The sequence below is a fragment of the Arenibacter algicola genome, from assembly GCF_018860365.1.
Classification (GTDB): domain Bacteria; phylum Bacteroidota; class Bacteroidia; order Flavobacteriales; family Flavobacteriaceae; genus Arenibacter; species Arenibacter algicola_B.
Genome location: NZ_JAHKPO010000003.1, coordinates 864,586 through 979,928 on the forward strand (window position 1 = coordinate 864,586; position 115,343 = coordinate 979,928).

Annotated in this window: 83 protein-coding genes (2 of these 83 only partly in view); 52 read left to right on the forward strand and 31 right to left on the reverse strand. The window is 39.8% G+C overall.

Annotated elements, in window-relative coordinates; translation table 11 throughout:
- The 8 genes from KO529_RS05290 to KO529_RS05325 form a co-directional block, all read right to left on the reverse strand.
- On the reverse strand, positions 1-2,608 hold the 5' portion of the coding sequence (locus KO529_RS05290) for a M60 family peptidase N-terminal accessory domain-containing protein (RefSeq protein ID WP_215946853.1). 35 nt of this gene lie to the left of the window's left edge; 2,608 of the gene's 2,643 nt are visible here — the first part of the coding sequence; its start codon is at positions 2,606-2,608; its stop codon lies beyond the left edge, outside the window.
- Between the two features lie 298 nt (positions 2,609-2,906).
- Positions 2,907-4,562: a M1 family metallopeptidase gene (locus KO529_RS05295; RefSeq protein WP_215946854.1), complete on the reverse strand. Its 1,656-nt coding sequence runs from the start codon at positions 4,560-4,562 to the stop codon at positions 2,907-2,909.
- Positions 4,563-4,642: 80 nt separating this feature from the next.
- Entirely contained in the window at positions 4,643-6,193 is a 1,551-nt protein-coding gene (locus KO529_RS05300; protein ID WP_215946855.1) for a sulfatase family protein, read from the reverse strand.
- Positions 6,194-6,201: 8 nt separating this feature from the next.
- Positions 6,202-7,674, reverse strand: a complete 1,473-nt coding sequence (locus tag KO529_RS05305) for an aminopeptidase P N-terminal domain-containing protein (protein WP_215946856.1) — start codon at positions 7,672-7,674, stop codon at positions 6,202-6,204.
- A 241-nt stretch (positions 7,675-7,915) separates the two neighbouring features.
- Complete coding sequence (locus KO529_RS05310; protein ID WP_215946857.1) at positions 7,916-9,508, reverse strand: sulfatase-like hydrolase/transferase; 1,593 nt, start codon at positions 9,506-9,508, stop codon at positions 7,916-7,918.
- 198 nt (positions 9,509-9,706) lie between these two features.
- Positions 9,707-11,158, reverse strand: a complete 1,452-nt coding sequence (locus KO529_RS05315) for a SusD/RagB family nutrient-binding outer membrane lipoprotein (protein ID WP_215946858.1) — start codon at positions 11,156-11,158, stop codon at positions 9,707-9,709.
- Between the two features lie 40 nt (positions 11,159-11,198).
- Positions 11,199-14,549, reverse strand: coding sequence for a SusC/RagA family TonB-linked outer membrane protein (locus KO529_RS05320; protein WP_215946859.1), 3,351 nt, complete (start codon positions 14,547-14,549; stop codon positions 11,199-11,201).
- A 529-nt stretch (positions 14,550-15,078) separates the two neighbouring features.
- Positions 15,079-16,665: an L-serine ammonia-lyase, iron-sulfur-dependent, subunit alpha gene (locus KO529_RS05325; protein WP_215946860.1), complete on the reverse strand. Its 1,587-nt coding sequence runs from the start codon at positions 16,663-16,665 to the stop codon at positions 15,079-15,081.
- 220 nt (positions 16,666-16,885) lie between these two features.
- Between KO529_RS05325 and KO529_RS05330 the strand changes: the two genes are divergently transcribed.
- The 6 genes from KO529_RS05330 (at position 16,886) to KO529_RS05355 (ending at position 26,202) form a co-directional block, all read left to right on the forward strand.
- Positions 16,886-17,767, forward strand: coding sequence for an AraC family transcriptional regulator (locus KO529_RS05330; protein ID WP_215946861.1), 882 nt, complete (start codon positions 16,886-16,888; stop codon positions 17,765-17,767).
- A gap of 40 nt (positions 17,768-17,807) precedes the next feature.
- A complete protein-coding gene (locus KO529_RS05335) occupies positions 17,808-18,674 on the forward strand; it encodes an AraC family transcriptional regulator (RefSeq protein WP_215946862.1) in 867 nt (288 codons plus the stop codon).
- 233 nt (positions 18,675-18,907) lie between these two features.
- On the forward strand, positions 18,908-21,145 hold the full coding sequence (locus KO529_RS05340; RefSeq protein ID WP_252734306.1) for a S9 family peptidase: 2,238 nt from the start codon (positions 18,908-18,910) through the stop codon (positions 21,143-21,145).
- An 84-nt stretch (positions 21,146-21,229) separates the two neighbouring features.
- Positions 21,230-22,630 carry an aminopeptidase P family protein gene (locus KO529_RS05345; protein ID WP_215946863.1) on the forward strand — a complete coding sequence of 467 codons (1,401 nt, stop codon included), beginning with the start codon at positions 21,230-21,232 and terminating at the stop codon, positions 22,628-22,630.
- Positions 22,631-23,088: 458 nt separating this feature from the next.
- On the forward strand, positions 23,089-25,080 hold the full coding sequence (locus KO529_RS05350) for a beta-galactosidase (RefSeq protein ID WP_215946864.1): 1,992 nt from the start codon (positions 23,089-23,091) through the stop codon (positions 25,078-25,080).
- A 222-nt stretch (positions 25,081-25,302) separates the two neighbouring features.
- Entirely contained in the window at positions 25,303-26,202 is a 900-nt protein-coding gene (locus tag KO529_RS05355) for a dihydrodipicolinate synthase family protein (protein ID WP_215946865.1), read from the forward strand.
- Positions 26,203-26,328: 126 nt separating this feature from the next.
- On the opposite strand, the gene KO529_RS05360 is transcribed toward KO529_RS05355, so the two are convergent.
- Positions 26,329-27,780 (reverse strand): sulfatase, encoded by a 1,452-nt coding sequence (locus KO529_RS05360; protein ID WP_215946866.1) that lies wholly within the window; start codon positions 27,778-27,780, stop codon positions 26,329-26,331.
- Between the two features lie 385 nt (positions 27,781-28,165).
- Here KO529_RS05360 and rhaM point away from each other — a divergent pair, with 385 nt between their 5' ends.
- The 7 genes from rhaM to KO529_RS05395 all read left to right on the forward strand — a co-directional run bounded on the left by rhaM (position 28,166) and on the right by KO529_RS05395 (position 38,033).
- The gene (gene rhaM / locus KO529_RS05365) at positions 28,166-28,480 is read left to right on the forward strand and encodes an L-rhamnose mutarotase (RefSeq protein ID WP_215946867.1); all 315 of its coding nucleotides are present in this window, start codon (positions 28,166-28,168) and stop codon (positions 28,478-28,480) included.
- Between the two features lie 221 nt (positions 28,481-28,701).
- Entirely contained in the window at positions 28,702-29,715 is a 1,014-nt protein-coding gene (fbp, locus tag KO529_RS05370) for a class 1 fructose-bisphosphatase (protein ID WP_215946868.1), read from the forward strand.
- Between the two features lie 268 nt (positions 29,716-29,983).
- Entirely contained in the window at positions 29,984-31,000 is a 1,017-nt protein-coding gene (gene mgrA / locus KO529_RS05375) for an L-glyceraldehyde 3-phosphate reductase (protein ID WP_215946869.1), read from the forward strand.
- A gap of 213 nt (positions 31,001-31,213) precedes the next feature.
- On the forward strand, positions 31,214-31,930 hold the full coding sequence (locus KO529_RS05380; RefSeq protein WP_215946870.1) for a VIT1/CCC1 transporter family protein: 717 nt from the start codon (positions 31,214-31,216) through the stop codon (positions 31,928-31,930).
- A 195-nt stretch (positions 31,931-32,125) separates the two neighbouring features.
- A complete protein-coding gene (locus KO529_RS05385) occupies positions 32,126-32,806 on the forward strand; it encodes an FAD-binding oxidoreductase (RefSeq protein ID WP_215946871.1) in 681 nt (226 codons plus the stop codon).
- A 207-nt stretch (positions 32,807-33,013) separates the two neighbouring features.
- Entirely contained in the window at positions 33,014-35,299 is a 2,286-nt protein-coding gene (locus KO529_RS05390; RefSeq protein ID WP_215946872.1) for a glycoside hydrolase family 20 protein, read from the forward strand.
- Positions 35,300-35,486: 187 nt separating this feature from the next.
- Positions 35,487-38,033, forward strand: coding sequence for a phosphocholine-specific phospholipase C (locus KO529_RS05395; protein ID WP_215946873.1), 2,547 nt, complete (start codon positions 35,487-35,489; stop codon positions 38,031-38,033).
- 139 nt (positions 38,034-38,172) lie between these two features.
- On the opposite strand, the gene katG is transcribed toward KO529_RS05395, so the two are convergent.
- The gene (katG, locus tag KO529_RS05400) at positions 38,173-40,431 is read right to left on the reverse strand and encodes a catalase/peroxidase HPI (RefSeq protein ID WP_215946874.1); all 2,259 of its coding nucleotides are present in this window, start codon (positions 40,429-40,431) and stop codon (positions 38,173-38,175) included.
- Positions 40,432-40,868: 437 nt separating this feature from the next.
- Here katG and KO529_RS05405 point away from each other — a divergent pair, with 437 nt between their 5' ends.
- The 9 genes from KO529_RS05405 (at position 40,869) to KO529_RS05445 (ending at position 50,290) form a co-directional block, all read left to right on the forward strand.
- Positions 40,869-41,711 carry a class I SAM-dependent methyltransferase gene (locus KO529_RS05405; protein WP_215946875.1) on the forward strand — a complete coding sequence of 281 codons (843 nt, stop codon included), beginning with the start codon at positions 40,869-40,871 and terminating at the stop codon, positions 41,709-41,711.
- A 75-nt stretch (positions 41,712-41,786) separates the two neighbouring features.
- Entirely contained in the window at positions 41,787-43,286 is a 1,500-nt protein-coding gene (locus KO529_RS05410) for a YfcC family protein (RefSeq protein WP_215946876.1), read from the forward strand.
- A gap of 221 nt (positions 43,287-43,507) precedes the next feature.
- Positions 43,508-43,924, forward strand: coding sequence for an SRPBCC family protein (locus KO529_RS05415; protein ID WP_215946877.1), 417 nt, complete (start codon positions 43,508-43,510; stop codon positions 43,922-43,924).
- A 137-nt stretch (positions 43,925-44,061) separates the two neighbouring features.
- Positions 44,062-44,433 (forward strand): hypothetical protein, encoded by a 372-nt coding sequence (locus tag KO529_RS05420; RefSeq protein ID WP_215946878.1) that lies wholly within the window; start codon positions 44,062-44,064, stop codon positions 44,431-44,433.
- Between the two features lie 126 nt (positions 44,434-44,559).
- The gene (locus KO529_RS05425) at positions 44,560-45,411 is read left to right on the forward strand and encodes a DUF3347 domain-containing protein (protein ID WP_252734307.1); all 852 of its coding nucleotides are present in this window, start codon (positions 44,560-44,562) and stop codon (positions 45,409-45,411) included.
- A 7-nt stretch (positions 45,412-45,418) separates the two neighbouring features.
- Positions 45,419-47,641 (forward strand): multicopper oxidase family protein, encoded by a 2,223-nt coding sequence (locus tag KO529_RS05430; RefSeq protein ID WP_215946879.1) that lies wholly within the window; start codon positions 45,419-45,421, stop codon positions 47,639-47,641.
- Between the two features lie 151 nt (positions 47,642-47,792).
- The gene (locus tag KO529_RS05435; protein WP_215946880.1) at positions 47,793-48,326 is read left to right on the forward strand and encodes a GNAT family N-acetyltransferase; all 534 of its coding nucleotides are present in this window, start codon (positions 47,793-47,795) and stop codon (positions 48,324-48,326) included.
- A 63-nt stretch (positions 48,327-48,389) separates the two neighbouring features.
- On the forward strand, positions 48,390-49,247 hold the full coding sequence (locus KO529_RS05440) for a sugar phosphate isomerase/epimerase family protein (protein WP_215946881.1): 858 nt from the start codon (positions 48,390-48,392) through the stop codon (positions 49,245-49,247).
- Positions 49,248-49,282: 35 nt separating this feature from the next.
- Positions 49,283-50,290, forward strand: coding sequence for a phosphotriesterase family protein (locus KO529_RS05445; protein ID WP_215946882.1), 1,008 nt, complete (start codon positions 49,283-49,285; stop codon positions 50,288-50,290).
- Between the two features lie 3 nt (positions 50,291-50,293).
- Here the strand turns inward: KO529_RS05445 and KO529_RS05450 are convergent, their stop codons facing one another.
- Positions 50,294-51,037 carry an SOS response-associated peptidase gene (locus tag KO529_RS05450; protein WP_215946883.1) on the reverse strand — a complete coding sequence of 248 codons (744 nt, stop codon included), beginning with the start codon at positions 51,035-51,037 and terminating at the stop codon, positions 50,294-50,296.
- Positions 51,038-51,144: 107 nt separating this feature from the next.
- Here KO529_RS05450 and KO529_RS05455 point away from each other — a divergent pair, with 107 nt between their 5' ends.
- Positions 51,145-51,402, forward strand: a complete 258-nt coding sequence (locus KO529_RS05455; protein ID WP_215946884.1) for a hypothetical protein — start codon at positions 51,145-51,147, stop codon at positions 51,400-51,402.
- Positions 51,403-52,056: 654 nt separating this feature from the next.
- Positions 52,057-53,295, forward strand: a complete 1,239-nt coding sequence (locus tag KO529_RS05460) for a PAS domain-containing sensor histidine kinase (protein WP_215946885.1) — start codon at positions 52,057-52,059, stop codon at positions 53,293-53,295.
- A 167-nt stretch (positions 53,296-53,462) separates the two neighbouring features.
- Here the strand turns inward: KO529_RS05460 and KO529_RS05465 are convergent, their stop codons facing one another.
- The 5 genes from KO529_RS05465 to KO529_RS05480 form a co-directional block, all read right to left on the reverse strand.
- The gene (locus KO529_RS05465) at positions 53,463-54,185 is read right to left on the reverse strand and encodes a head GIN domain-containing protein (protein ID WP_215946886.1); all 723 of its coding nucleotides are present in this window, start codon (positions 54,183-54,185) and stop codon (positions 53,463-53,465) included.
- A 156-nt stretch (positions 54,186-54,341) separates the two neighbouring features.
- Positions 54,342-54,467 carry a hypothetical protein gene (locus tag KO529_RS23580; RefSeq protein WP_281502424.1) on the reverse strand — a complete coding sequence of 42 codons (126 nt, stop codon included), beginning with the start codon at positions 54,465-54,467 and terminating at the stop codon, positions 54,342-54,344.
- A gap of 191 nt (positions 54,468-54,658) precedes the next feature.
- On the reverse strand, positions 54,659-56,740 hold the full coding sequence (locus KO529_RS05470; RefSeq protein WP_215946887.1) for a PKD domain-containing protein: 2,082 nt from the start codon (positions 56,738-56,740) through the stop codon (positions 54,659-54,661).
- Between the two features lie 124 nt (positions 56,741-56,864).
- Positions 56,865-57,497, reverse strand: coding sequence for a response regulator (locus KO529_RS05475; protein ID WP_215946888.1), 633 nt, complete (start codon positions 57,495-57,497; stop codon positions 56,865-56,867).
- Between the two features lie 71 nt (positions 57,498-57,568).
- Positions 57,569-60,625, reverse strand: coding sequence for a ligand-binding sensor domain-containing protein (locus KO529_RS05480; RefSeq protein WP_215946889.1), 3,057 nt, complete (start codon positions 60,623-60,625; stop codon positions 57,569-57,571).
- Positions 60,626-61,220: 595 nt separating this feature from the next.
- Between KO529_RS05480 and KO529_RS05485 the strand changes: the two genes are divergently transcribed.
- From KO529_RS05485 to KO529_RS05525, 9 genes are all read left to right on the forward strand, one after another.
- On the forward strand, positions 61,221-62,660 hold the full coding sequence (locus KO529_RS05485) for a S41 family peptidase (RefSeq protein ID WP_215946890.1): 1,440 nt from the start codon (positions 61,221-61,223) through the stop codon (positions 62,658-62,660).
- Positions 62,661-62,703: 43 nt separating this feature from the next.
- Positions 62,704-63,231: a GNAT family N-acetyltransferase gene (locus tag KO529_RS05490; protein ID WP_215946891.1), complete on the forward strand. Its 528-nt coding sequence runs from the start codon at positions 62,704-62,706 to the stop codon at positions 63,229-63,231.
- Between the two features lie 79 nt (positions 63,232-63,310).
- On the forward strand, positions 63,311-63,850 hold the full coding sequence (locus tag KO529_RS05495; RefSeq protein WP_215946892.1) for a dihydrofolate reductase family protein: 540 nt from the start codon (positions 63,311-63,313) through the stop codon (positions 63,848-63,850).
- A gap of 216 nt (positions 63,851-64,066) precedes the next feature.
- The gene (locus KO529_RS05500) at positions 64,067-64,912 is read left to right on the forward strand and encodes an alpha/beta hydrolase (protein ID WP_252734308.1); all 846 of its coding nucleotides are present in this window, start codon (positions 64,067-64,069) and stop codon (positions 64,910-64,912) included.
- 67 nt (positions 64,913-64,979) lie between these two features.
- Positions 64,980-65,306, forward strand: a complete 327-nt coding sequence (locus KO529_RS05505; RefSeq protein ID WP_215946893.1) for a DMT family transporter — start codon at positions 64,980-64,982, stop codon at positions 65,304-65,306.
- Between the two features lie 552 nt (positions 65,307-65,858).
- Positions 65,859-66,797 carry an SGNH/GDSL hydrolase family protein gene (locus KO529_RS05510; RefSeq protein ID WP_215946894.1) on the forward strand — a complete coding sequence of 313 codons (939 nt, stop codon included), beginning with the start codon at positions 65,859-65,861 and terminating at the stop codon, positions 66,795-66,797.
- Between the two features lie 21 nt (positions 66,798-66,818).
- Complete coding sequence (locus tag KO529_RS05515; RefSeq protein ID WP_215946895.1) at positions 66,819-67,313, forward strand: YqiA/YcfP family alpha/beta fold hydrolase; 495 nt, start codon at positions 66,819-66,821, stop codon at positions 67,311-67,313.
- A gap of 111 nt (positions 67,314-67,424) precedes the next feature.
- Positions 67,425-68,852, forward strand: coding sequence for an exonuclease domain-containing protein (locus KO529_RS23645; RefSeq protein WP_215946896.1), 1,428 nt, complete (start codon positions 67,425-67,427; stop codon positions 68,850-68,852).
- Between the two features lie 74 nt (positions 68,853-68,926).
- Positions 68,927-69,592 carry a hypothetical protein gene (locus tag KO529_RS05525; protein ID WP_215946897.1) on the forward strand — a complete coding sequence of 222 codons (666 nt, stop codon included), beginning with the start codon at positions 68,927-68,929 and terminating at the stop codon, positions 69,590-69,592.
- Between the two features lie 355 nt (positions 69,593-69,947).
- Here KO529_RS05525 and KO529_RS05530 read toward each other — a convergent pair whose 3' ends face one another.
- The 3 genes from KO529_RS05530 to KO529_RS05540 form a co-directional block, all read right to left on the reverse strand.
- Positions 69,948-71,306 (reverse strand): hypothetical protein, encoded by a 1,359-nt coding sequence (locus KO529_RS05530; protein WP_215946898.1) that lies wholly within the window; start codon positions 71,304-71,306, stop codon positions 69,948-69,950.
- 68 nt (positions 71,307-71,374) lie between these two features.
- The gene (gene folE / locus KO529_RS05535) at positions 71,375-72,010 is read right to left on the reverse strand and encodes a GTP cyclohydrolase I FolE (RefSeq protein ID WP_215946899.1); all 636 of its coding nucleotides are present in this window, start codon (positions 72,008-72,010) and stop codon (positions 71,375-71,377) included.
- A 2-nt stretch (positions 72,011-72,012) separates the two neighbouring features.
- A complete protein-coding gene (locus tag KO529_RS05540; RefSeq protein WP_215946900.1) occupies positions 72,013-72,678 on the reverse strand; it encodes a flavodoxin reductase in 666 nt (221 codons plus the stop codon).
- A 201-nt stretch (positions 72,679-72,879) separates the two neighbouring features.
- Between KO529_RS05540 and KO529_RS05545 the strand changes: the two genes are divergently transcribed.
- Positions 72,880-73,569 (forward strand): RNA polymerase sigma factor, encoded by a 690-nt coding sequence (locus KO529_RS05545; protein ID WP_252734310.1) that lies wholly within the window; start codon positions 72,880-72,882, stop codon positions 73,567-73,569.
- A 274-nt stretch (positions 73,570-73,843) separates the two neighbouring features.
- The gene (locus KO529_RS05550) at positions 73,844-74,215 is read left to right on the forward strand and encodes a hypothetical protein (protein WP_215946901.1); all 372 of its coding nucleotides are present in this window, start codon (positions 73,844-73,846) and stop codon (positions 74,213-74,215) included.
- A 282-nt stretch (positions 74,216-74,497) separates the two neighbouring features.
- Here KO529_RS05550 and KO529_RS05555 read toward each other — a convergent pair whose 3' ends face one another.
- From KO529_RS05555 to KO529_RS05575, 5 genes are all read right to left on the reverse strand, one after another.
- Positions 74,498-75,100, reverse strand: a complete 603-nt coding sequence (locus KO529_RS05555) for a c-type cytochrome (RefSeq protein WP_215946902.1) — start codon at positions 75,098-75,100, stop codon at positions 74,498-74,500.
- A 424-nt stretch (positions 75,101-75,524) separates the two neighbouring features.
- Complete coding sequence (locus KO529_RS05560) at positions 75,525-76,646, reverse strand: ThuA domain-containing protein (RefSeq protein WP_215946903.1); 1,122 nt, start codon at positions 76,644-76,646, stop codon at positions 75,525-75,527.
- 47 nt (positions 76,647-76,693) lie between these two features.
- A complete protein-coding gene (locus KO529_RS05565) occupies positions 76,694-77,536 on the reverse strand; it encodes a sugar phosphate isomerase/epimerase family protein (protein WP_215946904.1) in 843 nt (280 codons plus the stop codon).
- A 20-nt stretch (positions 77,537-77,556) separates the two neighbouring features.
- A complete protein-coding gene (locus KO529_RS05570; RefSeq protein WP_215946905.1) occupies positions 77,557-78,825 on the reverse strand; it encodes an MFS transporter in 1,269 nt (422 codons plus the stop codon).
- 631 nt (positions 78,826-79,456) lie between these two features.
- Positions 79,457-80,341, reverse strand: coding sequence for an AraC family transcriptional regulator (locus tag KO529_RS05575; protein WP_215946906.1), 885 nt, complete (start codon positions 80,339-80,341; stop codon positions 79,457-79,459).
- A gap of 309 nt (positions 80,342-80,650) precedes the next feature.
- Here KO529_RS05575 and KO529_RS05580 point away from each other — a divergent pair, with 309 nt between their 5' ends.
- The 8 genes from KO529_RS05580 (at position 80,651) to KO529_RS05615 (ending at position 91,224) form a co-directional block, all read left to right on the forward strand.
- Positions 80,651-81,844 carry a ThuA domain-containing protein gene (locus KO529_RS05580; protein WP_215946907.1) on the forward strand — a complete coding sequence of 398 codons (1,194 nt, stop codon included), beginning with the start codon at positions 80,651-80,653 and terminating at the stop codon, positions 81,842-81,844.
- A 23-nt stretch (positions 81,845-81,867) separates the two neighbouring features.
- Positions 81,868-82,917, forward strand: a complete 1,050-nt coding sequence (locus KO529_RS05585; protein ID WP_215946908.1) for a sugar phosphate isomerase/epimerase family protein — start codon at positions 81,868-81,870, stop codon at positions 82,915-82,917.
- A gap of 66 nt (positions 82,918-82,983) precedes the next feature.
- Positions 82,984-84,138: a Gfo/Idh/MocA family protein gene (locus KO529_RS05590; RefSeq protein ID WP_215946909.1), complete on the forward strand. Its 1,155-nt coding sequence runs from the start codon at positions 82,984-82,986 to the stop codon at positions 84,136-84,138.
- A gap of 100 nt (positions 84,139-84,238) precedes the next feature.
- Positions 84,239-85,351, forward strand: a complete 1,113-nt coding sequence (locus KO529_RS05595) for a zinc-dependent alcohol dehydrogenase (RefSeq protein WP_215946910.1) — start codon at positions 84,239-84,241, stop codon at positions 85,349-85,351.
- A 61-nt stretch (positions 85,352-85,412) separates the two neighbouring features.
- Positions 85,413-86,432, forward strand: coding sequence for an NAD-dependent epimerase/dehydratase family protein (locus KO529_RS05600; protein WP_215946911.1), 1,020 nt, complete (start codon positions 85,413-85,415; stop codon positions 86,430-86,432).
- The gene (locus KO529_RS05605) at positions 86,429-87,400 is read left to right on the forward strand and encodes a Gfo/Idh/MocA family protein (RefSeq protein WP_215946912.1); all 972 of its coding nucleotides are present in this window, start codon (positions 86,429-86,431) and stop codon (positions 87,398-87,400) included. The genes KO529_RS05600 and KO529_RS05605 overlap by 4 nt, the downstream gene beginning before the upstream one ends.
- A gap of 16 nt (positions 87,401-87,416) precedes the next feature.
- Positions 87,417-90,623, forward strand: a complete 3,207-nt coding sequence (locus KO529_RS05610) for a PVC-type heme-binding CxxCH protein (protein WP_215946913.1) — start codon at positions 87,417-87,419, stop codon at positions 90,621-90,623.
- Between the two features lie 394 nt (positions 90,624-91,017).
- On the forward strand, positions 91,018-91,224 hold the full coding sequence (locus KO529_RS05615) for a hypothetical protein (protein WP_031443295.1): 207 nt from the start codon (positions 91,018-91,020) through the stop codon (positions 91,222-91,224).
- A 240-nt stretch (positions 91,225-91,464) separates the two neighbouring features.
- Here KO529_RS05615 and nhaD read toward each other — a convergent pair whose 3' ends face one another.
- From nhaD to KO529_RS05650, 7 genes are all read right to left on the reverse strand, one after another.
- Positions 91,465-92,730 carry a sodium:proton antiporter NhaD gene (gene nhaD, locus KO529_RS05620; RefSeq protein ID WP_215946914.1) on the reverse strand — a complete coding sequence of 422 codons (1,266 nt, stop codon included), beginning with the start codon at positions 92,728-92,730 and terminating at the stop codon, positions 91,465-91,467.
- Positions 92,731-93,268: 538 nt separating this feature from the next.
- Complete coding sequence (locus tag KO529_RS05625) at positions 93,269-94,633, reverse strand: aldehyde dehydrogenase (protein ID WP_215946915.1); 1,365 nt, start codon at positions 94,631-94,633, stop codon at positions 93,269-93,271.
- Between the two features lie 201 nt (positions 94,634-94,834).
- Positions 94,835-96,343: a parallel beta-helix domain-containing protein gene (locus KO529_RS05630; protein ID WP_215946916.1), complete on the reverse strand. Its 1,509-nt coding sequence runs from the start codon at positions 96,341-96,343 to the stop codon at positions 94,835-94,837.
- 18 nt (positions 96,344-96,361) lie between these two features.
- Entirely contained in the window at positions 96,362-97,552 is a 1,191-nt protein-coding gene (locus tag KO529_RS05635) for a cytochrome-c peroxidase (RefSeq protein WP_252734311.1), read from the reverse strand.
- 235 nt (positions 97,553-97,787) lie between these two features.
- The gene (locus KO529_RS05640) at positions 97,788-98,645 is read right to left on the reverse strand and encodes a LytR/AlgR family response regulator transcription factor (RefSeq protein WP_215946917.1); all 858 of its coding nucleotides are present in this window, start codon (positions 98,643-98,645) and stop codon (positions 97,788-97,790) included.
- Between the two features lie 284 nt (positions 98,646-98,929).
- Positions 98,930-101,938, reverse strand: a complete 3,009-nt coding sequence (locus KO529_RS05645) for a DNA polymerase III subunit alpha (protein WP_215946918.1) — start codon at positions 101,936-101,938, stop codon at positions 98,930-98,932.
- Positions 101,939-102,281: 343 nt separating this feature from the next.
- Positions 102,282-104,987, reverse strand: a complete 2,706-nt coding sequence (locus KO529_RS05650; RefSeq protein ID WP_215946919.1) for a putative LPS assembly protein LptD — start codon at positions 104,985-104,987, stop codon at positions 102,282-102,284.
- A gap of 129 nt (positions 104,988-105,116) precedes the next feature.
- On the opposite strand from KO529_RS05650, the gene KO529_RS05655 reads away from it, so the two are divergent.
- The 9 genes from KO529_RS05655 to KO529_RS05695 all read left to right on the forward strand — a co-directional run.
- On the forward strand, positions 105,117-106,427 hold the full coding sequence (locus KO529_RS05655) for an N-acetylmuramoyl-L-alanine amidase family protein (protein WP_215946920.1): 1,311 nt from the start codon (positions 105,117-105,119) through the stop codon (positions 106,425-106,427).
- Positions 106,428-106,483: 56 nt separating this feature from the next.
- Positions 106,484-107,440, forward strand: coding sequence for an MlaD family protein (locus KO529_RS05660; RefSeq protein ID WP_215946921.1), 957 nt, complete (start codon positions 106,484-106,486; stop codon positions 107,438-107,440).
- An 11-nt stretch (positions 107,441-107,451) separates the two neighbouring features.
- Positions 107,452-108,777 (forward strand): (Fe-S)-binding protein, encoded by a 1,326-nt coding sequence (locus KO529_RS05665; protein WP_215946922.1) that lies wholly within the window; start codon positions 107,452-107,454, stop codon positions 108,775-108,777.
- Positions 108,778-108,793: 16 nt separating this feature from the next.
- The gene (locus KO529_RS05670) at positions 108,794-109,585 is read left to right on the forward strand and encodes a (Fe-S)-binding protein (protein ID WP_215946923.1); all 792 of its coding nucleotides are present in this window, start codon (positions 108,794-108,796) and stop codon (positions 109,583-109,585) included.
- 178 nt (positions 109,586-109,763) lie between these two features.
- On the forward strand, positions 109,764-110,246 hold the full coding sequence (locus tag KO529_RS05675; protein WP_215946924.1) for an ABC transporter ATPase: 483 nt from the start codon (positions 109,764-109,766) through the stop codon (positions 110,244-110,246).
- A gap of 104 nt (positions 110,247-110,350) precedes the next feature.
- Positions 110,351-113,263: a glycoside hydrolase family 3 N-terminal domain-containing protein gene (locus KO529_RS05680; RefSeq protein WP_215946925.1), complete on the forward strand. Its 2,913-nt coding sequence runs from the start codon at positions 110,351-110,353 to the stop codon at positions 113,261-113,263.
- 176 nt (positions 113,264-113,439) lie between these two features.
- Entirely contained in the window at positions 113,440-114,588 is a 1,149-nt protein-coding gene (gene bshA / locus KO529_RS05685; protein ID WP_215946926.1) for an N-acetyl-alpha-D-glucosaminyl L-malate synthase BshA, read from the forward strand.
- Positions 114,588-115,049 carry a hypothetical protein gene (locus KO529_RS05690; protein ID WP_215946927.1) on the forward strand — a complete coding sequence of 154 codons (462 nt, stop codon included), beginning with the start codon at positions 114,588-114,590 and terminating at the stop codon, positions 115,047-115,049. Before bshA ends, KO529_RS05690 begins: the two co-directional genes overlap by 1 nt.
- Before the next feature lie 290 nt (positions 115,050-115,339).
- Positions 115,340-115,343, forward strand: partial view of an OmpA family protein gene (locus KO529_RS05695; RefSeq protein WP_215946928.1) — the 5' portion only. 1,166 nt of this gene lie beyond the right edge of the window; the window shows 4 of its 1,170 coding nt (coding positions 1-4); the start codon lies at positions 115,340-115,342; its stop codon lies off the right edge, out of view.

Here is a 115,343-nt window from a genome sequence, read left to right on the forward strand (position 1 = left end):
CATCACTTATACTGTTCAAGTCATCGGTTTCATTTCCACGGCCAATTATCTTCACATAACGTGCTTTTCTAGAAATGGAAAACGTGTCAAAAGTGGCTGTAGTTTTGGTATTGGATAAATCTTGTTTTACAGTGAGATAGGTTTGATTGTCCCTAGAAACTTCTATGTCAAAATAATTAAACTTTGTTTGCCCATTTTTAAAGTTGATCTCTAAATCACAAAGCTCATATACATCTCCTAAATCGTAAAGCAGGTATTGGCCATCCCCTTTGGCAGTCCATGCCGTAGCAGGATTATCATCCAAAGTGTTTTCTGGGCCGGTTGTGGAACTGGATTCCACTGAATGTGGGGTAATTTCGGAACAGGAGGTGTTGGCTACTTCCGGTCTACCGTCAGGGAAATATAAATCCAAAATACTTTGTATTTGTTTTACAGCAGCCAACCCTTCGGCTGCATCGTAATCATTCCACCATTTCTTAAGGAAGCCCGGGTAATAACTTTGTGAGACATTATCATAAAAGGAACTATTTTGGATTTTAGTTTCCGAAAAATCTTCCAATCCAAAATTCCTAAAGGCGGTATTGTCCATGGGAACTATGGTTTTATAATATGATAATTGATCGTAAATAGCAGTAGATTTTTTTAAATTATTGTTTTGTATTTCTGCTTCCAAGTTTTTAAAATCGATTGGATGAATACCCCAAAAATGTATGAGTGGTCGCAAATCGTGACCGGCTGCTTGAGACATTCTTAAGATTCTGTCATCTGTAGGAATCTCGTTAACGCGGTTGGGGAATGAATAATTTATCTCTCCTCTGTCATACATTTTACTCGTATTTGCATAGAATCGTTCAATGGCTTCCCAATTAAAAAGTCGCACTAAATCGGCATATTTTGCATGGCCTCTTGGTTGATAAGAGAACTCTTGACGGTATTGACCGGTTTGGGAACTCATAGGGTTCCCTGCTCTGAAATTTTCTGTTATCATCCAACTAATGGCTGCTTCTTCAATAGAATGAGATATTCCGTAGCCGTTAAATGATTCTTCAAAAGCCTTGTTCAATTCTACTCCAAATTTTTTGTTATGAACAGCTACCCAAAGGAAATTGATCATAGATTCAATTTCACCCTTAAATTTATAGATTTTTTCTGCGTGACCCTGTTCGTGGAACAATACATTGGTCAAATACCCTCTTTCATTTCTGGGGCCATCTGTTAAATAGCTGCTGTGATATCCTTTGTAATCCGTGTAAGGATCGTAGTCTACATTTGATTGTGGATATCCGGGGAAGTTTGCTTTTCCTCTTTTTATGACGTCTACTTGCATGTAGATTACCGTCTTGGATCTTAGAAGTGGCCGTCCTAGCAGTGTTGAAATAGCATCCATAGCCATATCCCAATCATCCATGGTTGTTTCAATGCCGTCAAAAGCATAAATCCATGATGTTGGTACCTGCATCATCACTTTATCAGTTTCAATATCTGTCCAAGGAGCAGCACGTAATCTTTCTACATTGAGCCAGTCGCTCAAGCTGGTCTTATTGGCTGCGGTTCTAGCATAATATGGTGAACGAACCACATTTTCTAGGGTAATATCAAGAACGCCTAAATCGTTTTGATACGGTACATTTATATATACACCTCCTCCCAACGGATTGGCAATGGTAGTTGTAGTGCTATTTATTTCGTATTTTGTTGTTACACGATCCATTCTTTTAACGGTCGTTTTTTTTATTAAATCCCAAGTATGGGCACCTACTAATATTGTGGCCCCAATACCAACCAATGACGATGGAACGGTTACTTTTGCAATACTTCCGGGAGCCAAATAACAACCTGTGGGTCTCCTTGCATCTTCCGTTTCATAGTTGGCTGGTGTACCAGGTTTACGTACGTGGGTTCCATTAATTTTAATGGTGAAACTTTGAGAGTCATCAGCTGGTTGTGCAACCGACCCTGGGAAATAAGAGGAGGTTTTAAATAGCCTATTGTTGAATAATTTTGGATATGCGGCAAGGTTAGCTTTGGTGTACGAGTAATCAATGACAGATTGCATAATTACCAGCATTAAATTCTCAAGTTCGTAACCTGGTGCTGTTCTAATAAACCCTCCTTTAGTTCTATTATCGGTAGTAAACAAACCTCCAAATCTGGATTCATACAACTCAATTGCTTCCAACCCCAATTTGATAACCTTAAAATTATCTGCAAATAGTTTATTGTCCTTGGCAATAGCGCTGCTTACCAACTCCAAATCTGCTGCTGATAATGTAGTTTTACCTAAGAGATGTCTTTTAACTTTTTTCAGTTCAACCAATAAATGAACACCTTCAAAGGTGTCATAATTAGCTTTGTTATCGTAATTCCTTGAAAGTTCGGGACTATTCCATGTTATAATGGGTTGATTGGTGATGCTTGTATTGGTCGTTTTCCCGTCATTAAATCCCGCTAATTTCCAATTTTCAGGATAATCCACTTCGTGCATTGGTCCGAATGTGCTTAAAGAACCATTTGACTCTTCGGAAAACAAGTCGTGAGCAAAAATTGTGGTTGTTAGTGCAAACAAGTGCAATGTTAACAACTGTTTGAGCCGTAGACTGTTTTGCATAATTAAGATCAATTTAAATTGTGATTTAAGAAGTTAACAATTGTATTTTTAAAAAACCTTCCCTTTAGAAAATTCTTGATTTTTTTTAAACACAATATTATAATTATAAGACAAAAAACAAGCATAGCTTATTGGCACAACACTATACTATTTCAATAAAATAGCATTTAGGGAGGTTGCCATATTCATTTAATTAATACATCTTTAACAATTTCAGTGAAATTCCAAATTATCGTTTTGATTTTTATGTTTAAACTTAGTTGGAAATGTACCCTTAACTATTTGGCCTTATACTTTATCAATTCTTGCGTGTAAAATCCCACTGGGCCAATAGTTTTGTTTCTGGATCCAAAAGAATATTACTAGGTTCCGATTTGCAGGGAATGGATACTTTTATCTTTCGCTTGTTGAGTTGTATGGTTTCCCTTAGTTCGGGAATGTCCTGATTGGTTAGGATATCCAATTCCAATGGCATATTAAAGGTGTATTTTTCCGGCTGCATTTGGGTCAATTCAATTTCGATGAGCTTATTTTTTGAATTATAACTCCATGTGCCTTTAAGTTTAATGTTGCCTCCTTGAAAAAGCCATTGGTTAAAAAATTGGGTAAGATCCTTGCCCGATGCCCTTTCCAATGCCATTCTAAGGTCCAATGTTGTTGCATTCCCATTATAATATCTTTGATAGTAGTCCCTTATTCCTTTTTGAAAGGCTTCTTCGCCAATATAGTTGGATATCATATGTGTAATCCATGCCCCCTTTTGATAGGTAAGACCAGAAGAGACTTTTGTCATATCCGATAAGTTATCATGTACTATGCGGTAATCTTCATCGTCTTGGGATAATTTAAATACAGTAGCTTTTGCTTTTTTTAGCTCTTCTACAAAGGCATCTTCCCCATAGGCATGTTTTATGAACCTCATGGTGAAGTAGGTGGTAAGCCCTTCGCTCAACCATACATCATCCCAATCGTATTCCGTAACCGCATTACCGAACCATTGATGGGCTATTTCATGGATTACAACATTTCTCCATCGAACACTTCTATTCCCATCAACCGATTTATCCCCATATAATATTGCCGATGCGGCTTCCATTCCCCCGCCAACACTATTGGATTGTATGTTGGCCAGCTTCTCATAGGCAAACGGTCCAACGTAATTGCTAAAAAATTCGAGGGCTTGTTTTGTAGGGGTTGCAAAATCATAAAAACCGTTTACTCTATCTTGTTTGTAGACCCAGGTTTGAATGGATTTTCCGTTAAAGGTGTCAACGTATTGCACGGCAAATTCGGCAACACCCAGCACATATAGCCAACAGGCAATGGGAACCGATTGTTTCCAATGGGTCAACCGTTTTCCATTGCTTAAGATACTTTCCTCCACTTTTAAGCCGTTGGAAACCACTTGATATTTAATGGGTGCGGTAACGATAAATTCGCAGGTAGCCTTATCGTAAGGATGGTCTACAGTTGGCAGCCAGTTTCTTGCCTTGTTGGGCCAGTTATCGCTAAAAAATGTTCGGTCTCCATACTTGTTCGGTGCAATCTTTAAACCCTCATTTGGGATGCCCTCATATTCTATGATGATACTTCGCTCTTCGTTTTCGAGGATGGTTGGCAGGTTTATTAGGAGTACGTCTAAATTATGGCTGTATTCCAAGATTTTGCCCTGTGAGAGAATCCGCTTAACCTTCATACCCTTGTTGGCCAATTTTTCGCTTTTATTGGTCAGGTCGAGGCGCAATGTTTTGATGCCGTTGGTTTTAAATTTAACCAGAAGGGCAGCAGTTGCCTTAATTACATCGGTCTCATCGGATAAGGTGATGTCAAAGGTGTAGTGAACCACATCTATATTCGGGTTTTTGGGATAATTATCAGCAAAGGAAGTATTCGGGGCGACCAAACAGCTGATCAGCACAAGTGTCCTAATGATATTTTTTTTCCAATTTTTCATTTTTTATCCTTTTTAAATTCCAAAATCAATAATATGATCTACACTTATTTTTTTAATACTGGAATAATTTAGACCATAAGTTAAAGATTTACCACAGACTCTGTTTCCTTGCATTCCAATAAAAGTTTGCTCAATTCCAGTACTGTTTGGGGATTGCTCTCCCATAAATTGGTGGTTTCATATGGGTCGGTGGACAAATCATACAGCTCACCTTTGGTTTTCTCGGCGCTTTTGCCAACCTTAGGGCCATCTCCTTCCGTTTCCCCTTCTATAAATTTCCATTTGCCCTTCCTAATGGCAAATTTACCTGCATAGGAATGAAAAATTCTTATTTGTTTGTCCTTGTCATGAATCTTTTCACCAAAGAAGGCGGGTAGTATGTTGTAGCTGTCTTCCCCTCCTGTAGATGTTGCTCCGGTAAGTTTGGAAAAGGTTGCGAACATATCCGTTAAGCTAATTACTTGCCCACTTGTAGTTCCCTTTTTTATACGGTCTGGCCAACGGGCTATAAAGGGAACACGGTGGCCTCCTTCCCATATGCTTCCTTTGTATCCTTTAAAATTACCGGCAGAAAGATGGCCATTGGCTCCCTTTCTAGGGCCGTTGTCACTGGTAACTATAACTAGGGTGTTTTTTGAGAGATTGTATTGGTCCAAGGTCTCCATTATTTTCCCAACACTCCAATCAACTACGGTTACCAAATCGCCTCGTGGACCTTCTTCGCTCTTTCCTTTTGCAAATTCGGGGGGTAAAAAAGGGATATGGGGAGACGACAGGGCGAGATAAAGAAAAAATGGTTTTTTGTTATTGGCCTTTTGGGTTTTATCAATAAATTCAGTGGCCTTTTGGGTAAATTCCAAGTCTACGTTTTCTTCGGACCAATTAGGGGCCATCAGTCCTTTTACCACCCCTGGAAGCTGGTCCAATGAGTCCGGAATTAATACGGATGGAATACCTACGGTGTGTTTGTTTTCGATAAAAGTATAAGGGGGGTCGCTAGTGGAACATCCGAAGGTGCCAAAGAAGTAATCAAAACCCAAATCGAGTGGTCCCCCGGAAACCGGTTTGGTGAAATCTATATTCTCTTCGTTCTCCCGGACAACACCCGAATATTCTTCCGACTCGTTTAAGTCGTCCTGCAGGCTGTACCCATTTTTTGTTTGCCAATTCAATCCTACATGCCATTTTCCTATTCCGGCGGAAGTATATCCCTTTTCTTTAAGTAAGGAAGCAAGGGTCATTCTGTCTTCTTCTATCAAGGGAGACTCATCATATCCAAGTAAAACAGCTTTTTTTAATCTGGTTCTCCAGGAATAACGCCCTGTCAAAAGGCCATATCGGGAAGGGGAACAAACAGCTGACGGACTGTGGGCATCAGTGAACATAATACCTTCAGAGGCAAGTTTGTCCATATTTGGGGTTGGTATGGCAGTTTGGGGGTTGTAACTACCAACGTCTCCATATCCCATATCATCGGCCATGATAAATACTATATTTGGTAATTCCTCGGTTGGCTCCTTTGACTGATTGGAATTATTGCAGGCAAATATCATTGCTGAAATCAGGAATAGGGCAAATATTTTAAAGGGAAAACGTGCTCCTATTTTTTCTGTGTATTCTTCAATGTTCATAATAGGGGTTATTTTTTTGTTGGAGATATGGTGGCCGGACGAAATTCGGTTAATCCCTCTTCTTTTATAGTCCTTTCAACATCTTCAATTTTGGATGGAACAAAGGCGCTTAAATTTTCAACCCCGTTCTTGGTTACAACTACAACATCTTCTATGCGAATATAGAGTTGTTCCTCTGGGATGGGAAACATGGGGTCTATGGTGAAAACCATCCCGGGTTGAAGCGGTATATTATGGACATTCCCAACATCGTGTACGGCCATTCCAACGGGATGTTGAAAATGGGCAGTGGATAATATAGCCTTTTCAACGGCTTTCAAATGCGAAGGTTTTGCAAATGTTTTGCCGATGAGGTATTGTTTCATATCGGCAGAGGCAAGCTCCAGTACTTCCTTCGAGGTAACTCCTGGTTTAATATATTTTAATAAGGCATCCCTGTAGGCGACGACAAAATTATATAGTGCGCTCTGTGCCTTGTCGAATTTTCCATTTACCGGCCATATGCGTGTAACATCGCTGGTGTAATAATGGTAATCCGGAGCATAATCCATAAGGACAAGATCCCCATTGTTCAGTATATCGGTTTTGCGGTAGTAATGTCCCATACTGGCATTGGTGCCACCACCAATAATGGAAGCGTACCCATCACCTCTTGCACCATTTAAGTGAAAAATATATTTTGCTGCGGCATCCAATTGATATTCGTAAATACCGGGATTTGTAGATCTCATGGCTTCCATTATACCTAGACCTGCTATCTGTGTGGATCTCCGAATTACCTCTATTTCCTTTTGGCTTTTGATGATCCTCATGGAATCCAAAATGGGGGAGAGGTCGCTAATGATAAATTGAGGGAAACGTTCATTTAACAGTCCTTTTAATCTAGCCTCACGTGAGGGGCGGCCATCCCAGGGGTCTGATGAGATCCGGGCTTGGCTAGCCAGTAGTTGGTCTCGACTGTCAGTACCTGTTTCGGCAGGGCTTAAGGGGATAAAGAGTTTGGGTGCTGGTGGTCTAATTAAGCCGCTGCGCAACAGATCTGCGGATAAAAATTCTATTCCTTTTACGAAATTGACCCCAGTAAGTTGTTTAACCAAATCGGCATCTTCAGCAGATAGGGTTTTGCCTTCGTTGTTGTCCTTGCCCTTATCTTGATGGGGCAGGTAAAGTGTGGAGGTTCTGTTAGCCCCATTAAGCAGTAAATAGGAATGAGCGGTCTCAATACCACATAAGTAGTAAAAATTATTGGATTGTCTAAAGACACCAAAGGTAGCGGAACCAGCGGAGCCCTGAACAAGTGCTATGGCGTTGTCGCCTATCTTATCAAAAATGATTTCTCTGCGTTGGGTAAAATCTTCGGCAGAGAAATCAGTTCGAAAAGTGGGTTTGTTTTGGGCAAAACCAAGATGGGTATAAATGACTATTAAAAGAAGCGATAAAAGAATCGCTATTTTATTATTTTTTTTAAATCTGACGTTCATAATTTATCCCTTTTTATCAATGGTCGTTTGTTCGACCTAATCCATTTTGATTGCGTTTCTTAAGACGGTATTTAGGGTCGATTAGAAAATTCCTTATATCTGACCGTAGCGGTGGCAAGACCATCGCGGCTTACTGAAATACAATTATTTCGTCTTTTTTAATTTCTTTTTAGGCCCAAAAAACAACTAGAATTATAGGGGTCTTATTCTGCCTATCATGAAAGTTCATTTAAAGGAACTCCTATCTTGCCTTTATGGCTGACGGGTTGGATTGGACGTATCTCTTCCTTTCCAGATTCTTTTCTTCCGAATATTTTGCTGTCTTATTTCTTAATTCACTTAGAATTTTGGAGCCCTCGTATTCACTTATTAGATTGTGCATTTCCTGTGGGTCGTTCTTTAAATTGAACAGTTGTTCAAATTCTGGTTTTTTGCCTTTAAAATCTACATCTTTCTCTTCCCAACTCCATTGATGGTGTCCATACATTCTTATGTATTTCCAATCGCCCATTCTTATGCCTTCGCTAAAAGGGGTGTCCCTACCAGTAAACAGGCTTTCAAGAAAAAGTTCTTTTCTCCATTCCTTTTCAGTGCCATTTATTAATGGTATAAGACTTCTGCCCTGCATGTTGGCAGGAGGTTCTATTCCGGCATAGTCTAGAATTGTAGTGGTAATATCAAGACTGGAAACTAAATTGTCAACTGTAATTCCTTTTTTATTTTTGGGTAGTCTAGGGTCATAAATAAAACATGGTATCTTCTCTACCATATCGTACAGAAGTGCTTTTCCTGACATTCCATATTCTCCCATTAAAAGTCCATGGTCGCTGGCAAAAATAATAATGGTGTTATCGCTCAACCCCTTTTTTTTCAGGGATTTCATCAAATCTCCGATTACCTTGTCCATCCCCGATATTTGCTGATAATATCGTATATAATGTTCCTTACAGGATTCTCTGCTATAATCGTAAATATAGGTGCCCGTGGCCCTTCCTTTACTTTGGTCCAACATTCTTTTGGGAATGTTTACATAGGGATCTGTACCTGTTTCAGCGGGAATAGTTATATTCTTATCCCTATACATGGTGTCATAAAAAGGTCTGCCTTTCAATTTTGGATACTCATTTGCAGGAATCCTGCCTTTTGCGGCCAATTCGTTATCCGGGTACATGGAAACTATTTGGCTACCATGTGGAACCGAAAAACTGACCGATAGGCTGAAGGGTTTGTCCCCGGGAATTGAATCAAGGAATTCCTCAATTTTTTCACCCATAATAGGAGTGATAATATCTTCTTTGGAATCGGCATATTCTTTACAGTTCTCGAGTTCTTTTGGCCAAAATTCCGACCATCCGTCATGAGCGCTCCAAAAGTCAAATTTTTCGGAAGCCTTACCTTTAAAGGTGTAATATTCAACCCCAAACTTGCCAACAAACCCAGAATAGTATCCATTGGACCTAAGGAGTTGTGGGTATGTTTGCATCCATTGGTCCTCCGTTAATTGGAACTTAGTGGAAAAGCCAACACCGTGGATCCGTTCATACATTCCGGTAAAGAAAGATACTCTACTGGGACTGCAAACTGGAGCGGCAATATAGGTGTTTTTAAATCTGACTCCCTTTTTTATTAATTTATCCGCATTAGGCGTTTTTAATACAGGATGCCCCATGGCGCCAAAAGTATTATCCCGTTGATCATCACTTAAGAGAAAGATAATGTTGGGCTTCTTCTTTATTTGATCTTCTAGTTCGTTCTTTTTAAAAGAAACGCTATTGATCCATAATATAACCAGTCCAATAGATAATATTAAGGGTATAATTTTATTAAACTTCATTATTAAGGATTTTGTAATCTGATAATTTTAAGCACTGTAAGACGATTATCCACTAATTTAAAAAGAGTAGCAGAGATAAAAATCTGCTGCTACTCTTTACTAACTCAATTCTTTGAAAAACTCAAATCAATTCAACTTGTATAATTCATTTTTATATGGTTGCAATGTCATCAAAACATTGCCTCTAGGGATTTATGATTAATCAACATCCCACCAAACTCCGGCGCCAAATTTTTCCTCTATGATTCCCGGTTGCGCACTTATAGCTCCATTATATCCGTCTGGATTGGATATGGCTTCACTATGTGGGTAAGGCTTTCTAACTATAGTGCCTTTTCCTGGATACAAGGTTTCTACGGGTTCTGTTGTAGCTACATAAACCGGGAAGCCTGTGCGGCGTACTTCTGCCCAACCTTGGTTGCCGTCAGGATACAAAGCGCACCATTTCTGTTCACCGATCAATTCACGTTGGTCTGTTCCGCCATTGAAATCTACAAGTGGTTCGGAAAGATAGGTCCCAACTTCCAATCCATACTCTTCAAAACTGGCAGTAATAGCGGCTTCATAGGCCTCTTGTGCCGTCATTCCTACATTCCAGCCATTTAGAGCGGCTTCCGCAAGAATAAAAAGTACTTCTGAATATCTCATAATTCTAGTTGGTGAATCGGCTGAGCGAAATTCGGCCACTCCCATTATGGATAGATCCGGGGTGTTCTGCCCTAGGGTTCCAAGGGGAAGTCCTACATATTCACCGCTAGTGGCAGCTGGATCGGCATATACAGCAAGCCTGCCTAAATCGTTTCTTGTTTTAAGGAAATCTACCATATAGGCCGAAGTAACATTCTCTTGTTTGGCAGCTTGGGTAGGATCCATATAGTACGGGCTACGATAGGTGGCATCCTCTGGAAGCCAATACTTAAAGGCGGCACTTTCGTTGGAGTCTATGATAGGATAGGTGCTAGGGTCTGCCATAATCTCCTCTATACCGCTTTTGGCCGTAGTTGGGTCTATCAGGGACATACGCATATAAACACGTAATAATAAGGAGTTGGTGAATTTTTTCCACATGGTCATATCACCATCAAATATAACATCTGCGGAGCCCATACTTTCAGAGGTGTCTATCATTGCGTTGGCAGCCTTCAATTGTGCAATAATATCCGTGTATATGCTCTGCTGCGAATCATATTTAGGGTATATGTTAGGGTTTTCGCTATCATCTGCCATAAGGGCTTCGGAATAGGGAATATCTCCATACCAATCCGTCATGTTTTGAAAGGCATAGGCTTTCATTACTTGAGCTACGGCAATTGCATTGTTATCCCCGGCCTCTTCAGCTAGTTTAATGGCTACCTGTAAATTCTTTAGGTGTCCACTATAAACATTGAAATTTGTTCCAGCACCAGTCTGCTCATAACGGTCGTTTTGAACATATACATCCCGCACATTGTATCTAGCCCAACTTACCTCAAAATTTAGTATTGGATTGTAAGTTTTGACAATACTGATTTCCGCATCGGTAATCATTGTTTTATAAGGTACAGATGTCAGGTCATTTGGGCTGGTGTTCATTTCTTCAAAATCCTCGGTACAGCCATAGGTCAAGGAACTTAGAATAATTGCTGATAATAATTTTATATTTATGTTCATCTCATCTTTAGTTTAAGATTACAATTAATTAATTTAGTTTTTAGAATGTAATTTTTGCCCTGAATCCGATATTTCTAGCCGATGGATTGGATGCGAATTCCGATCCCTGAGAGGATAAACTGGCATCCTTATTGGATACCTCTGGGTCAAAATTTTCATTTTTCTTGTAAAGTAAAGCAAGGTTTCTTCCGAAAATAGAAAGATCCATACCCTTAAGGCCAATTTTACTGACCAATGTTTTGGGTAGTGAATAGGATAAGGTAATCTGTCTTAATTTCACATAAGAAGCATCATATAGCCATCTTTCTGCCCTAGCAAAGGAATTCCATCTAAAACCGTCCAAATCTTTGTATACGTTATTTGGAGTTCCGTCTTCGAATACCCCATCAAAAAGGTATCCGCCTCCGTCTGCTAGTGGATCCCTGACATCTACGCCGTTAGGGTTTAGACCTACTGTACTGGTCAAGGCACCTGTGGCCCAGCCATCTTGATTGGTTCTTGAATATACATCACCGCCCATTTTGGCATCTATAAGTACGCTTAAATTGATATTCTTATAAGTAAAGGAATTGTTAAGTCCACCTATCCAGTCCGGCATAAGGTTCCCTAATTTCTTTATCTCACTTGTAAGTGGCACGCCATTGGCATCTACAATGGGTTTTCCGTTTTCATGATATACGAAACCTTTTCCCCACATATCACCATAAGAACCTCCAACATCTGCTACTACATTAATTTGATTACCTTCCGTTTTGAACAGTTCCAAGCGTTCGATGTCGCCATTTAAAGCAATAATTTCACTTGTGTTTGTGCCGTAATTAGCAGTTAAGTCCCATGAGAAATTGTTTGTTTGGATAGGGGTTGCGTTCAAAACTATTTCAACACCCTTGTTGTCTACCTGACCGGCATTAATAACTTGTGTGTTATATCCGGAAGTAGGGGATACAGGAGCGCTCAAAATTTGATTTTTTGCAACCGAGTTATAAAGGGTTACATCAATTCCCAATCTATTGTTGAAGAATTTTAGATCCAATCCAAGTTCCTTGGAAGTAATAAGCTCATTTACCAGATCGGCAGGCGGCATGGCGCTGCTTAGGCTAAAGGCTGGGTTTTCTCCATAAGGTGTAGCGGCACTATAGGTGGCGTTTAATCTATATGGATCCGTATCGTTTCCAACTTGCGCTACACTTAATCTAACCTTACCAAAACTAAGTATGTTTCTATTTGTTTTAAAGGTTTCAGAGAATATCCAACTTGTAGTAGCAGAGGGATAGAAGTAGGAGTTGTTACTACTAGGCAAAGTAGACGACCAATCATTTCTACCGGTCAAATCTAAATATACCTGGCTCTTATAACCAAGAGAAAGGGAGGCGAAGGCACTTTGAATTTCCTTTTCCCTTTGGTAGAAAGTGGTAGTCGGTGTTTCCTTGGCATTGGACAACGAATATATATTGGGTACCACCAATCTATCTACGGATGAAGTTTGTAGTCTATATTGGTTGTTCATGATATTGGCACCCAAGTTGGCGTTCAATGATATGTCATCTGTGATGTTCTTAACGGCAGAAAGCAATACATCTGCATTTATTTCCTGTCTAAAGTAATTGCTTACACCGTATCTTCCTTCTGGGTCATTGTTACCGTAATATGCTCTTATAAGTTCCACTTGTTCATTGGAATAATCAATACCCGCCCTAGTAGATAGGCTTAACCAGTCGTTAAATTGATATTTAAGGGAGCTGGAACCAATAAGTCTGTTTTTGGTCTGTGGGTTTAAGTTTTTATACTGTATCCAATAAGGGTTATTATGCCATCTGTTGATCCAGCTAATTTGGGTTCCATCGGGATTTTCTATGTTATTTTTCATATAGTCCCAATCCACTTGCCTTGCTGTCCATATGGTCTGCATACCAATGTTGTTAAAAGTATAACCTGCTCCGTTCAAGTTGCCATTGGAATTGATATAGGAACCTTTGGCTTCAAATGAAAGCTTATCCGTTAAATTGGTATTACCGGAAAAATTAATGGTATTCTTAACTTGGTTGGTGTTTGGTACCATACCGGTTTGATCCGAGTTGGTTATGGAAAGTCGCATATTCCCCCAATCACCGCCATTGGTCAAGGCAACATTGGTAATTCTTGTAATTCCGGTTTCATAAAAGTTCTTTATGTTGTTGGGGTGTGAAATCCAAGGAGTTGGTGTACGTTCTCCGGTTACCGGGTCAACGGGCGAGTCAAATTGAGGTAGTGAAAGGATTTCCCCAGGGGTTTGTGGAAAACCGGCCTCTACTGCCCAGTATAATTTTCCACCAGGAGCAATATCTTCGGCTTGGACCGTATAATCCAAACGGGGACCAAAACTTTCATCTACACCGTCATTTTTTCCTCCGTTCAATCCGTCTTCATACCAAAATTGTTGTCCACCACCCTGGCCGTATTCATTTTGGTAATCAGGAAGTAAAAATGGGCTGCTAAGGGTAACGGTATTCTCTACTGCTACAGAGAATCCTTTTCCTTTTCCAGTTTTAGTGGTGATCAATACAACTCCATTGGCTCCTCTGGAACCGTAAAGTGCAGCAGCGTTTCCACCTTTTAGAATGGTCATTTCGGCAATATCTGAGGGGTTGATGTCCGCCGCACCGTTACCCATATCCGTAAAGTCGTAACCTCCACGTGTACTGGATACAATGGTATTGTCTATTGGTATTCCATCTACAACGAACAGGGGTTGGTTATTACCTGTAAGGGATTGGTTTCCTCGAATCGTTATTCTCGAAGAAGCTCCTACGTTACCATTTGAATTGTTAATTAAAACCCCGGCCGACTTTCCGGCCAAAGCGTTAATGACATTGGTTTCAGAGGTGTTTTTAATGTCGTCACCGGAAAGTTCCTGAACCGCATATCCAAGAGCCTTTTTCTCCCTTGTAATACCTAGCGCCGTTACTACTACTTCTTCCAATTGGGAAGCATCCTCTTCTAGGGTCACGGAAATGCTGGATTGTCCGGATACACTTATTTCCTTGTTGACGAATCCTAAATATGAAACTACCAATACTGCGTTTGGATTGGATACAGAAATTGAGAACTCCCCATCAAAATCCGTTTGGGTACCGTTGGTGGTTCCTTTTTCCAATATGTTGGCTCCAGGTAAAGGAAGGCCATTATTATCTAAAACTACCCCTGTAATTTGTTGTTGGGGGTTGCTCTGTTCACTGGAATAGGTTGAGGTCTTGAGGCTTGTTGCCGCGTTGAGAACGTTTGTTTCCGAAGCGTAATTGCTACTGGGAAAAGCCACCATTGCACCTAGCAAAAGAGTTAAGGACGGCTTTATGACCATGTCAAATTTAAACTTCCGGGGTAATTCTTGCCTAAGCTTGGTTTTTTTTGTCATACCATAAAATGTTTAATGTTAGATAATGTTCTGTTGTTGTCAGTTAGATTCGCTGCATTACAGCATTGTTTGGGTTTAATGGGGTTTTAGTTAAATACTTAGGCCAATGTTTAAGAGTTATGGCTTAATACGTCCTTTAAGGTGGAAGGTCATATTACCTTCATAAGAGGGAACAAATTAAACCGTTATTGCTCCTTATTGCAGTTTGGTGTCAATAAAAATTAAAACCTTATTAAACCTGTGTTAATAATAGTGTAAATTTAAATTATATATGCAAACAAAATAGGCGGTATCTTAGCGTATTGGTGTACTATATTAACAAAAGGTTAAGAAGGTGCTGTGTGGTGTGAAGTACCTGGAAATAGCGTATATTTTGGAATATCGAAACTTGACTTTCAATATTTGCTTTATGTAAAATTTATTGGGGCAAAACTTTGAATAATGTAAAAAGTTTTGCCCCTTGCAAATTTATGAGAGTAAATGGTTGTTGGTCTGTGCCGAGAATTCTGACAGCAGTGTGAATGCTATATCAGCAGGATTTATAGGATACTTTTCCGGGAACCGATTTGTTGTGCTGAAGGGCAGCTTCAATTTTTTTGGCTGTCTTTGTTATGGCCAAACCTCCTAGTCCGGTGCATCTCAAGGTGTGTGGAATGGCATCTCCAACTCTTTTCATGGTTTCTATTACTTCATCAAGCGGAATAACCTGGTCGTAATCGGATAGTGCCATGTTGGCGCAAGAGATTGCTGTTGAGGAGGCCATCACGTTTCTGTTCAGGCATGGAGCTTCAACCCTGTCGGCTACGGTGTCGCAAATTAAACCTAAGGAACTTTGTAGAGCCATGGAGGCGGCTGCAAGGGACTGGGATAGGGTTCCGTCCTTTAAAACTACTACTCCAGCGGCCGCCATTCCTGAGGCAGATCCGCATTCCCCCATACAACCCCCAACTTCGGCCGAAAATGTGGCGTGGGCCGTTATGAATACTCCAATTAATCCTGCGGCCAGCATGGCTTGTATCATTTGGTCCCTGGAAAATCCTAAAGTAGTAGCGGTGCCTATAATAGTTCCGGGCAAGGCACCGCAGGAGCCTGCGGTAGGGGCTGCCACTATAACGCCCATGGAGCTTTTTATTTCCATCATGGATGAGGTGAACATAATAGAGTTGTTCAAAACATCACCTGGAATAAGTTTCTTTTCTTCCTTATTTTTTTTGAAGATGAGGGATTGACTTCCTAATATACGGTCTTTGTAATGGGTTCCTTTAAGGCCAAGTTTAATGGAATTTTCCATGATGTCCACTATGCGTCCCATTTTGTCCATAACCTCCTCCTTGGTGATGTTCCCCCTTTGGCTTTCATAGTCGGCAGCCAACTCCCAAAGATTAAGGTTTTTGTCCTTGTTGTATTCCAGTAGCTCTTCCACTGTAATAAATGGTACAGAAAGGTTTTTTCTTGATTTTATTGGGAGTACGGGGTCAAGGGTCCGTATTTTTAAAGGTACTTCCAACTTGGAGACTTCTTGTAGAAGTTTTTGTTGATCCACTTCGTTGGATTGGACCAAGATGAATTTAGCGGAACCGGAATGTAGCGATGCTTCTCCTAGATTCATTTTTGAAATGGACTCCAAAAGGTCTGGAGCGGAATCACTATAAATCAAGGTCAGGTTAAAATCGCCCATCAGGGATACCGGACTTTGGTCTATTTCAATAATTTCGATCATACCGCCACCGGTAGAGAGGCCAATAACTTGGTGTGTCTCGGTCTTGTTTTTTAAAGTGATTTTATAGGTGTTGGGATGGTCGGCACCTATGGGGTGAATGTCTATATCTATTTTGATTCCGGCATTCTTAATGTGCATTTCATAATCCTTAAGCCGCTCATCGTCGGCATCCCAGCCCAATAGTCCGCCAAAAAGCCCCATATCAGAGCCTTGTCCGGAGTGGGTCGTGGCCAAAGATCCATTGGGGTCAAATTCTATATATACCTCCTCAATGATATTGTTCATTAAATCCCGGCAAATTCGTCCTATCCTTAGTGCTGCTGCACAATGCGAACTGGATGGCCCCCTCATTACCGGGCCTATTACGTCATTAAAAATACTGGGATATGTTTTCATAGATATAATTATATAAGATCTTAATGTGAATGGTAATTTTATGCTTTTTTATATTCTTAGTTTATAAATCCGAAATTTATAATTTGCTAAACGCGGTCATAGTTATTTATCTATTGTTCAAATCTATGCATTCACCGTCATATTTTTATATAATATTATAGCTGAAGTTAAGACTTTTTTTGTAAATTAACTTTTTAATTTAATATTAGAAAGTGATTTTATGTCAAATGTAATTGCTTTTAAGGTGCCAATGCAGAAAAATATGTCGATTCGCGTAGAAGAATGCGATGACGATCATGTTTACGATCTGGTCCATTTTCACGAGGAATGTCAACTCACCTGTATAGTGGAGGGCAGTGGTTATCTCTTGGCCGGTTCAGAAACCTATAGTTTTGAGCCCGGCGAGGTGTATCTGTTTGGCAGTAATTTGCCTCATGGATTTAAAACCGAGGATAAAATTGAAGCAGACGACATGGGATCCGGTGCTAGAAGGATCAGTATTTTTTTTAATAGGAATGTTTTTGAATCTCTATTCGAGCAAAACCCTGAAACAAGCACTATTAAGAATTTATTGGATAATGCCTCCTTGGGTTATAAGTTGGGTGCTGGCAATTCTCCGGAAATTCTTTCCAAAATCCGACGGTTGCGGAATATGGACGATTTTGATAAGGTTCTTGAACTATTGGATATATTGGATTTTATTTCCAATGGCAATCAAGGTGATTATCTTTCGGCTCGTGAGGAAATAGAGGCCGATTTGGTCGATGAGGACATTCATATGATCAATGAGGTATTTGCTTATACCGAATCCAATTTTAAAGAAAGAATTTCGTTGGCCGATGTAGCTGGTCATTTTAAAATGACTCCGCCTACATTTAGTAGATTTTTTAAGTCCAGAACACAAAAAACCTACATACAATTTCTTATTGAATTGCGGATCACCAAGGCTTGTGAGTTTATTAGGGCCGGAACCCATAATACAACTGAAAGTTGTTTTAATTCCGGATTTACCAATATCTCAAGTTTTCACCGGCATTTTAAAACTATTAAGGGTATGACGCCTACGGAATATAAATTGCGTGTTTCATCCAATTTCAATTAGATAAATATTTTTTACAGATAATTTTTATAATCCATAGAATATGATCGCACAGCCTTATAATGTTTTGTTACCGGAAAGCGGTACGCCAGTCGTGGAAAAGTGGAATGTAAATAAATTTTATCAGCAGATTCATTATCACAAGGAATTTCAAATTACCATGATTCAAGAGGGAAGTGGATTTCTTTTTGTCTCGGACAAGGTAGTTCCTTATGAAAAGGGTGATGTGTATTTCTTTGGTAGGAATTTGCCTCATGCCTTAAAGACCACTAATGATTCCATAGAGAATTCTGATAATGGTTCCAAGGCCATTTCACTGTTTTTTGATCAAGATAAAATCAAGGAATCCTTGAGAAATGTGCCCGAGGCCTACAGAATTAATAAATTGATAGAATCTTCACACTATGGGATAAAGGTGAACAGGGATAGTGCAACATATTTAACAGATTATATTGAGGAGCTTACCACGAGTACGGGTCTAAATAAATTTTTATTGTTTTTGAAGTTGCTCAATGTGGCCTCTAGGGATAATAACGTAATGATATTATCACCTAAGGCGGCACCCAGTAAAATTGGTGTTGAAGATGACCCGAAAATCGCAAAGATCTGTGCTTTCGTAAAAGAAAACTATAGGGATTTAATTACGCTTTCTGAAATTGCCGATTTGGCCCATATGTCCCCAACGGGTTTTTGTAGGTTTTTCAAAACCAAGACGAAGAAAACATTTTCCCAATATTTGGCGGAGGTTAGAATTGGTAGTGCCTGTGAACTACTGCATAATGACAATTATAGTATTTCGGATTGTGGGTATGGAAGTGGATTCAACAATTTATCCAATTTTCATAAGCATTTTAAAAAATACACAGGGATGTCCCCTATGGAATATCGGTCAAATCTAAATAATGACTAGAAGGTATTGGTATAACTGGCGACCAAGCGGTTTATTTCTTCCTAAACTATAGGGCTGTTCAATAATTTCTTAAAATCGACTTCTAAAATAGTATCACTATTTGCTAATTTGGGCAATATGCCCTGCCGATGGACTTTGTAATATTGTTGTTCCGATACATGTAAGATTTTTTTGGGAAGTGTTACTTTTGGTTCGGGTTACTGAATAATGGTATTTAGAATATAATAATAGTTATGAAAAAAGGGATTTTAGGAAGCATACTGTGCTTTTTGTTTTTTATTGGTAACGGTCTGGCACAAGATGGATCGACCTTACAATTAAATGATATTTATAAGAATGGTATATACGGTCAAAAGGGTTTTGGTCCGGTGCGCTGGATGAAGGACAATAAAGGATATTCTACTCTAGAGGCCAATAAAGAAATCGGGGGTAGGGATATTGTTAAGTATGATGCAAAAAGTGGTGCAAGATCGGTTTTGGTCTCTGCTACCCAATTAATTCCTAAGGGAGAAAGTAAACCTATTACCATTTCGGATTACCAATGGTCCCTGGATAACAACAAACTTCTTCTATTTACCAATACACGTAAAGTTTGGAGGTATCACACACGTGGCGATTATTGGGTGTTGGATCTGAAGACCAATAAATTGGCAAGGCTGGGACAATCTTTGCCTTCGGCGACCTTGATGTTTGCTAAATTTTCACCAGACGCTTCCAAAGTGGCTTATGTGAGTGAATTGAATATATATTCGGAAAATCTGGAAAATCATAAGATAGATCAGCTCACTAAGGATGGAGGTGATAATATTGTAAATGGTACTTTCGATTGGGTCTATGAAGAGGAATTAAATTGTAGGGATGGCTTCAGGTGGAGCCCTGACGGTAAAAATATTGCCTATTGGCAATCGGATACCAAGGATGTAGGGACCTTTTACATGATCAACAATGTAGATTCCATATACTCCAAACCTATTCCAATGCCTTATCCAAAGGTAGGCACGGAACTTTCAACTGTAAAAGTTGGGGTGGTATCTGTGGAAAATGGTATTTCAAAATGGTTCAAGGTTCCAGGTGATCCAAAGAACAATTATTTGGCACGTATGGATTTTATTCCCAATTCAAATGAGGTAATGATCCAACAATTAAATCGTAGACAAAACACCAATAAAGTCTTTATTGGGGATATCCAGACTATGGAACTCACTAATATATTGACAGAAAAGGATGATGCTTTTTTGGATATTCATGATGATGTACGGTGGTTGGACAATGAAAAGTACTTTACTTGGTCCAGTGAGAGGGATGGATGGTTGCACCTTTATAAGGTATCAAGGGATGGAAGTGTGGTACAGCCTATCACTAAAGGCGATTTTGACGTGGTGGAGATTAACTGTATAGATCCAAAGGGAGGGTATGTGTATTATATTGCTTCCCCGGATAATTTCACCCAAAGATATTTGTACAGGAGCCGTATAGATGGAAAAGGCGAAGCCGAAAGGATAACTCCGAGCTCAAATGCAGGGCAGAGCTCTTATCAAATATCCAATGACGCCAAATGGGGAATCCAGGTATTTCAGAATGCGGTTACCCCTCCCGTATATTCCTTGATAAGTCTTCCCAACCACAGGGTAAAAAGAGTTTTGGAGGATAACAAGGAACTAAAGGGCAAATTTGATGCCTTGAAATTGAATCCTAAAGAGTTTGTAAAGGTAGATATTGGAGATGAGGTTTTGGATGCTTGGATGATTAAGCCAAAGGATTTTGATGCTACAAAAAAATATCCTTTGTTGTTTTATGTCTATGGAGAGCCTGCAGGTGCTACCGTTCAGGACAATTGGGGTGGCGGCAGTCTTTGGGACCAGTATATGGCCCAACAGGGGTACATTGTAATGAGTGTGGACAATCGCGGAACTAAAACCCCTAGAGGTAATAAATGGCGTAAATCCATTTATGGGCAAATAGGGATTCTTGCATCGGAAGACCAGAGCAAGGCTGCTAAGGAAATTTTAAATACCTATGATTTCTTGGACCCGTCCAGAGTTGGAATTTGGGGCTGGAGTGGTGGAGGCCAAATGACACTGAACTGTATGTTTAGGTATCCCGAAATCTATTCCTCAGGATTGGCCGTTTCCTTTGTGTCAGACCAAAGACTTTATGATGCTACCTACCAGGAGAGATATATGGGGCTGTTGGAAGATAATGCCAAGGGATATCACGATGGATCTCCAATTAATTTCGCACAGCACTTAGAGGGAAATTTAATGATCATACACGGTACTGCGGACGATAACGTACATTATCAGAGTTTTGAGATGTTGGTCAACAAATTGATAGAGCACAATAAGATCTTTAATATGATGTCTTATCCAATGAGGGCACATTCAATTTATGAACGGGAAAATACCTCATATCACCTAAGGGAAACAATGGAAGTTTTTTGGAAAAAGAACTTACCTGCCGGAGGTAAATAATCACAAGAGTTTATTACAAATTATAAGGGGATATCATTGGTATTCTATAGGGAATTATCTGTTTCGATATAAATCATCAAATCTATGTTTGCAAAGGAGGAATATATAAAACGAAGGAAAAAGTTAAGGGAATTGCTGGGCGATGGATTGATTCTTTTCCTTGGAAATGACGAAAGTGGAATAAATTTTGAACATAACACCTATCCCTATAGGCAGGATAGTTCCTTTATTTATTTCTTTGGACTTCAAATACCTGGATTGAATGCTATAATGGATTTGGATGAAGACAGTGAGATTGTTTTTGGAGATAATTTATCCATTGATGATATTGTCTTTACGGGGCCCATCGATTCTTTGGAAGAGCAGGCCCATAAAGTAGGGGTAGCCAATGTAAGCCCCTCTAAAAGTCTTGAAGGTTATATAAAAAGTGCAATGGCCAAAGGGAGACAGATTCATTATCTACCGCCCTATCGCCCTGAACATAATTTAAAATTATCGGAACTGTTTAATTTACCAGCTACTGAGGTTTCAAAAAAGGTTTCTACCAATTTAATAAAGGCCGTAGTAAAACTGAGGTCTATAAAGTCCAGTGCCGAGATCGAAGAAATTGAAAAAGCGGTAAATACAACCGTGGAAATGCAATATAAGGCTATGGAGATCGCAGAAGCGGGAATGACCGAGGCAGATTTGTTCGGAGCGGTTCAAAATATTGCAATGGCCAACGGGAATAATACCTCTTTTCCTTCCATAGTAACTATAGACGGACAAATACTTCATAATCATTTTAGGGGAAACCTTTTAAAAGAGGGTGATATGGTGCTGTGCGATTGTGGAGCGGAGAATTTTTCAGGATATGCAGGCGACCTTACACGGACTTTTCCCGTGAACAACACCTTCAGTCCTAAACAGAAAGAAATTTATGATATAGTCTATAGCTCTTATAAAACCGCTGTTAGGATGCTAAAACCCAAACAGCTATTTAGAGATGTGCATCTTGCTGCTAGTAAAGAAATAGTGCTAGGTCTAATTGATGTAGGGTTAATGAAAGGGGATGCGGATAAGGCCGTGGAGGCAGGCGCCCATACCTTGTTCTTTCAATGTGGATTGGGGCATATGATGGGACTGGATGTCCATGATATGGAAAATTTGGGAGAGCAATATGTTGGATATACCGATGACATACATCAAAGCAAAGAGTTTGGGTTTAAATCCCTTCGCTTGGGAAGGGCCTTGGAAGAGGGAATGGTCTTAACCATAGAACCAGGAATTTACTTCATCCCAGAACTTATAGAACTGAGAAAGAGTGAAAATAAATACTTTGAATTCGTCAACTACGATAAATTGGAAGAATACAAAAGCTTTGGAGGAATACGTGTAGAGGACGATTTCCTAATAACCCAAAATGGTAGCCGTTTGTTAGGGGCCAAACTCCCTACTACCTCTATGGAAATAGAAGATTTTAGAATTTCCAAAACCCGTCTTTAGGGCTATTTGAACAATGGACTATAATCAATGGATTGCGGGTGATTTGTATTGGTCCTGAACTTAAATCATATATGGGAAAGTACCATCACTGCTAATCTGCTTACGATTACAACAACAAATACAAGGCTTCCAAGATATTGGAAGCCTTTTTAGTTTTATTAAAATTGCGAAAAGGTCCGAGTTCTGCAATTGGGCAAAGCTTTAATTCGTTTTTACTAAAATACCGTTTGGGTTTGTTTTCTACACATTCAATTTGTGTTCAAGAATCCAGGAGATTTAAAGGGAATAGTTGATGGTCCTATTATTTGTTGGAATCTCTGAACCTGGTCTTATATTGGTGTAAACTGTAACTGGGGCAGCTACTTGTTTTTTTTGATTTTTGAAAGTACGGCTTGGAGAGTTAGGTTAGATTATTATTTTTACCTAATCCTATCCACTTAAGGATTATATAAGTTTAAATGAAAAGAGATTTTACCTGGTGCTTATTTAATAAACCCTATCATTTTTTTCTCCTAATGGCACTGTTTTTCATTGGGAATATGAAGGTCAAAGCACAATCCAAGGCAGCAATAAAATGGACAGAAGGTAATCCCTCCCTGGTAATTGACGGAGAAACCTATCCGCCATATGCCTACATGTCCTATTTAGGAGAGGAACAATATTACAAGGAAATAGCGGCAACGGGTATCCATATTTATAACATTCCGGCCTATCTGGGAGAAGGAGGAATAAATACCATTTCTGGTATAGGTGCTTTTAGATCACCCATTTGGTTAGGGGAAGGTGAATATGATTTTACCAGCTTGGTAAAGGATTTTGAAAAGATTATAGAAGCGGATCCCAAGGCAAAGGTTATTATCCGTTTTTATCTGGATCCCCCGGAATGGTGGACGCAATTATACCCGGAAGCCTCAGCACATGTCCCGGATGGCACTACTTTTCGTCAGTGTTTTGCCTCGAAAGTATGGAGGGAAAAAACGGCGGAGGTATTCCGTGACTGTTTGGATTGGCTTTTAGCTTCCAAATACTCCCAATATTTGGTGGGAATACATGTTGCAAGTGGCCTAACAGAGGAATGGTTTTATCATCCCAAACAATATCAGGATCAAAACCCTGCCCGTTTACTGGCTTTTAGGCAATGGTTAAAGGAAAGTTACAAGAACAATGATGCCTTGAGAAAGGCATGGAACAACCCTTCACTTACTTTTGACAATGCCCATTTGGCCAATATAGATGAACCTGTAAAACGCAGGGAATGGAGGAATCCCGATAAGGATCAAAACTATATTGATACCTATCGCTTCCAGGCAGAGGTCTTAGTAGATAACATTGCCTATTTCTGCAAAATTGTCAAAGAAAAGAGCCACGGCAAGCTTTTGACGGGAGCCTTTTCCGGATACCACTATTTTGTGGGGGACGCCAGGCGCGGACACGGTGCCCTGGCAAAGTTGTTGGATTGTCCGGATCTGGATTATCTGTCGAGCCCAAATGTGTACAATCGAGTGATAGGGGAGGACTGGCCGGCAATGGCAGCGGTAAATTCGGTTCACCTCCATGGCAAATTATGGCTTACGGAAAACGATACCCGAACGTCCATAACCACCTTGTTGAAAGACCGTTCAAAAGGCATAGCACCTCCTGGACAGTATGAGAGCGGGGTATGGCTAGGCCCCGAAGATATGGACACCTCGGTAGCATTTTTATGGAAAAACACGGCAAGAATGCTGGCCTATGGGTATGGAGGCTGGTGGTTCGATATGTGGGGCGGGTGGTTTAGTGATCCTGAACTATTGAATGTATTAAAGAAGACACAGCAATTTCACAGCACCTTTCCCCCTTCACAGGGAGAAAAGATGAAACCACAGGTAGGGGTAGTGGTAGATGAAGAAATCTCTTTTTGGGACCCAACCTATGGCCATCTTACAGAGAATATTTTATCTAACCGTTATCCACTGGCAAAAACAGGGACTTCATACGACCTATTTCTTCGAACGGATTTAAAAAGTATGCCAACATCGCAATACAAGGTTGTTTGGCTTATGGGGTTTCTTGAACTAAGTTCAAAGGAGGAGTCTAGAATTAAAAAATGGAACAAACAGGGAATAACCGTTCTATGGACCAGTGGTAAAGGAACCAAAATCTTCGATCCCAATGGAGGGGAATTGTTTAGGGACGGAAAACTTAAATGGTCGGCCTCGGAATTGGGGGAGACATGGGAACAGGCTGGTGTACATAGGTATATTGAGACAGAGGATGTATTCTATATAGGCCGAAACTGGATGGGTATACATACCATAGAAGGCGGGGAACGGACCATCAATTTTCCATTTAACGCCCAGGTGATAGATCCATTGGAAAATACAATCTTGTACGATTCCACCAGACAGTTAAAATTGACATTGAAACCAAAATCAACGGTACTATTAAGGGTTAACCCTTTAGAGAATTAAAATATAAGGATGAAAATATCTTTGGGTTTAGGTCTATTTATAGGAACCCTGCAACTTGCTCTTCTAGATTCTTGGTTTAATCTAATTTGAATTTCTAGTTCCAAAAATTTAATGGGAAAAACTTCTGAATATTTTTAAGATAATATAGTATGATGACCTGCTAATTTTTGAAATACTTTTTCTAATGATATCATCTATTTTTGTTTTAAAATAATGAATAACATGATAAAATGGGAAGGCGTAATGCCAGCAGTAACAACCAAGTTCACTGAGGATGATCAGCTAGATCTTGTGATGTTTGAAAAAAATATAAAAGCTCAAATGGAAGCTGGTGTTAACGGGATTATCCTAGGTGGAACCCTAGGAGAGGCCAGCACTCTAAAACCCGAGGAAAAGGAAATTCTTATCAAGACTACCTTGTCTATTACGGATAATAAAATTCCGGTAATTATCAATATCGCTGAGCAAACAACCGAAGGTGCTATTGCCGTGGCCCAACATGCAGAATCTATTGGGGCCAATGGATTAATGCTTTTGCCTCCCATGAGATATAAGGCCACGGATTTTGAGACCGTAACTTATTTTACGGCGATAGCCAAAAGTACTTCCTTGCCGATAATGATCTACAACAACCCTGTGGATTATAAAATAGAGGTAACTCTGGATATGTTCGAGGAGTTGATTAAGTGTGATAATATTCAGGCAGTTAAGGAATCTACAAGGGATATTACCAATGTAATACGACTTAAGAACCGTTTTGGCGATCGCTTAAAAGTTTTGACCGGTGTGGATACACTTGCCTTGGAAAGTTTGGTAACAGGTGCAGACGGATGGGTAGCCGGATTGGTTTGTGCCTATCCCGCAGAAACAGTTGCTATTTATAATTTGGTAAAAGCCGCTAAGGTTGATGAAGCTATGGAAATCTATCGCTGGTTTATGCCTCTATTGGAGTTGGATATTAGCCCGCAATTGGTACAAAACATTAAATTGGCGGAAGTAGCGACCGGTATTGGAACCGAAAACGTCAGAGCTCCAAGATTGCCTTTACAAGGAGCTGAAAGAGAACGTGTTTTAAAAATAATAGATACCGCCATGAAAAATAGGCCAATCTTGCCAGCTTAAAAAGCTTGATAAGCAAGGTCTATGGCAGGTAATCCTAATAAGATCAATAGTAAATAAAAGGCTTCCAATCTCTTGGAAGCCTTTTATGTTTGTAGAAAACTCGGTAAATGTAGAACAACATCAAGTCTAATGGTTCTCTATTTCGGTTGCCTCATAGGACTCGTGACCTGTGGAACCATTGCCGAGGATATGATGCCTGTTCGTGGGCACTTGATTTCTGTGCTTCCCAATAACTTCGGCATATTCCGGGCTGGATATCACGTTATTCCACTCTTGCGGGTCATTTTTATGATCATAAAACTCCTCGGACCCATCGTTGTACTGTATAAAACGATACTGTTCCGATATGATGGCATAGTTACCAGGCCCAAAACAGGTTCTGGCATAATGCGGCCATTCGGCGTCCATATTTTTTAATAGGGGTACTAAGGAATTGCCTTCGTGCTTTGGATCGGTTTTTAGATGGCATAATTCCAGCAAGGTAGGGTAGATGTCAAGTAATTGTACTGGCTTATTAATAACTTTCCCTTTAGGAATATCGGGCCCTACAATGATCATTGGCACTCGTGCCCCGTCTTCCCATAGGCTACGTTTGGCAAAGCGTTCTTTTTCACCCAAATGAAATCCGTGATCGCTGAACAATACAACATAAGTATTGTCTCCATAATCGCCATTATCCAATGCGTCGAGCACCCGGCCTACCTGATCATCCACAAAACTTACACAGGCCAAATAAGACTGTACAAGTGGTTTCCACTCCTCATTTTCAGTGACCCATTCAAAAGTTGGGGACACATGTTTCAAGCGTGTGATATCGATGCCGTACGGGGGAATATCATCTAGGTCATCAGAAATTGTTTTTGGCAGTTGCAAAGATTCCAAGGGATACATATCGAACCACTTTTGGGGAGCAAACTGCGGCACATGTGGCCGGTAGAATCCAACGCCCATCCAGAAGGGCTGGTCCTGCTTTTTTGTCAATTTTTTCTCCGCCCAGCTTGCAATTTTATAATCGGGCATCTGATCATCACTTTCCGGGTAAACGCCCCAATCCCATAAAGGATGTCCGGGATATGTGCTTATCTTTTGTTCGGGCATAGGGCCAAACCCTCCAAATTGCCCTGCATAATTTGGAATATGGGTTTCGTTGATTCCTTTCCCATTATGAAAGATCTTTCCTGCAGCAAAGACATTATAACCTTCTTGCTGAAACCGCTTGGGCATTACTATGTTTTTGCTTGCCACAGGAGATTCTATTATATCTGGATTTAAAAAGTAAATACCGGAGGTACTTGGGTACAGGGAGGTCATAACGCTTGCCCTACTGGGATTGCATACCGGTGCCTGACAGTGCGCATTGCTAAAAAGTACGCCACGTTGGGCCAGCCGGTCCATATGGGGTGTTTTGGCCTGGGGATGTCCCCCTAAAACTCCGATCCAATCGTTGAGGTCGTCTATGGCGATAAACAAAACGTTGGGTTTATCCTTTTCTTTAGGTTCAATTTTTGTCTTTTTATATCCACAAGAAGTTATTAGGATAATACCAAGTAGGACAATGATATGGTTATTTTTTTTCATGCGTATGATTCTTGATTAGAGGATACTCAAGTTATTAAGAGTGAAATCTGAGACAATTTACGATGCTATTCTTCCAATTCCATTTTTCTAGAGCGCTTTCTGTGCCAAAGTTATTTTTATAATTAATTCTGCCTGGTTTTTCCGGACACTACATTCATTGGTATAGTAGGATTGTTATAATATTGAAAAACAAGTTTAAAAAATATTGTTTTCTATTGCATCCTGTACTATACTGTTTCAGCTTGGGTTTAGAGTTTTGGGAGGCATAACGAACGCCAATAGCAGCATTGTGCAGGATACATGAATTTACCCCATGGCTTAAATTTGTGAAGAATGGTTCATGCCTGGTTTAATTTTATTTCACTAACCCATATAAAAAATAGATATGATAAGAAAAGCATTTAAAATGAAGGTCTATCCTAACAGTATAGAAGTATATACGCAAAGACATAATCCAATATGGAAGGAGTTAGAAGAGGTGCTGAAAATGCATGGGGTTCACAATTATAGCATATTTTTCGATCCTGAAACCCATATATTGTTTGGTTACGCGGAATTGGAATCGGAAGAAAAATGGAACGCCATTGCCGATACCCAAATTTGTAGGGATTGGTGGGCACATATGGCAGACCTAATGGAGACCAATGCGGATAACAGTCCGGTTTCGTTAGAATTAAAGGAGGTCTTTTATTTGAAATAAAGTTTAAAAGACTTCAATCAAGCAAGGAATACTTTGATGGCGTTAAAAAAGTCACTACCTTATTACTGAACAAGCATCAACTCAAAATGTTGTAGAAGCAATTATGGGGATTTTAGCGGTCATAGCCTATTTTTAAGATTAGGACCACTTGGTCAATGAAAAAGAAATATGACCTTCTGCCCCATTAAAAACACTAATTCTAGAACGATTAATTCTATCCTATGACCAACACAAATCAAAAAAGAACACTTGGAGAGTTTATTTTTGACAATCAATCCTCCTTTCCATATTCCACTGGAGAATTGTCAAAACTGATAAATGCCATAAGGCTCGCTGCCAAAATTACCAACCATGAAGTAAACAAAGCCGGTCTAGTGGATATTTTGGGTGACGCCGGTAATACCAATGTTCAAGGGGAAGACCAACAAAAGCTGGATGTCTATGCCAATGAAAAGTTTATTCAGACCCTTATACAGCGAGGTATAGTATGTGGTATTGCCTCGGAAGAGGAGGAAGATTTTATTGCCGTGAATAGTATTGACGGTAATAATAATAATAAATACGTTGTACTCATCGACCCCTTGGACGGCTCTTCCAATATTGATGTAAACGCCTCTGTAGGTACCATATTTTCAATTTATAGGAGGATATCCCCATTGGGCAGTCCAGTAGAGTTGAGGGACTTTTTGCAACCTGGAAAAGACCAGGTAGCTGCGGGGTATGTTATGTACGGTACTTCAACCATGTTGGTGTTTACGACGGGTAACGGGGTAAACGGGTTTACCTTAAACCCCGCTCTGGGCACCTTTTATCATTCCCATCCCAATATGCAATTCCCGGAAACCGGAAAGATCTATTCCGTAAACGAGGGAAACTACGTTCATTTTTCCAAGGGGGTAAAAGCTTACATAAAATATTGCCAAAAGGAGGAAGGGGATAGGCCCTACACGTCAAGGTACATAGGGGCAATGGTGGCAGATTTCCATAGAAATTTAATAAAGGGCGGTATCTATATGTATCCAAGGATCGGACCTAAGCAAAATGGTAAATTACGTCTGACATATGAATGTAACCCTATAGCTTTTCTTACAGAACAAGCCAAGGGTAAAGCTACCACAGGGACTAAAAGAATTCTGGATATAGAACCTACCGAATTACACCAACGGGAAGCAATTTTTTGCGGAAGCATGAAAATGGTCGAGAAATTGGAGGAGTTTATTTTGAAGGAAGACTAAGAATTGAACCAAAAGTTTTTATAAAATTATTTTGGTTGCATATAGGCAGGGCCAATGTACCCAAACCAAGAATAAAATTTAATGACGCTGTTTACATAAAGCTATAGTGGGCATACCATATCTTGCCTGGTTTTAGCTTGAGTTTTTTCCTGCCAAAAAGTATGCCTAAGCTTGGTATAATGCGCATATGCTCTTCAAGGCCTTCCTAAACTTAAAAGATTTGCTAACTTAGGGGTTTGTTCAAATTAATTAGATAATAATAGTAAAAATGAAAATAAACGACTCTTTCGATCCTGGCCATTATCAAGCCAATGATAAACGTTATGATACCATGCAATACCGTCGCTGTGGAAATAGTGGTATTCTTTTGCCATTAATTTCATTGGGGCTTTGGCACAATTTTGGTCATACCGATAATCTGGAGATGGGCCGAAATCTGTTGCGCTGTGCCTTCGATAACGGGATTACCCATTTTGATCTGGCCAATAATTATGGTCCGCCTTACGGTGCTGCCGAAGAAAATTTTGGACGTATTTTTAAAAAGGATTTTAAGGCTTATCGTGACGAACTTATTATTTCCAGTAAAGCAGGGTGGGATATGTGGCCCGGGCCTTATGGTAATTTTGGGTCACGCAAATATTTGATTGCCTCAGCTGATCAAAGCCTAAAAAGAATGGGGCTGGATTATGTTGATATTTTTTACCATCATAGACCCGATCCGGACACGCCCTTGGAAGAAACCATGGGAGCATTGCATCATCTGGTACAAAGAGGTAAGGCACTATATGCAGGTATTTCCCAGTATCCGGCAGAGCTTACTGCCAAGGCTTCAAAAATCATGAAGGATTTGGGTACGCCCCTATTGATCCATCAACCTAGATATAATATGTTCGATCGTTGGGTGGAAGATGGATTGCTGGATGTGTTGAAAGAAGAGGGGATAGGCTCCATTGCTTTCTCCCCATTGGCACAAGGCGTATTGACCAAAAAATATTTAAAAGGTATTCCTGATGATAGTAGGGCAAGCAAGGATGGCCGTTACTTGAAGGAAGACCAAATTACACCAGAGGTTTTGGACAAGGTGGGTCGACTAAATAAGCTGGCTGAAAATCGTGGTCAAAGTCTGGCCCAAATGGCCATTGCATGGTTACTGAAAGACCAACGCATTTCTACAGTACTTGTTGGTGTTAGTCGAACAGAGCAACTACTGGACAATTTGGAGGCTCTCAAGAACCTTAGTTTTAGTGGAGCGGAACTAAAGGAGATAGAAAGTATTTTAAAATAGTGGGTCATTTACAACCCTATCAAACACTCCAGAAAATTATTAAATATGATTGTAACATGCACCGCGAAGGGTATAAATAAACCATAGCGGTGCATGTTATATTGTTTAAGCGGAATACTGAAAATTATATATATTAAAAATAATACCCTAAAAGGCTATTTGTTGCCATGGTTATTGATCAATTGTTGAGTGTAATTGCGTTAAACCACCAAGATGAGTGAAACTATAAAGAATATTGATAATTATTTGGACAATCATTACATCCACCGAAGTAATTGGTTAAGAGCGGCAGTTCTCGGTGCCAATGATGGAATTCTTTCAACAGCGAGTCTTGCAATAGGAGTTGCAGCTGCAAGTGATATCAGGGAACCAATTGTGTTGGCAACTTTAGCGGGATTAGTAGCTGGTGCCTTGTCAATGGCAGCTGGTGAATACGTTTCCGTAAGTTCTCAGACGGATGTGGAAAAGGCCGATATTGACCGGGAGATTATAGAATTAAAAGAAACGCCCGAAATTGAATTGCAATTATTGGCTGCTATTTATGAAAAAAGAGGACTTAAAAAGGAAACGGCCTTAACAGTTGCAAAAGAATTAACAGCTAAAGATGCATTAGCCGCACACGTTAGGGATGAGCTGGGACTAAATGAAATAAGTAAGGCCAAACCAATGCAAGCTGCTTTTGCTTCTGGGGCCGCTTTTACTATCGGAGGCATTTTGCCACTTATTGTAACCCTCTTTTTACCATTGGAAAATATGGAATATTCTCTATATGGTTTTGCGCTTTTCTTCCTGATTTTCTTAGGTGCATTGGCCGCGAAAACCGGAGGCTCTAGTATAAAAAAAGCAATTATCCGAATTACATTCTGGGGAACTGTGGCAATGGGATTGACCGCTATGGTGGGATATTTGTTCAACGTGAATATTGGATAAAGAAAAACATCACACCTTATAAGCTCCATTAAAACGAGCACTTGTAACCACCTTCAACCTTATATCATGAATGTTGGTGTAATGTTAAGCGCTGATCTGCCAAATATTACAGAGACTTGGGCTTTGTCCTTAAGTTAGCGGAATAGGAATTAACAGATAATTTATTATCTTGATATATTCAAATTAAGTACCATTATGCCAAAAGCTAATAAGCAACATATTGTTAAGATATTGGAGACACATTATATTACCCATGATGTGAAACGTTTTGTAGTGGAAAGACCTGCGGGTTATGATTTTATTCCTGGGCAGGCAACTGAGGTTGCCATTAATTTGCCCGAGTGGAAGGACCAATTAAGGCCTTTTACCTTCACCTCCATAATGGAACATGGCTTCCTGGAATTTATGATCAAGATTTATAATGATCATGAAGGGGTGACCAATATGTTGGGACGGACCCACGCCGGGGCGGAACTTATTCTTCACGAAGTTTTTGGGGCCATACAATACAAGGGGCCAGGTGTTTTTATTGCCGGGGGAGCGGGTATTACACCCTTTATCTCTATTTTTAGGCATCTCTATACCCATAAGAACTTACACGGCAATAAATTGATTTATTCCAATAAAACGTCGGAAGACGTTATTATGGAAGAAGAATTGCAAAAGATGCTGGACGGTAATTTTATAAAAATATTTACCCGCGAGAATGTGGTGGGATTTAGGGGAAATAGAATAGATCGAAAATTCCTTATCGAAAATATAGCCGACTTTGGCCAGAACTTCTATTTATGCGGGCCAAAAAAGTTTGTAACTAATATAACAGATCTCTTATTAAGTCTAGGTGCCTCGGCCGAAACGGTCATCATTGAAAGTTAGATAATGGATAGCCGTTGAAAATGGTTCTGAACAGGCCACAATTGGTCGGATTAACGGACCATTTCCTTCCCAATTGTAAAGCGATGCTTGTGCTATTGGCCAATGTCATCCAAAGAGAAGATGTAAATGTATTTCAGCTAAAATATGCTAAATGTAATTTACATTTATATTTGATGATTTTATGGACAAAAGTTGAAGCAAAAAAATATGGACTTTAGTAGATTGACCCAAATAATTCTTTTATTGGTAGTAACCGCATGTAGCAATACAGAGCCGACAAAAATGGGAGTCATTCCCCAACCCAATGAAATAAATTATCAGCCAGGTACTTTTAAAATTAATGATAAAACCGTAATTGTTGTAGATAGTAGCTTTGGGGAAAAACAGCTAACGGAGGAAATAAATTCATTTTTAAGGGATAATTTCAATACTCAATTAGAAATTTCAAGGTCGACACAGGATAATGCCATTCACTTGGTAAAATCAATGGAAGTCGCTCGGAATGGCGCATATAGCTTAACAGTAGGGGGTGAAGGTGTTGTGATTAAAGCAAGTACAAATCAGGGGATTTTTTATGGTATCCAAACGCTGGTACAAATGTTATCTCCTAAAACGGAGGTTAAAGAACCAGTACTGAACTACGTGCAAATAAATGATGCACCGGCACATGAATGGAGAGGTATGATGTTGGATGTATCACGGCATTTTGTTCCTAAAGATTCTGTAAAAAAAGTCATCGATATCCTTGCAATGCACAAGATGAATAAATTCCATTGGCATCTAGTGGATGGTATTGGATGGAGAATTCAAATTGATGCATATCCCGAACTTACCAATAAAGGTGCCTGGAGGAAGGTTAAGGGGGATAAGAAACCTTGGGAGGATTTTGAGATTACCTCCAAGGATGCCGAGGGTGAAGTTTATGGAGGTTTTTACACCAAGGAAGACATTAGGGAGATTGTTGCCTATGCCAAAGAACGATACATAGATGTAATTCCCGAAATAGAAATGCCAGGCCATTCCGAGGCTGCATTACAATGTTATCCTGAATTTTCATGCGATACGGAAGTCATTACCGGAGTTTATTGCGCCGGGAACGATGGTACCTTTCAATTTTTACAAAATATAATAAGTGAGGTAGTAGAATTATTTCCCAATGAATATGTGCATATCGGCGGAGATGAAGTAGGGAAGGGGTCTTGGTTGAAATGTGATAAATGTAAAAAAAGGATGCAGCAGGAAAACCTGCAAACTGCCGAGGAGTTGCAAAGTTACTTTGTTAAAAGAATGGAGAAATTTATTCATTCCAAAAACAAAAAACTTATAGGTTGGGATGAGATATTGGAAGGAGGTTTGCCAGAAAGGGCAACGGTTATGTCATGGCGAGGTGTTGAGGGGGGTATTGAAGCTGCAAATGCCGGGCATGATGTGGTAATGTCTCCGGGCGATCCCCTGTATTTGGATCACAGTCAGGGCAAAAGTGAATATGAACCCCCTTCATGGGGCGGATACAATAATGTATTGAAGATATATGATTTTAACCCCGTTCCAAAAGACATTGCTCCAAACAAAAAACGTCATATTCTGGGTGCGCAAGCTAATCTTTGGACGGAACAAGTGAAAAGCTTAAGCCATATCCAATATATGATGCTTCCCAGAATTAGTGCACTTTCGGAAGCTATTTGGACCAAGGTGGAGAAAAAGAACAGTGAACATTTTATAAATAAATTGGATGTCCATTTTGATAGATTGGACGAAATGGGATATAATTATTCAGGAAGTTCCTTAACCCCTGATTATGACGTAAGCTATAATAAGGTTAATAAAGTATTCAATTTAAGGTTACATAATGAATTGGACCTGTATGAAATTAGATATACGTTGGACGGTTCAAATCCTACAATGCAGTCAGAATTATATTCAGGCCCCATTGAATATACCACAGCCATAGAACTTAATGCGATGTGTTTTAGAAATGGGGAACCTATTGGCTTTCCATTGAAAAAAATGTTTTCCACTGGTTTTGGAGATCAATGTAAGGTTACCTATAGCAATGCCTATAATGAAACCTATAGCGGTGGGGGTGATAAGGCATTGTTTGATAATAAATTTGCCATTGCCCGCGGCGATGACCCTAGTTGGCAAGGAATAAAAGAAAAGGATTTTGAGGTGCTTATTGATTTGGGGAGTGTTAATGAACTCTCTTATGTTGGCTTAAACTTTTTTCAGGATATAGGTGCTACCTCGGTGATGTTGCCTACCAAGGTGATTATTTCCATCTCAAAGGACGGTGAAAACTTTAAAACGGTATTGGATGAAGCTATAGCTACCCAAGAAAAAAGAGAACCCATTATTAAGCATATTGGATCTAATTTTGAAAAGCAGGATGTTTCGTTTATAAAAATAACTGCAAAAAATAGATCAGAACTTCCTGAATGGCATTTGCGAAAAGGCTCTGCTTGGCTATTTGTAGATGAGGTCTCCGTTAAATAATCAAACAAAGAAAAGACAAGGTGTTCATGGTATTTTAAAGGTATATCCATGAAATATTCGACATATAAACAATGTCTTTATTTAATTTTATTAGGGTAGGTTGGACATTATTTGGGGCATTTAAAAGTTAAAAAAACTATATTTAAATCCTCTTTTTAAATACAAAAACTTAAACCAAGATTAAATTATGGATACCAGAAGGGATTTTTTAAAGAAGGCAAGTATGTTGGCAGGAGGAATGGGGTTAACAGCAAGTCTGCCTCCATCCATTCAACGCGCCTTGGAAATTGACCCTGAAACTGGAACTACTTTTTATGATGCCGAACATGTAGTATTTCTTATGCAGGAAAACCGATCCTTTGATCACTGTTTTGGGACTTTACAAGGAGTTAGGGGTTATAATGACCCTAGGGCCATTTCATTGCCGAACAAAATACCTGTATGGCTTCAAAGTAATAAGGATGGGGAAACCTATGTGCCTTTCCGATTGAACCTAAAGGAGACCCAAGCTACTTGGATGGGAGATTTGCCACATCACTGGGAAAGTCAGGTAGATGCCCGCAATAACGGAAAATACGACCAATGGCTCGAGGCAAAGAAGGCCGATGAGGAATATGGCAATATGCCACTTACCTTAGGTCATTATACCCGGGAAGACCTGCCGTACTATTATGCCCTGGCCGATGCCTTTACCGTATTTGATCAGCATTTTTGCTCGGCTCTGACAGGAACAACTACCAACAGAAATTATTTTTGGACAGGAAAATCTTTCGATACCCAAGGCAATAGACCTTGTGTAAGAAATTCTGAGGTAAGCTATAATAGCGAGGCCAGTTGGAAAACCTTTCCGGAAAGACTGGAAGAAAATGGCATTTCTTGGCGGGTTTATCAGAACGAGATCAGTTTGCCGACAGATGTTGAAGATTCTTCCTTGTTGGCTAATTTTACCGATAATAACCTAGAGTGGTTTACCCAATACAATGTTCGCTATAGCGCCGGTTTTCAAAAATATATAAAAGGAAGACTCAAGGTATTGCCTTCAGAAATAGAGGACTTGGAAAAGGGGTTGGACAAACAGCCCGAGGAAAAGAAAGCGGAACATTTAAAAGTACTTCAAAAGAAAAAGCAACAGCTGGAACAGATTAAGGAGGTTCTTCAGACTTGGAATTCCGAGAATTTTGAAAAACTTTCGGAGTTTCAAAAAAACCTACATGAAAAGGCCTTTGCTACCAATGTCGGAGATCCGGATTACCATAGCGTTGAGGAGTTTAGCTACAATGACAACGGTGTTCAGCGTTCCTTAAAAGTGCCCAAAGGCGATATACTGCATCAATTTAGGCAAGACGTGGACCAGGGGAAATTACCTGCCGTTTCCTGGTTGGCAGCCCCCCAGAAATTTTCGGATCACCCGAGCGCTCCCTGGTACGGGGCATGGTATGTCTCTGAGGTTCTGGATATCCTTACCAAAAACCCTGAGGTATGGAAGAAAACTATTTTTGTGCTTACCTATGACGAGAACGACGGGTATTTTGATCATATTCCTCCTTTTGTCGCTCCCAATCCTAAGGATACCAAGAATTTCACCAAAGGATTGGATACCTCAGAGGAATATGCCAGCTTGGAACAGGAGATGGCAAAAAAAGGTATGGATCCGGAGGACCCTAGGGAAAGCCCAATGGGACTAGGATATAGGGTTCCAATGGTCGTAGCCTCCCCTTGGAGCAAAGGCGGATGGGTCAATTCCGAGGTGTGCGACATTACGTCCACCTTAATGTTCTTGGAAGAATTGATAATGAAAAGAACGGGCAAAGTAGTTAAGGAAACCAATATAAGTAGTTGGCGCAGGGCCATTAGTGGCAATCTAACCTCTGCCTTTAGGCCATATAACGGGGAGCCCTATACTATTCCCAAAGCCATAGAGCGCAACCATTTTATGCAAGAGGTCTACAATGCCAGCTTTAAGGAATTGCCCAAGGATTTTAAACCACTAAGCAGTGAAGATATAGCCAATGCGAAAAAAGACCTCTATAAGACATCGTTTATGCCACATCAAGAACCTGGAATTAGGGATTCTTGTGCTTTGCCGTACGAGTTATATGTAGATGGACAAATAAATGCTGAGAAGAACTCATTTCGAATTCAGTTTAAAGCTGCCGACGCTTTTTTTGGAGAATCGGCCAAAGGAGCACCATTTAATGTTTATGCCCCTGGAAACTATAGGCAGGAAACGCAGGGTGGAGATGTAGATTTTTTACCTGTTCAAGCATGGCCCTTTGCCGTAGAGAAGGGCAATAGTCTGGATTATGAATGGCCTTTAGATCATTTTGAGGATGAAGGATACCATTTACGGGTATATGGACCTAACGGTTTTTATAGGGAATTTATGGGTGCTGAGTCCGATCCCGAATTACAAATAAGTTGTGGTTATCAAAAAAAGAGGGGATTTATAAAAAAATTATCGGGCAACATAGAGATCCAAATTTCCAATACCTCCAAGAAAAAGGATATTAATATTACAGTTGTAGACCATGCCTATGGTAATCCTGAACAAAAAATTCGGATCAAAAAAGGTACGGTAGAGAACATTATTGTCAATTGTGCCAAAAGTTATGGTTGGTATGATTTTTCATTGCAAATCCCAAAAAATTCGAGTTTTGCAAGGCGATATGCAGGAAGGGTAGAAACCGGGAAAGCGTCCAAGAGTGATCCTTTTATGGGAAGGGTAGTTTCTTAGGTTATCAATGATTTATACTTAAAGTTTTAAAAGAAAAATCCCATCCTAAAATTCAGGATGGGATTTTTTAATTAATAACACTGTTTGTATCTATCTCCTCACTGTTTCGATTTGGAAATAATTGGTTTAATATATTGACTTAGTTTGCAAGGTCAAATCTATCAAGATTCATCACCTTGGTCCATGCGGCAACAAAATCTTTTATAAACTTGTCCTCTGAATCTTCGCAGGCATAAACTTCTGCAATGGCCCGTAGCTCGGAATTGGATCCAAAAATAAGATCGGCACGGGTACCGGTCCATTTAAATTCTCCAGTCTTGCGGCTACGTCCTTCAAAGACGTCTTGGGAATCGGAAATACCTTTCCAAGTAGTTCCCATATCAAGCAAATTTAAAAAGAAGTCGTTCGTCAAGGCTCCAGGGCGTTTAGTGAAAACACCGTGCTGGGAACCGTCAAAGTTGGTGTTAAGTACACGCATACCACCAAGAAGTACTGTCATTTCGGGAGCGGTCAAGGTCAATAATTGAGCCTTGTCAACAAGCATTTCCTCAGCGGTTACGCCGTAAGTTTCCTTGACGTAATTTCTGAAACCATCAGCCCGTGGTTCAAGGACCTCAAAAGATTCCACATCGGTTTGCTCTTGACTTGCATCGGTGCGTCCAGGAGAAAAAGGAACCGTTACTTTCTTCCCAGCATTTTTTGCCGAACTCTCAATAGCGGCGTTTCCTGCCAAAACAATAAGGTCTGCCAAGGAAACTTTTTTATTTCCGGATTGTGCGGCATTAAATTCCTTTTGGATGGCTTCCAATTTATCCAAAACTTGGGCCAATTGCTTGGGGTTGTTTACCTTCCAATTTTTTTGTGGTGCCAGGCGAATCCGTGCTCCATTGGCACCACCTCGCTTGTCGGAACCCCTAAAAGTGGAGGCGGAAGCCCAGGCGGTAGAAACCAATTGGGATATGGAGAGGCCCGTTGCCAAAATTTTGGCCTTCAGATCTGCAATATCCTTATCATTGATCAACTCATGATCCACGGCAGGTACTGGATCTTGCCATATTAATTCTTCCTTAGGTACTTCCGGCCCCAGATAACGTGATACCGGTCCCATATCACGGTGTACCAATTTAAACCAGGCACGTGAATATGCATCTGCAAATTCTTCCGGATTTTCCAAAAAGTGCCTTGATATTTTCTCATAAGCTGGATCCATACGCAGTGAAAGGTCCGTGGTCAACATAAAAGGTGCATGCTTCACGTCAGGATTATGTGCATCAGGTACCGTTCCTGCACCAGCATTGTTTTTGGGCTTCCATTGGTGCGCTCCGGCCGGACTTTTGGTCAATTCCCACTCGTAACCAAATAGATTTTCAAAAAAGGTATGACTCCATTTGGTAGGGGTATTGGTCCATGCACCTTCTATACCACTTGTAATGGTGTCCGCACCTACTCCAGTTCCATAGTTGTTCTTCCAACCAAGACCTTGGGCTTCAATGCCTGCCGCTGCAGGCTCCGCTTCCACATATTTAGTGGGGTCTGCAGCACCATGGGTTTTGCCAAAGGTATGTCCCCCAGCAATAAGTGCAACCGTTTCATAATCGTTCATTGCCATACGGCCAAAAGTATCGCGTATATAATGTGCGGACTCTACAGGATCTGGATTGGCATTATGGCCTTCAGGGTTTACATAGATCAATCCCATGTGGGCGGCACCTAGAGGGGTTTCCAATTCCCCGTTTTCGGAATAGCGTTCCTTGTTGCCCATCCATTCTTTTTCCGAACCCCAATATACATCTTGTTCGGATTCCCATATATCCTCACGGCCTCCGGCGAAACCGAACATTTTTAATCCCATTGATTCATGTGCACAGTTCCCGGCCAATATCAATAGATCCGCCCAAGATAACTTCTTGCCGTATTTCTTTTTTATTGGCCATAACAATAAACGAGCCTTATCCAGGTTGGCATTGTCCGGCCAACTATTTAATGGTGCAAAGCGTTGTGATCCGGAACCGGCACCTCCACGGCCGTCCTGTATACGATAGGTTCCGGCACTATGCCAGGCCATACGAATAAAGAAAGGGCCATAATGACCATAATCTGCCGGCCACCAATCTTGACTTGTAGTCATTAATTTGTACAGGTCTTTTTTTACTGCTGCCAGATCCAGTTTTTTAAATTCTTCTGCATAATTAAAATCAGGATCCATAGGATCCACCAAGGACGAATTTTGACGCAGTATATTTAATTTCAATTGATTTGGCCACCATTCACGGTTGCTAGTACCTCCGCCAGCAACTTGATGCAATTCCCCATTTAAAAATGGGCACTGTGCCGTTGATCCGTTTACATCCCATACTTTACCATTAGATGATTGGCTTGAATGTGTTTTATCTTCCATTTTATATAGTTTAAATAAGTTTTAGATTAGTTCATCCTTAAATTTACAATAATTTTTTCTGATGGATTTGAAATGTTCATCAATAAAACTTATGGATGTTAGGGAAAACTTATGGCCCCGATACATTGGCTCTAATTCCTGGCTTTAAATAATTTAACTTGTCCTATTTGCAATTATGTTCCCCTACAAAAACATTTAATCCAACCTGGGGAATAGTCATTTCAAGTGCTTAAAGTAAAATATTTTATTAGCAATTATTTTGGTTGATTAAATGAAAGATTGAGGATTTCTAGGATATAGTGGAATCAATGGTCCTTCATTTTGTTACTGCCATAAACAATTCCCCCGACGAAATAAAAGATTTTCTACCTTGGGGTTTAAATAGTTGTATGTTTCACAACACATTCTTAACTACAATCTTAATTTGAAAGATTAATATGCTAAGTAGCGATCATATAGAATTACATGAGACGGCATTTGTAACCTCCGCCTTTCGTGCTACTGATGTTAGCTTAAGTAGGGATCATTTTGCCTATTTATGGAATAATCCGAAAACAGAAAAATGGGTCGAAGAATATCTGACAAAAGTGTCCTCTGAGGAAACATTTACGCACTGTTTAAGAAATAGATATTTTTTAGATAAAATAAAGGAAAATGTCATTAAAAATGGAATCGAAGTTTTGATCAATTTTGGGGCTGGTTTTAGTATGTATCCGTTTTTGTTGGACCCAAAAATAATCCATATTGAAATAGATAAACCAGAGATAGTGGGGTACAAAAAAAATAAAATAGAACAATGGCAAAAAGAGGATATACTTCCCAAGCGAAATTTACATTTTGTAGGAGTTGATTTTAGTACAGCTTACAAGGAGGGGTTATTGGCAGCCATTAACTCCATCAAGAACAAAAAAAAGAGCTTTATACTTATTGAAGGGGTTTTGTTCTTTTTGGATAGGGAGGAAACGGATAGCCTATTTCAGTTGTTCAACCTCCTTCAGGATACTGGGGATATTATTGGAAGTGCATCGTTTCGGGATAATTTGAAACAAACATTGGCCTTTGAAAGGTTACTTGATTTTTTTGGGGAAAAGGTTTCCAAAACCAAGGCGAGCGATTATCAAACCATTCAAGATTCGTACTATCGGGAAATATCTGGGTACAGCTTAGTAGACCATCAAGATTATTTTAGTCTCGCCAAAACCTATGATCATAAAATTAGTCTACAAAAGGAACTTATTTTAAATGAAAACTTCTATCTCTTGCAGAAAATGAAACCCTAAACAGTATCCACTGTTAATAGGGTACATGAAAATTATGTACCTTAACCTGTTGCCAAACTTAGACCATGGCCAAACATGAAAAAACTAAAATTTCCAACAGCCCAAACTATTCTTATACTTATCGCTGTATTGGTGACCATATTAACTTGGCTTGTTCCGGCCGGCGAATATGATAGTCTGGCTTACAATGCCCAAAGCAATAGTTTTACCAAGATAAGTATTGGGGAAAGTGTAGAATTACCGGCGACCCAGGCAACCCTGCAAAAACTAGATATAAAAATACCAATTGAAAAATTCACCAATGGCGATATTTATAAACCCATAGGTATTCCCAATACCTATAGGGAAATGGAGGCACAACCCCAAGGTTTGGCTGCCTTGGCGCAATCGCCAATAAAAGGTATAATTGCAGCCGCCGATATTATTTTTTTGATTCTAATTATTGGAGGCCTAATTGGTATTATGAACCTTACGGGGGCCTTTGATGCCGGAATTGCCTGGATGGCTAAAACACTTAAAGGTAGGGAGTATATTCTCATAATTGTAGTTACAACATTAATTGCCCTTGGGGGAACCACCTTTGGATTAGCAGAGGAAACCATGGCATTCTATCCCATTTTAATCCCCGTATTCCTAGCGGCCAAATATGACGCTATGGTGGGCCTAAGTTGTGTTTTTCTGGGGTCCGGTATTGGCAGTATGTGTTCTACGATTAATCCGTTTGCTACCATTATAGCCTCTGATGCAGCAGGAATAAATTGGACCACTGGACTCAATAATCGTATCATTATGCTGTTGTTATGTACCACCATCACCATTGTTTATATTCTTAGGTATGCCAAACGGGTAAAAGCCGACCCTTCAAAGTCGATTATTTATGACCAAAAAGAAGCTATTGAACAGCTTTTTGGATTAAATACGGTGGATGCCACAATTAAATTTACCAATAGACTAAGACTTATTACCCTTGTATTTTCATTGTGTTTCATTGTTATGATCATTGGAGTTTCCTTTTTGGATTGGTGGTTTGTGGAAATGACCGCCACATTTTTGGTAGGGGCCATTATCATTGGTTTTATTGCCGGAATTAAGGAAAGCGATTTTGTGGATGCGTTTGCCAAGGGAGCTGCCGATTTGCTCAGCGTGGCCTTTATTGTGGGTATTGCACGGGGGGTAACCATACTAATGGAGGATGGACTTATTAGTGATACCGTTTTGTATTATGCCAGTATTCTTACAGAAGATATGCACAAAGGAGTATTCGCCAACGTTATGCTCTTTATTTATGGGGGACTATCCTTTTTTATGCCATCTTCTTCAGGCATGGCAGTATTGACCATGCCAATTTTTTCTCCTTTGGCGGATACGGTAAATATAGGTAGGGAAATTATTGTTGACACCTATTTGTATGGTATGGGCCTGTTTTACTTGATTAATCCCACAGGTTTAATCTTGGCCGCTTTGGCCATAGTGAAAATAGGATTCAATAAGTGGTTGAGGTTTGTTATTCCCCTTATGTTGGTATTGGTCATCACTACGATGATTTTTTTGACTATTTCAGTGTATACGAATTGAATGCATAACCGATGGCTTTTTACGAATAACCTTCAATTTTTTATAAGAATTAAGGGCAAATAACTAACTTTAGTAAATGGTAATGCTTAGGCTTTGCCTGCTGTTGTCAATGACCCTTTATGACGTGTAATATTATTATATACACACACGATTGCACCAAATAGAAGTATTGCAAAAGCCTTCTTTTGGGTAATAATTACATCAATCAAAATAAAACGGAAATGGAAAAGACAAAAATAATGGTTCAAGCGACCATTTCTGAAGGAATGGATAAGGTTTGGGATTATTATACCAACCCAGAACACATAATAAAATGGAATTTTGCTTCGGACGATTGGCACTGCCCACATGCATCCAATGATATGCGCGTCGGCGGAAAATACTTGGCGCGAATGGAAGCTAAGGACGGTAGTTTTGGGTTCGATTTTGAGGCTGTTTATGATGAAGTGGAGCCTAACAAACAGTTTACCTATACTATGCCAGATGGGAGGCAGGTAAAGGTCACCTTCTTCGAGCTAAATTATAAGACAACTGTGAAGGTAAACTTTGATGCTGAATCCGAGAATTCCATTGAAATGCAAAGAGGAGGATGGCAGGCCATCCTCAATAACTTTAAGAAATATACTGAGTCCAATTAGTTATATGCAAATTACGGCTAGCGTAGACTTCGTTTAAAAGTTAAATACCATTAAAATTGGGCCGTATTATATTATTGGATGTCAAGCCAAATTGGAGCTGATAAAAAGATAATTGTGTAACTTTGCTATTGGAAAACATGAAAAAAAGAACTCACATATTATCAATCCTTGTTTTATTGCTGTTTCTTTCGACCACTAATGTATGGGCTTGTGGGACTTCTAAGGAGAAATCAAAATCTGAAAATATAGATTCTTGCAGCATGGACGGTCATTCTGAAGACAAGTCTTGTTGCGATTCCGAATCGGACAGGGAAGATGAGGGCTGTAGTGGATCTTGTAGTCATATTTTGTGCCACTGTCCAGTTGTAGTAAATACACCCGTTTATTTAAACGGATTTGAAGTGAAATTCTCAAATATCAATACTGAATTGGAAAATGATTGGGCTTATATCCAACAAATTCCAAAATTGGTTTATCTCCCCATTTGGCAACGCCCCAAAATAGGTTAACTTTTTAGTAATAGCCATAGGTCTGTCGTATTATTTCCGGTCAGTATCTATGTAATAACCTAGAATAATTAATTTTTATAATTCGAAAAGGGATTCCAGAATCCCTTGTAATAAAATATGTATACGATGAAAAAATCAATAAATATATTGATGGCAATTTCCGTATTGCTATCCTTTGCAGAGGGCAATGCCCAGACAAAAAACTTTAGGTCAGAATCTGTAAAAATTTATGGAAACTGTGCCATGTGTGAGAAAACCATTGAAAAGGCGGGTAATTTAAACAAGAAAGCCACCGTAGATTGGGACAAGAACACGAAAATGGCAATCATTTCCTATGATAGTTTGGCCACATCAAAAGGAGAAATTCTTAAGAGAATTGCATTGGCAGGTTATGATAGTGATCTCTTTTTTGCTCCGGACGATACCTATGCCAATTTGCCAGAATGTTGCCAATATGAACGAGCTAAAAAAAAGGCCCATAATATGGAGTCGCACGACATGCAAATGGCCAAAGACCATTCACATCATATTGCAATGACTCAGGATAAAAATGCGCTTTCAAGTGTTTTTGAAGACTATTTTTCCGTTAAGGATGCCCTGGTAGGCACAGATGGTTCCTTGGCTTCCAATAAGGCTGAAAAACTTTTGAAATCGGTTTCAGAAGTGGAAATGGATAAACTTCCAATGGACGTCCATATGGTTTGGATGAAGGTATTAAAAGATCTCAAGGTAGATATAGGAAATATTGTGGCAACCAAGGAGGTAGGTGACCAACGGGTATATTTTAAGTCCTTATCGAAAAATATGTTTGAGCTAATAAAGGTTTCAAAATTAGAAACACCGGTTTATTATCAATTTTGCCCTATGGCAGATGGTGGAAATGGTGCCAATTGGCTTAGTTTGGAGGAAGGCATCAAAAACCCATATTATGGCTCCCAAATGCTAAGTTGTGGGAAAACAGTGGAAACCATAAAATAACTTGGACATGACCAATTACAAGTATTGTTTGGCAGTATTTATACTAATACTGTCCAACTTTTTTGGCCATGGCCAAAATGTAGTTAGATACGATTTAACGGTGACGGACACCATTGTTAATTTTTCGGGCAAGGAAAAAAGAGCAATAGCCGTTAACGGCCAGATCCCTATGCCAACGCTAACGTTTACTGAGGGAGACATTGCCGAAATTGTGGTACACAACAGGCTTAAGGAAGGGACTTCTTTACATTGGCACGGGGTATATTTGCCCAATAAGGAAGATGGAGTACCTTTTTTGACCCAAATGCCGATTGCACCGAACACCACCCATACCTATCGTTTTCCTATTATTCAAAATGGAACACATTGGTACCACAGTCATAGTGGTTTACAGGAACAAATAGGAATGTACGGATCCTTGATCCTAAAGAAAAAGGAAACGGATCCAACCTTTAGAGAGGGAATTGATGATTTACCAACTGTGCCTGTAATTTTGAGCGAATGGACCGATATTAAACCTGAAAATGTGCATAGAATGTTGCACAATGCCAATGATTGGGGTGGAATTAAAAAAGGTACCGTTCAGAGTTATTCGGAGGCCATTAAAGCGGGGCATTTCAAAACTAAACTGGAAAATGAATGGAAGCGCATGCTGGCCATGGACGTTAGTGATGTGTATTACGATAAATTTCTTATCAATGGTAAGAATGAAAGCCAACTTTCCCAGTTTAAGGCTGGGGACAAGGTACGACTTCGTATAGCGAATGGTGGGGCGTCGTCCTATTTTTGGCTCTCTTATGCGGGAGGCAAAATAACTGTTGTAGCAAATGATGGAAATGATGTGGAACCTGTAGAGGTTGACCGCTTAATTATTGGCGTTTCGGAAACTTATGATGTGGTAGTTAATATTCCTCAGGAGGATACTGCCTATGAATTCTTGGCGACCCCTGAGGACCGTACCAAGTCGGCCTCAATTTACTTGGGCAATGGCACCATACAATTAAAAAGTAGAATGCCAAAACTGAAGTATTTTGAGGGAATGAAAATGATGAATGGGATGATGAATATGGACGGTTCCATGGATGACATGGGTATGGATATGTCCCTTCAGAAAATGGATATGAACACGGTGATGTATCCGGAGGTTACCGGTAGTGGCGATAAGAAAATGGACCATAAAATGGACCATGAAAATCATACCATGGAAGCCAATGCAGAACTGGTTACCCTAAATTATGGCATGCTGAAAGCTCCACATCCTACCACCCTGCCTAAAGATGCCCCTGTAAAGGAATTGCGCTTTGAGCTTACGGGCAATATGAACCGTTATGTTTGGAGTATGGATAATAAAGTGCTGTCGGAAACAGATAAGATCTTGATCAAAAAGGGGGAGAATGTAAGGATTACACTTTACAACGGATCCATGATGAGGCACCCCATGCACCTGCACGGGCATGATTTTAGAGTGCTGAACGGACAGGAGGAATATGCACCCTTAAAGAACGTCTTGGATATAATGCCCATGGAGACCGATACCATAGAGTTTCAGGCAAATGCTGAAGGCGATTGGTTTTTTCACTGCCATATTCTTTACCATATGATGGCAGGAATGAATCGCGTTTTTTCCTATGAAGAGCAAGCCCCCAATCCGTATCTGCCCAATAAGGAATGGGCCTACAAAAAGTTGCAAAAGGAAAGTAACAAATTCCATTTTATGGCGGAAAACGATTTTGCATCCAATGGTAATGACGGGAGGGCCATGTTGCAAAATACCCGTTGGAGTATTGGAACGGAATGGCGTTTAGGATATCACGATGACCATGGCTATGAAAGTGAAACCCATATTGGCAGATATATTGGAAAGAACCAGTGGTTTATGCCTTTTGTCGGGTTCGATTGGCGCTATCGAAAATCAGAGGGAAGCGTGGAAAAAAACATTTTTGGGCAAGGAAATACAAAGGATACCAGGGCTGTAGCAAGTCTTGGAGCTGAATATACCTTACCTCTGTTGGTAACCTTACAAGGAGAAGTATTTACGGACGGGAATATACGTTTTCAACTGATGCGGGAGGATATTCCGGTTAGCCCTAGGTTACGATGGGCCTTTATGGTCAATACGGATAAGGAATACATGACAGGTTTCAAGTATATCGTAACACGCAATCTTGGAATTTCCACCCATTATGATAGTGATATGGGACTTGGATTTGGCGCTACCTTGAATTATTGATTCCTTAAATTGAATTTCTAACGCTGGCCTTGGATTATAACGTAAGTCAGTGGTTTAAATAAAGAATACCAATGCCCTATTTTAAAATCATATTGCGAAATAGGGCTTTTGCTATTAGTTATACATAAACAGAAGATTGTATCTTTATGAGATGGTCACAGTAGATAAATTTCAGGAATTGGAAACCAACCGACTTCTCTTACGTAGGTTGGAGGAGACGGACTGGGAAATGATCCGTTATCTGCGTTCGGATAAGGAGGTAAACAAGTTTGTTAAAAGACAGTCTGCGGAAACTAAGGAAAAGGCACTCGCTTTTATTGCCAAGACCAACAATGATATAAAGAATGGGCAACTATTCCAATGGTGTATTTCCTTTAAAAATAGTCCTGCTATGATAGGAAATATTGTTCTCTGGAATTTTTCCAAGGATCGTAAAACAGCAGAAGTGGGGTACGATCTAAGTCCCGAATTTCAAGGTATGGGCATCATGGACGAAGCTATGAAAGCAGTGCTGCACTTTGGGTTCAACAAATTGAAGTTGGAAATGGTGGAAGCGTTCACCAGTAAACAAAATGAAAGCTCCAAAAAATTGCTGCTTAGAAATCATTTTAGGTGGAATGAAAGCAGAAAAGACTCCGATGATGAAGACAATATTATTTTTGAGCTGGATAACTCCAATCGTTAATGGAACAGAAAAGATTTTATATCTTACGTTAATAATATGGGAAAGTTCTAAAAACCACATCCAATGCAATACTCAAGAAATTCATTTTTAAAAACCCTTGGTCTAGGTGGCTTATTGGCTACCAGTTCAGTTTTAACTGCTAGTCCGTTCAAGGATATGTTAGGGGCAAATAATACAGGCACGGAAGCACGAAGTCTTGCGCTGGGATTGGCATCCTATTCCACGAGAAAATTTAGTTTGGATGAAACACTGGCAATGGCCAACCGATTAAATCTTAAGCAGATTGCGCTCAAGAGCATGCATATGCCTTTGGAGAGTAGTGAAGAAGAGATTAAAAATATAACTACAAAATTCGAGAAGGCAGGAATAGGCCTTTATGGCGGAGGCGTCATATACATGAAAACGGCCCAAGAAGTAGAAAATGCCTTTAGGTATGCCAAAGCTGCCAACATGAAGGTGATCATAGGAGTGCCCAATCACGACTTATTGCATTTGGTGGAAATGAAGGTAAAAGAGACCAATATAAAGTTGGCCATACATAATCATGGACCAGGAGATGAGGTATACCCAACACCTGAAGTGGTCTACGATAAAATTAAAATGCTCGACTCCCGCATTGGACTTTGTATAGATGTGGGTCACGTACAAAGATTGGGGTTAGACCCAGTAAAGAACATTAAAAAATATGCAGACCGCTTATATGATATCCATCTCAAAGATGTGGACAAGTCGGAGGCCGATGGTAAGTCGGTTGAGTTTGGAAGAGGGGTTCTGGATATCCCGGCGGTTCTCAAAGCCTTGAAAGGTATTAACTATACCGGTGTAATGGCCATGGAATTTGAAAAGGATACCGATGATGTTTTTGCTGGCCTTGCGGAATGCGTGGGTTATGTAAACGGGGCATTGGACGCCATGAAATAAGTGGACTGATATGTAAAAAAAATATCGTTTAAAAGATGGGCGCACCTCCAAAAAGCTTTATTCTATTTTTAATTGCTGTGATAGCTATTGGAGGTTCAATTTGCGCGCAACAACCATACATACAGGATGTACAAGGAAGTCGCCCAGTAGACTCCTCCCAAATCTGGTTGTCCCATGAGCATATTTTGGTCGATTTTATTGGGGCCGATAGTATTCAACCCCGTTCCTGGAACCATGATGCCATAATTGCGGAAGTATCTCCTTATCTGGATGAACTGGCAGCCTTTAAAGTGAATTATTTTGTGGATGCCACTCCTTTCTACTTAGGTAGGGATGTTCTCCTCTTAGAAAAACTAGCTATTAAAACAGGACTGAAGATAATCACCAATACCGGACTGTATGGTGCGCGAAATAATAAATTCCTTCCCCAATATGTACAAGAAATAAGCGCGGAAGATTTAGCGATAAAGTGGATTCATGAGTTTAAGAACGGTATAGAAGGTACTTCTATAAAACCAGGTTTTATCAAGATTGGGGTAGATACTACCGACCCCTTGGATACCCTGCATCAAAAATTAGTCAAGGCCGCTGCCCTTACCAGTTTGGAAACGGGATTAACCATTGCCTCCCATACCGGAAGAGCAGTGGGCTTATGGCCGCAATTGAAGATTCTTAAAGAAATAGGGGTTTCCCCAAATTCATTTATATGGATACATGCCCAAGCAGAAGATGATAACGATACATATCTCAAGGCGGCAGCTCTGGGTTGCTGGATTAGTCTGGACGGATTGGGCTGGGATGTGGACAGGCACCTTAAGAAACTCTTATTTGCCAAAGAACACGGCGTTTTAGATCGGATCCTCATATCCCATGATGCGGGTTGGTACGATCCCCAAAAACAACAACAGACCATTACCCCTTATACAAATATTTTTACCAAACTCCTTCCGCAACTCAGAACGCAAGGCTTCACGGAAGAGGAAATTAAATTATTGCTGTCTGTAAATCCGGCTAAGGCTTTTGCTATTGAAAATGTTGATTAAACTTCAATACTTTATCTCCAATTCCTCGTATTGTACTTCCTCAATAATATCTTCCCTGTTGGAATCTACTTTTGGATTGTAAAGATCCTTGCTTATGGGATGGGCCTTTATGGCCGCATCTTCCATATCATCTTCCATGACATTACGGATTTCTTCTTCGTTGAGGTCGTTGTTCAACCATACGTCCACATCCTCGTCCCTTAAAATTATGGGTCTCCTATTTTTGGTGTTGTGAATTTTCTTGAAGAGGGGAGTGGCTGCCTTGGTCAAGATGGTAAAGGTGTTGTAACCGTCCTTGGTAGTCGTGTAGAGTCCGGCCAGGCTCATAAGGGCCTCATTTTTTCGTTCAAAATAAAATGGAACCTTAAACTTCTTGGGAGCCGTGTGCGGCTCGTAAAATCCGTTTACGGGAATTACACAACGCTTGGTCATTGCACTGAACCTATAGATAAAATGATCAAAGAGCTTTTCTGACTGGGCGTTGAGTCCGGCCCCAAACTTGGCCGCGTCCTTGTAGTAGTTTTTAAAATCGGCCCCAATGGAGTTCTGTGGCATTATGCCCCACATAGAAGGGGTAATGTGGTTGCTCCTTTCTTGTGGTATAATCCATAATAACGGGTGCGCCCATCCGTTGGCGTGGTGATAGGTAAGCTCGCCATTAATGGGGATTTTGCCCATTAATTTGGAAACATTGTAAAATTTTTCCACATCCTTGGCAGAGGTGGTTACCCTGGTACCGAAACACATAATAATAGTTTTACCCTAAATTAAGAATTTAACTTTTCTGGACCGACTTCAAAATCTAAAATTTGTAAATTTGGAAAATATCCATAAAATAGGATTATTTCCATATAATGAAAAATATTGTGTACAGAAATCATGATCGATATGCCATTAAACGCCTTTTAATGGAGATCGGTGCACACCAATTGAATAAGGAATGTGAGTTGATGAAGCTTCCCTTTCCCAAACGCCTAGGCCTGTTCTATATAGAAAGTTCCGATGACTGTGTGTACCTAGTCTACAAATATTACGATGGAACTAGAAAGGTAATGAAATTGGACCGATATGAACTCCCAGAAGCCGGATGGGAACGGGTTTCCTTGGAGTAATGCTCCTTTGGTGTTGGATGGTATTGAAAAGTGAGATAAGAAAGAACCTAGAGCCTAGATTAAAGACTTATGTTGAAAGTTTAAAAGTTGAAAGTCGTCACTTCGAGTTTACCTGCCGTCAGGCAGGCGCAGCGAAGCAATCGTCTTGTTTTATTATGAGATTGCTTCGTCGCTATCACTTCTCGCAATGACGATTACATCTTAAGATCCTCTCCTCGGGGGAACAAATCCTGCTTTAAAAATCATCACTCGCCACCAACCAAATTCCCATTTTTAAATTAGCCTTTTAACTATAGACTTTTTGCTATTCTGTCATTGCGAGCCTGCCTGGCCGTCAGGTAGGCGCAGCGAAGCAATCTGTTTATTCTTGTTTTGAGAATACTTCATTGCTATTTCCCCTCACCTTCTCGAATCCCTTTTACAGTCTATCCTTAGGTCAAAGGAACTTTTACGAAGAGATTACCGTGTCCCTGTTATTTGCCTGGCCATAGTAGAACCTTATATTGAATTTAAGAATGCCATCTGGATATAACCCCATCCAAAACTTTGAGTTGAACTTATTTTTACAGTTAAAGTAGAAATCTATGATAATTTGGTATCATTATAATTTATGAAAATCGTAGATTTACAGCCTTAGCCTAAAATTGTAATAATTTGATTTGGTATAATTTATATAACCGGTTTAAGCGAATTAAAAAAGTTAAGGATAAGACACGTCGCGAACTTGAAAATCAAATTGCCGAACTTCAAAAACAAAATGATATCCTTAAATCGCTTTTGGCCTTTCAAAGTGAAGAGGAAAAGGATGAAAGTGAGAAATATGCCAATACCATTCTCAATAATATGGGCGATGCCGTATTTGTAAAGGACAATGGGAGCAGGTTACTCTTGGTCAACGATGCTTTTTGCAATTTGTTCAACCTTCCAAGAACCAAAATAATAGGCAAAACCCTTGCTGAAAATGTTCCCCCCGAAGAGCGGGAAAATTTCTTGCGGATAGATAAGCAGGTACTATCGGATGGTATAGAAAATATTAATGAGGAGCCCCTAACCGTAAGTGACGATCATAAGAAAATTATTTCAACAAGGAAGTCGAGGTTTGTAGATGCTGACGGAAAGAAGTTTTTGGTTGGGGTAATACGGGATATTACCGAACGTATAAAGGCAGAGGAAGATTTAAGGGAAAGCGAAATTCAATTAAGGGAACTTAATGCTACAAAAGACAAATTATTTTCGATTATTGCCCATGATTTAAGAAGTCCATTTAATAATATTTTGGTATTGTGCGATATCTTAAAGACACAAATTACAAAATTAGAGGATACAGATGCTCCAGTGTATTTGGGCCTAATACAGTCTACTGCCAAAAACACTTTGGTGCTACTTGAGAATTTATTGGATTGGGCAAAATCGCAATCCGGTCAAATAAGTTTTAAAACCGAAAAAACCGGAATATCCTCAGTTATCCATGAAATATTGGAACTTTCAATGTCCATTGCCCAGACAAAAGGCATTTCAATAAAGGTAAGTGTTGAAGATGAAATTGAAGTGAATTCTGATAAGAAGATATTAAAGACGGTCTTTAGAAATCTTATTTCCAATGCTATTAAATATAGCAAACCGGGCGGTAATATTACTATCTCCGCAATTGATGAAGAAAATCAAATTAAGATAATAATTTCTGATTCAGGTGTGGGAATGGATGCCAAAACACTTGAGAATTTGTTTGGGATAACTACCAACACTCCATTGCCAGGTACTCTAAACGAAAAAGGCTCCGGTTTTGGATTGGTGCTATGTAAGGAATTTGTGGAAAAACTTGGCGGGAAAATATGGGTGGAAAGTGAGGAAGGCAAGGGAAGCAATTTCATGTTTACAATACCGCGCAATTGATTATTAAGTAAATGTTCTTGGTGGAATTGGAGTAATGTGTTGGGTAGGTACTCTTTCTTTTAAAGGAAATACCACATAGAAAAAGCCTATACACTAAGCTGAAATCAGCAAAATGCATAGGCTTCCTTTTGTAGATTGCTCTATGGGTGTTCTATTGCAACCACCAATTACCCTTTTTTCACAATTTTGGAGCCCGATGAAAGTTTTTGATGTGCAATGGTGGCATTGCCCTTATAGGACAACACACTATTTCCACTGGCATCGATGGATATGGAATTGTTTACCGTAAGATAGGCATTACTATTACCGGAAAGGTCAATATTTAGCGTGTCAACGCTTAGGTCATGATCCGATAGTTCACAGTTGCCGTCAAGTTCCACGTCCATGTTTTTTACACTGCCCGAGAAATCTATCATACAGTTTCCGCTAGAAACCAGATCGAGCTTCTCTACAGCCAATTCACCGGAAAAGAAACTATTTCCTCTTAGATAGATTTTTAGGTTATCTGTTTCCAAGGGGTCTTCCAGTTCCAATTTGGCATTTCCCTTAATAGTAAAATTGTCTATACTTTTGGTAGTAATAAACACATTTAAGGTTTCCTGTCCTTTGATCCTCCGAACGTTGTCCAGTTTCACGGTTAACTTATTGCTTTCCTTGTTTACCAGAATATACTCATGAAGGTTATCGTTGGCCTGAACCCTCAATTTCTCTTCTGTCTCCGAGAAGTTTATATAGACCTTAAAATTATCGTTTACCTCTAGGGAAGAGTAGCCAGAGATTTCGTGGTCCTTGGTAGTTATATCCTCGGAAGCGGTTATAGTGTCCTTTTCGCAGGACATTAATAATATGGCAAAGGCAATTGGAAAAATTATTTTTGATGTTGTACCCATTGTTTTTTTGTTTAATTATTTGTTTGCTGTTAATAGTAAATAGATGAGAAAAATTGTGTAGATGACATATATACATCTTCTGTAAAATTCAATACCTAGATTTTTCATTTTTCATTTGTTTTAGAGATTTTTTAAGATGCCGTGGCATATTCTTTTTTATTGGCTTGCCGTAAAGCGTCTAAAGGCCAGCCATTGACTTCTTTTTCCATATTTCATTTGTGAAAAGAAGACATGTTTATTGGATTCTGAAGGTATTCTTCGGTAATTATCAAATGCTTTCATGACTATATTTTTTTGATTAATAATGGTAACAAAGATCGTTTGAAGATCAACTGGCCACAATCGCATAATTATGTGGAAGTTGATTGGTTCCCTTGTTCCGATTAGACCTTTAATCACATCTTTGATCAGTATTCTTTTTTAATAAACTATGGCCAAAAATTATAATGATATGTTATGCCCAATTTAATCTTCTAGGGCAGGGAAATGTCTCCAAGGCTTAGGTCTTCAAAAAGGTTTACCATGTTAAAATCCGAGTTGATGGAGGTGTTACGGTTTTCAAACGCAATTCCGTAGCCATGACCATGCGCAATTTTCGAATTTTTAATGGTTAAATTTGCCATGTAATCCCCATCCAGGCCAATACTCGCTATTTTGGAAACCCCTGGAATTTCAGTTTTTCCGGCATAAAGTACTTCTGTATGGTCCATTAGGTTTTTAGCGCTATCCGATTGAATTCGGATCCCGTTCCAAAATCCTTTGGTAGTTGTGGCTCCGGTAAAGACGATCTTATTATTTGCGGTACCCTGGGCAATTAAATATCCATAGGGAAAGACTCCAAACATCTTGTCCTCGGCAAATTTGAAAACCGCTCCAGGAAGTATCTTTAATCCCGATTGGATTGCTAAATTACCGCTCACCAAATAGCTGGCATTAAAGTGTAGGGCCGGCCAAGTGGTCTCAACATTAGGGTCGAACAAAGCAGATCCAAAAATTTCAACCCCATTATGGCCATTGCCTATAAACTCCATCCCTGTGGCATTGGTTAGTTTTTTTACTTGGTTGGCAGCCATAGTAATGGCCGGACCTAGGTTTTCGCGAAACTTAATTTGGTCTATATGAACAATTTCGGCTCCATTTTCAACGTAAATCCCATTGCCACCACTGCCCACAATTTTGGAGCTGAACAACTTTAATTTAGCCTCATTGGCCCCTCCCAATCCAATGGCAGTCTTGTGCTGCAATCCGTCCATGATTTCGCTTCCGGCATTGTGTATTTCAACATTGTCCAATTCGTTTTTCATGTCGTTGGACATTATGGATATACCTTTCCAATACCCTCCGTCCAAGGATTCCTTTCCGCGGAATTTAATAGGATATTGATTGCTGCCAAGAGCTACCAAATAACCCCTGCTGGTGATATTTATCTCCGAATCCCTATCCATGTACAATTCCAGACCTTCCAAGATCCTAAGGCCGGAAACAACCTCTATTTTTCCTTCTACAATATATTTTAGATCGCCCGTACTATTGTACAAATTGCTCCAAATGGTTTCTTCGGTATCATAAATTCGGTCACCAATGACCTCGATTACGTTTACTTCATTATTGTGGAATTCGGACAAGCTGGATACCACTCCAAGTTGTGAAGCTGGTACTCTAATTATCTTTTTGTTGTTCCTGTATACATTAAAGGATTCTGTATTCCACTTAGCTCCAACTTCAACGGCCATGGCATAGGCAGCACTATGTTGGATAATGGAGGAAACCAAGTTAAGGTGGCCGGGCCCCTCATTGGCGATACCCAAACTGGTAGCAACTTCCATTCCTTGGGCAATGGCTCCGCCCGCGTATTCAATGGTTACCCGGTCCAATTTATTCAAAGGATTATTGGAATTTATAATTAATCCCTTCCAATATCCCGGAACCTTGTTCTTACCCGTAAAGGTGGTAAATGAACTGGCGGCTGCAGTTGTCATAATGGCCCCGGGATTGTCAATGTACATTGCCGTATTTTCATCAAAGGCAATGACCACGTTTGGATCTATGGTAAGTAATGCAGTTATATGAATATCGCCTGTTACCAAATAATCAAATTTATTAGGGTCGTCAAAGACATTGGCCAAGTGGCGACGTTCCGTGATATTTTCAGAAATGAGTATAGTTTCTTGTACAGGTGGGTTTTCATCCTCCTTTACCACAATTGTCAATTCGTCCGTATCATAGAATTCGGTATTGAAAACCTTTAGTTCCACGGAATAGTTTCCCGCCTTATCCGGAGTAAATTTTGGCTTGGCCGTGGTTTCTTCTGTCAATTCAGTTAAACTACCACTTGGTTTGGCCTTAAATCTCCATAAGTATTGAAATGACTTTCCTGCCTTGTCCATGGACTTGGAGCCGTTGAGGACAACAGCTTGACCGGTATAAATATCTCCTTGATTCTCACTAAAAGCGTCTGCCTCCAAAGTGTTGGAAGGAATTTCAGTGTAGTCGTCATCGGAGCATCCAATGAACATTAAGAAGAAGATTGAAAGTAAAATTAGTTTTGTTTTCATTATCCTGATATTGAGTTATAGTTTCAAATTTTTTCAGGACAAAGGAAGTGTGCTACCGTAGTTCCTACAATCGCATATGTATGTGAAATTCGAAGATTTTTTTATGGGGTTTGAAGGAAATATGTTATAGCAACTTATCCTTAAAGGCCTTGGCAACGGCTTCGCTCTTGCTGTTTACATGCAGTTTTTCGTATATTTTTTTGATATGCGATCGAACGGTATCAATAGCTATAAAAAGTTCCGATGCAATCATTTTGTAGCTATAGCCATCTACAAGTAGTTGCAATACCTCTGTTTCCCTTTCACTTAAACAATAGTCCTGGTTCTTGGTCTGGGGTATAACCTGGAACATTTTAAGCACTTGTGTAGCTATGGAGGAGGTCATGGGAGCTCCGCCCAAAGTGGCATCTTGTATGTATTCCAATAATTTTGCGGGTGGGGTCTTCTTGAGTAAATATCCATTGGCCCCGTTCCTAAGTGCCTCAAAAACATTTTTATTGTCGTCAAACACGGTAAGCATCAGTACCTTGACTTCGGCGTTTACTTCCCTTATTTTCTTTAATCCTTCCAGGCCATCGGTTCCTGGCATATTGATATCCATCAAAATGACATCTGGCGACCATTTTTCCACTTCCTCGGAAACATTGTTGCAATTTTTGTACGATGCCAAAACGGAAAACCCATCACTACCATTGACCAACATGGTGAGCCCTTCTCGAAATTGGGGATTATCCTCATATATTAATACCCTAATCATAATTGTCTCTTTTTGTAAAGTTAGACAGGAAATCTATAGGACAAAATCACATAAATATGTTAAAATGCCCTCTAACGCACAGGAACGGTCAAACAAATTTCGGTGCCAAGATCTGGATTACTGTCAATTTTTAGTTTTCCTTTCATTTTGGATGCCCTTTTAACCATATTGTCCAGACCATTGCCGTTGTCGACCTTTTCCATCTCAAACCCAATCCCGTTATCCATGATCTGCATTTGGAGCCACTTATCCTTAAGGGTTAGTTGCACTTCTGCGCGCTTTGCACGGGAGTACTTGGCGACGTTATTGATAGCTTCCTTGAAAATAAGAAAGAGGTCTCTCCGAGCTTCCATGTCCAGTTTTAAATCGTTTATTTTATCCTCTACCTGAAAATCGAATTCTATGTCCTTGGCTTCCAAGATGCCGGTAGCGTATTCCCTCATTCTAGCAATAACCCTGTGCATGTTATCGTTGTCCGGTTTAATGCTCCAGACAATATCATCCATAGCTTCCATCATTCTTTGACTGTTGTCGGTAATCTTGGAGAGGTAGTTACTACTGGTTACGGTATCACTATTCATTTTGCTCTTGGCCATGGAACTAAGAATGTTTATAGTGCTCAGGGTAGAGCCCATATCATCATGCAGGTCCCTGGCCACTTTGTTCCTCAAATTTTCAACCGCCAATATGCGATTAACCTTAAGTCTGTAGATAAAATACGCCATGCCTATCCCGGTACATAAGGCCAATGCAATAAACCACCAGGTACGATAGAAGGGGGGGCGTATCCTAAAGTCGATACTAGTAATTTCGTCCGGCTCCAGTCCTTGGAGGTTCATACATTTTACTTGAAAAGTATATTTTCCGGAGGGCATTGTGGTATAGGTGGCAGCCATATCCCTTTCGGCTTTTACCCAGTCTTTGTTCACACCGGGAATGCGATAGTAGTATTGTAACTTTCTTTGTTGGGAAAAGCTCAGGGCGGAAAAATAGAAAGTAAACGAATTTTGATAATGATTGAATACAATTTCCTTTTGAGCCATAATGGAATCCAGAGGCATATAGGTGTTGAAGAGCTTAAAATCTGTAATATTTACCTTGGGAGGCTTTTGTTTATAATTTAGTTTTTCGGGCGAAAAGCCAAAAACCACATCCTCACCGCCAAACCATATCTCTCCGTTTTGCATCATCCATTTGGCACTATAGGTCTTTTCTGCATAGATAACGCCATGAAGGTTGCTATAGGAACTTATTATGTTCTTATCATAATTATAACTGCTAAGGCCATTGCTGGTTATCATCCATGCTATTCCTTCCCTATCCATCATTAACTGCAAAACCCTTGACCCATAGAGTCCTTCGTATGAAGTTATCTTTTTTACCTCAGCGGTATTGATGTTGAGAATGTTCAAAGCCTCGGTACCTACCATAAAAATACTGTCGTTATATTGCTGGATATCAGAAATGGTATTGTCCATTATCCCATAACTGTCGCTGAACTCTGTGTTGAAATGAAAAAGGATTTCGTTGGTGTCCACATCAAGGACATATACGCCTTGCTTATGGGTTCCTACCCATAAGCGTCCCTGCCGATCTACGTAGAGTCTGTAAATGATGGTGTTGAAATTGTGGAGTTCTTCAAAATGGTTGTCTGCTATGGGATCGTTCTTTTTCCATTTAACCAACCGCCCACCCTGGGTACCAAACCATAGATTTCCGTTATGATCCTCCTTGATCTGCCGCACCGTGGATTCTTTAAATATTGGAGGGTGTAGCCAATGGATTGCCTTTTTGGTATTGGCGTCAAAAACAGCCAATCTACCCCCCTGGCAAGCAGACCAAACATGTCCCGATTCACTGTGCTGTTGAAGATCCCATATGGAAGAATATAATTTGTAGGATTCGGTTCCCAAACCGGTATAGGGGTTTCCTTCCAATTTGTTGAATTTTTGGTCATAATATAGGATACCCTTGCCCCAGGTACCAATCCAATTCTCCTTGGTCTTGGTTTCCAATATAGCATTTACAGGAGAGTCCAATCCAAGACCATCTATTACCACAAGGCTATACACGTCTTTTTGATTGGGGTTCATCACAAAAAGCCCATTTTCCGTACTCAACCAAATATTGCCCTCCCTGTCTTCAAAGAGATGCCTGGCCTGGTTACATTTTATATCGAACTCTAAAGGGTTGGCTTTGAAATGTTGATAAAAACCTTGAAGGTCATTGTCATAGCTCAACAAAGAATTTTCCCCGCCGATCCAGATCTGTCCATTACTGGTTTCCAAAATTTGCCTTAGAACGGTATATTTTTTTGTTGCCCTATGGCTTCTTAAGGTATCCGTCAGAAATTGATTTGTTTTAGGGTCGAAATGCAGGAGAACTGGGTGTTCCCGATGTGGATTATAATCCCAATAGGTTAGCCACCAGGTGCCATTTTTATCCTTGATGAAATCTCCGGAATTGGTAATGGCTTTGTTGTTCAGTAAAGGTATATTCTCAGGATTGTTGAGCCGATGAAAGACCTCGCCACTAGAACTTCGGTATACTGCTAGGCCCTGTTCACTGCAGATCCAATATTCTCCAGTCTGCTTGTCTTCATAGAGGGAACCAACGCCCCAACCTCTGGGGATTTTTATAGGTAAATTGGATTCTACAAAAGCATTGGATTTGGCATCGTACCATAAAAGACCATATTTGGAAGCACAGAGAAATACCTGCTTTTTGCTATCTATGTACAATTTGAATTCCGACCTTGGCGGAATGCTGCCATAACTCCTTATAGATACAGAGGTATAATGAAAATCTACTGTGTTGAATTTCCCCACCTGGCCTCCTTGCAATAACCAAAGATTGCCATTGCCGGCATCCAAAATTTGGTCTACACCTATGCTGGGTGGCAGCTGGTAATTTTCTGGACCAACAAAGGAAATGAATTTTCTCCCATCAAAACGCTGTATGCCCACCTCGGTTCCAATCCATAGAAATCCAGTGGCGTCTTGCCAAACACATTTTACCTTATTGGTATTCAGACCATCCGCAGTAGAAAATCTATTGAAGACGTAGGAATTCTGTCCAAATAGATAGGCTTGGAAACATAGCAAACAACAAAGAATCCTTATGCTCATGCAGCCAGGTGGTTTATAATAAAATTACATAAAGATTGGACATCCAAAGTATAAATAATTGAAATTTTATGTTGTTGTGCAAGCCATTTTCCAGAGGCATGGAATCCACATACCTTTTACAGTAGAAAGTTGATCCCAAGCTCTATTAATAGGTTGATCAGAATTTGAAATAATGTAAGCATGATTGTTCTTTTTTAATTGATTTGTATTGATTGATGAATAAACTCCATTTGTTTTTGATTCGGTGACCATTTGATTCACTGGTATCATTTTAGTTCCCTATATCTAAAATTTTAATGGTAAATAACAGGACAAATTTAGTAACGGTAGGTCATCCCCGAAATAGCATAAACATGTGAAAAAATGTGTTTTTATAACGGTTAGGAACAATTTGCGATAAGTGGGCTAGTGAGTTTAGAGGATGTAACTCGGGCCTTATAAAAAAATATCACATTCTTGTGTGATTGTTAGGTTCTATAGATCGTTAGATCTTTGTATTTAGATAATATCCTTATAAAATAGCAAAGGTAAACTTGGGAAAAAGAATCCCACAAGCCGGTTGTTTAAGAAAGGATCCATTAAATATTCGTAAACTATGAAATCAAAAGCGATATTACAGTTGGCGTTCTTTGTGACCCAATTTTTATGTGTCCCTGTTGTAAGTGGCCAAAATGCCTTTAACCCTTCGGAATTAAAGGAAGATTTTCAACTCTTCAGGACAGCTTTGGAGGAGGCACATCCGGGAATCTACCGGTATGAAACCAAAGCTGCAATGGATGAAAGTTTTGAGTCAATTGTAAAGGAACTCGATAAGCCACTTAGTCAACAGGAGTTTTATAAAATATTGAACCCGGTATTGGCTAAAATTGGATGTGGACATACCAAATTAATGCCTTCGGAGGATAAGGGATTTATGTATTATTACAATATGGAAACTCTATTTCCATTAAAACTTTTTCTGGACAAGAACAAGGCTTACGTGCGCTATAGCTATGATACCAAGGTTAAATTGGAACCTGGAACCGAAATTACCGCTATCAATGGTATAGCTATGGGGGAGATTATTGAAGGGTTATTGAACAATCTGTTTTCTGACGGACACAACCAAACTTTCAAGTACTACGAACTTAATAGGTATTTTAACGCTTTATTCTCCAATTTTTATTTGGAGGAGGGTAAGGCCCATAACCAATTTAACATCACCTATAAGTACCGTGGGAAAAAGGGCAGTATGTCTCTACCTTCGGTTTCCTACCAAATAGTAATGGAACATGATACTGCAAAACAAAACAGTATACCCTATCAACTGGAATTTAAGAATGGAAAGACAGCCCTGTTGACCATACGTACCTTCTGGCCAGACGAGGAAAAATATAATTTTGAGGCCTTTTTAAAGGAAACGTTTACGGACATCAACGCCAAAAGTATTCAAAATTTGATTTTGGATTTGAGAGGAAACGAAGGAGGAAAAGATGCCTTTGGAGCACTACTGTTGTCCTATTTGGTAAATGCCGAATTTAGGTATTATGACAAACTGGTATTGGCGACCAATGAAAGATTTACATTTGTGGAGCATGCCCAATTACCTGAGGGTTATGAGCAGTTAAGGGCTTTGATAACCCAAACCGAAGATGGGGAATTTCGTTGGGAGCATAACGGTAACCTGGCTGTACAAACACCACAAGAAAATCCTTTTAAGGGGCGGGTTTACGTATTGATAGACGGAGCCTGTTTCTCTGTCACTTCCGAGTTTTGTGCCGTGGCAAACCATCTGGATAGGGTTAGCTTTATAGGCGAGGAAACAGGAGGTGGATATTATGGAAATAATAGCGGTGCCTTTGCTATAGTTACCCTTCCCAACTCCAAGATGAAACTGGGGATTCCTTTGATGGCCTACTATACTGCGGTTAAAGATTATGAATTTACAGATAGAGGTATTGTGCCCCATTACCAGGTGCAACCAACGATAATGGGTATTTTGTCCGGTAAGGACGAAATTATGGAACGGACCATGAAAATCATGAATAAAGGATAAATATGGTTGCTGTACAAGAAATAAGGTAGAAACTTAATGAAGTATGGTAGCTAAAATGGTCATAGAAACAGAGAATTTAAGGTTGGTCCCTTGTGATGCCCAATTGCTTAAAATGGCAATTAAGGGAAATAAACAACTTTCCAAATTTCTTGGAGTGTCTCTAGCGGACCAGTGGACTACATTTGGGGTTGATGCTTTACAATATGCTCTGGACCAAATATTGGCCAGGCCGGGGGAATTGGGGTGGTGGACCTATTTTCCAATTCATAAACTAGATAATACGCTGATTGGAAGTGGAGGATACAAGGGAAGTCCAACTGAAGATGGTACTGTTGAATTGGGTTATGAAATTGCTTCAGGATACTGTAACAGGGGGCTTGCTACTGAAATGGCAAGAGGATTAATTATGAAGGCGTTTATGGATAATCGGGTTAAATCCATTTTGGCGCATACCTTGGCACAATCAAATGCATCCACAACAGTTTTAGCAAAATGTGGATTCACTAAAATAGAAGAAGTGGAAAGCACTGAAGATGGCTTCATTTGGAAATGGGAATTAATCAGGGCTTAATTAGTAGGAGGGGCCATTACTTTTTGCTAAGAGCCAATTTCTAAATGAAGAATATCTCCTTTAGTTTTAAATTTACCTTATGGAAAAAAGAAATTTGGTCTTTATAGCCACTAGCTTGGATGGCTATATCGCCGATAGGAAAGGTAGATTGGATTGGCTTACCACCATTCCCAATCCCGAGCAATCGGATATGGGTTATAATGAATTTATGGCCCAGGTGGATGCCCTGGTGATGGGCCGTAAAACTTTTGAAACAGTCTGTGGTTTTGAAGGGGATTGGCCATATGCCAAACCAGTTTTTATAGTAAGCAGAACCTTGGATACACTGGCAGAGGATTATAGGGATAAGGCCGAATTGGTTATAGGAAGCTTAACGGAAATCTTGGAGCAAATACATAACAAGGGATACCATAAGCTTTATATAGATGGAGGGGTAACCATCCAGAACTTTTTAAAGGAAGATCTCATTGATGAAATTACAATTACGACCATCCCCATAGTCTTGGGAGGAGGAACTGCGTTGTTTTCAAAACTTCCCACAGAATTGGAATTTACTTTGGTATCTTCAAAAGTCTTTTTGAATCAGTTAGTTCAAAATCATTATCAGCGGAAGGGATAAATTATAGCGCTTAATTTTATCAAAATAGCTGAAAATATTAAATGCATTTTTCAAGATATTTTTATCTGTGCTTCGGGAGTTGTTAGAAACTCTTTTCAGGAGACCAATCTGTGGTAGAATATATCGTGCAGAAGTTTTAAGGTTTTCCTATCTTAGGACCATAATTTCAATTATTGAATGTAGCTGTTGCAATATAGCTTCTCTAAAAAACTGTAAATGCGTTTAAAATTATTTATTGCCCTAATAATTGGTACTTTATTCAGTACCCAAATTTGTAATTCCCAAGAGGAGATTCTTTATAAAAAAGTGGATACAACCCAGTTGTTTTTGGAAGTGCATTACCCTCCCAATATGGGATCATCCAAAAATTATCCGGCCATGGTTTTCTTTTTTGGCGGCGGTTGGGTAGGGGGCAAAAGGTCCCAATTCCTGCATCAGGCACAATATTTTGCCAAAAGAGGGATAGTTTGTTTTTTGGCGGATTACCGAACTTCAAAAATAAATGGAACAACTCCTTTCGAGTCTCTAAAAGATGCTAAGTCGGCCATCAGGTTTATAAGAAAAAATGCGGCCAAGTTTAACATAGACGGTAACAAGCTTATAGCTTCCGGAGGCTCTGCCGGCGGGCATTTAGCGGCTGCAACGGCTTTAATTGAAGGGTATAATGACCCGGTCGACGATTCAACCATTGATTGTATCCCCAATGCCCTGGTTCTCTTTAATCCAGTGGTGGATAATGGTCCTGGAGGTTATGGTTATGAAAGGATAGGGGACGCTTACAAGGACTTTTCCCCACTTCACAATATTAAAAAAGCGGCTCCCCCAACCATCGTCTTCCAGGGAACCAAGGACCACTTGATTCCAGTGGTGACTGCCGAGTATTTTAAAATGGTAATGGAAAAAGTGGAAAGTAGGTGCGACCTTAAATTGTATGAAGGGGAGGGGCATGGATTTTTTAACTATGCCAATCTTAAAGCCTATAAAAGTACAGTTGCTGAGGCGGATCAATTTTTGTTGTCCCTGGGATATTTAAAGAAGGAACCAATAATAAACATTGATTAATAAAATTATCAGGACAGGGAGGCTGTTGGAAAACATTATTATAAACCACACGGACTAAAGGATTTTTATGAATTGGATTTTTCTAATCATTGCAGGCCTCTTTGAAGTGGCTTTTGCGGCCTGTCTTGGGAAAGCAAAGGAGTCTACCGGTGCAGAGGCGACCTATTGGTACATTGGTTTTTTGCTGTGTTTGGCTATTAGTATGATGCTGTTGGTTAGGGCAACACGGGAATTGCCCATAGGTACAGCTTATGCCGTTTGGACAGGAATAGGAGCGGTTGGTACTGTATTGGTAGGTATCCTGGTGTTTAAAGAGCCTGCCACCTTTTGGAGGATGTTCTTTATTACCACCTTAATATGTTCCATTATTGGACTGAAGTTTGTGTCCAATTAATTTAAGGCGTATTCCCTAACAAGAACTAGGTTGTTGTATGGGTCAATTGTTTTATTTGCTTATAAAATGAATGCAGCGAATCGGCTTCTTTTAATTAAATGGGTACACACCCTGATCTGGCTATTTTTTGTGGTCGTTATTTTCTATATTTTGTATTCAGGAATTTTTAATGATGTCAATATTTATACCTGGGTCGGCATAGGCTTAATTGTAGGGGAGGGTATTGTTCTTTTGGTTTTCAAAATGTTTTGTCCCTTAACCGTTATGGCAAGGAAATATTCGGATTCGGAAAAGGATAATTTTGATATTTTTCTTCCCAATTGGTTGGCTAAATATAATAAACTGATTTTTACTACCCTCTATGTCATTGGGTTGATAATAGTATTGATACGGACTATATTTTGAGACCATTTTATTTTTTGCGCTAAAAGTTACCTTTATTACTTAGGATTAAGACTGTAAATGAAAAAAGGAACTTTCATAATAATACATTGCAAAGTTAGGATTGATAAAAACAGATAACCAATACCTAAACATACAAATCGATCACAAATGATGAATACCAAATTTTTAGGAATACTTCTCTTCTTCTTGATCGGGTCGCAATTTCATGTTAAGGCCCAAAATTCTTATGAAATACCTCAGGGTGTTAAGCGAATACTTTTTATTGGCAACAGTATTACCTATTCCGGACAGTATGTGTCTTATATAGATGCCTATTTTACCTTACGATACCCGGATCGGGATTTTGAAATTATTAATGTGGGTTTACCCAGTGAAACGGTATCCGGTCTTTCGGAACAAGGTCATGCCGATGGTAAATTTCCACGTCCCGATCTTCATGAGCGTTTGGAACGCATTATTTCTCAGGTAAAGCCTGATTTGGTATTGGCCTGCTATGGTATGAACGATGGCATTTATCTGCCCTTTGATGAAGGGCGTTTTCAAAAATACAAGGAGGGAATCCTTTGGTTAAATAACCAAGTTGTGGAATCCGGGGCTTCCATTGTACATATGACCCCACCCATTTACGATGAGCGTATGGGGGAAGCCTATGCCAATGTATTGGACATATATGCGGATTGGCTTATCAGTAAACGATATACTGATCAATGGGAGGTAATAGATCTCCACTGGCCCATGAAAAAATACTTGGAAGATAAGCGTCTTACCGATAATAATTATTTTTTAGCCAAGGACGGTGTTCACCCAAATGATACAGGTCATTGGATTATGGCCCAACAGCTGCTTTTATATCTTGGGGAAGGGGAAGTATCCAAAGCCAATGGTATTGAGGAAGTGGTTTCCCAATTTCACCATGGGGAAGAAATATGGAAGCTGGTAGAGGAAAGGCAAAAAATGATGAAAGATGCATGGCTCACGTCCATAGGTCACCAAAGGCCTGGAATGAATGTGGGGCTTACCCTTGGGGAAGCTTTGGACAAAAAGGAAATACTGCGGAAGGAGATACGTAATTTACAGAGGAAATAAGTAAGCTAATTTGCTATTTTAATGAACATACTATACATACATGGACTTAACGGTAGTCTAAGCGAAGAAAAAAGAACAATTCTAGAGAATTACGGTACCGTGTATTCCCCTTCTATCGACTATGAATCGGACAATAATAGTATCGAAAATATAAGAAGGCAATTTGTAGATGGAAAAATAGATGTCGTAATGGGCAGCAGTATGGGTGGTTTTGTAGGTTATTATCTGTCCATTGCATTAAAAAAACCGGCCTTATTGTTCAATCCGGCCTTGGTTTCCCGTTCGGTATTTCAAAATGTACCGGATTATTTCAATCCCAATCGATCCTTTAAACGATTGGTCCTAGGGGCAAAGGATGAGGTGGTTGATCCAAAGGACACCTTGAAATTTATAGGGGAAAGAATTGCCGAAAATATGGATTACCATATCTCCCTACGACAGGACTTGGCACATAGGATTCCACAGGACATATTCGAATATGAGGTTCGCTCCTTTTTTAATCATCTATCCACGTAACGACCTACCTTCCGTGAAGATCCAATTTATATATTCAAAACGTTAAATACATGAAAAGCCATTCTGTTGGCTTATTCTTTTTTAATTTTATACTCCAAATTCATATAGTTAGTGTACGCCATAGTTGAAACAGAAACCACAGGATTACGGGGAGAGGATAATAAGATTACCGAGATCTGTATCTTGATTCACGATGGCCAAAAGGTGGTAAGGGAATTTTCTTCCTTGGTAAATCCCGAAGTATCTATAAAATATAGGGTTTCGCGTCGCAATGGTATCAAAGATGATATGTTGCTTAGGGCACCTAAGTTCTATGAGATTGCCAAGGAGGTGGTAGCGCTCACCGAGGATTGTATTTTTATTTCACACCATGTCAATTTTAACTTCAACGGTATTAAAAATGAACTGGTATCGCTAGGTGGTGTTTTTAAGCGCAAGAAGTTATCTACCCTAAGACTGTCTCGCAAACTAATACCCGGCCAACAAAGTTATAGTCTGGGAACCGTGTGCAACCAGTTGGGCATTAATGTTGGTCATGTTCAAAGCGCCAAGGACAAAGCGGAAGCCACAGTTACCTTGCTAGAAAGACTCTGGGCAATGGATACGGATGGGGTTTTTAATTTCATGTTGGGGCCAAAATCCGGTCAGGCAGGTGTACCTCCCCAATGGCCTAAAACTGTAGTGGCCCTACTGCCCAATGTTACTGGAGTGTATTATTTTAAAAATGCACAGGGGAAAATCATTTATGTGGGCAAGGCCAAGGATATTAAACAAAGGGTGTTGAGCCATGTCTATAGCAAGGTTCACAAGGAAATGAGGTTGTGTTTTGAAACGGTACATATCGATTATACCCATACGGGAAGCGAATTGGTAGCCCTGCTATTGGAATCGGATGAAATAAAAAAGCACCTCCCTAAATTCAATCGGGCGCAAAAACGAATCGGATATAGATATGGGGTAGGTGCAAAAATGGATAAAAACGGAATCACAAATCTGTTTTATGATCGATTGGGCAAACTGAAATCGCCATTGGCCTGTTTTTACAACCAAGGGGAATGTAGGGCCTTTTTGGAGGAATTGTGCGATACCTATAGTCTTTGTCCGCGGTTTTGCAGTTTACAGCATATTTCAGGGGCCTGTTTTCATTTTCACATTAAAAAATGTCATGGTATTTGTCGCGATATAGAAACTGTGGAAGCCTATAATAAACGCGTGGAAAATGCTTTGATGCCGATAGCTGATGATAAAAATACTTACATTATAAAGACAGCTGGAAGAAACACAAATGAAAAATCGGTAATAGTTGTAGAAAATGGGGTTTATAAGGGTTTTGGGTATATGTCCAAAAGAAAAAGAATAAAGGCCCTTATGGATTATGATAAATTTATTACTCCCATGGCCGATAACAATGATGTGCAAAAAATACTTAGACGATATTTAAGGAGAGGGGATGGGGAGAGTGTACTTATTGACTATCATAATGACGTAACTTCCCTTAATGAAATTCCTACATCTAGGGGCCGACAAGCTGAAATGTAACCCAATGGGACCGTTTACATCAAATTAAGGTAACTATTTATTTTAAGAAGATGGGCTTTACATTTCCTTACAGGGTGAAAATTTTAGAAAAAAAATATCTCAACTACAATGTAATCCGATTTTGGATTCAAAAACCCTACGGATATACCCATAAACCTGGACAGGCCATAGAATTAAGTATCGATAAACCAGGGTATGAACTAGCAATTGCCCCTTTTACAATTACCAACTTAAATAGTGATCCTTATTTGGAATTGATTGTAAAGATCAACCCAGAGGTGAACAGTCTTACTTATGGATTGTCCGTTTTGGCAATAGGGGAGACCCTGCAAATCACAGAGCCCTGGGATTCCTACAACTATAAGGGTCCTGGAGTATTCATTGTTGCAGGTACGGGGATAACCCCTTTTTTGCCTATTTTAAAAGAACTTGAAGCCAAAGACGATGATATGCTAAAAGAACATGTTTTACTATATGGTAATAGGACCAGGGAAGATATTTTGTTTTATAGGAAATTAAAGAAGGTTTTAGGAGAGAACTGTATACACATACTTAGTAGGTCAAAATCCCGGAATTCTATTTTTGGTAGAATAAATATTGATATTTTGCAACAGTATGTCCATGATCTTCACCAGTTTTTCTATATCTGTGGACCTAGGCACTTCGAAACAGATATAACCAAGCAGTTGGTAAGCATGGGGGTTAAGAGGGCTCGGATTCAAACTGGATATAAATTTTAAATTCCCTTGTGTTTTAGGACCCGCTGTTTATTAAATGGACCAATCCAAAGCAGTATTCAAAATGTAACAATGAGGCACGTATATAGGAACTAGTTCGCAATTCTAGGATGACGAAAGCCTTTAAGCCTAAACCTTAAGCACTTCTGGACATCCTCGTCCAAGACAATTCCCATCAAACCCTTAGTCCATACAAATGCCATAAGTACTTCTCCTAGCACTTTTATTGGGATGAGGAATCTTTGCAAGTCAATATGAGTATGTTAAAACAAAAAAAATACCCAACAACATATAGGTTTTAGCCTAACGCCATGGGTATTTTCAACATGAACCAATAAGTAAAAAAGAACACCTGAAATTATATTGATTTTAAATATTCCTCAATATCTGTTTTGTCCTGAGCGGATAATTCCAACTTAAAATGGGTGTCATAATGGTTAATGACATCGGTGAGGGTGGCAAATCTTCCGTCGTGATAGAATCCCCCTTTCATTCTGGCAAATAAGCCTCTTAAAGGAGTTGTTCTATACATGCCGGTAGGAGATCTTTTTGCCTCAAAGTCGTCTATGCCAATTTCCTCGGCACTGTGAAGGTTGTATCCTGCATCAGTAAATATAGGTGCAATATGGCAGCTGGCACATTGTGCCTTTCCATTGAACAACACCTTGCCCCGTGCAGCTGCTGTGGCATCGTAGCTTCCTTCTGGAGGAGTTGGAGCTGTTAAGGAGAGCTGATAGGCTTGCAAGCCTGGAAGCTTGGAAGTAATCAAATCCGGATCATTCACAATATTGCCAAAATTGTTTTCCGCAGCTATAGGGAATTGGCTTGCATTATCAAGTCTAGCATCGGTAAAACTGCCTTGACCGTGCATTTCCAAATTGGCTACAAAGGCATTCCAATAGACCATGTCTCCCCAGCCTGTATAGGTCGCTAGATTTACACCTTGTAGTCCGTAGGCGGCAGGTAGTAGATTGGCGGCAATACTCCCGTCCGGACGTAGTGCCTTGCCGTCCACAAAGAGGCCGGCATTAAATTTTCCAGGTCCCCACCCCGTAAGTACTGCTTCCACCGTAGGTTCGTCTACATGAAGTAGATCCGCCAAAAATTTCTTGTTGTTGGTCAAATTAACAATTGCTCCCACGTTGAGGTCCCTATTGGGATATCCGTCCAGCCGTCTACCTATTCCATCGGCAAAAGAATTGTCTACCGTAGAGTGACAAAGTGCACAATTTATCCCCACAGCGGTCATGGCACCATCTTCATCGAAGGTTCCTTTAACTCCCACAACAGCGTTCAATTGTAATAGTGCAATGGTGGTTGCCGGATCATTTAAGTCCACTTGGCCTGCCTGAATCGCGGCGACCACCTCTGCAGGCAAGGCCTCTGAATCTACCTTTAATCCTACACCCAATGCGGTAGCCGGACTAACCCCAACCCCGTAACCGCCATTGGCTTCTCCCAATATGGCCTTGTCTATATGCAAAATATCGCTCCAAAAGGCTTCGTCGCCGAAGGTGTCATACCTAAATATCTGTTTTCCCTCCGCAACCAGGGCAGGGTCTAGATGCAGGGTCAATGTGTCCGTCCTGGTTTCAATAATGGTGTCGTTCACTATTTCCGTAATTGTTTCGGTAATGGTTTCTGTCTTGGTACAGCTGATAGTCATGTTTAAAATCAGTAGTAGGCTAAGTAATTTGAATAAATTAGGTGCTTTCATTTGTCGTTATTTAATTGTTTTAAACTTTTGATGTAGAAAGCCCAATGGGGTTACAAAAAAAATAAACTTTAGGAGGTGATGGAATTAAGAAATTGACGTTGGACCTTGCTTTTACGGAATTTTCCTGAAAAATAGCTGGTCTCGGTAACACTATTGGTGTCGCCAACGCCCCTAGATGCAACACATAAATGATGAGCTTCTACGGCTATTGCAATGTCATCTATATCTAATAGATTTTTTAAAACCGTGCCCAGTTCCACTGTTAGTTTTTCCTGTACTTGTGGTTTACTGGCAATGAAGTGCACGATCCTATTAATTTTGGAAAGACCAATTACACGATTCTGTGGAAAATAGGCAATGCTAACTTTGCCAAAGAATGGCACAAAATGATGCTCGCAATAAGAGAAAAGGGTAATGTCCCTTATTAAGATCATTTCATCATATTTGTAATGGTTTCCAAAATAGGATATTTTAGGGAAATTGGATTTATCCAGTCCCATAAAGGCTTCATTAACATACATTTTGGCAACTCGTTCCGGGGTATCCCGCAAACTGGGGTCTTCTAGATTGAGTTCCAATGTTTCCATTATTTTTTTGAAATGAAAGGCTATGGCCTGTATTTTTTTCAATTTACCGTCCCCTGTAGTTATAGGCTCCTGATCTTTGATTTTTTCGGTCTTAATTAGTGTTCCGTTCGCTTTCATAGTTAGTAGCCAGTTTGAATGTTATCTTCCTTTGCCCCACCTCTAATCAGATCTTTTTTTACGCTTTCCATAAACGCATCCGGGCCACAGACATAGAAATATTGATCGAATACTCTAATTTTTGATACTAGATAGGCATAATCAATTCTGCCGTAATCGTAAATAGCAGATTGTTCCTCACTTAAGATATTGTAATAATGTTCCTTGAATAGGAGGCTGAGTTCGTCTTTTAAAATGATATCCTTGGTCATTCTGTTGGCGTAAATCAACTGATGATTTTCTATAACATTCTTATTCTTTAAATCCCAAAACATGGGTAGAAAGGGTGTTATGCCCGAACCGGCAGCAATAAAAGTACCCTTCCCTTTATATACATATGAATCCCAGGCATCTGTGATGAGCAGGGAATCGCTAATCTTTGCTTTGGACAATGCTTCAGTTAGACCTTTATGCTTGGGATAGACTTTTATGATAAGCCGTAAGTGTTTTTCTTCCGGCGAACCAACCAGGGTGAAAGGTGCAAACTGGTTCCTGAATTGACGGCTATTGAGAGTAAGTTCTATAGCTTGTCCAATGTTGTGGGTAAATCCCTGGGGTTTTTCAAAAACCAATAGCATGACATTATGGGTTAGCCAGGATTTGTCGATAATATTTACGGTGTAGTTCAAAATTGAAATGATTTAAAGGATTTGTATATTTTATAATAGCACTATTTTGTATCTTGTAATAGTTTGATAATGTGTTCTTTATGATGTATAATTTTTATTTTTCAAAACAATTGCTATTAGTTTTGATGAAAATAATGCATTCGGGTTACAAGATTTTGTAACCTTTTTTATCACTTGGCATCCAATATTAAAACAAGAACAATGAATAACTGTAAACCCATAAGTAAAATAGACATGTCTGCTCTAGGAACCATACCGGATTGTATTGTGGTTAAGAAGGTGCTGGAGGGAGACACGGAATTATTTGAAATTCTATTAAGACGCTATAATGAGCTGTTATTCAGAACTATAAGGAGCTATATGGACAGGCCATCGGATATTGATGATGTAATGCAGGATACTTACATTAAGGCATTCCAAAAATTATATCAATTTAAAAATGAATCCTTATTTTCCACATGGCTGATACGGATAGGAATAAATGAGGCCTTACAGCGGAAAAGAAAGTCCAAGAGGTATCAAACGGTGGATATAAGTAACGAAAAAGAAATCATTCAAATAGCGGATATGTCCATTATGAACCCAGAAAGAAAAACAATGCATGCGGAATCGGTTCAAATGGTGGAAAAAGCAATAGACCTTTTGCCGGAGAAATATAAGATTGTATACATGCTGAAGGAGGTCCAGGATTTGGAAATTTCTGAAATTTCGAATAGTCTGGGTTTGAGCAACAGTAATGTGAAAGTGAGGCTTCATAGGGCAAGGAACATGATGAAGGATGCTATTATGAAGTTTTCCGACGCTAAAAATGCATTTGAGTTTGGCAATTCAAAATGCGACCGCTTGGTTGACCAAGTGATGGCGAAGATCCAGAAGCTTACTAGAAATTAGTCAATATATTTTATTACTTGGATAAGAGCATTTTTTTAGGTAATCGATAAGGAGTATTCAGCTATTATAGGTCCAAGTGCTGCCTTACAATTTCAATATCAATTTAGAAGTAATACCAATCAGTTTACGGTTAACAATTAAGCTATGTAATGGTAGGTCGCCAGTATGGAGCAATCTACTTTGTACCCTAAATTATAAGAAATAATTATTATCAGTTTTGTAACCCATAGCATCTTATTTCATCAAAAGTTCATAATATTTAAACAAGATAATTATGAATGCAAAAGCAAAGTTTGTTAGTACCCTGCTCAAGTATACGTTTGGATTGGTACCTATTGTTGCCGGTCTGGATAAGTTTACAAATATTCTCGTAGATTGGACCACATATTCTTCCCCTGGGTTAATGGATTTATTGCCTATTACCACCGCTGTCTTTATGGGTATTGTTGGGGTTATTGAAATAGGAGCGGGTATTTTGGTTTTGGTAAAACCGTCCATTGGTGCGCTGGTCGTTTCAGCTTGGTTGGTTCTTATAGCCTTGACGTTGATAATTAGCGGTCAATATTTGGATGTTGCTGTTAGGGATGTTGTAATGGCCATTGGTGCATTCTCCTTGGCTAAATTGTCCAAAACAACTACAACATAGGCCAAATTTAGTTTTTATTGAAGAGTTAGAGTGCGGATTCAATATTACAAATTTGAATTCATGAAACTTGGTATTGTTTTAAGACATGTTAAATGTCAATAGTTCATGCTTTGGATCAAGTAAAAAAAACTTTTCCCTATTCAATATTAAACTTTGAACTTACTTATAATGAAAGGAGGTTAACAATTAATAGTACCTCATAATTTTCCCCAAAGACATGTTTACGACTTTGGGGAAAATATTGGATATGACTTTCTACCCAATACAAAGTCTTATTTATTTCTATTTGGCTTCCAATGGTTGGGGTGTAGCTAGTATGGCCGCAGGCACTACATTATCAATTGGTTTAATTGTTTTTAAATAGGCAAAAATAGCCTTAAGGTCCTCATCAGGTAAATTCCGATATTCGGTCCATGGCATGGGAGGTAACAGCGGTCTTGTGTTATCCATTCCTTTGAATTTCCCTTCTTTTATGGCCTTTAAGAATTGTGCTTCCGACCAGTTGCCGATTCCGGATTCATCAGGAGTAAGATTAGCGGCAAAAGAGGTTCCCCAGGGTCCTACGGCGGCAGTAAGTCCCATACTGAATAGCACATAAGATTTTGCAGTTTCCTTGTCGTAAGGTGGCAGGTTCTCTTGGGAAGGGTGCCCGGAGAGCCTTCTTTCCGGATCAACCTCCGGACCTCTGTCCGTCATTATTTTAGGGGAATGACAATCGTTGCAACCAACGGATGCAACTAACAGTTGACCTCTTTTTACCTTATCGACGACAGTATTAGGTTCTGCTTTTGCCACTACGGCTTTGGCAATTTCTTTTTGCTTGGGAGAATTACAGGCAACAACGATAATTCCCAACATGCTAAATACTAGATAACACTTTTTCATAATTTTTGATTTAAATAATATTGAACAGATTATTTGTAGAATTTTTCTATATACTTCCAAACAGACATATTTCCTGAAACTAAGGAGGTATGTTAGAACCAACATCCCATTCGTTGGAAGGTGTTGTTGGTTAGGTCCAATAAAAAAATGAATAAAAAAAATGTACAATCGACCAGCCTGAAGAGTGCTGTAAAATAAAATTAATATCTAGAATAAAGAGGGGGGTAAACTAACTATCCAACTTAAAAATCGGATATAAAATACTCGCAAAAATAGCCTTGTTCATATTTAGGCAGTAAGCTAAAATTAATAAAAATTCCAATATGAAATTGAAATATTTTTGAGAGTACTGAAGCATTTTTAATAAAAAAAGCCAATAGAATTTGTTCTATTGGCTTGGTAAAGATTGGTTGGTTAATTGGTATTATTTAAAGTCGGATACTTTTAGTTGTTTTTCATCCCAGTATTCGTCCTTCCTAAATTCATAGGTGGTAGGATTATAGGAACCTACCAATTCAACATTGGTCTTGGTCGGTACCGGTAGATCCAATGTCCAATATACGGCATTTACGACTAATCTTCGCGTTCCTTCAATAGTGAAATCTACTGCTGAAAAGGCTGTAGATGTAAAGGCCTTTCCTTTTTTTCCTCCAGGAATTTGATAGGTCCTGGTCCATGCTACCGGCATTAGGGGTGAACTAACATCTTTTCCTGCATGGTTGGTTTTGGCTGCTTCATCATCAGTGGGGCGCATACCATAGAATATATCATTCTCGTCGAATTCGCCTTTTCTGTTCATTACCTTACCATAAATTATAGGTTGGGAATCTCCAGACATGGGCAGACGCACTTCATAGACATCTGCAGAGGCCCAAACATCCCCATCTGAGATACTATTTGTAATTCCTGTAGTTTTTCCCGCATCGGTTACAAAACCTTTGGTGCTTTGATGCTTGTGGTGCCCGTGATGGCTCACCCATTTTTCGCCAAGAACAAGTCGACCAAATCCGCCTTCCCATTCTGCCATATCGCCTTTATAGGAGTTTCCGTAATGTTTGTAATTGGAAACATCTTCATCAGTAAAGTTGAAGGCATGCGTTGCCGTTCTAAGTCCAATTACAGGTTTACCTGCCATAAGATAATCATCAATGTGTTTCATTTGGTCATCCGGCAATGCCCTAAACCTTGTAGCAATAATCATTAGGTCGGCACTGTCCAAGGCTTCTAATCCGGGTATGTTTTTACCATAATTAGCATCAATTGTACCAGGGTTGGCCGGATCCTGGGCAAACAGTACGGTACAATTAAAACCATGATGTTTGGATAGGATTTTCGCCAATTGTGGCATCGATTCCTCAGAGCGGTATTCTTCATCGCCTGAAATAAGGACTATATGCTTTGCATTCTTGTCACTACCTTCAAAAGTAAGCCATTGTTGCGGTGTATCCGTGGTTTCCACGGTTGCCGTTTCATTCGTTTTAGCTTCTTTTTGCTCTTTACAGGCGAACATAAAAAGGCATATAAGAATAGGTAATAAATTTTTCATTAATTTTTTTTTAGTTAATTCATATTGGACGTAAAGAACTGGATTAATTATTTAATCCCCATGCCTTCCTTGATCAATTTTAAGCCTTTGGTATAGATTTCTTCAGAAGGAGAGTAATCCCGCCATACGTTAATAGCATTGGCAAACTCCGGGATAATGGTACTAAAAGCCTCTATAGTAAGCCAGCCGTCATATTTTACCTCTTTCAAGGTAGCAAAGACTTCATCCCAGTTTACCTGTCCACTGCCGGGCGTGCCCCTATCGTTCTCGCTTATATGAACATGCTTTAAATGGGGAGCTATGGTTCTAATGGCTTGGGCCTGACTTTTTTCTTCAATATTGGCATGGTGTGTATCGAACATGGCGCCCAAATTGGGATGGTTCACCTCCTTGACCATGTTGCCGAGATCGGCCATAGTGTTGTAGAGATAACATTCAAATCTGTTTACGGCTTCAGGAGTTAGCATAATATTGGCTTTTTTGGCATATTCGGCCGCTTTATACAACATCTCATTGCTCCACTGTTTTTCCTGTAATGTAGGTGGTTGACGTGTAAATAAGGCAAATGTGGAATGAAAAGGTCCGCAGATTACTTCTACATTGGCGGCTTCGGCCATATCAATGGTCCACTTTAATCGTTCCAGGCCTGCCTCTCTGGTCTTCTTATCGGGACTGGCAATATTCTGCTCGGGAGACAGGGCACCTACAGCAGTGACACCCATATTGATACTAGAAAAATGCTTACCTAATTTTGTATAATGCTTAAGATCCCCATCTCCTAAGAACAGCTCAATCCCATCATAGCCAGTTTTTTTTAGGGTATCTACAATATCAAAGTGTTGCTCTGTGACATGGTTAGTCCAGAGCAACATATTCATTCCAATTTTCATACTATATATTTATGTATTTACTAATAGTCTGTTACGGGTTGGCCACTAGTAGCTTCGGCGGCATCGGTATTTTTGCGTTTTTTGACCCAAAACCAAAGTATGGTAAACAGGACGATCAAAATAGCAGGGAAGGCTACCATAGTACCAAGTGTGGCCTGTCCGGATACTAGTTCCAATTCATCCCCTGTAAATCCTGCGGCAGCCGCCTCGGCTTTGTCAGAATCGATCCACCCACCAATAATAGGTTGGAATATGGATGAGGAGAACATACCCACAGCACCAATGATAGACATTCCCAAAGCACCACTTTTTGGTATTTTGTCCGCAACAAAACCAATCATATTTGGCCAGAAATAGGCTATTCCCAAGGCAAAAAAGATGGCAGCAACATAAGCCATAGTTCCAGTTTGAGTGCTAAAAAGATAGATTCCTATTGTGGCTAGAACAGCTGAACCCAATAGTACACCAGTTTGATCGAATTTGTGAACTACTTCCCCACCAAAATAACGGGCTACGGCCATTAGTCCTGTAACTAGTGCCAATATAATCATAGGTTCTGCACCACTCTTGGCCAAGATAAGGCCTACCCATTGTTGTGGGCCAAACTCAGAGATAGCGGTCAAAGACATACAAACAATCATAAAAATGAATAAAGGGGACAACATGGCCTTGAAATTTCCGCTAAGGGTAGCCGCTGCCTCAACTTTGGCTTTAGGCCAAGCCTGTCCAAAGTACAAATAGGCATAGATTAATGTCGGAATCATTATTACCCAGATTTGTGTTTCCCAACTTAAGCCTGCATCGGTCATAAATTTGGAAATAAGACTACCTATTACAATACCTCCTGGAAACCACATATGGAAGCGGTTCATCATTCTGCTCATCCTTGTGCCGGAGTAGGCATCCGCAATCATAGGGTTACAGGCAGCTTCTGTACAACCATTACCAAGACCTATTAATAAGGTGGAAATAAGTAAGCCTACATAACTACCAGAATAAATAGTCAAAATAATCCCCAGGGCATGGGCGAAAAAGGCAAATTGCATAATGGCCTTTCCACCTACCTTATGGTAGATTAATCCTCCGATAACCATGGATATCGGAAAACCGAAAAACCACATTGAATTGATAAATCCCAGTTGTTCGGCGCTTAAACTTAGTTCTTCTCCCAACTGTGGAAGAATCCCAGCTCTAATACTAAAAGAAAATGCGGTGGTAATTAATGCGAAACAGCTACCGTAAAACAGTCTGTTGGCATTGGTTTTTTGTTGATCATTTGAATTTTCCATTGGATTTAATAGATTTTTAATTAGTTGGTGTATAATTTAATTTTTGATTTCAGCGTATAAGTTTAATCTCTTTTTTACAATAATCATAATTTATTTTTAATTGTTTTATCAAATAACAAATTAATGACCACCTATTTTACGCTTTTATTATCTGACCAATAAACCATTTATTCATGAGCCTTTCGATCCAAAAAATTAAAAGCTGATAAATTTAAACTTTAAAGATTTTTAAAAGTTCCTATATCCTACTAAATAATGGTACTTTTTTGTCTTTGGAATATATTAGTTCCTTGTCTATAAATGTTAAGGGCATTATACCTTATTATATGTATAATATATAAGGAGGAACTATTTTGGTTTCTGTAAGCCGGAATTGCTACTTAATAAGGTAAGGATAAAATATGCTTATAATTTGTCTGGACTAAGTATTAAACAACCGTACATATGCTCAGGATCAGTGGTTCCCAAGTTTTACTCACTAGGTGAGATTTGTATGCTCTGATGTTGAGGTCTAAATGTTTTCAGAGGTTTCCTTCCGATGCCTAAAAGGCTCGCTATGAGGTAATTGTGGTTAAATCCTTCAAAATAGTTATATAACCGATAATATGTGGTTCCAATAAATTTTGGGCTACTACGATATGCTGGTTTTGATGTTCAAGAACAATTTGCGATATTCATGGGGGCTCATATGTACAATTGCCTTGAATTGCCTGTTGAAGTTGGATAAGGCATTAAAACCACACTCGTAACTTATCTGCGAAATATTGAAATTATCCTCCAGCAATAATTTTCTTGAATGCCCTATTCGGATTTCATTTACAAAGCGTGTAAAAGTTTTATTGGCCCTAGGTTTAAAATACCTACAGAAGGAGGTGGTGGTCATATTAAGCATTTCCGCTATTTCTTCCAATGATATTTTGGTCTTGAAATTGGACATGACATAGTCGTAGACAATTCGCATTTTGTCTGCGTCATCCCCCTTAAAGACATTGGTGTACCCTGGACTGGATAATAGATGGTATTCTTCACTATTGGCTAGGATATCTATAATTTCAAATAATTTTATAATTCTTCGAAATCCTTGTTCGTTGTTGATCTTAAGCAGTAGTTTATTTATTTTATTTCGGGTTTCCCCATAAAATTCCATGCCCCTGACAGAATTTTCCACAAGCTTGTTGACATTGTAAAATTCTTCCTTGCCCAATAAGGATTCGCTAAAAAGATCGTGGTCAAAATAAATTACCAAACCTCTGGTAGAGAGCTTGCTGTTTTTGTCAAAATAAGCGTCATCGCTCCGCCATAAATGAGGAAGGTTGGGGCCGGTGACTACCAAATCACCTTTTTCAAAAGATTGTACATGGTCCCCAACAAATCTGGTGCCTTTGCCTTCGGCAATTAAAGATATTTGGTAATCTGGGTGAAAATGCCAATTTGGATTGAAGTAAGGGCCAACTATATCCTTGAAAATAAAAGTTTCTTTTGTTGTAAGTGTTTTTTCAATGTTGGGGGTACTCATAAATTTCCGGATTGAATTTTATTTTGGCTAATTTAAGACAAAAAAGTGTCATCTTTTAGTAAGATAGAGGGAATATTCATGCGGATAGTATTTTAGATTTGTAGAGCTAAGTTTTTATAGTCAGATTTTATCACAATAAATTTTAAGAATAGTGTATAAAAAGTGATAATAAATTTGGATATTGACAAACAATACGGTTTAGCGTGGCCATTGATTATCCGTGGAATTTTTAAACATAGATTGCCTCTAGATTTAGAAGGTTCGGCAATGGATTAGTTTCTGCATCGGGTATTTAAGATTTGTATTATTATGTTGGAATCATTAATTTACGGCTATTCTATTTTAGGAAAGAACACTTGGAACGCCATAATGTCTTGGGTTGTGTTTTCGGTGCTCGTTTCCTGTGGAAATAATGAAGGCAAAACCGGTACAATTTTAAGTACGGAACATTCAGAACATCTGGTGGCGCAAGCCGACCTGTCGGATGTAGATAATGGTCGTTCATTGATGATTGGGGAGACCGTTAAGGGTGAAAGGAGTGGGGATGAATATCGTATAACATACAATGGGGAAGAAGGTCCAGGAAAAGGAAAACATATTGTTTTTATAGCTACGGATCATGAATATAGAGGGGAGGAAACCTTACCTGCATTGGCGAGGATTTTGGCCAAAAGATATGGTTTTAGCTGTACAGTGGTATGGGCTCTGGACGAGAAGGGCAATATATTTCCCGGAGGGTCGGACCTTAAAGGACTCGATGTTCTTAAAAAGGCGGATCTGATGGTAATGTTCACTAGGTTTGCGAATTTTGAAGATGGTCAGATGCAATATATAGATGACTATCTAAGTAGGGGAGGGGCTGTATTAGGATTACGGACTTCTACCCATGCTTTTAAAAATGCCGATAACCCTAATTGGAAACATTATGACTACAAATATGAAGGTGAAAAAGAGGCTTGGCACGGTGGATTTGGAGAGGTAGTTCTGGGGGAGACCTGGGTAGGCCATTATGGTAAGAACCATCAGCAGGCTTCCAAGTTAATAATAGAAGAAAATAATAGGGAGCATCCCATAATGCGCGGAGTACAAAATGCATGGGCGCAATGCGGAGGCTATAATGCCTATCCCCAAGGCAAGGATTTGAAAATATTGGCCCGAGGAAGGGTATTGAACGGAATGACCCCGGATGCTGTACCGGACACTAGTAAGGAGGAGTTACCTGTTGCCTGGGTTAGAACTTACCAATTGGAAACAGGTAAGCCCGGACGGGCATTTACAACTACCCATGGGGCTTCGGAAGATATCCTGGACGAAGGGTTTAGAAGAATGCTCATTAATGCCTGTTTCTGGGGATTGGAAATGGAAGATGAAATTAAAGCGGACAATCCGATAGATTTTGTAGGGGGATACGAGCCAACTACATTTAAATTTGAAGGTTACCAGAAAAATGTAAAACCGTCCGACCTAAAGGGTTGGGAATCGGTAATAATGCCAAGAAAATAATATAACGAATAAAAACTATTGTTATGCCAGAAAACAATTATCCAAAACTCCACAACGCTTCGTGGCCCGGTGTGGTAGGAAAAGGACCTGATTCAGAGCCACCAATTTCGATTGATACCATGATCGAGCTAACGGCCAATGCCGAGGTAGACGGGGTTAAATTTGACGGATTTGATCTATTTGCCGCCGATCCGCATTTGGATATCGATTCCAATGATGACGGTATTAAAAAATTGGCAGATAAGGCCAGCGCTAAAAATTTGGAGATTGGAAGTTTGGTAGCCCCTGTATGGGCCGGAACCGGAGGAGGCTCCGCAATGGGATCCAGGGAAGAGCGCAATCAGTTTGTAACCCAGGTACGCAAGGCTTGTATTATAGGTAAAAAACTGCGCGATCTAGGGATACGTCCAAATGGAGTAATTAGAATAGATTCGTCCGTTGATCCACATAGCTGGGCAGCCGATCCCGTGGCCAACACGAAATTAATTGCACAAACCTTCCGCGAGGCATGTGATGTGGCCGCCGATTATGGTGAGTCTCTAGCCGCCGAAGGTGAAATTTGCTGGGGCGGGATGCACGGTTGGAAAACCATGGTGAACACCCTTGAGGCCGTAGACAGACCTAATATTGGGTTTCAGGCCGATATGGCTCATACCTTGTTGTATCTTTTAGGTTATAATAAGGAGGACGAAAGAATATTGCCCAAAGACTTCGATTGGAGCGATCGGGCAACGTTGACCGAAGGTCTTAAGACTGTAACAGCTGCGCTTCGCCCATGGACGATTGATTTTCATGTAGCCCAAAATGATGGCACGGTGTTCGGTTCGGGATCCCATGATAAAACAGGAAGGCATTGTCAGGCTACGGATCCAAATGGAAAATTGGACATTGCTGTGGATGCAGGACATTGGTTGCGCGATGAAAACGGTATCCTTACCAAAAAAATCAGACATATCTGTTGGGATGGTTGTATGTTCCCAAATGATGTTATGATGCAGCCTAAAACCTGGAACGATATCTTGGGAGCCATGATCAAGGTGCGTCAACAACATGGATGGTACGAGGCGCCTTAATATAAAAGGCTGATTATACATTTGTTAAGCTGAAATTTTAATTTAAAATAAAAAAATAGAGTACACATGTCAAGTAAGAAAGAATTACGAATAGGAATGGTAGGTTACGGATTTATGGGGAGAACCCATTCCAATGGTTATCGCAGGGTGGGCAATTTTTTCCCTGAACTGGAGTATCAACCTGTATTAAAGGCAATTTGCGGACGCAACTTGGAACGCACCCAGGCCTTTGCCGATCAATGGGGCTATGAGTCCGTAGAAACCGATTGGAGAAAGCTTATTGCCCGTGATGACATTGATGCCATAGATATTTGTACTCCCAACAATATGCACGCCGAAATTGCAATAGCAGCGGCAGAAGCTGGAAAAATGGTTTTATGTGAAAAACCTTTGGCACGGACTGTTGCGGAGGCTCAACCAATGGTTGATGCCATAGAGAAAGCAGGAGTGCCCAATACCGTCTATTTCAATTACAGGAGATTGCCATCGGTTACTTTGGCGAAACAACTTATAGATGCCGGTAAGCTGGGTAAAATTTTTCATTATCGCGCCAATTTTTTGCAGGATTGGACCATTAGTCCAGAACTTCCACAAGGTGGGGAGGGCTTATGGCGATTGGATAATGATGCAGCTGGATCTGGCGTTACGGGCGACTTGTTGGCACATTGTATAGATACTGCTATGTGGTTAAATGGGGGGATAAAGGATGTTTCCGCCATGACCGAAACCTTTATCAAAGAAAGAGTACATACCGGTACAGGTGAAAAACAGAAGGTAACCATTGATGATGCCTGTATGTTTCATTGCCATTTCGATAATGGCTCTTTGGGCCTTTTTGAGTCTACAAGATACGCTAGAGGTCATAAGGCTTTATATACTTTTGAAATAAACGGGGAACATGCCTCCATAAAATGGAACTTGCATGATCTTAGTCGCTTGGAGTATTTTGACCATAGGGATGAATCCCAAGAGAGAGGATGGCGTTCTATCCATGTTACCGATGGTGACCATCCTTATATGGATAAATGGTGGGTACCGGGACTATCAATAGGATATGAGCATAGCTTTGTACATCAAATAGCGGATTTTCTAAAAGCACTACAGGAAGGAAAACCCTGTTCCCCTACATTTAGGGAGGCCCAAGAAACGCAGAAAGTTTGTGAAGCCGTATTGGAATCGGCAAAAACGAAAAGCTGGAAAGATACCGGTGTTAACTGGTAACTTCAAACTTTTCCGGATAAGGGAAGTTCAATGTTTAGAATTGAATTATCAATTTTTAAACTTTTTTTGAACAAGAAATTAAAATTAACAAATTAATGCTATGAGTAATTCTATAAAAGGATTTTGTCTTCAATCCAACGAAAAAATATATCCAAATACCGGTCAATCGGTCCTTAGTAATTCAGCGGTTGTAGACATGGAAATCCCTCCTTTAAAGGAAGGGGAAATATTGGCAAAAACACTGTATACGGGAATTTGTGGTTCGGACAATAGCGCAACTATTGGCAAGGCCAATTTTGATTGGGTGCAGCGTCCAAGGGTAATTGGACACGAGTTTAGTGCCGAGGTGTTGGAGTTGGGTCCTGGTGACCACGGAGACCTTAAGGTTGGGGATATTTTTACGCCCTTGGCCATGTTGGGATGTAGGGAAGAAGATTGCCCTGCCTGTAGTGTGTCCAAATGGAACTTATGTCCCAAAAAGGAAATAATAGGTTTTCACAGAAACGGCGGATTTGGACAACAAGTAGTGTTGGAGTCGGATCGTGTAGTGCCTTTAATGAAAGGCCTTACCCCGGCCCAAGGTGCCTTGGTGGAACCATTGTCCATCATTACCAATGCCCTATATAACAAATGCGACATTAAACCTGGTCAGGATGTTGTGGTAACAGGCTGTGGCATCATAGGTATGATGTCTGCCGAAGTTGCACGGGCAGCAGGCGCAAGGGTTGCCGTAACAGGTATTGCGCACGATCGTGATATCCGTTTAAAGAGAGCAAAAGAAAGAGGTTTTATTACCATAGAAGTGTCACCGGAAAATTCCTTGACCACCCAATTGCAAAATGGCATTACCGATGATAACGGTATTCCGTTTGGAACTAATGGAAAAGTAGATCTTCTTATAGAATGTTCCGGAGTTCCACCTGTACTTACAGAGGCAGTAGGGGTTGTTAAGCCTGAAGGGGATATATGCGTTATTGCCACCTACGGAACGGATGTACAGATCAATGCCACACACCTTACCCGTACCTCCTTAAATATGAGAGGTTCCATGGGGTCTTGTAGGGCAGACTATATGGCCGCACAAAAATTGATGGTAACCGGTATTTTTCCTTCTGAACACTATACGGATTACTATGATTTTAAAGATATCAACCAAGCTTTTGAGGATTCGATAAAGGCAAATAATATGAAGGCCGTTGTAAAAATGAACTGATAATTTATTAGTTCTTGTACAGGCCTACAACCTAATATTAAAAAAACTAGCATTAAGAATTATGCACAAAATATTTATTACAGGAGGTACCGGCTGTATAGGATCGGTCACTATTTATAAACTTCTACAATCAAAGGAGGTTGGGAAAATTGTTATTGCAACCCGCTCCAACAATGTGGACCCATTAAAATTATGGCTCCCTGGTGATTTGGATTCACGTCTGGAGTTCGTTACTCTTGATGTTTCCAATTACAAAGAGATTGAAAGGGTTTTGTTCGAAGTGGATCCCACGCACATTATTCATTTAGGGGCATACCAAAGTCCGGATTGTTCTCGCGATCATATTGGTGGAATGGAAATAAATACTGGAGGCACAATGGCACTTTTTGATGCCGCTGAAAAATTAACCAACCTCAAGAGATTTGTTTTCGCCAGTTCGGCGGCAGTTTATGGTATGAGGTCCATGTATCCACAAGATATAATTAATGAGGATGTTCCATTGGCTCCACCTAACCACTATGGCATTTGGAAATTATCCGGAGAACACCTGGCACGTCTATTTCACGATAATACCAAAATACCAACTGTATGCCTTAGGTTGAACACCACCTATGGAAAAGGAAGGGACAAAGGAAAGACTTCTGCCCCCACCAATGCCTTAAAGGCAATAGTAATGGGAGCTGTGGAAGGAAAAGTAATTCCCTTTGAAATGCCGTACCAAGGAAGGGAAAACTACCATTTTGTGGAAGATGTGGGAGCTCAATTCGCCGCCTGTGCACTACAGCCCTACGAAGGCTTTGGAGCCTTTAATATACAGGGGGAGACTATTCCAATTACATCATTCTTGGAACTTATAAAAGAACAAGCTACCGCTTTGGGTATGGGGGAATATGTATCATTATCTGTTACGGATGGTGCCCCACCCAACCTGTTCGTTTGCGATTTGGATCACAGTAAAATAGCAAGCACATTCAAAGACTTGCCATTGACAGAAATAGCGGAGGGAATACGCAATTCATTGATAGAGTTCAAAGCTATGGCAGAAAAAGGCACATTAAAATATTCGACTGCTGCCTCATGAAAGATATAGGAATAGGATTTATTGGTGCGGGTGATATAGCCGATTTGCATGCAGAAGCCATAAATAGTTTGCCAGGTGCCCAACTTGTGGGTCTTTGGAACAGAACTTTTGAGAAGGGGGCGAAAAAAGCAAAAATATTTGGATGTAAGACCTATAAAACGGAGGATGAATTGCTTCAGGACCCTCAAATCGATGCTGTTTTCATATTGACCAATATGGAAACCCATTGCGATTATACTATTAGGGCGGCAAAAGCAGGAAAACATATATTGGTAGAAAAACCGGCAGCCTCCAGTATTGCTGAATTGGAGTTGATGCAGGAAGCTGTTAAGGCCGCTGGTGTTAAATGTATGCCGGTCCATAATTATATCTATGAATCAGGGATAAAAAGGGCGAAATCCATGATTGAAAGCGGCAAATTGGGCGATATTTCCCAGTTCTACATGATGTACAACATACACCATGCCGAGGAGATCAGAGCCCGCTATCCTGGGGTAATTCGCCAGATATTGACCCATCACAGTTATACCATGCTGTATTTGGCCGGACAACCAAAAACAGTTTCTTGTTTAAAGCATACCGTAGATACTACGATTGCCCCACAAGAAAATGTGGCCATGGCCAATATTCAAATGCAAAATGGAACCTTGAGCCATTTAGCGGCCAGTTTTGCCAATGATGATCACGCAGGAGATCCCTGGACTTGTATTATAAAAGTTATTGGAACAAAAGGTAGTACGCGTTACAGCTATCGGGATTGGGTAATCAATGATCGTAATGGAGCCCATTCGCAAACGTATCAGTGTTATCCGGAATCCATAAAGAATACGGCAACCCATTTTATCAACAATGTACTTAGGAATAATGAGGCGGCACTTTCAAGCCTTGAAGATGCCATTACATGCCAGCGAATTATAGAGGCTTGCGAAAAATCTGTGAAAGAAGGAATACACGTAAATATCAATTAATTATATACCAATAAAGATGAATATCAATAAAAACGTTGCTAGGGGAAAGTTATTCCTAATGCTTTTCCTAGTCCTTGGCTTTTACAGCTGTAGTAAAGAGGAAGACAACACTTTAAAAATTTCCCCTAACTCCCATATCGTATTGGTGGGTAATAATTTAGGTTCACGAATGATGAACTTTGGGCATTTCGAAACTGAAATGCAACTTCGCTTTCCCAATGATTCATTGTTTATCCGTAATATGTGCGATGGTGGTAACACACCCGGCTTTAGGCCACATCCCGCAAGAAATTCACCTTGGGCGTTTCCAGGTGCTGAAAAATTTGAGCATGAGTCCGGACAGGCCATCCATTTTGAGGATGATGAAAACGGACGTCGATCTGGCCCTATTGGTCATTTCCCTTCTCCTGATGAGTGGATTACCAGCTTAAAGGCTGATATTATCATAGGATTTTTTGGGTATCCTGAATCCTTTGAAGGGCCGGAGGGGATTGATAATTATAAAGGGGAATTACGAGCCTTTATCAAGCATACCCTTAGTCAAAAATATAATGGTTCCACTGCACCTCAATTGGCACTTGTTTCCCCAATTGCCTTTGAAGACCTTTCTGATAAGATGGATCTGCCTGATGGAAAAAAGGAAAATGGGAACCTTGAGCTTTATACGGCTGCCATGAAGGAAGTAGCAGCTGAAGAAGGAGTCCTACTTGTAGATGCTTATGAGCCGACCAAGGAATGGTTCCAAACGGAAAGTACGGATTTAACACAAGATGGATTTCAATTGACCGATTACGGCTATCAGAAGTTTGCTAAGCTGTTGGCCGATAAAGTTTTCGGAACCAAGGAAAGTAAGGCAGAAGAGAACCGGGAATTGGTACTTGATGCCGTAAATGAGAAAAACTGGTTCTGGCACAACGATTTTAAAATTCCCAATACTGTTCATGTTTATGGAAGACGTTATGATCCCTATGGTCCGGACAATTATCCTTACGAAATTGAGAAAATACGTCAGATGACCGCCATAAGGGATACTGCCATATGGCAGGCCTTGGAGGGTAAAAAAATGGATTTGGCCAAAAGCGATGCACAGACCAAAAAATTACCTGAGGTAGAAACGAATTATAAGCCGAGTGATAAAAATGGAACACCAGAATATTTATATGGGCAAGACGCCTTGGATAAAATTAAACCGGCGCCGGGTTATAAGGTAGAACTTTTTGCTTCAGAAGTTGAGTTTCCAGATCTGGCCAATCCTGTACAGGTTTCTTTTGATAACAAAGGAAGGCTTTGGGTTGCGGTCATGCCAAGTTACCCGCATTATAAACCAGGGGATAGTAAACCCAACGATAAATTACTGATTTTAGAAGATACGGATGGAGATAACAAGGCCGACAAACAAACTGTTTTTGCAGACGGACTTCATTTGACCATTGGGTTTGAATTTGCGCCTGAAGGTGTTTATTTATCACAGGGTACAAACTTAGTACTTTTAAAGGATACCGATGGGGATGATAAGGCCGATGTAAAAGAGATTGTTTTAAGTGGTTTTGATGACCATGATACTCACCATGCCATTAGCGCTTTTACAACAGATCCCTCCGGTGCAATTTATATGGGCGAAGGGGTGTTCTTGCATACCAATGTAGAAACAGCCTATGGAAACGTTAGGGGTACCAATGGTGGATTCTATAGGTATAGCCCACAAAGACATCATTTGGAACGTACGGCACAATTGCCCATTCCAAATCCATGGGGAATTGCATTTGACGATTGGGGACAACCATTTTTTGAACATACCTCAGGACCATCTGCTACCTGGATGATGCCCGGAACAATTGTACCGCGCTACGGGGTAAGTTCACCATTACCTGAAAATCTTATTGAGAAGAAACATTTGGTGAGACCAACTTCTGGTTTGGAATTTGTGTCCAGTAGACATTTTCCTGATGCGGCACAAGGCAATATGCTGATTGCTAATACAATAGGATTTTTAGGAATTAAAGAACATTCCATGGTGGATGATCCTAAAACAGCTGGCTATTTAAGTAAGCACCAAGAAGATCTGATTTCTGCAAGCGATAAGAATTTTAGACCTGTAGATATGGAATTTGCCCCAGATGGCTCCTTGTACTTTATAGATTGGCACAATGTACTTATTGGCCATATGCAGCACAATGCACGCGATCCGCTACGTGATCATGTTCATGGGAGGGTATACCGCATAACCTATCCATCCAGACCTTTGGTAGAACCAGCCAAGATCGTTGATGCAAGCATTGATGAACTATTGGATAATCTTAAACTTCCGGAATACCGTACCCGTTATAGGACCAAAAGGGAATTACGGGCCAGGGATGCCTCCGAAGTTTTGTCTAAATTAAACACATGGGTAGCAAACTTGGATACCAAGGATCCTAGGTACGAACATCATGTCTTGGAAGCCCTTTGGGTTACATGGGGCTTGGATAAGGTTGATGGGAAATTGCTTAAACAAGTGCTTAATGCCAAAGATTTTAAGGCACGTGCAGCCGCAGTAGGTGTACTTCGTTATGCCGGACATCAGATTCCAGATCAGGCCGAACTTCTTATGCAAGCGGCTAAAGATGACAATCCAAGGGTAAGGTTGGAAACCTTGGTTGCAGCTTCATGGTTGGGTAGGGATGTTGGAATTCCTATTATAACCGAAGCTGGTAAAAAAGGATTGGACAAATGGATGGAAAAGCCTTATGAATCTGCGCTTGCCCATTTAAATGGTCACAAAGCTGGGGAAGAACCCAAAGAAGTCATAAAGACCGATCTAAAGGGTAAGGATTTGGAACTATTGGTTGCAGGAAGGGAAATATACATGAGGGATGGTTACTGTGCTACTTGTCACCAAGCAGATGGTCAAGGTCTGGAAGCTTCCGGTTTTCCTCCCCTTGCCGGGTCCGAATGGGTTACAGGTAATGAGGATAGACTTATAAAACTAACCACCAAGGGTCTTATGGGACCAATTGTAGTGAATGGTAAGACCTATCCCGGACAGGTACCTATGACACCTTTTGGAAATTTACTTACTGCAGACGAAACTGCAGCCGTATTGACCTATGTTAGGAATACCTTCGGTAATAAGGCTGCTCCAATTTCACCGGAGAAAGTGAAAGAGGTACGGGAGCAGATCAAGGACAAGCAAGGATTTTATTCGCCCGAAGAATTGTTAAAAGAGCACCCGCACGGCAAATAATAAGGTAAGAAGTTAATTTAATATTTGGTTTAAAAAGGCTGGTTATAGGATATTCCTTATACCGGCCTTTTTACATTTCAAATGGTTTTAGGTTTTTTTTGGTAGGATAATTGGGTATTTCCATAACTGTGCCCAGAAGGTTTCGAACTATAATTCAATGGAATCAATTCTTGGTTACAAAAGCTGATAGTAGTTTTTGAAGCCAATTTATATTTTGCCAGAAATAAGGTCTTTTTCTGCTAAGTTTATGTTAAAAATCATAGTTTTTTAGGTTTATACATTAATAAGCCATATTATTCCTAATTAATGTGTTAAGTTTTCATATGTTTATGCGACTAAGGAGATTTAGTACACTTTGAATTAATAGTTGAACAGTAAAAACTAGTTATTAAATATGGGAAGGCCGGCGACAAAACCAACGGAACTTAAGGACGGATATTATATTGAAGTTCGAAATAGAAACCAGAAAACTGGGGGTATAAAAATCAGAAGGGACACGGAGGAGCAAATGCTTCTTGCCCTGGAAGAATATAAAAAAAGCAAGGACGTAACAGTTCTTGGCGAATTAAAAAACGGTAAAATGCTGGATTTGGCAGGTTAGTCCGCCAAAATTCAATGCGGTAATAAAAACCCTGCTTTCTTTTGGGCAGGGTTAATTTTTTGTCAAAAGCATTTCTGTGTTTTTGCTTCAAAAATAATGCAGTTGTCAAGAACAGCACTGAGCAAAAATTTATCATAAATGACTTCATATAATGCTCTGGAATCTGTTGGGGACTCTTGACATTTTACGCTCCAAATATTTCTAAATTCTACTATTTGGGAGGAGGGTGAACCTAAAGCATCAATTAATTAAAATAAAGACCAGGATACCTGAAAAGTAGCCTATTAAGGCCAACCAGGCGATACGGCGCAAGTACCATAAAAAATCAATTTTCAAAATTCCCATGGCCGCCACTCCTGCAGCTGAGCCTATAACAAGTACACTACCTCCCGTACCCGCGCAATACGCCAAGAATGTCCAAAATTCATGATCATGGGGAAAGGTTTCCATAGAATACATGCCCATGGCACCTGCCACCAATGGCACATTGTCTATTAATGAGGATAAAAGCCCCAATAAGGTATTGGTGATATGAAAATCATTGAAAGAGCTTTCCAGGGCGCTTCCCATAAATTCTAGGGAGCCATTCGTTTGTATGGCGGCGACCGCCAATAAAATTCCCAAAAAGAAAAGAATACTGGGGGTATCAATTTTTTGAACCGTAGACGCCACGGATAAATGATGTTTTAGTTCAATAGGCTTATTTTTATGTAATATTTCTGTGGTCAACCACAAAAGACATAGGCTCAATAGCATACCCAAAAAAGGTGGTAGATGGGTAATGGCCTTAAATACGGGTACCATTAGAAGTAGGCCTACACCTAAAAGTAGAATAAAATTACTTTCCTTCGGGCTTATTTGTTGGATCTTAGGGGTTGTGGGTACTTCTGCTTCAATAGTTTTGCCCTTAAAATGATATGAGGCAATTAGCAATGGAACCAATAAACAAACCAAGCTAGGTAAAAATACCTCGGCTATTATGGTGTTTGTGGAAACTTGACCACCATTCCAAAGCATAATGGTCGTGACATCGCCAATGGGTGACCAGGCACCACCTGCATTGGCAGCAATGATGATAAACCCTGCAAAATACCATAGGTCCGACTTGCTGGTCAAAAATTTCCTTAAAATGGCCATCATTACAATTGTAGTGGTGAGGTTGTCCAATACAGCAGATAGGAAAAAGGTCAGTAAACATAGTACCCAAAGAAGCACTAACATGCTTCTGGTCTTTATGACTCTAAGAATAATTTCAAAACCGTTGTGGATGTCTATTAATTCAACGATGGTCATTGCTCCAAGTAGAAAGAATAGGATTTCAGCTATTTCTTCAAAATGCTCCTTAAGCTTTGTTATGGTTTCTGAAAAATCTACTCCCGTATGGGCAACAATAACCCATAATACTACCCCTATAAACAGGGCAGTCGCCGCCTTATCTATTTTAACAACATGCTCCAGGGCTATTATCATGTAGCCGGCAATGAAAAAAAGGGTTGTAATTAGCATGATATTTTATTTTGAAATCTATTGTTTGTTCTCATAACATTTTCAGTTTGGCCTGAGTTGGGTCAGGGAATTAATTATTGTAAATTATTCTGATGTATATAGGATTTTGTTACCTATTGCAATTGATTAATGGAGGAATTATGTCTTTGGAATAGAGCTAATGCCCCTTCTTATTTTTACAAGGCCAGATGGCACTTGCTAAATGATACATTATGTAGATGCTATGTGCATAGGAAAAAATAGAATTATATAGAGGCATGATAATAAAGAAGGAAAGGCATTTGCCTAAATTCTATTTTATCTGATTACCAATTCTAAGGTATAAATAATAATCGTTAATAGATTGTTAAAAATGAATCCTTGGGAATGCTGTAAAATGGGGATTTAAATTGTTTTATCAATTTTTGTTTTTACTATGACCGTAGTGCTAAGATGTAGGTTTTTCATTTGGTCAAAAAGAAATTCCTAAACCTTTTTTTGAAGGGTACGATAAAAATAAAAGGAGCTTGACTCCTTGGCTATCTATCATACAAAATGCCTAAAACAAATATTTTATTTTCTTTACCAACTTCATAGGTAGGTTATAAGGGGGATATCGAAGTGGTGCATCCAACCAATTAGCTTTTTTAATAATGGCCTTTTGATGTGAAAAAAGGTCAAAAGATCTTTTGCCATGATAGGCTCCCATTCCACTTGCACCAACTCCGCCAAAAGGGAGTTTTTTATTCGTGATTTGTATTACAGTGTCGTTGATAGCTCCTCCGCCAAAACTGTACCTATTGATTATCTTTTTCTGGAAGGCTTTTCGGGTGGAAAATATATAGGTAGCCAAGGGTTTGCCATAGTTAGTTATATGCCGCTCAATATCGGCTTCATTTATATAGGCAATAATTGGAAGTATGGGTCCGAAAATTTCGCCCTTCATCAATTTACTGTCCAATTTAGGCTCATTAACTATAGTTGGGGCCAGATAATTATCTTCATCATTACTATTGCCGCCAAATAGAATTTCCTCACCCTCCAACATATCTTTTAAACCTTCAAAATGAGCTTTGCTTACGGTGCGCGAAAAATCCGGAGATTGTTCTATATTTTCTCCGTAGCATTTGGTTATGTTTTGTTTTAATGCCGCCACAAGTTTGTCCTTCACTTCTTTGTGAACAAGTATATAATCCGTGGCAATGCAGGTTTGGCCGGCATTTAGGAATTTGCCCCAAACAATGCGTTTTGCGGCCAGATTAATGGATGCCGTTTCATCCACTATGGTAGGGTTTTTCCCCCCTAGTTCCAAGGTGACTGGAGTAAGGTGTTTTGCTGCTGATTCATATACTATTTGCCCGACACGGGTACTTCCCGTAAAAAATATGTAGTCCCATTTTTGGGCCAAAAGGTCTTGGGATACTTTCACACCGCCTTCCACAACGGTAACATGTTCCGGTAAAAAAACTGCGCTGATAATTTCGGAGATGATCGATGACGTATAGGGTGTAACTTCTGAAGGTTTTACTACAACTGTATTTCCTGCCGCAACAGCCGCGATCATAGGGGCAAATGCCAATTGAAATGGATAGTTCCATGGAGCAATAATCAATACAGCACCATAGGGCTCCTTATAGATCCAATCAGAAGAGGGCCAATTCATTAGAGAGGCGGATTTTCTTTCAGGACTGGCCCATTGGTCAATATTTTTTAATGTCAATTTTAATTCCGCCAAGACGAATTGCGTTTCCGCTGCAAAGGTCTCAAACTTAGGTTTTTTGAAATCTTTGTAAATGGCTTCCGCAATGTCATCCTCACGCGCAATTATTTCTTTTTGCAATCGCTTTAAGGCCTCTTTTCGGACTGAAACATCCTTGGTCTTTTGAGTTGCAAAAAAATCGCGCTGTTTTTCTAATATCTTCATGGCATTAAATTAATATAAAAAACATCCCCAAACTTATTCGTTCGGGGATATTATAAAAATTATGTTCTAAATCACATCAAAATGAAAGTGAATATTGGAACTAATTCAATCGTTATATTTTGTATTCAGTTCTAACTTTAATGTAAGAATGATAAGGGGAAATATATTGATGTTGTTATTTTCTTAGTCTCTTTCCCTGGTTCAATGCTTCAAAGCCAGAATATATTCGGCAACCGCCATTTTAGCTTCCTCCGATAAATAATTTTGTGGCGGCATTTCCGGATAGTCTTCCCTAAGGTTTTTTGGAGCAGTGATATAGTCTACTATGCCTTGGGGATTGTCATAGTGAATTGCCTGAAGGATTTCGGTTGGCGGCCCTATCAATCTGGTACCAAAAGCGTGACAACCTGCGCAGACCCCATAATAAGTAAGCTCGCCCAGTTCTTCTTTTGATACGGACCTTGGGGGTACAGGGGATGGGGTCATCATAGTAGCAATGTCTTCTGTATCCGTAATCTGGGACGCACCATAGCCATCCAAGCCAAATGTTCGGTATTTGTTCTTATCCCTGATGGTACTGCCCGTTCCACCGCCATAGGCAAAAATATCGGGCCCCTTCGTGTCCATTTGTGTAAGCATGATTGCCTTTATTTCACCTGTTGGGTCATTGCCGTTATTGAACATGATATTATCCAGTATAACCACTCTGTCCGGATTTCCTTCGGAATTGGGGTCATTTGCCTTGGGAGCACCTGTAGCGAGATCCACTATGGTAATCCCTGTGTTATTATTTCCCGTAATAATATTGTTCTCTACAATGACATCATCGGCGGCCATAATTAAAATACCCGTACCGGATGGAATTCCGGAAACTGTTGATCCAGGGGCACCAAAATTTTCATGGTTGTTGTTTACGACAAAGTTATTCCGCAGTATAACATCAAAGGTGGTCTTTATGGGAAGACCAGGGGTTACAAAGGCCAATAGTCCACCTGTATTGTTGTGGGCATAATTGTTTTCTACCAAACAGTGCCTGGAATTTTCAATCTCAATGCCCGCAACATTATCAAATACTTCGTTATGGCGCACATCTACATTATCGCACATGCCGATATATATGGCTGCATCCGCAATTTTACTCAGTATATTATGTTCCACCAGCCCATTTTTACCATACTGTGGAAAGATGCCATAAACCCCAGTATCAATAATCCAGTTGTTGCGTATTACAAAATTGTTACCGGCTTGGCCCATTATGCCATTGCCTTTGTAGTTGATTATTTTAAAATTCTCTATAAGAATTCCATTACCGGAATAGAGGAAGGCATCGTTTATTTTCTTTTTGCCATCCAATGTTGGCCATTCTCCTTTGATTACTACGCCTTGTAGGCTAATGTCATCCTTATCAATGTATACGTTCTCCGAATAAGTTCCTGGATATACACGTATTAGATCCCCTGGATTAGCCTCTTTTACGGCATCCTGAATGGAGGAGCCCTTTTTGACTTCTATAATTTTTCCTGTAAATTCTCGATCGGAAGCTACTTGTGTGGTGTCTTTGGTATGTCCCACATTTCTATATTTCATGGAAGAAGGAATGGGGACAGTCTCCATATTTTTTTGTCCGAAGAACGATTTTCCTAGGAACACCCCAATACCCAATAGTACTATGGATCCGAGGATTTTTAAAAAAGGTGATTTTTTCTTCATTTTTTAATTGATTATTAATTAAGAGGGTATACGAAGTCCTGAAGGCAGTACCTTCGGAACTTTTGGTTTAAATGATTCGTCGGTCAGGGTTTTAAGAAAATCCACTAAACGGTCCAATTCGTACTCGGTTAAATTGGGTTCCCATATGTGCCAATGGATCAATAAGTTTTCGCCCTCAGGTACCGCATGACCCCTACCGTCCGTATAAAATTGAACGGTTTCCCGAAGGGTTTTGAATCTTCCGGAGTGCATATAGGGAGCTGTTTCTGCTATATTTCTTAGACTGGGAACCTTAAATGCCCCTCTCAAGCTTTTGTCAGTAAAGGGAATTTCGGCCCCAGGATCTAACGGTAATCCATCAGGTTCTGGAGTGCCGATAACGGCAAATTGTTGGTTGGTAAATAGGGGAGGGGTATGGCACTCAGCACAGCGTGCCACGAAAGATCTGAATATATTAAGCCCTTCTATTTCGTTTTTGTTCAGGGCTCCATCATAACCATGCGCATATTGGTCATATTTACTATTCAAGGAAACCAATGAAGATTGGAAGGCCGCTATGGCGTTGGTGATTTCCTTGAGCAAAATGGGCTCATCCTTATGCCTGTTGGGATAGGCTTCAGCAAATAATTTTTTATAATTTTCAATATCATTGATGGTCCTGAGTAAATTTTCTGGTGTATTTCCCATTTCTATCTCGGAAAACAATGGTTCCAGCATTTGCTCTTCCAAGGTCGAGGCACGACCGTCCCAAAAGAGCTTTTTTAGATAGCCGACGTTATAAAGTGACGGTGCGGCCCTTTTCAATTTATTATTATCTATACCTCGGCTAACTGCGAGTCCATCACTTAATCCTTTGTTGGGATCGTGACATGAGGCACAGGAGACGGTTTGATCGGCAGACAGGACGGGATCAAAAAACAAATACCTTCCCAAATCGATTTCCTGTGGAGAAAAACCATCCCTAATTTCCGGTAAGGCCGATTTTAGACCACCTACACCAGCTTTGTTGGTTTTTTCGTATTGACTATATAGATTTTTTGCAATGCACTCATTGTTTTCGTTCAGCTTAAATCCGGGAGGGCAGGAGCCTTTTAAAAGTGGAACGGGATAATAGCTTGAAGGTCTTTGGCCCGCAAAAAATGCCAATGCCAAGATTCCAAGAATTACCACCGGTAGAATTGCTTTTAAAATGACCTTACTGTTTATCATCTGGTCTTAATTTATACTTCAGTTGTTCAATAATATTTAGGACTGTGTATGTGCCAGATCACATGTGGATTTCATTACCGTATTTAAACTAACAGGTCCCACTTGTGTGTGAAAACAGATGTGTGTTACCCCGTTCATTGGTATAGACAGATACACTATTGGTACAAATTAACAAGGGTGTTTCAACTAACTATTATGTCTACTATACTTTGTGATGAAATATCCGTATTTGGGATTAATGGGACATTTTTTTTGGTTGTAGTATTTTTTCAAACTCGGTCTTGTAACCAAATGAAACGGGGATTTTTTCTTCTGGGATATATTGGATATTAAGGGCATATCCTTTTTTTGTTTTCTTTGCAGAGTTGATGTATACCGTATTTACCATATAGGATCTATGGACGCGAATTACCTTAGGGTCCGAGATAATTTCATCCAACTCCTTGAAACTCATCCTAATAAGTTCCTTGTTGATTTTTTCTCCTGTAAAGTAAAAGAGTTCCAGGTAATTTCCTGCAGATTTGATGTACAATAATTGGTTGTATTTTATGGCCAATACCACTTTATTGTTTTCTCCATTTAAAATCAATAATTCACTGTTTCCTTTGGTGCTTGCATTTTTTATGTTGTATTGTATTTCCTCTTTGAAGGAGGATAATTTTTGTTTGATTTGGGCATACCACAAAAACAGTGTATAGGGCACCACCACTACTAAACCTATTTGCCAAAAGGTAAGTAGGAATTCGGAAATTTGTTCTTGAAGCGTTCGCATTGGCGGACTATAGGCAATCTCGAATATAATGGCCATTAATCCCATTTCCATAAGTCCCCAAGGGAGTAAACTATAGATTTTAAATCTTTTGGGCCCAAATATTGTTCGCAGGATAAAATGGGTAAAAATAAGCACACTAAAGCCTATGAGTATAAACTCCCAATAATAATTTTCGCCCCATTTATTAATGTTGTAAGGGGCATATATATTGATGAAAATGAAAGAATACAGACTAATAAAGCCAATCAATAACAGTTTGCTTCCAGCGGAATCCAAATAGGGGATTTCCTGCCTTAATATTGCTTCTATACGCTTCCTCATATGTTGGACCGGTTACAAAAACAAGACATGGTAAATTTTGGTTTTACTGGTTGGGTTATTTTGTTACATCGAATCTAATGAAAATAGTTTTTATAGGAATGCCCTCACGAAATTATCTTTTTAAAAAGGGCTGTTGATTTTGTTTTTTAAGTAATTTATAATTTCATTCAAGAATTATCCAGGCACACGGTAACCCTTCAAAACACTTGACTCTGGTTGGTAGGGGTTGAATCCATTGCTGGCCATTTTTATAAACTATTCCGGGCAGCCAAATAGATCCTGTTTTATTTATTATTAGAATTATGCCTTAATACACTTGTTTTCATATCGGCATACCTAGGATCTGGAATATAATCCTGTTTTTGCATTTTTATGACCTCTATGCTCAGAAAGCCAAATTCACTTACCACTTTTCCATAAAAGCGATAGATGCCTCTTCCCCTGAAAAAGTATTTTGCAGCTATTGGAGGAAAAAGTACAGTGTCAAATACTTCCCCGTGTTGATCTACCAAGGTGGCAAAATTCATTCGGGTTCCCTGATGGGTCCTTGTATTTTTTACGGTTACCAGATAGCCGTAAATATCAATGTTCTTGCCTAGATAAGCTTCAAGGTCTCTTTTTCCATGTGTGTTACTGGGCGGTTCCGCCAAAATATCGAACGGACTGCAAAGGGTAAATCCCATAAGTTCCAATTGGGTAAAGGCCATTTCCAAATCGGTGGCGTATAGTTTGGGAATTTCGAAGTGTTGATGGGTAGCATTAAATAATTTTGGATGGTCCAGTTTGGTGTTTTTGGATAGAGATAGATGAGCTTGCCATAACAGTTCGTGCTTATTTACCCCTGTGAATCCAAAGGCATCGATACGGATAAGGATACTCAATTGTTCTATGGAAATAAAGACCCTATCCAGAAAATTGGTCAAAGACAAATATGGTCCATTTGTGTTTCTTTCAGTTATAATGTGCTCTACTACCTTTCCTTCCAAATCTCTGAGGTACATGTATCCTAGGTATATTTCTTTCCCATAAATGCAATTGGCCATAAAGCTTTTGTTTATGCATGGAGAATTTATTCTGGCTCCTAGCATGCGTGCTTCGTGGATATAGAATTCGGCACTGTAGAAGCCGCCTCCATTGTTAAGTACGGCCACCATATATTCCAAAGGGTAATAAGCTTTTAGGAATAAGGTCTGATAGCTTTCAACCGCATAGGAGGCCGAATGACCCTTTGCGAAGGCGTAACCAGCAAAACTTGCGACCTGGTCCCATATTTCAAAAATAAGTTTATCCTCATAGCCTTTCTTTCTACAATTGTCCACAAACTTGTCCTTTACTTTTTGGAACTCTTCCCTAGAGCGAAACTTGCCGCTCATTCCTCGTCTTAGAACATCTGCCTCTCCCAAGGTAAGATCGGCAAAATAGTGGGCTACCTTAATTACATCCTCCTGATACACCATTACGCCGTAGGTTTCTGGCATAATGGAGAGCATAACCGGATGTGCCCTTTCCTTGGCACGTTGTGGGTCCCGATGGCGAAGTATGTATTCCCGCATCATGCCACTTTTGGCTACCCCTGGGCGTATTATGGAACTGGCAGCTACCAATCCCAGATAATTATCCACTTCCAGTTTTTTGAGCAACATCCGCATGGCTGGTGATTCAACATAAAAGCAGCCCATACACTGGGCGCTCTTAACCAAGTTGTTGATGGTGGGGTCAGTTTTAAATTGGGCAATATCATGGATATCTATGCTGCTTATTTGCTCTGGTTGATTATAGCTTATGATTTCCAAGGTCTCTTCAATTTTGGCCAGACCACGTTGGGATAGGATATCAAATTTAAAGAGACCAACATCTTCTGCTATCACCATATCGAACTGTGTGGTAGGATAACCTTTGGGAGGGAGGTGGGTGGCGGAAAAATAATGAATGGGTTTTTCGGTGATAAGGATACCACCAGCATGGATACTTAAATAATTGGGCATTCCTTTAAGTAATTGCCCGTACTTAAGTACCAATAAGGCTACCTTATCCAATTCAGGAACATTATACTTTCTAGCGCATAGTATATCTATTTCCTCTTTGGGCAGTCCAAACACCTTACCCAGTTCTCGCACAACCCCTTTTTCCTGAAAGGTAACATAGGTGCCCAAGAGTGAAACATTGGGGAAACGCTCAAAGATATATTGGGTCATGGCCTCCCGGTCTTTCCATGAAAAGTCTATATCAAAATCGGGAGGGTTTACCCGGTATAGGTTAATAAAACGCTCAAAGTACAGGTCCAATTCAATAGGGTCTACATCGGTAATATGGAGCAAATAAGCTACTATACTGTTCGCTCCACTTCCCCGGCCCACATAAAAGAAGCCCTGTTTTCTGGCATGGGAAACTATATCCCAATTAATAAGAAAGTAGGATACAAACCCCATTTTTTTTATCAGGTCCAATTCCTTTTGGAGACGATCCAGAATTACCTTATCTATTTTGATGTGTTTGTACCTTTCGGGCAAGCCTTTCTGACATAATTCTTCCAATAGGGCCTCGTCCTTTTTAGCGTCACCTAGATATGAAACAAGGTTTTGGGGCTTTCTGTCTTCTGAAAAATCAAAATAAATATTGCAGGACTGCATTAATCGTTCGGTGTTTTCCAAAATAAATTGATACTCGGAAAAAGCGGATAACAGATTATCCATAGGAAGCATTTTTTCTTCAGGATCGGCTTCCTCACTAGGGGGTAATTTACTTAAGAGGATGTTGTTGTCAATGGCGCGAAGCAGACGGTGAGCATTAAAATCGCGCTTATTCCGAAAAGTAACAGCTTGTTGAACTACTAATTTATCCTTATAATCCATTATTTTGGTAAAGGGTAACCTCCTAAGATCTCTAATAGATATACCTATAAACTCATGCTCCAAAAAAGTATCAAGTTTATTTAGCAATACTTTTTCAAACGGATATATTACGAAAGCATGGTTAAAAATTGGAGCTCGGGAATTAAACTTCTTGTTATGGTGGAGGTGTTCGGACAAGAAATTGTTCAATTCCTTGTAGCCATGATTGTTTTTGGCCAAACCAATAAAACAAGGATCTACACCGTTTCTAAAATCGATTCCCAGGATAGGTTTAATGCCTTTTTCCTGTGCTTTCCTTACAAAGTTTAATCCTGCCGAAGTGTTGTTGATATCGGTTAGTGCCAAATGATCTATGTGGTTCTTTTCGGCCAGTTCCAGCAGTTCCACCTCGGATAGGGTTCCGAAACGAAGGCTGTAATATGTGTGGCAGTTTAAGTACATTTAATGGCTTTAGGATAAAAAGGCACAGTATTGGCCAACGACACAAGGACTTAATTGGGAATCTTTATAAAGGAACAGCTGTACACCAAGTAAAATCTTTGGTAGGCTTGCCTTGGCCATTAAATGGCACTTGGGCATTGCCTACAAAATTTAGCTTATGCAACCGTTTAATTCCTATTGCTAAAGATAAGATTTATTAACCCATCTTACTGTACGTGGGGTTATTTTAATTGCTTTTTCCGCCTTAATAAATTCCACAAAATGAAGTTGAATAATTTATGAAAAAGAATTTGGGTCTTTAATGGCCCCATTGGCTGGGCAAATACCCATAGCTAAAAGTATACTAGTTGGCTTTACTTCTATTTTCCCACTTAAGGTCTTGTAGTATGGAGCTTTTTATTCCTATGAAGAAATACCAACGTTTATAGGTTCCAAAAGGAGTCCAGTTAAAGTTCATTCTAAAACTTTTAAGGTCCCTTTCAAATCTTAGTTGGGTTAGGGTAAATCCTTTATTTTTGAAATCGTAACCGGAAGAACCTCCAATTTTCCATCTAGGGGAAAGCTGAATATTTCCGGAAAACATTAAGGAATGGCTACCAATAGTGTTTTGTCTATTGGAATTGCTATAATTTACAGCATATGCCAATCTTAGGTCCCAAGGTAATTTTGTGCCATAAACCGGGTTTTCAACGTCTTCGGAATCTTTGTCCCTTTCATCTTCCGGTCTATTTTCGTTAAAGTCATTGGCCCTTCCAAAAAGGTCATCGTCCCTACCACCACTTGCTGCTACATAGTCGTATTCATCTTTATTGTCCTCTTTCTTGTCCTCTTTCTTTTTTCCAAAAGTTTCACTGCTTAGGGAGTAGCTAAGGTTGGCTCTAGCAGTTGTAAGCCTAAATAGGCTTCCGCCGTTGTCCACATTGAAGGTGTTTATACGGGTTCCATTATTATCTATGGCATAGGGGTCGAAACTGGCGCCAAAGTTAATAGCCATTTTATTGTTGAGTATGTTGGTTCCCCCACTAAGGTTCAACGGACTTAGTTTTAAGGAATCTGCTTCAAAATTATAACCGGTCGACAGGTTAAGATTGCTTAATAGTGATATTTTTTTCGGTTTAGTGGCCGTGGAATCTTTGTCGCGAACCTTTGCTTCAAATTGGTTGCCCAGGGAAAAACTCATTGAACTAGATTTGTTTAGTCCGGGAGCCCCGTTCAAGGTTCCTTCAAACCTACTATATAATTCCAATTCATCATCGGCACCTATATAGCTGTCATAATATTGATCGAATGAGGGGGTGTAGCCATAACTAACAGATGGCCTCATTACGTGTCTAATGGCCTGTATTTTTTTATCCTCCCCAAAGTTTACCAAACCGTATAAAGTGGTCCCGATACTTGCACTAAAGTTATAGGTGCCATAGCGGTCAAATCCATTGATGGTATCCGTAACAACTTCACTTTTGGTGTCCGCGTCATAACCCCTTTCATAAGTTTCTATGGCCCAAATATCCTCATAGGAGCCACCTACACTTACGCTAAAATGTTTGGCCACTTTAAAATTGGTACTTAGGGGAATAGTATTTCGGGCGCCAAAACGTGCATTATCGAACATTCTACTCGTTAAAAAATCGTCTTCTGTTGTAGTAATGCTATTCCTGGCGTTTAGGTTATATTGAAAGTTTACATTTTGAATGATTCCTTTTTTTATACCTTCACGTGGAGCGAAAGGAAAAATACGTTCCATACTGGCTTGCAAGGTGGGCAGGGTTACATCCACTACCCCGGTATTGGTGTTTTGGTTATGCGTGGCCGTTAAACTTAGGTTTACTGACGGATATTCCGGGAACGTCTTGGAATAGGATATGGAGGATGATAAATTGTTTACCTGGGTGTTGGGCAGGTTCTGTTGCAATAGGGAATTCCTGTAATAGGAACTACTCCCTAGGTTTACCGAGGCTTGGAACCTGGAATTAGGATTACTTTTGGCATCTTGGGCATGTGAAACTTGAATATTGTATATAGTAGATCTGCTGTAATCACTAAATCCTTTTTGACTGGTGACCAGATTTTCATACCTAAAATTTACATTCCCTCTATATTTATATCTTTTGCTATATACGGATTGAGATCTTAGACCATAACTGCCATTGGCATATAGATCTCCGGTTAGGGTAAGATCTACATAATCGTTTATGGGAACATAGTATCCTCCGTTCTGCAAAAAATATCCCCTGGTAGGGTCGCTTCCAAAAGTAGGCATCATTACTCCTGCCGTTCTGCCAACGGTCAAAGGAAAATAAGCAAAAGGAAGGGCCACGGGGGTGGGCACGTCGGCTATATATAGGTTGCTGAATCCGGCAATTACCTTCTTTTGGGGTACAAATTTTGCTTTTTTAACACGGATGTAATAATCCGGGTTTACAGTATCCTTGGATGTTGTTAGCTTGCCTTCGCTAAGGAAATAAACAGAATCGTTTTCTTTCTTGGTAATCTCGGCATAGACCTTCATGGCATCACTGCCCAATTGCCCCAAACCGGCCTGTTGTTCGGTTCTGGAATTCCATATAATCGCCTTTTGGGTGTCAAAATTAAACCGTATGGAGTCTGGAATAACTTCATTTGTACCCTGTTTAAAAAATGGCAATTGTGTATAATTCCCTAGGGAATCTTTTAAACGCCCTGCATAGACTTCATTCTTTATGTAGTCCATTATAATGATCCCGGCCTTTAATTCGGTATCCTGATAATAGAGTTCAGCCTCGTTATATAGATATATTTTTTGATCTTTTTGGCTCATCTTTACATAATCCTTGGCCTTGTATTTTATTTTGTCCAGGAGAAGCGGCTTTTTACCGTTTAAAGAGTCTACTTTTGTAGTATCCGTTAAAAGGGTATCCTGCAATTTGGGATCGGGCAAAAGAGGGGCTTTTATAGTATCCCTAAAAGCAACAATGGGCAGGGGCTTAATTTGATCTTCTTGGGCAGATGCAGTAAATGCACCATATAATAGGAGCAATAGGAAAAGTACATGATGTTTATTTGATTGCAAAGCTATATATCCTATTTTTGTAACGGTTTAGCTACATTTTGGGTTCAAACTTACATATATTTTTTGTTCCGCTTGTAGGGTATTGCGATAAATTTAACCTAATTAAAAGATCAAATTATCTCTAGTTATATGAATATGAAACGGTTTTATATTATTCCATTTATAATTTTAACATATTTCCTGACTTCTTTCAGTAAAAATATGGAGACCGATGACAATGACGGAAAATTTGTCGTTGTTTTGGATGCGGGGCATGGGGGGCATGATCCTGGTAATTTGGGGAACGGATATTTGGAAAAAAATATAGCCTTAAAGATTGTTCTAAAGGTTGGGGAAATTTTGGAAAGGAATCCCAACATCAAGGTCATTTATACGCGTAAGGACGATACCTTCGTGGATCTATACCGCAGAGGCGAAATAGCCAATAAGGCCAATGCTGATTTATTTGTTTCAGTACATTGTGATTCGCATAGTTCCGATGCCCATGGGGCAGGTACTTTTGTATTGGGATTGCATGCCAATAAACAAAACTTTGAAATTGCAAAGAAGGAAAACTCGGTAATATATCTGGAGGATAATTATGAAAGTAGATATGCTGCTTACGATATTAATTCGCCAGAATCCATAATTGGTCTTACCATTATGCAAGAGGAGTTTCTGGATCAAAGTATCAACCTTGCAAAATTGATGCAGGATAATTTTTCGAATAAGTTGAAGAGAACCGATAGAAAAGTGAAGCAAGCTGGTTTTATTGTTCTTCACCAGACCTTTATGCCCAGTGTTTTGGTAGAAACCGGTTTTTTAACGAATAGGGATGAAGGCGCCTATTTAAATTCATCAAAAGGACATAACGAAATGGGCAAGGCCATTGCCGATGCCATTTTAGCCTATAAGGGCGAGATAATATCGGGAACAGATCAGATTGCTATGAACAATACCCCAGTTGCCCCTGTACCTAAACAGGAGGAGGTTAAGAAATCGGCCGACAAAGCAGTGGCCAACACTGGAGAAAAGAAATCTGAACAACTGGTCCTAGAGCAAAAACCGGTTAAGAATATACCCAAGACAGTGCTAGTGGTAAAGAATGAAGCGGATAATACCACCAAGGAAATAGCAAAAGAACCCATTAAGAAAGAAGAGCCCAAAACAGTTGAAAAGGAGCCCAAGAAATCTGAAAATATTATTTTCAAAGTGCAAATTTTTGCCAGCTCAAAAAATATTCCATTGAACTCGGAGAATTTTAAAGGTTTAAATACCTTGTCCAAAGAGCCTTACAATAATTTATATCGTTATATGTACGGCAATACGGATTCCCATTTCCAAGCCACACTTTTAAAGAGCAATGCAGATGCCAAAGGGTATAATACATCTTATATAGTAGCCTATAAGGATGGGGTGCGTATTTCTGAAACGGAGGCTCTTAAATACGTTTCGGAATAATAGTCACTCTTCTAAAAATTATTTCTAATTTTGTTAGAAACTGAAAATAAAAGCTTTTGAAAATATCTAGGGAAATAAAAACGGGTATTATAGTCTTGGGGGGTATCCTTTTGTTCATACTTGGTTTTAGTTATTTAAAATCTACACCTCTTTTCGATAATAGCAAAACTTTCTATGCGGTATATCACCATGTGGGAGGATTACAATCCGGAACACAGGTTACTATAAATGGTTTCACCGTTGGGAAGGTAAATGATATTAAATTCAATGATGCCTCAGGGAATCTTTTGGTAACCTTTACGGTAGACAACAGCTTCTCTTTTTCCAAAAACAGTAATGCAGAATTATATGATACCGGAATTATAGGGGGAAAGGGTATACAGATAAAGCCTGTTTTTGATGATGCCGTCATGGCAAAATCAGGAGATACCTTGCCTTCCAGTACCAGGCCGGGACTTACTGAATTGGTACAGCAACGCTTGACTCCCTTGCAAATGAAAGTGGAAGGGGCTGTAACCAATGCCGACTCTCTATTGATGAACTTTAATGATATTCTGGATCTAAAAACAAAAAAGGATCTAAGGGAAAGTATTGCCGGATTGAACCAATTGGTGAAAAGTTTTCAGGGCAGTGCCAATTCCCTAAACCAAATTCTAACGAATAATAAGGATGATCTGGATAAGTCCATTAGTAATTTGGGTGTTATAACCGATAATTTCAACAAACTTTCAGATACCCTGGCCAATGCTGGTTTGGGCAAGACCATAAAAGGGCTGCAGTCTACCATGGGGAAAATTAATGATATGATGGTGAAAATCGAAGGTGGTGAGGGTTCCTTGGGAAAATTGGTCAATGACAAAGCGCTTTATAACAATCTAGCCGACGCCTCTAGGGAACTTGATTTGCTTTTGCAGGATTTTCGCCTAAATCCAAAGAGGTATGTAAATGTTTCCGTTTTTGGTAAAAAGCAAATAGATTACGCCATTCCTGAAGAAGACCCGGCCGAAAAATAGAGAATCACAATATGGAGTATATTCCTAATATAATTTTTGCAATTATACTTTTTGCGGGAATTGGATTTTTTGCAAAAAATATTAAAAAGCTCTCCCGAAATATAAAATTGGGTAAAGCGGTCGACACCAGCGATAATAAATCCCAACGGTGGAACAATATGTTCAGGATAGCCCTGGGACAGACCAAAATGGTGGTACGTCCTATTGCGGGAATTCTTCATATCATTGTCTATCTAGGTTTTATCATTATTAACATTGAGGTACTGGAGATCATTATAGATGGCCTTTTTGGTACCCATAGGATATTTGCCTTTTTAGGTGGATTTTACAGTTTCCTAATCGGATCTTTCGAAATATTGGCCTTGTTGGTCATTATAGCGGTTGTTATCTTTTGGATCCGCAGAAACCTCATTAAGTTAAGGAGATTCCTGAATCCGGAGATGAGCGGGTGGCCAAAGAAAGATGGAAATCTAATTCTTTATATAGAATTGGTCCTGATGATACTTTTTTTGACCATGAACGCCTCGGATTATCAATTACAACAAATGGATGCGGCACATTATACCAAGGCAGGAGCATTTCCTGTAAGCCAGTTTATTGCCCCTTTGTTCCAAGAGATGTCCATGTCGACCATAATCATGATTGAACGATCTGCATGGTGGTTGCACATTGTAGGTATTCTATTGTTTTTGAATTATTTATATTATTCCAAACATTTACATATTCTATTGGCATTTCCAAATACGTATTTTGGAAAGTTAAGACCCAAGGGGCAGTTCGAGAATTTAGAGGCGGTGACTAAGGAAGTAAAGCTAATGATGGATCCAAGTGCAGATCCCTTCGCTGCTCCCGATGAGAATGCACCCATGCCTGAGAAATTTGGAGCTTCGGATGTTATGGACCTAAAATGGGTACAATTGCTAAATGCCTATACCTGTACGGAATGTGGGCGATGTACCAGTGAATGCCCGGCCAACCAAACGGGTAAGAAATTATCCCCTCGTAAGATTATGATGGACACTAGGGATAGGTTGGAAGAAGTTGGCAAGAATATTGATGCCAATAAGGGAGAGTTCGTTGCAGATGGTAAACAGTTGTTGGGAGATTATATAACTAATGAGGAACTTTGGGCATGTACCTCCTGTAATGCTTGTGTAGAGGCCTGTCCCGTTAGTATTGATCCTTTGTCCATTATAATGGATATGCGTCAATATTTGGTTATGGAGCAATCTGCCGCACCATCGGACTTAAATAATATGATGGGAAATATTGAAAATAATGGGGCGCCTTGGCCATTCAACCAAATGGATAGGCTTAACTGGTCCAAGGAATCATAAAGAAATTACCGTTATCATGGAAAATGAATTGAAAGTACCCACAATGGCTGAACTTTTTGCAGCAGGACAACAACCTGAAGTATTGTTTTGGGTGGGCTGCGCTGGAAGTTTTGATGATCGGGCAAAAAAAATAACAAAGGCCTTTGTCAAGATTTTGAATAAGGCGAATGTTAGCTTTGCTGTTTTGGGTACCGAAGAGAGTTGTACGGGTGATCCAGCAAAAAGGGCTGGTAATGAATTTTTGTTTCAAATGCAGGCGGTGACCAATATTGAGGTTTTAAACGCCTACGAGGTGAAGAAAGTGGTAACAGCTTGCCCTCATTGTTTTAATACCTTAAAAAATGAATATCCTGGCCTAGGAGGTAATTATGAGGTGGTACATCATACCCAATTTCTAAAACAGTTATTGGATGAAGGCCGAATCAGTATGGAAGGTGGTCAGTTTAAAGGCAAAAGAATTACTTTTCATGACCCATGTTATTTGGGGAGGGCCAACAATGTGTATGAAGCTCCACGCGACTTAATACGCAAGTTGGATGCCGAACTGGTGGAAATGAAAAATTGTAAAAAACGTGGGCTGTGTTGTGGTGCAGGAGGGGCTCAAATGTTCAAAGAGCCGGAAAAGGGAAATAAAGATATTAATATTGAACGCACGGAACAGGCCCTGGACATTAAACCGGAAATAATAGCTGCTGGTTGTCCTTTTTGCAACACCATGTTGACCGATGGTGTGAAAAATAAGGAAAAAGAATCCTCCGTGGCGGTAATGGATATTGCGGAGTTGATTGCCAGCGCAGAGGATTTGTAAATTTGTCACAACAATAACCGTGATATCCTTGCATTACTTTGAATAGGTAAAGAGGTATCTATATAAGCATATAACCACACTTTAGAATTAGACAGACCAAGATCAAGACCAGGTAGAATAGTACTGAACGATATACTAAATAAGAGAATCGTTTGGGTGAACATTAAAAATTTAATAAATGCTCGTAGAATTTAACACATTGCCGGATGAATCTAGAGTTTGGATCTTTCAAGCCAGTAGAAGTTTTTCTGAAGAAGAATTACAGCAACTAAGGCAGGAGCTGGATACCTTTATTGCGGAATGGACTGCCCACGGAAGCGATTTGCGCGCTGGCTATGAAATTAGGTACAACAGGTTTATTATCCTGGCCCTAGATCAAACCCTCAACGCTGCCACTGGGTGCTCTATAGATGCTTCGGTACGCTTTATTCAGCAGCTGGAGCAGAAGTACAAGGTGGAACTCTTGGACAAAATGAACGTTTCTTATAAGCAGGGCGATTTTGTGGCTTACAAATCTTTGGTCGACTTCAAAAAAATGGCCAAGCAAAAAGCTGTTTCCAAAAATACCATTGTCTTTAATAATTTGGTAACGAATAAGCACGAATACCAGAATCATTGGGAGGTGCCGGCAGAAGAAAGCTGGCATGCTCGTTTTATGTAAGCTACACCGCTTGAAAATACAGCTAAACCAAAGGTTTGGGTTGTTTTTCGGATAAGTATAATAATTCAAATAATTCTTAGTTACCATCAAAGATGGATTTTTTTATGCGCCTAAATTACCTAGTATTACTATTTATAATATCAATATACACTGTTCAAGGTCAAATAAACCCTTTGGTTACCAAGGATACTTTGGTTCAACAAAACTGGGTAGAGACTACATATAGTCAAATGTCCCTGGATGAAAGATTGGGGCAGTTGTTTATGGTCATGGTTACTTCGGATCAGGATAAGGCCAGTACAGAAAGAACAAAAAAGTTGATTAAGGACCATCATATTGGTGGGGTCATTTTCTCTACTGGGGGTCCCGTCCGCCAGGCACAATTGACCAACGATTTTCAAAAGAATTCGAAAGTCCCGCTCATGATAGGTATGGATGCCGAATGGGGACTGGCCATGAGATTGGATTCTACCTATGCCTTCCCTTGGAATATGACCTTGGGGGCTATTAAGGATAATGCCATAGTGGAAAAAGTAGGAAACCGGATTGGCAAACATGCAAAAAGATTGGGAGTGCACATTAATTTTGCCCCTGACATAGATATCAATATTAATCCCCAGAATCCAATAATTGGGAATCGTTCATTTGGTGAGGATCGTGAAAACGTAGCCCAAAAAGGGATTGCTTTCATGAAAGGTATGGAAAACGCCGGAGTTTTATCGAGTGGAAAGCATTTTCCTGGCCATGGTGATACCGCTGTGGACTCACACAAAGCTTTGCCGGTAATAGATTTTACTAGGGAACGTTTGGACAGTATTGAGCTATATCCCTATAAGAAATTGATCAAGGAGGGCCTCAGTAGTGTTATGGTAGCACATTTAAGTGTGCCGAGCTTGGAAATAAAGGAAGGCTATCCATCGTCCTTATCCGAACAGATTATTGGGGATGTATTGCAGGAACAGCTTAACTTCAAGGGATTGGTATTCACCGATGCGCTAAATATGAAGGGAGTATCCAATTTTGCTAAGGAAGGTGAGGTAGAGCTCTCCGCATTTTTGGCAGGGAACGATATTCTATTAATGCCTTTGGATGTTGCCAAGGCCAAGTCCAAACTTTTGGAAGCCTATAATAAAGGTAGGATTACGGAAAATAGACTGGCTACTTCCGTAAAGAAGATATTGATGGCAAAGTATAAGGTAGGCCTTAATAATTACAGACCTATAGAGACCAAAAATCTTTATGAAGATCTAAACTCTTTGGAGGATGATGTACTTTATGAGGAGGCTATCGAGAATGCCATTACCGTGGTAAAAAACGATTTTTCTTTGATGGCAATCAAGAAGTTGGAAAATAAGAAAATTGCCTATGTAAAGTTTGGGGATGCAGAAAGTGATCCCTTTCTGAAGGAATTGAACAAATACGCTACAGTAACACAGATTAATGGTAAGGATATAACCACTTTAAAGCAGAAGTTGAGTGAGTACAATTTGGTAATCATAGGTCTGCACAAGAGTAATGAAAGCCCTTGGAAAGCCTATAAATTTACCAAAAATGAACTTTCCTGGTTAGGAGAAATAGCGAGGGAACGTACCTCCAATCTTATACTTGCCATATTTGCAAAACCCTATGCTCTTTTAGATGTGCCGTCTTTTGAAAGTATCGACGCAGTAATCGTAGGGTACCAAAATAGTGAAATAGCCCAGGAAAAAACGGCACAGATTATTTTTGGGGCCCTTCCGGCAAAAGGGATTTTACCCGTTACCTCCCATGCCGACTTTCCTGTCAATACAAAAATTCCTTTGGAGTCCTTGATGCGCTTGGGATATAGTTTTCCGGAGAGGGTTGGAATAAGTTCCAGTAAATTGGCAAGAGTGGATGAAATGGTAAAGAATGGAATTGACTCCTTGATGTTTCCAGGGGCACAGATTGTCGTAGCGAGGAAGGGAAAAGTAATTTACAACAAGGGGTTTGGAAAACCGACCTATGATTCTGACGAAAAAATAACACCGGACCATATTTATGATTTGGCATCCATAACCAAGATATTGGCAACCTTGCCCATGGTAATGAAGATGGAGGAAGAGGGTAAAATTGCTTTGGATAACACCTTTGAGGAACTTATTCCGGCCTATGCGCATTCCGAGTTGAAAAATGTGACAGTTCTAAAGGCGTTATCCCATTATGGTAGATTACCCGCTTGGATTGCCTTTTATATCGATACTTTGGATGACAAAAGAAAGCCTTCAAGTGAATTTTACAGACAGCAGCCAACCAGCGGTTATTCCGTTAAGGTGGCAGATCAATTGTACATAAAGGATGTTTATAAGGATTCTATATATAACCGGATTGGTAGACAGCATCTAAAATCGAATAGATATCGTTACAGTGATATAGCTTATTATGTTATGAAAAAGTTCATTGAGGATACCTATAAGGAGCGATTGGATAGTTTGGCTGAGGAGTTTTTGTACAAGCCTATAGGTGCTACGCATACAGGATTTAATCCGTTGGATAGGTTTTTAAAGGGAGATATAGTGCCCTCTGAAGAAGATAATTATTATAGATACCAAACCGTTCAAGGGTATGTACATGATATGGGGGCGGCTATGCAAGGTGGAGTAGGTGGACATGCCGGACTTTTTAGTAATGCCAATGATGTGGCAAAAATTATGCAGATGTATCTGCAAAATGGTTTTTATGGGGGACAACAGTTTTTCGAGGGCAGAACAGTGAAGAAGTTTAATACTTGCTATTTCTGTGATCAGAATGTTAGGCGGGGTATAGGTTTTGACAAGCCTGAAGTACATGGTGGGGGACCAGCCTGCAGTTTGGTTTCCAGAAAAAGTTTTGGGCATAGTGGCTTTACAGGAACCTACACCTGGGCCGATCCAGATAAGGATTTGGTCTATGTTTTTTTATCCAACAGAACTTACCCCTCGGCTTCAAATACGCTATTGGTTAAATCTGGGTTAAGAACTCGGATTCAGAAGGCTATTTATGAAGCCATAATAAATTAAATCCTTACTTTGTAAATATATAAACGGAGGTTTATAGGAGGAAGTTTAATTTTGGTTTAAGCATTCTGAAATTTTATCCATATTCGTTCGACTAAGGTTTTTTAGGGCCAAAAGTTCAGGGGTCCGTGAGGCTTGACTAAGATATGCAACCTCTAAAATGAATTAAAAATAAATAGATGAAAATAGCTATAGTATGTTATCCAACTTTTGGAGGTAGTGGGGTGGTGGCAACAGAATTGGGAATTGCCTTGGCAAATAGAGGGCACGAAGTTCATTTTATTACTTACCGCCAACCAGTGCGCTTGGAGTTGCTGAGCAATAAGATATACTTTCATGAGGTACATGTACCAGAGTATCCCTTGTTCCATTATCAGCCATATGAATTGGCTCTTTCCAGTAAATTGGTAGATACTATTAAGTTGTTTAATATAGAGTTATTGCATGTACATTATGCCATTCCGCATGCCTATGCTGGCTATATGGCGAAGAAGATGTTGGAGGAGGACGGAATTTATATCCCTATGGTTACCACCTTACATGGTACGGATATAACCCTGGTGGGCAAGCACCCCTTTTATAGGCCTGCAGTTAATTTTAGTATTAATCAATCCGATGTGGTTACCTCGGTTTCCCAAAACCTAAAGGAGAGTACTTTGGAGTTGTTCGATATAAAAAATGAAATAGAGGTTGTCCCGAATTTTATTGATAAAAGGAAATACAGTATGAACTTCACGGACTGTCAGCGTTCCTTGATGGCCTCGGAAGATGAAAAAATTATTACCCATATCAGTAATTTTAGGAAGGTAAAGCGTATTCCTGATGTGATACAGATTTTTAATAAGGTTCAAAAACAAATTCCCGCCAAGTTGATCATGGTAGGGGAGGGACCTGAAAAAGAAGGAGCAGAGCGTTTGTGCGAGGAGCTTGGGATTGCCAACAAGGTGATCTTTTTGGGAAATAGCAATGAAATTGATAGGATTCTATGTTTTTCGGATCTCTTCCTTTTGCCGTCGCAAACAGAAAGTTTTGGATTGGCGGCTTTGGAGGCAATGATTAATAGGGTGGCCATTATTTCTAGCAATACGGGAGGAATCCCAGAAGTTAACCGTCAGGGAGTTACTGGTTATTTAAGCGATGTAGGCAATGTGGATGAGATGGCCGAAAATGCGCTCAAGATATTGAGTGATGACCAAACTTTGGAAAAGTTTAAAAATAATGCGGCAAAGGCGGCAATGGATTTTGATATCATGAAGGTATTGCCACTATATGAGGCAATATATGAAAAAGCCCTTTTGGCGAGACACGAAAGTTTACAGCAGAATTAATGCGATCATTACTACTATTCTTATGCCTTTTGGGAATTTCTTGTTCGGGGCAAAAAGGTGTGCCCAAGAATAACGCTGAAAGCTCCTTGCAAAATTCAAAGGAATTTCAACTGCTGTTAACGGATAATTATAGTGGGGTGGAAAAATCGGAATTTCAAGTTGTAAGGGATTCAAAGACATTAAAAAACTTTTTCCTTCACATAAACAAGACCAGAAAGCCAGGTCTTCCCATTCCGGAAGTGGATTTTAGCAAGGAACTACTCTTGATATATTGTGCAGGAACTACTGTGGGTGTCGGGGGAGTGGAGTTGTCTGTAGTTGAGGGTCCCCACAATATTGTAGTTGCACCAAAAAAGCGGACACCTTCCAAGAAGGAAGTCGCCAATGTAACCACCACGCCTTTTAGCATTTATAAAATGCCCCTAACCCTTAAAGAAATTAGTTTCCAACAATTGGAGTAGGGTTAAGCCATCCTTGTTTTCAATTAAAAACTGCAATAGAAGATATTTCAAACTGCCTTATTTATCCAAGGAGCGTAGATTTTCTCTCTGGTGATATGATAAGGCCATTCCGTCGGTTAAAATACCGTTTTCTTAGATGAAAAATTATTAGGATTTCGAAATCTTAATTACAGGTTTTGTAGGAAACCGCTTAACGATTTTTAAGGCTTTTTGTAGAATTTAAATGGTCTCCATTTAACATTGCCATAGCTTTGGACAAAGATTTAAAAGAATCCCAAAATTACATTGTTATGA

What these genes read in the sequence shown, in the direction of transcription:
- KO529_RS05295 (WP_215946854.1), bottom strand. Translation starts at nt 4,562, where the DNA reads ATGAAAAATTGGAAAAAAAATATCATTAGGACACTTGTGCTGATCAGC.
- KO529_RS05300 (WP_215946855.1), bottom strand. Translation starts at nt 6,193, where the DNA reads ATGAACATTGAAGAATACACAGAAAAAATAGGAGCACGTTTTCCCTTT.
- KO529_RS05305 (WP_215946856.1), bottom strand. Translation starts at nt 7,674, where the DNA reads ATGAACGTCAGATTTAAAAAAAATAATAAAATAGCGATTCTTTTATCG.
- KO529_RS05310 (WP_215946857.1), bottom strand. Translation starts at nt 9,508, where the DNA reads ATGAAGTTTAATAAAATTATACCCTTAATATTATCTATTGGACTGGTT.
- KO529_RS05315 (WP_215946858.1), bottom strand. Translation starts at nt 11,158, where the DNA reads ATGAACATAAATATAAAATTATTATCAGCAATTATTCTAAGTTCCTTG.
- KO529_RS05320 (WP_215946859.1), bottom strand. Translation starts at nt 14,549, where the DNA reads ATGACAAAAAAAACCAAGCTTAGGCAAGAATTACCCCGGAAGTTTAAA.
- KO529_RS05325 (WP_215946860.1), bottom strand. Translation starts at nt 16,665, where the DNA reads ATGAAAACATATCCCAGTATTTTTAATGACGTAATAGGCCCGGTAATG.
- KO529_RS05330 (WP_215946861.1), top strand. Translation starts at nt 16,886, where the DNA reads ATGTCAAATGTAATTGCTTTTAAGGTGCCAATGCAGAAAAATATGTCG.
- KO529_RS05335 (WP_215946862.1), top strand. Translation starts at nt 17,808, where the DNA reads ATGATCGCACAGCCTTATAATGTTTTGTTACCGGAAAGCGGTACGCCA.
- KO529_RS05340 (WP_252734306.1), top strand. Translation starts at nt 18,908, where the DNA reads ATGAAAAAAGGGATTTTAGGAAGCATACTGTGCTTTTTGTTTTTTATT.
- KO529_RS05345 (WP_215946863.1), top strand. Translation starts at nt 21,230, where the DNA reads ATGTTTGCAAAGGAGGAATATATAAAACGAAGGAAAAAGTTAAGGGAA.
- KO529_RS05350 (WP_215946864.1), top strand. Translation starts at nt 23,089, where the DNA reads ATGAAAAGAGATTTTACCTGGTGCTTATTTAATAAACCCTATCATTTT.
- KO529_RS05355 (WP_215946865.1), top strand. Translation starts at nt 25,303, where the DNA reads ATGATAAAATGGGAAGGCGTAATGCCAGCAGTAACAACCAAGTTCACT.
- KO529_RS05360 (WP_215946866.1), bottom strand. Translation starts at nt 27,780, where the DNA reads ATGAAAAAAAATAACCATATCATTGTCCTACTTGGTATTATCCTAATA.
- rhaM (WP_215946867.1), top strand. Translation starts at nt 28,166, where the DNA reads ATGATAAGAAAAGCATTTAAAATGAAGGTCTATCCTAACAGTATAGAA.
- fbp (WP_215946868.1), top strand. Translation starts at nt 28,702, where the DNA reads ATGACCAACACAAATCAAAAAAGAACACTTGGAGAGTTTATTTTTGAC.
- mgrA (WP_215946869.1), top strand. Translation starts at nt 29,984, where the DNA reads ATGAAAATAAACGACTCTTTCGATCCTGGCCATTATCAAGCCAATGAT.
- KO529_RS05380 (WP_215946870.1), top strand. Translation starts at nt 31,214, where the DNA reads ATGAGTGAAACTATAAAGAATATTGATAATTATTTGGACAATCATTAC.
- KO529_RS05385 (WP_215946871.1), top strand. Translation starts at nt 32,126, where the DNA reads ATGCCAAAAGCTAATAAGCAACATATTGTTAAGATATTGGAGACACAT.
- KO529_RS05390 (WP_215946872.1), top strand. Translation starts at nt 33,014, where the DNA reads ATGGACTTTAGTAGATTGACCCAAATAATTCTTTTATTGGTAGTAACC.
- KO529_RS05395 (WP_215946873.1), top strand. Translation starts at nt 35,487, where the DNA reads ATGGATACCAGAAGGGATTTTTTAAAGAAGGCAAGTATGTTGGCAGGA.
- katG (WP_215946874.1), bottom strand. Translation starts at nt 40,431, where the DNA reads ATGGAAGATAAAACACATTCAAGCCAATCATCTAATGGTAAAGTATGG.
- KO529_RS05405 (WP_215946875.1), top strand. Translation starts at nt 40,869, where the DNA reads ATGCTAAGTAGCGATCATATAGAATTACATGAGACGGCATTTGTAACC.
- KO529_RS05410 (WP_215946876.1), top strand. Translation starts at nt 41,787, where the DNA reads ATGAAAAAACTAAAATTTCCAACAGCCCAAACTATTCTTATACTTATC.
- KO529_RS05415 (WP_215946877.1), top strand. Translation starts at nt 43,508, where the DNA reads ATGGAAAAGACAAAAATAATGGTTCAAGCGACCATTTCTGAAGGAATG.
- KO529_RS05420 (WP_215946878.1), top strand. Translation starts at nt 44,062, where the DNA reads ATGAAAAAAAGAACTCACATATTATCAATCCTTGTTTTATTGCTGTTT.
- KO529_RS05425 (WP_252734307.1), top strand. Translation starts at nt 44,560, where the DNA reads ATGAAAAAATCAATAAATATATTGATGGCAATTTCCGTATTGCTATCC.
- KO529_RS05430 (WP_215946879.1), top strand. Translation starts at nt 45,419, where the DNA reads ATGACCAATTACAAGTATTGTTTGGCAGTATTTATACTAATACTGTCC.
- KO529_RS05435 (WP_215946880.1), top strand. Translation starts at nt 47,793, where the DNA reads ATGGTCACAGTAGATAAATTTCAGGAATTGGAAACCAACCGACTTCTC.
- KO529_RS05440 (WP_215946881.1), top strand. Translation starts at nt 48,390, where the DNA reads ATGCAATACTCAAGAAATTCATTTTTAAAAACCCTTGGTCTAGGTGGC.
- KO529_RS05445 (WP_215946882.1), top strand. Translation starts at nt 49,283, where the DNA reads ATGGGCGCACCTCCAAAAAGCTTTATTCTATTTTTAATTGCTGTGATA.
- KO529_RS05450 (WP_215946883.1), bottom strand. Translation starts at nt 51,037, where the DNA reads ATGTGTTTCGGTACCAGGGTAACCACCTCTGCCAAGGATGTGGAAAAA.
- KO529_RS05455 (WP_215946884.1), top strand. Translation starts at nt 51,145, where the DNA reads ATGAAAAATATTGTGTACAGAAATCATGATCGATATGCCATTAAACGC.
- KO529_RS05465 (WP_215946886.1), bottom strand. Translation starts at nt 54,185, where the DNA reads ATGGGTACAACATCAAAAATAATTTTTCCAATTGCCTTTGCCATATTA.
- KO529_RS23580 (WP_281502424.1), bottom strand. Translation starts at nt 54,467, where the DNA reads ATGAAAGCATTTGATAATTACCGAAGAATACCTTCAGAATCCAATAAA.
- KO529_RS05470 (WP_215946887.1), bottom strand. Translation starts at nt 56,740, where the DNA reads ATGAAAACAAAACTAATTTTACTTTCAATCTTCTTCTTAATGTTCATT.
- KO529_RS05475 (WP_215946888.1), bottom strand. Translation starts at nt 57,497, where the DNA reads ATGATTAGGGTATTAATATATGAGGATAATCCCCAATTTCGAGAAGGG.
- KO529_RS05480 (WP_215946889.1), bottom strand. Translation starts at nt 60,625, where the DNA reads ATGAGCATAAGGATTCTTTGTTGTTTGCTATGTTTCCAAGCCTATCTA.
- KO529_RS05485 (WP_215946890.1), top strand. Translation starts at nt 61,221, where the DNA reads ATGAAATCAAAAGCGATATTACAGTTGGCGTTCTTTGTGACCCAATTT.
- KO529_RS05490 (WP_215946891.1), top strand. Translation starts at nt 62,704, where the DNA reads ATGGTAGCTAAAATGGTCATAGAAACAGAGAATTTAAGGTTGGTCCCT.
- KO529_RS05495 (WP_215946892.1), top strand. Translation starts at nt 63,311, where the DNA reads ATGGAAAAAAGAAATTTGGTCTTTATAGCCACTAGCTTGGATGGCTAT.
- KO529_RS05500 (WP_252734308.1), top strand. Translation starts at nt 64,067, where the DNA reads ATGCGTTTAAAATTATTTATTGCCCTAATAATTGGTACTTTATTCAGT.
- KO529_RS05505 (WP_215946893.1), top strand. Translation starts at nt 64,980, where the DNA reads ATGAATTGGATTTTTCTAATCATTGCAGGCCTCTTTGAAGTGGCTTTT.
- KO529_RS05510 (WP_215946894.1), top strand. Translation starts at nt 65,859, where the DNA reads ATGATGAATACCAAATTTTTAGGAATACTTCTCTTCTTCTTGATCGGG.
- KO529_RS05515 (WP_215946895.1), top strand. Translation starts at nt 66,819, where the DNA reads ATGAACATACTATACATACATGGACTTAACGGTAGTCTAAGCGAAGAA.
- KO529_RS05530 (WP_215946898.1), bottom strand. Translation starts at nt 71,306, where the DNA reads ATGAAAGCACCTAATTTATTCAAATTACTTAGCCTACTACTGATTTTA.
- folE (WP_215946899.1), bottom strand. Translation starts at nt 72,010, where the DNA reads ATGAAAGCGAACGGAACACTAATTAAGACCGAAAAAATCAAAGATCAG.
- KO529_RS05545 (WP_252734310.1), top strand. Translation starts at nt 72,880, where the DNA reads ATGAATAACTGTAAACCCATAAGTAAAATAGACATGTCTGCTCTAGGA.
- KO529_RS05550 (WP_215946901.1), top strand. Translation starts at nt 73,844, where the DNA reads ATGAATGCAAAAGCAAAGTTTGTTAGTACCCTGCTCAAGTATACGTTT.
- KO529_RS05555 (WP_215946902.1), bottom strand. Translation starts at nt 75,100, where the DNA reads ATGAAAAAGTGTTATCTAGTATTTAGCATGTTGGGAATTATCGTTGTT.
- KO529_RS05560 (WP_215946903.1), bottom strand. Translation starts at nt 76,646, where the DNA reads ATGAAAAATTTATTACCTATTCTTATATGCCTTTTTATGTTCGCCTGT.
- KO529_RS05565 (WP_215946904.1), bottom strand. Translation starts at nt 77,536, where the DNA reads ATGAAAATTGGAATGAATATGTTGCTCTGGACTAACCATGTCACAGAG.
- KO529_RS05570 (WP_215946905.1), bottom strand. Translation starts at nt 78,825, where the DNA reads ATGGAAAATTCAAATGATCAACAAAAAACCAATGCCAACAGACTGTTT.
- KO529_RS05575 (WP_215946906.1), bottom strand. Translation starts at nt 80,341, where the DNA reads ATGAGTACCCCCAACATTGAAAAAACACTTACAACAAAAGAAACTTTT.
- KO529_RS05580 (WP_215946907.1), top strand. Translation starts at nt 80,651, where the DNA reads ATGTTGGAATCATTAATTTACGGCTATTCTATTTTAGGAAAGAACACT.
- KO529_RS05585 (WP_215946908.1), top strand. Translation starts at nt 81,868, where the DNA reads ATGCCAGAAAACAATTATCCAAAACTCCACAACGCTTCGTGGCCCGGT.
- KO529_RS05590 (WP_215946909.1), top strand. Translation starts at nt 82,984, where the DNA reads ATGTCAAGTAAGAAAGAATTACGAATAGGAATGGTAGGTTACGGATTT.
- KO529_RS05595 (WP_215946910.1), top strand. Translation starts at nt 84,239, where the DNA reads ATGAGTAATTCTATAAAAGGATTTTGTCTTCAATCCAACGAAAAAATA.
- KO529_RS05600 (WP_215946911.1), top strand. Translation starts at nt 85,413, where the DNA reads ATGCACAAAATATTTATTACAGGAGGTACCGGCTGTATAGGATCGGTC.
- KO529_RS05605 (WP_215946912.1), top strand. Translation starts at nt 86,429, where the DNA reads ATGAAAGATATAGGAATAGGATTTATTGGTGCGGGTGATATAGCCGAT.
- KO529_RS05610 (WP_215946913.1), top strand. Translation starts at nt 87,417, where the DNA reads ATGAATATCAATAAAAACGTTGCTAGGGGAAAGTTATTCCTAATGCTT.
- KO529_RS05615 (WP_031443295.1), top strand. Translation starts at nt 91,018, where the DNA reads ATGGGAAGGCCGGCGACAAAACCAACGGAACTTAAGGACGGATATTAT.
- nhaD (WP_215946914.1), bottom strand. Translation starts at nt 92,730, where the DNA reads ATGCTAATTACAACCCTTTTTTTCATTGCCGGCTACATGATAATAGCC.
- KO529_RS05625 (WP_215946915.1), bottom strand. Translation starts at nt 94,633, where the DNA reads ATGAAGATATTAGAAAAACAGCGCGATTTTTTTGCAACTCAAAAGACC.
- KO529_RS05630 (WP_215946916.1), bottom strand. Translation starts at nt 96,343, where the DNA reads ATGAAGAAAAAATCACCTTTTTTAAAAATCCTCGGATCCATAGTACTA.
- KO529_RS05635 (WP_252734311.1), bottom strand. Translation starts at nt 97,552, where the DNA reads ATGATAAACAGTAAGGTCATTTTAAAAGCAATTCTACCGGTGGTAATT.
- KO529_RS05640 (WP_215946917.1), bottom strand. Translation starts at nt 98,645, where the DNA reads ATGAGGAAGCGTATAGAAGCAATATTAAGGCAGGAAATCCCCTATTTG.
- KO529_RS05645 (WP_215946918.1), bottom strand. Translation starts at nt 101,938, where the DNA reads ATGTACTTAAACTGCCACACATATTACAGCCTTCGTTTCGGAACCCTA.
- KO529_RS05655 (WP_215946920.1), top strand. Translation starts at nt 105,117, where the DNA reads ATGAATATGAAACGGTTTTATATTATTCCATTTATAATTTTAACATAT.
- KO529_RS05665 (WP_215946922.1), top strand. Translation starts at nt 107,452, where the DNA reads ATGGAGTATATTCCTAATATAATTTTTGCAATTATACTTTTTGCGGGA.
- KO529_RS05670 (WP_215946923.1), top strand. Translation starts at nt 108,794, where the DNA reads ATGGAAAATGAATTGAAAGTACCCACAATGGCTGAACTTTTTGCAGCA.
- KO529_RS05675 (WP_215946924.1), top strand. Translation starts at nt 109,764, where the DNA reads ATGCTCGTAGAATTTAACACATTGCCGGATGAATCTAGAGTTTGGATC.
- KO529_RS05680 (WP_215946925.1), top strand. Translation starts at nt 110,351, where the DNA reads ATGCGCCTAAATTACCTAGTATTACTATTTATAATATCAATATACACT.
- bshA (WP_215946926.1), top strand. Translation starts at nt 113,440, where the DNA reads ATGAAAATAGCTATAGTATGTTATCCAACTTTTGGAGGTAGTGGGGTG.
- KO529_RS05690 (WP_215946927.1), top strand. Translation starts at nt 114,588, where the DNA reads ATGCGATCATTACTACTATTCTTATGCCTTTTGGGAATTTCTTGTTCG.